The 115,343-nt window shown below is 67.0% G+C and carries 97 protein-coding genes (2 of these 97 running past the window's edge); 62 read left to right on the top strand and 35 right to left on the bottom strand.

Features of this window, described 5'->3' with window-relative positions; all coding sequences use genetic code 11:
* Positions 1 to 440, bottom strand: the beginning of a protein-coding gene (locus AC59JP_RS15530; RefSeq protein ID WP_497326706.1) for a glutathione S-transferase family protein. It extends 571 nt beyond the left edge of the window; the window shows 440 of its 1,011 coding nt (coding positions 1–440); its start codon is at positions 438 to 440; the stop codon falls past the left edge of the window.
* Positions 437 to 1,159, bottom strand: a complete 723-nt coding sequence (locus AC59JP_RS15525) for a GNAT family N-acetyltransferase (RefSeq protein ID WP_497326705.1) — start codon at positions 1,157 to 1,159, stop codon at positions 437 to 439. The genes AC59JP_RS15530 and AC59JP_RS15525 overlap by 4 nt, the downstream gene beginning before the upstream one ends.
* 160 nt (positions 1,160 to 1,319) lie before the next feature.
* On the opposite strand from AC59JP_RS15525, the gene AC59JP_RS15520 reads away from it, so the two are divergent.
* Genes AC59JP_RS15520 through AC59JP_RS15505 form a run of 4 tightly spaced genes read left to right on the top strand, consistent with a single transcriptional unit; the run spans position 1,320 to position 5,558 of the window.
* Positions 1,320 to 1,889, top strand: a complete 570-nt coding sequence (locus AC59JP_RS15520) for a PadR family transcriptional regulator (protein ID WP_497327082.1) — start codon at positions 1,320 to 1,322, stop codon at positions 1,887 to 1,889.
* Entirely contained in the window at positions 1,886 to 3,388 is a 1,503-nt protein-coding gene (locus AC59JP_RS15515) for a DHA2 family efflux MFS transporter permease subunit (protein WP_497326704.1), read from the top strand. The genes AC59JP_RS15520 and AC59JP_RS15515 overlap by 4 nt, the downstream gene beginning before the upstream one ends.
* A gap of 60 nt (positions 3,389 to 3,448) precedes the next feature.
* A complete protein-coding gene (locus AC59JP_RS15510) occupies positions 3,449 to 4,753 on the top strand; it encodes a DUF2254 domain-containing protein (RefSeq protein WP_497326703.1) in 1,305 nt (434 codons plus the stop codon).
* Positions 4,754 to 4,766: 13 nt separating this feature from the next.
* Entirely contained in the window at positions 4,767 to 5,558 is a 792-nt protein-coding gene (locus AC59JP_RS15505; protein ID WP_497326702.1) for an enoyl-CoA hydratase/isomerase family protein, read from the top strand.
* Here AC59JP_RS15505 and AC59JP_RS15500 read toward each other — a convergent pair.
* Together AC59JP_RS15500 and AC59JP_RS15495 are read right to left on the bottom strand one after the other, a co-directional pair.
* Entirely contained in the window at positions 5,555 to 23,074 is a 17,520-nt protein-coding gene (locus AC59JP_RS15500; RefSeq protein ID WP_497326701.1) for an amino acid adenylation domain-containing protein, read from the bottom strand. The two genes, AC59JP_RS15505 and AC59JP_RS15500, sit on opposite strands and share 4 nt — an antisense overlap.
* Before the next feature lie 117 nt (positions 23,075 to 23,191).
* Positions 23,192 to 24,016, bottom strand: a complete 825-nt coding sequence (locus AC59JP_RS15495) for a tyrosine-protein phosphatase (protein WP_497326700.1) — start codon at positions 24,014 to 24,016, stop codon at positions 23,192 to 23,194.
* 35 nt (positions 24,017 to 24,051) lie between these two features.
* Here AC59JP_RS15495 and AC59JP_RS15490 point away from each other — a divergent pair, with 35 nt between their 5' ends.
* Complete coding sequence (locus AC59JP_RS15490; RefSeq protein WP_497326699.1) at positions 24,052 to 24,345, top strand: hypothetical protein; 294 nt, start codon at positions 24,052 to 24,054, stop codon at positions 24,343 to 24,345.
* On the opposite strand, the gene AC59JP_RS15485 is transcribed toward AC59JP_RS15490, so the two are convergent.
* Together AC59JP_RS15485 and AC59JP_RS15480 are read right to left on the bottom strand one after the other, a co-directional pair.
* Complete coding sequence (locus tag AC59JP_RS15485) at positions 24,318 to 24,749, bottom strand: PRC-barrel domain-containing protein (protein WP_497326698.1); 432 nt, start codon at positions 24,747 to 24,749, stop codon at positions 24,318 to 24,320. The two genes, AC59JP_RS15490 and AC59JP_RS15485, sit on opposite strands and share 28 nt — an antisense overlap.
* Positions 24,749 to 25,330 carry a PRC-barrel domain-containing protein gene (locus AC59JP_RS15480; RefSeq protein ID WP_497326697.1) on the bottom strand — a complete coding sequence of 194 codons (582 nt, stop codon included), beginning with the start codon at positions 25,328 to 25,330 and terminating at the stop codon, positions 24,749 to 24,751. The genes AC59JP_RS15485 and AC59JP_RS15480 overlap by 1 nt, the downstream gene beginning before the upstream one ends.
* A gap of 352 nt (positions 25,331 to 25,682) precedes the next feature.
* Between AC59JP_RS15480 and AC59JP_RS15475 the strand changes: the two genes are divergently transcribed.
* Positions 25,683 to 26,156 (top strand): MarR family winged helix-turn-helix transcriptional regulator, encoded by a 474-nt coding sequence (locus AC59JP_RS15475; protein ID WP_497326696.1) that lies wholly within the window; start codon positions 25,683 to 25,685, stop codon positions 26,154 to 26,156.
* Between the two features lie 2 nt (positions 26,157 to 26,158).
* Positions 26,159 to 28,162, top strand: coding sequence for an MDR family MFS transporter (locus AC59JP_RS15470; RefSeq protein ID WP_497326695.1), 2,004 nt, complete (start codon positions 26,159 to 26,161; stop codon positions 28,160 to 28,162).
* Positions 28,163 to 28,253: 91 nt separating this feature from the next.
* Here the strand turns inward: AC59JP_RS15470 and AC59JP_RS15465 are convergent, their stop codons facing one another.
* Complete coding sequence (locus tag AC59JP_RS15465; protein WP_497326694.1) at positions 28,254 to 29,780, bottom strand: molybdopterin-dependent oxidoreductase; 1,527 nt, start codon at positions 29,778 to 29,780, stop codon at positions 28,254 to 28,256.
* A gap of 5 nt (positions 29,781 to 29,785) precedes the next feature.
* Entirely contained in the window at positions 29,786 to 31,096 is a 1,311-nt protein-coding gene (locus tag AC59JP_RS15460; RefSeq protein WP_497326693.1) for a D-arabinono-1,4-lactone oxidase, read from the bottom strand.
* A gap of 56 nt (positions 31,097 to 31,152) precedes the next feature.
* Between AC59JP_RS15460 and AC59JP_RS15455 the strand changes: the two genes are divergently transcribed.
* The 3 genes from AC59JP_RS15455 to AC59JP_RS15445 all read left to right on the top strand — a co-directional run bounded on the left by AC59JP_RS15455 (position 31,153) and on the right by AC59JP_RS15445 (position 34,029).
* Positions 31,153 to 31,800: a TetR/AcrR family transcriptional regulator gene (locus AC59JP_RS15455; protein ID WP_497327081.1), complete on the top strand. Its 648-nt coding sequence runs from the start codon at positions 31,153 to 31,155 to the stop codon at positions 31,798 to 31,800.
* A 68-nt stretch (positions 31,801 to 31,868) separates the two neighbouring features.
* Positions 31,869 to 33,011 (top strand): amino acid deaminase/aldolase, encoded by a 1,143-nt coding sequence (locus AC59JP_RS15450; protein WP_497327080.1) that lies wholly within the window; start codon positions 31,869 to 31,871, stop codon positions 33,009 to 33,011.
* A gap of 1 nt (position 33,012) precedes the next feature.
* The gene (locus AC59JP_RS15445) at positions 33,013 to 34,029 is read left to right on the top strand and encodes a magnesium transporter CorA family protein (RefSeq protein ID WP_497326692.1); all 1,017 of its coding nucleotides are present in this window, start codon (positions 33,013 to 33,015) and stop codon (positions 34,027 to 34,029) included.
* Positions 34,030 to 34,036: 7 nt separating this feature from the next.
* Here AC59JP_RS15445 and AC59JP_RS15440 read toward each other — a convergent pair whose 3' ends face one another.
* Complete coding sequence (locus tag AC59JP_RS15440; RefSeq protein ID WP_497326691.1) at positions 34,037 to 37,405, bottom strand: TM0106 family RecB-like putative nuclease; 3,369 nt, start codon at positions 37,403 to 37,405, stop codon at positions 34,037 to 34,039.
* A 28-nt stretch (positions 37,406 to 37,433) separates the two neighbouring features.
* The gene (locus AC59JP_RS15435; RefSeq protein WP_497326690.1) at positions 37,434 to 39,200 is read right to left on the bottom strand and encodes a helix-turn-helix transcriptional regulator; all 1,767 of its coding nucleotides are present in this window, start codon (positions 39,198 to 39,200) and stop codon (positions 37,434 to 37,436) included.
* A gap of 302 nt (positions 39,201 to 39,502) precedes the next feature.
* On the opposite strand from AC59JP_RS15435, the gene AC59JP_RS15430 reads away from it, so the two are divergent.
* Both AC59JP_RS15430 and lanM read left to right on the top strand, forming a co-directional pair.
* Positions 39,503 to 39,655, top strand: coding sequence for a hypothetical protein (locus AC59JP_RS15430; RefSeq protein WP_497326689.1), 153 nt, complete (start codon positions 39,503 to 39,505; stop codon positions 39,653 to 39,655).
* A gap of 28 nt (positions 39,656 to 39,683) precedes the next feature.
* Positions 39,684 to 42,272: a type 2 lanthipeptide synthetase LanM gene (gene lanM / locus AC59JP_RS15425; protein ID WP_497326687.1), complete on the top strand. Its 2,589-nt coding sequence runs from the start codon at positions 39,684 to 39,686 to the stop codon at positions 42,270 to 42,272.
* Here the strand turns inward: lanM and AC59JP_RS15420 are convergent.
* A complete protein-coding gene (locus tag AC59JP_RS15420) occupies positions 42,197 to 43,396 on the bottom strand; it encodes a sensor histidine kinase (protein ID WP_497326686.1) in 1,200 nt (399 codons plus the stop codon). The two genes, lanM and AC59JP_RS15420, sit on opposite strands and share 76 nt — an antisense overlap.
* A 106-nt stretch (positions 43,397 to 43,502) precedes the next feature.
* Here AC59JP_RS15420 and AC59JP_RS15415 point away from each other — a divergent pair, with 106 nt between their 5' ends.
* Positions 43,503 to 43,739, top strand: coding sequence for a hypothetical protein (locus AC59JP_RS15415; protein WP_497326685.1), 237 nt, complete (start codon positions 43,503 to 43,505; stop codon positions 43,737 to 43,739).
* A gap of 5 nt (positions 43,740 to 43,744) precedes the next feature.
* On the opposite strand, the gene AC59JP_RS15410 is transcribed toward AC59JP_RS15415, so the two are convergent.
* Positions 43,745 to 44,350 (bottom strand): response regulator transcription factor, encoded by a 606-nt coding sequence (locus AC59JP_RS15410; RefSeq protein ID WP_497326684.1) that lies wholly within the window; start codon positions 44,348 to 44,350, stop codon positions 43,745 to 43,747.
* A 266-nt stretch (positions 44,351 to 44,616) separates the two neighbouring features.
* On the opposite strand from AC59JP_RS15410, the gene AC59JP_RS15405 reads away from it, so the two are divergent.
* From AC59JP_RS15405 to AC59JP_RS15340, 14 genes are all read left to right on the top strand, one after another.
* Positions 44,617 to 45,669 carry a methyltransferase gene (locus AC59JP_RS15405; protein ID WP_497326683.1) on the top strand — a complete coding sequence of 351 codons (1,053 nt, stop codon included), beginning with the start codon at positions 44,617 to 44,619 and terminating at the stop codon, positions 45,667 to 45,669.
* A complete protein-coding gene (gene lxmK / locus AC59JP_RS15400; RefSeq protein WP_497326682.1) occupies positions 45,666 to 46,727 on the top strand; it encodes a class V lanthionine synthetase subunit LxmK in 1,062 nt (353 codons plus the stop codon). Before AC59JP_RS15405 ends, lxmK begins: the two co-directional genes overlap by 4 nt.
* The gene (locus tag AC59JP_RS15395) at positions 46,724 to 47,641 is read left to right on the top strand and encodes a T3SS effector HopA1 family protein (protein ID WP_497326681.1); all 918 of its coding nucleotides are present in this window, start codon (positions 46,724 to 46,726) and stop codon (positions 47,639 to 47,641) included. The genes lxmK and AC59JP_RS15395 overlap by 4 nt, the downstream gene beginning before the upstream one ends.
* 19 nt (positions 47,642 to 47,660) lie before the next feature.
* Entirely contained in the window at positions 47,661 to 47,804 is a 144-nt protein-coding gene (locus tag AC59JP_RS15390) for an LxmA leader domain family RiPP (protein ID WP_497326680.1), read from the top strand.
* 50 nt (positions 47,805 to 47,854) lie between these two features.
* Positions 47,855 to 48,004: an LxmA leader domain family RiPP gene (locus AC59JP_RS15385; protein ID WP_188543525.1), complete on the top strand. Its 150-nt coding sequence runs from the start codon at positions 47,855 to 47,857 to the stop codon at positions 48,002 to 48,004.
* Between the two features lie 51 nt (positions 48,005 to 48,055).
* On the top strand, positions 48,056 to 48,199 hold the full coding sequence (locus tag AC59JP_RS15380) for an LxmA leader domain family RiPP (RefSeq protein ID WP_497326680.1): 144 nt from the start codon (positions 48,056 to 48,058) through the stop codon (positions 48,197 to 48,199).
* A gap of 50 nt (positions 48,200 to 48,249) precedes the next feature.
* Entirely contained in the window at positions 48,250 to 48,399 is a 150-nt protein-coding gene (locus AC59JP_RS15375; protein WP_497326679.1) for an LxmA leader domain family RiPP, read from the top strand.
* Between the two features lie 125 nt (positions 48,400 to 48,524).
* Positions 48,525 to 49,520 carry an LLM class flavin-dependent oxidoreductase gene (locus AC59JP_RS15370; protein ID WP_497326678.1) on the top strand — a complete coding sequence of 332 codons (996 nt, stop codon included), beginning with the start codon at positions 48,525 to 48,527 and terminating at the stop codon, positions 49,518 to 49,520.
* Positions 49,517 to 50,044: a flavoprotein gene (locus AC59JP_RS15365; protein ID WP_497326677.1), complete on the top strand. Its 528-nt coding sequence runs from the start codon at positions 49,517 to 49,519 to the stop codon at positions 50,042 to 50,044. Before AC59JP_RS15370 ends, AC59JP_RS15365 begins: the two co-directional genes overlap by 4 nt.
* Positions 50,041 to 51,003 carry a hypothetical protein gene (locus tag AC59JP_RS15360; RefSeq protein WP_497326676.1) on the top strand — a complete coding sequence of 321 codons (963 nt, stop codon included), beginning with the start codon at positions 50,041 to 50,043 and terminating at the stop codon, positions 51,001 to 51,003. Before AC59JP_RS15365 ends, AC59JP_RS15360 begins: the two co-directional genes overlap by 4 nt.
* Positions 51,000 to 52,949: a M16 family metallopeptidase gene (locus AC59JP_RS15355; RefSeq protein ID WP_497326675.1), complete on the top strand. Its 1,950-nt coding sequence runs from the start codon at positions 51,000 to 51,002 to the stop codon at positions 52,947 to 52,949. Before AC59JP_RS15360 ends, AC59JP_RS15355 begins: the two co-directional genes overlap by 4 nt.
* Before the next feature lie 68 nt (positions 52,950 to 53,017).
* A complete protein-coding gene (locus AC59JP_RS15350; protein WP_497326674.1) occupies positions 53,018 to 54,016 on the top strand; it encodes an ABC transporter ATP-binding protein in 999 nt (332 codons plus the stop codon).
* Positions 54,013 to 54,825 carry an ABC transporter permease gene (locus tag AC59JP_RS15345; protein ID WP_497326673.1) on the top strand — a complete coding sequence of 271 codons (813 nt, stop codon included), beginning with the start codon at positions 54,013 to 54,015 and terminating at the stop codon, positions 54,823 to 54,825. Before AC59JP_RS15350 ends, AC59JP_RS15345 begins: the two co-directional genes overlap by 4 nt.
* A gap of 47 nt (positions 54,826 to 54,872) precedes the next feature.
* Entirely contained in the window at positions 54,873 to 55,499 is a 627-nt protein-coding gene (locus tag AC59JP_RS15340; protein WP_497326672.1) for an alpha/beta hydrolase, read from the top strand.
* Between the two features lie 5 nt (positions 55,500 to 55,504).
* On the opposite strand, the gene AC59JP_RS15335 is transcribed toward AC59JP_RS15340, so the two are convergent.
* The gene (locus AC59JP_RS15335; protein WP_497326671.1) at positions 55,505 to 57,295 is read right to left on the bottom strand and encodes an AMP-dependent synthetase/ligase; all 1,791 of its coding nucleotides are present in this window, start codon (positions 57,293 to 57,295) and stop codon (positions 55,505 to 55,507) included.
* A 165-nt stretch (positions 57,296 to 57,460) separates the two neighbouring features.
* Between AC59JP_RS15335 and AC59JP_RS15330 the strand changes: the two genes are divergently transcribed.
* The 4 genes from AC59JP_RS15330 to AC59JP_RS15315 all read left to right on the top strand — a co-directional run bounded on the left by AC59JP_RS15330 (position 57,461) and on the right by AC59JP_RS15315 (position 64,323).
* A complete protein-coding gene (locus AC59JP_RS15330) occupies positions 57,461 to 59,239 on the top strand; it encodes a DEAD/DEAH box helicase (RefSeq protein ID WP_497326670.1) in 1,779 nt (592 codons plus the stop codon).
* 14 nt (positions 59,240 to 59,253) lie between these two features.
* Positions 59,254 to 61,470: a putative bifunctional diguanylate cyclase/phosphodiesterase gene (locus AC59JP_RS15325; protein ID WP_497326669.1), complete on the top strand. Its 2,217-nt coding sequence runs from the start codon at positions 59,254 to 59,256 to the stop codon at positions 61,468 to 61,470.
* A gap of 112 nt (positions 61,471 to 61,582) precedes the next feature.
* Positions 61,583 to 61,957 carry a hypothetical protein gene (locus AC59JP_RS15320; protein ID WP_497326668.1) on the top strand — a complete coding sequence of 125 codons (375 nt, stop codon included), beginning with the start codon at positions 61,583 to 61,585 and terminating at the stop codon, positions 61,955 to 61,957.
* Positions 61,958 to 62,091: 134 nt separating this feature from the next.
* Entirely contained in the window at positions 62,092 to 64,323 is a 2,232-nt protein-coding gene (locus AC59JP_RS15315) for a putative bifunctional diguanylate cyclase/phosphodiesterase (protein WP_497326667.1), read from the top strand.
* On the opposite strand, the gene AC59JP_RS15310 is transcribed toward AC59JP_RS15315, so the two are convergent.
* Entirely contained in the window at positions 64,291 to 64,911 is a 621-nt protein-coding gene (locus tag AC59JP_RS15310) for a histidine phosphatase family protein (protein WP_497326666.1), read from the bottom strand. The two genes, AC59JP_RS15315 and AC59JP_RS15310, sit on opposite strands and share 33 nt — an antisense overlap.
* A gap of 134 nt (positions 64,912 to 65,045) precedes the next feature.
* Between AC59JP_RS15310 and AC59JP_RS15305 the strand changes: the two genes are divergently transcribed.
* Positions 65,046 to 66,224 carry an acyl-CoA dehydrogenase family protein gene (locus tag AC59JP_RS15305; protein WP_497326665.1) on the top strand — a complete coding sequence of 393 codons (1,179 nt, stop codon included), beginning with the start codon at positions 65,046 to 65,048 and terminating at the stop codon, positions 66,222 to 66,224.
* A 13-nt stretch (positions 66,225 to 66,237) separates the two neighbouring features.
* Complete coding sequence (locus AC59JP_RS15300) at positions 66,238 to 67,365, top strand: acyl-CoA dehydrogenase family protein (RefSeq protein WP_497326664.1); 1,128 nt, start codon at positions 66,238 to 66,240, stop codon at positions 67,363 to 67,365.
* Between the two features lie 24 nt (positions 67,366 to 67,389).
* Here AC59JP_RS15300 and AC59JP_RS15295 read toward each other — a convergent pair whose 3' ends face one another.
* From AC59JP_RS15295 to AC59JP_RS15265, 7 genes are read right to left on the bottom strand one after another with little or no spacing between them, the layout of a single operon-like run.
* A complete protein-coding gene (locus tag AC59JP_RS15295) occupies positions 67,390 to 68,346 on the bottom strand; it encodes a 2-hydroxyacid dehydrogenase (RefSeq protein ID WP_497326663.1) in 957 nt (318 codons plus the stop codon).
* A 13-nt stretch (positions 68,347 to 68,359) separates the two neighbouring features.
* Positions 68,360 to 69,082: a sulfite exporter TauE/SafE family protein gene (locus AC59JP_RS15290; protein ID WP_497326662.1), complete on the bottom strand. Its 723-nt coding sequence runs from the start codon at positions 69,080 to 69,082 to the stop codon at positions 68,360 to 68,362.
* The gene (locus AC59JP_RS15285) at positions 69,079 to 70,089 is read right to left on the bottom strand and encodes an ABC transporter ATP-binding protein (RefSeq protein ID WP_497326661.1); all 1,011 of its coding nucleotides are present in this window, start codon (positions 70,087 to 70,089) and stop codon (positions 69,079 to 69,081) included. Before AC59JP_RS15285 ends, AC59JP_RS15290 begins: the two co-directional genes overlap by 4 nt.
* Positions 70,082 to 71,137: an ABC transporter ATP-binding protein gene (locus AC59JP_RS15280; protein WP_497326660.1), complete on the bottom strand. Its 1,056-nt coding sequence runs from the start codon at positions 71,135 to 71,137 to the stop codon at positions 70,082 to 70,084. The genes AC59JP_RS15285 and AC59JP_RS15280 overlap by 8 nt, the downstream gene beginning before the upstream one ends.
* Positions 71,134 to 72,135: an ABC transporter permease gene (locus AC59JP_RS15275; RefSeq protein WP_497326659.1), complete on the bottom strand. Its 1,002-nt coding sequence runs from the start codon at positions 72,133 to 72,135 to the stop codon at positions 71,134 to 71,136. Before AC59JP_RS15275 ends, AC59JP_RS15280 begins: the two co-directional genes overlap by 4 nt.
* Before the next feature lie 9 nt (positions 72,136 to 72,144).
* Entirely contained in the window at positions 72,145 to 73,071 is a 927-nt protein-coding gene (locus AC59JP_RS15270; protein WP_497326658.1) for an ABC transporter permease, read from the bottom strand.
* A gap of 12 nt (positions 73,072 to 73,083) precedes the next feature.
* Positions 73,084 to 74,667, bottom strand: a complete 1,584-nt coding sequence (locus tag AC59JP_RS15265; protein ID WP_497326657.1) for an ABC transporter substrate-binding protein — start codon at positions 74,665 to 74,667, stop codon at positions 73,084 to 73,086.
* A 352-nt stretch (positions 74,668 to 75,019) separates the two neighbouring features.
* On the opposite strand from AC59JP_RS15265, the gene AC59JP_RS15260 reads away from it, so the two are divergent.
* Complete coding sequence (locus tag AC59JP_RS15260) at positions 75,020 to 76,033, top strand: 2-hydroxyacid dehydrogenase (RefSeq protein WP_497326656.1); 1,014 nt, start codon at positions 75,020 to 75,022, stop codon at positions 76,031 to 76,033.
* Positions 76,030 to 76,428 carry a universal stress protein gene (locus AC59JP_RS15255; protein WP_497326655.1) on the top strand — a complete coding sequence of 133 codons (399 nt, stop codon included), beginning with the start codon at positions 76,030 to 76,032 and terminating at the stop codon, positions 76,426 to 76,428. Before AC59JP_RS15260 ends, AC59JP_RS15255 begins: the two co-directional genes overlap by 4 nt.
* Before the next feature lie 3 nt (positions 76,429 to 76,431).
* Here the strand turns inward: AC59JP_RS15255 and AC59JP_RS15250 are convergent, their stop codons facing one another.
* The 4 genes from AC59JP_RS15250 to AC59JP_RS15235 all read right to left on the bottom strand — a co-directional run bounded on the left by AC59JP_RS15250 (position 76,432) and on the right by AC59JP_RS15235 (position 81,225).
* Positions 76,432 to 77,322: a LysR family transcriptional regulator gene (locus tag AC59JP_RS15250; RefSeq protein WP_497326654.1), complete on the bottom strand. Its 891-nt coding sequence runs from the start codon at positions 77,320 to 77,322 to the stop codon at positions 76,432 to 76,434.
* A 66-nt stretch (positions 77,323 to 77,388) separates the two neighbouring features.
* Positions 77,389 to 78,657 (bottom strand): glucarate dehydratase family protein, encoded by a 1,269-nt coding sequence (locus AC59JP_RS15245; protein ID WP_497326653.1) that lies wholly within the window; start codon positions 78,655 to 78,657, stop codon positions 77,389 to 77,391.
* Positions 78,654 to 79,592 (bottom strand): 5-dehydro-4-deoxyglucarate dehydratase, encoded by a 939-nt coding sequence (locus tag AC59JP_RS15240; RefSeq protein ID WP_497326652.1) that lies wholly within the window; start codon positions 79,590 to 79,592, stop codon positions 78,654 to 78,656. Before AC59JP_RS15240 ends, AC59JP_RS15245 begins: the two co-directional genes overlap by 4 nt.
* A gap of 25 nt (positions 79,593 to 79,617) precedes the next feature.
* Entirely contained in the window at positions 79,618 to 81,225 is a 1,608-nt protein-coding gene (locus AC59JP_RS15235; RefSeq protein WP_497326651.1) for an aldehyde dehydrogenase (NADP(+)), read from the bottom strand.
* 229 nt (positions 81,226 to 81,454) lie between these two features.
* Here AC59JP_RS15235 and AC59JP_RS15230 point away from each other — a divergent pair, with 229 nt between their 5' ends.
* Both AC59JP_RS15230 and AC59JP_RS15225 read left to right on the top strand, forming a co-directional pair.
* Entirely contained in the window at positions 81,455 to 82,801 is a 1,347-nt protein-coding gene (locus AC59JP_RS15230; RefSeq protein ID WP_497326650.1) for an enolase C-terminal domain-like protein, read from the top strand.
* A 256-nt stretch (positions 82,802 to 83,057) separates the two neighbouring features.
* Complete coding sequence (locus AC59JP_RS15225) at positions 83,058 to 83,540, top strand: hypothetical protein (RefSeq protein ID WP_497326649.1); 483 nt, start codon at positions 83,058 to 83,060, stop codon at positions 83,538 to 83,540.
* 1 nt (position 83,541) lies between these two features.
* On the opposite strand, the gene AC59JP_RS15220 is transcribed toward AC59JP_RS15225, so the two are convergent.
* Positions 83,542 to 84,333, bottom strand: coding sequence for a TspO/MBR family protein (locus AC59JP_RS15220; RefSeq protein ID WP_497326648.1), 792 nt, complete (start codon positions 84,331 to 84,333; stop codon positions 83,542 to 83,544).
* 584 nt (positions 84,334 to 84,917) lie between these two features.
* On the opposite strand from AC59JP_RS15220, the gene AC59JP_RS15215 reads away from it, so the two are divergent.
* The 6 genes from AC59JP_RS15215 to AC59JP_RS15190 all read left to right on the top strand — a co-directional run bounded on the left by AC59JP_RS15215 (position 84,918) and on the right by AC59JP_RS15190 (position 89,366).
* Positions 84,918 to 85,496: an alternate-type signal peptide domain-containing protein gene (locus AC59JP_RS15215; RefSeq protein WP_497326647.1), complete on the top strand. Its 579-nt coding sequence runs from the start codon at positions 84,918 to 84,920 to the stop codon at positions 85,494 to 85,496.
* Positions 85,497 to 85,523: 27 nt separating this feature from the next.
* On the top strand, positions 85,524 to 86,099 hold the full coding sequence (locus AC59JP_RS15210) for a hypothetical protein (protein ID WP_497326646.1): 576 nt from the start codon (positions 85,524 to 85,526) through the stop codon (positions 86,097 to 86,099).
* Entirely contained in the window at positions 86,096 to 86,680 is a 585-nt protein-coding gene (locus AC59JP_RS15205) for a signal peptidase I (protein ID WP_497326645.1), read from the top strand. Before AC59JP_RS15210 ends, AC59JP_RS15205 begins: the two co-directional genes overlap by 4 nt.
* The gene (locus AC59JP_RS15200) at positions 86,677 to 87,249 is read left to right on the top strand and encodes a SipW-dependent-type signal peptide-containing protein (protein WP_497326644.1); all 573 of its coding nucleotides are present in this window, start codon (positions 86,677 to 86,679) and stop codon (positions 87,247 to 87,249) included. Before AC59JP_RS15205 ends, AC59JP_RS15200 begins: the two co-directional genes overlap by 4 nt.
* A complete protein-coding gene (locus tag AC59JP_RS15195) occupies positions 87,246 to 88,787 on the top strand; it encodes a S24/S26 family peptidase (RefSeq protein ID WP_497326643.1) in 1,542 nt (513 codons plus the stop codon). Before AC59JP_RS15200 ends, AC59JP_RS15195 begins: the two co-directional genes overlap by 4 nt.
* 66 nt (positions 88,788 to 88,853) lie before the next feature.
* Positions 88,854 to 89,366 carry a mycothiol transferase gene (locus AC59JP_RS15190; protein ID WP_497326642.1) on the top strand — a complete coding sequence of 171 codons (513 nt, stop codon included), beginning with the start codon at positions 88,854 to 88,856 and terminating at the stop codon, positions 89,364 to 89,366.
* Here AC59JP_RS15190 and AC59JP_RS15185 read toward each other — a convergent pair.
* From AC59JP_RS15185 to AC59JP_RS15170, 4 genes are all read right to left on the bottom strand, one after another.
* Positions 89,354 to 90,295, bottom strand: coding sequence for an asparaginase (locus AC59JP_RS15185; RefSeq protein ID WP_497326641.1), 942 nt, complete (start codon positions 90,293 to 90,295; stop codon positions 89,354 to 89,356). The genes AC59JP_RS15190 and AC59JP_RS15185 overlap by 13 nt on opposite strands.
* Positions 90,296 to 90,394: 99 nt before the next feature.
* A complete protein-coding gene (locus tag AC59JP_RS15180; RefSeq protein ID WP_497326640.1) occupies positions 90,395 to 91,861 on the bottom strand; it encodes an FAD-dependent oxidoreductase in 1,467 nt (488 codons plus the stop codon).
* A 7-nt stretch (positions 91,862 to 91,868) separates the two neighbouring features.
* A complete protein-coding gene (locus tag AC59JP_RS15175) occupies positions 91,869 to 92,774 on the bottom strand; it encodes an AurF N-oxygenase family protein (protein ID WP_497326639.1) in 906 nt (301 codons plus the stop codon).
* 54 nt (positions 92,775 to 92,828) lie between these two features.
* Entirely contained in the window at positions 92,829 to 94,226 is a 1,398-nt protein-coding gene (locus tag AC59JP_RS15170) for a cytochrome P450 (protein ID WP_497326638.1), read from the bottom strand.
* Between the two features lie 79 nt (positions 94,227 to 94,305).
* On the opposite strand from AC59JP_RS15170, the gene AC59JP_RS15165 reads away from it, so the two are divergent.
* Both AC59JP_RS15165 and AC59JP_RS15160 read left to right on the top strand, forming a co-directional pair.
* Positions 94,306 to 94,908: a TetR/AcrR family transcriptional regulator gene (locus AC59JP_RS15165; protein ID WP_497326637.1), complete on the top strand. Its 603-nt coding sequence runs from the start codon at positions 94,306 to 94,308 to the stop codon at positions 94,906 to 94,908.
* Between the two features lie 13 nt (positions 94,909 to 94,921).
* Complete coding sequence (locus tag AC59JP_RS15160) at positions 94,922 to 95,449, top strand: hypothetical protein (RefSeq protein WP_497326636.1); 528 nt, start codon at positions 94,922 to 94,924, stop codon at positions 95,447 to 95,449.
* 19 nt (positions 95,450 to 95,468) lie between these two features.
* On the opposite strand, the gene AC59JP_RS15155 is transcribed toward AC59JP_RS15160, so the two are convergent.
* Entirely contained in the window at positions 95,469 to 95,894 is a 426-nt protein-coding gene (locus tag AC59JP_RS15155; RefSeq protein ID WP_497327079.1) for a hypothetical protein, read from the bottom strand.
* A gap of 19 nt (positions 95,895 to 95,913) precedes the next feature.
* On the opposite strand from AC59JP_RS15155, the gene AC59JP_RS15150 reads away from it, so the two are divergent.
* Positions 95,914 to 96,399, top strand: a complete 486-nt coding sequence (locus AC59JP_RS15150; protein WP_497326635.1) for a phosphoribosyltransferase — start codon at positions 95,914 to 95,916, stop codon at positions 96,397 to 96,399.
* Position 96,400: 1 nt separating this feature from the next.
* Here AC59JP_RS15150 and AC59JP_RS15145 read toward each other — a convergent pair whose 3' ends face one another.
* Positions 96,401 to 97,426: an NADPH:quinone reductase gene (locus AC59JP_RS15145; protein WP_497326634.1), complete on the bottom strand. Its 1,026-nt coding sequence runs from the start codon at positions 97,424 to 97,426 to the stop codon at positions 96,401 to 96,403.
* 72 nt (positions 97,427 to 97,498) lie between these two features.
* Between AC59JP_RS15145 and AC59JP_RS15140 the strand changes: the two genes are divergently transcribed.
* Complete coding sequence (locus tag AC59JP_RS15140) at positions 97,499 to 98,257, top strand: hypothetical protein (RefSeq protein WP_497326633.1); 759 nt, start codon at positions 97,499 to 97,501, stop codon at positions 98,255 to 98,257.
* Between the two features lie 64 nt (positions 98,258 to 98,321).
* The gene (locus AC59JP_RS15135) at positions 98,322 to 99,965 is read left to right on the top strand and encodes an alkaline phosphatase D family protein (protein ID WP_497326632.1); all 1,644 of its coding nucleotides are present in this window, start codon (positions 98,322 to 98,324) and stop codon (positions 99,963 to 99,965) included.
* A 28-nt stretch (positions 99,966 to 99,993) separates the two neighbouring features.
* Here AC59JP_RS15135 and AC59JP_RS15130 read toward each other — a convergent pair whose 3' ends face one another.
* Positions 99,994 to 100,854, bottom strand: a complete 861-nt coding sequence (locus AC59JP_RS15130) for an alpha/beta hydrolase family protein (protein WP_497326631.1) — start codon at positions 100,852 to 100,854, stop codon at positions 99,994 to 99,996.
* A 1-nt stretch (position 100,855) separates the two neighbouring features.
* The gene (gene thiM, locus AC59JP_RS15125; RefSeq protein ID WP_497326630.1) at positions 100,856 to 101,650 is read right to left on the bottom strand and encodes a hydroxyethylthiazole kinase; all 795 of its coding nucleotides are present in this window, start codon (positions 101,648 to 101,650) and stop codon (positions 100,856 to 100,858) included.
* A 227-nt stretch (positions 101,651 to 101,877) separates the two neighbouring features.
* Between thiM and AC59JP_RS15120 the strand changes: the two genes are divergently transcribed.
* The 14 genes from AC59JP_RS15120 to AC59JP_RS15055 all read left to right on the top strand — a co-directional run bounded on the left by AC59JP_RS15120 (position 101,878) and on the right by AC59JP_RS15055 (position 114,795).
* On the top strand, positions 101,878 to 102,078 hold the full coding sequence (locus AC59JP_RS15120; protein ID WP_497326629.1) for a cold-shock protein: 201 nt from the start codon (positions 101,878 to 101,880) through the stop codon (positions 102,076 to 102,078).
* Between the two features lie 139 nt (positions 102,079 to 102,217).
* Positions 102,218 to 103,300, top strand: a complete 1,083-nt coding sequence (locus tag AC59JP_RS15115; RefSeq protein WP_497326628.1) for a BMP family lipoprotein — start codon at positions 102,218 to 102,220, stop codon at positions 103,298 to 103,300.
* Between the two features lie 3 nt (positions 103,301 to 103,303).
* On the top strand, positions 103,304 to 104,821 hold the full coding sequence (locus tag AC59JP_RS15110; RefSeq protein WP_497326627.1) for an ABC transporter ATP-binding protein: 1,518 nt from the start codon (positions 103,304 to 103,306) through the stop codon (positions 104,819 to 104,821).
* On the top strand, positions 104,818 to 106,026 hold the full coding sequence (locus AC59JP_RS15105) for an ABC transporter permease (RefSeq protein WP_497326626.1): 1,209 nt from the start codon (positions 104,818 to 104,820) through the stop codon (positions 106,024 to 106,026). The genes AC59JP_RS15110 and AC59JP_RS15105 overlap by 4 nt, the downstream gene beginning before the upstream one ends.
* Positions 106,023 to 107,288 carry an ABC transporter permease gene (locus tag AC59JP_RS15100; RefSeq protein ID WP_497326625.1) on the top strand — a complete coding sequence of 422 codons (1,266 nt, stop codon included), beginning with the start codon at positions 106,023 to 106,025 and terminating at the stop codon, positions 107,286 to 107,288. Before AC59JP_RS15105 ends, AC59JP_RS15100 begins: the two co-directional genes overlap by 4 nt.
* Before the next feature lie 130 nt (positions 107,289 to 107,418).
* Positions 107,419 to 109,134 carry a metallophosphoesterase family protein gene (locus tag AC59JP_RS15095; protein WP_497326624.1) on the top strand — a complete coding sequence of 572 codons (1,716 nt, stop codon included), beginning with the start codon at positions 107,419 to 107,421 and terminating at the stop codon, positions 109,132 to 109,134.
* A gap of 55 nt (positions 109,135 to 109,189) precedes the next feature.
* Positions 109,190 to 109,840, top strand: a complete 651-nt coding sequence (locus AC59JP_RS15090; protein ID WP_497326623.1) for an SDR family oxidoreductase — start codon at positions 109,190 to 109,192, stop codon at positions 109,838 to 109,840.
* A 117-nt stretch (positions 109,841 to 109,957) separates the two neighbouring features.
* Positions 109,958 to 110,263, top strand: coding sequence for a WXG100 family type VII secretion target (locus AC59JP_RS15085; protein ID WP_497326622.1), 306 nt, complete (start codon positions 109,958 to 109,960; stop codon positions 110,261 to 110,263).
* Positions 110,263 to 110,550, top strand: coding sequence for a WXG100 family type VII secretion target (locus AC59JP_RS15080; RefSeq protein ID WP_497326621.1), 288 nt, complete (start codon positions 110,263 to 110,265; stop codon positions 110,548 to 110,550). Before AC59JP_RS15085 ends, AC59JP_RS15080 begins: the two co-directional genes overlap by 1 nt.
* Positions 110,551 to 110,554: 4 nt before the next feature.
* Positions 110,555 to 111,844 carry a hypothetical protein gene (locus AC59JP_RS15075; RefSeq protein ID WP_497326620.1) on the top strand — a complete coding sequence of 430 codons (1,290 nt, stop codon included), beginning with the start codon at positions 110,555 to 110,557 and terminating at the stop codon, positions 111,842 to 111,844.
* The gene (locus AC59JP_RS15070) at positions 111,841 to 112,014 is read left to right on the top strand and encodes a hypothetical protein (protein ID WP_497326619.1); all 174 of its coding nucleotides are present in this window, start codon (positions 111,841 to 111,843) and stop codon (positions 112,012 to 112,014) included. The genes AC59JP_RS15075 and AC59JP_RS15070 overlap by 4 nt, the downstream gene beginning before the upstream one ends.
* Before the next feature lie 22 nt (positions 112,015 to 112,036).
* On the top strand, positions 112,037 to 113,239 hold the full coding sequence (locus AC59JP_RS15065; protein WP_497326618.1) for a GNAT family N-acetyltransferase: 1,203 nt from the start codon (positions 112,037 to 112,039) through the stop codon (positions 113,237 to 113,239).
* A gap of 25 nt (positions 113,240 to 113,264) precedes the next feature.
* Positions 113,265 to 114,065 (top strand): HAD family hydrolase, encoded by an 801-nt coding sequence (locus AC59JP_RS15060; RefSeq protein ID WP_497326617.1) that lies wholly within the window; start codon positions 113,265 to 113,267, stop codon positions 114,063 to 114,065.
* Between the two features lie 16 nt (positions 114,066 to 114,081).
* Positions 114,082 to 114,795, top strand: coding sequence for a siderophore-interacting protein (locus AC59JP_RS15055; RefSeq protein ID WP_497326616.1), 714 nt, complete (start codon positions 114,082 to 114,084; stop codon positions 114,793 to 114,795).
* On the opposite strand, the gene AC59JP_RS15050 is transcribed toward AC59JP_RS15055, so the two are convergent.
* A protein-coding gene (locus AC59JP_RS15050) for a DUF998 domain-containing protein (RefSeq protein ID WP_497326615.1) crosses the window boundary here: on the bottom strand, positions 114,767 to 115,343 show its 3' portion. The gene runs 158 nt beyond the window's last position; the window shows 577 of its 735 coding nt (coding positions 159–735); the start codon falls outside the window, past its right edge; it ends in the stop codon at positions 114,767 to 114,769. The two genes, AC59JP_RS15055 and AC59JP_RS15050, sit on opposite strands and share 29 nt — an antisense overlap.

Genomic DNA, 115,343 nt, shown 5'->3' with positions numbered 1-115,343 from the left:
CGGTGGTACTGCGTCCACTCGGTCGAGAAATCGAGTGTCATCTGCGGATAGTCGTTGGTGACCACCTTGCCGCTCTCGACCTCGACCATCGCGGGAACGGTGATGCCGCGGGGATAGTCGGGGAAGCGGGCGAAGTAGGCGTCCTGGATCCGGGGAATCTTCAGGACCGGGTCGAGTCCGTCGGGATCGAGATCGAAGGTCCAGCTTCGCTTGTCGTGCGTCGGACCGCAGATGCCCATGGAGATAACGTCTTCGAGCCCGAGGAGCCGGCGCACGATGATGGCGCGGTTGGCCCAGGGGCAGGCGCGGGCGACGACCAGCCGATAGCGGTTCGGTTCGACGGGCCACGTCGCTCCCGAGTCCGCGGTGATGCGGTCCTCGATGTAGTTGGTGTCGCGGTTGAACTCGTCTTCTTCGACGTACGAACCTTCGTTGCTCATGTCTCCACGGTACTGGTGAGCGTGACCTGCGTTCGGATGCCGAGCTCGGTGTAGCCGAGGGCCTCACCCAGCAAGCGCCCGGCGAGGTTGTCCACGTGCGCCTGCCATTGCGGAACCAGGCCGGCGTCGATGGCGTCGTTCGTCGCCAATCGTGCTGCGGTGAAGCCGAATCCGCGTCGTCGACGATCCGCTGCCGTGAGCACTCCCATGTCGGCGACGAAGCCGTGGAACTCGACGTATCCGGCGCTGGAGACGGGACGCGCCGACTCCTCGCCCTCGGCGTCGTCCATCACGGTGAACCAGTTTCGCTTGCGCGTGATGTCCGCCTCGGCCGCGTCGTCCGGAGGCACCGCTGCTTCCAGCGCCAGAACGTGATCGAGGTCGTGCGAGATGAGGGGGCTTTCCTGGCTCACGTCTCCGCGCACCTCGTCGGCGTAGGCAAGGGTCGTCGGCCCGGCGCACCGGCCGGCGCGGCTGCCCGCGAGGGCGCGAATGCCGTCGCGCGTCGCGAGTGTCTCGTTGCTGACGCCGTCGGCTCGGGAGATCGCCCACGACGGACCGGTCAGGGCGCTGCGGCCGTCGAGCACGACGAAGTCGATGGTGTCGGCGTCGTCCTCCTCGGCCACCACCCGCGTGCGCGGTTCGAGGAACGCGTCGTCGGGCAGCCCCAGTGCGCGCGCCCAGGCAAGTCGAACGATGTCGATCTGGTGCGAATTCACCCCTCAACGCTAACGGGACACCTTGCACGGCGTGTACTCCGCGTCGTATATTCCATGTGGAATATTCGACATGGGGCATTTTGTCCGAATTGGGAGGTGAGTCGTGGCTGGGATCGGCGGGCAGGCCGAAGGCCGGTCGGGAATCACCGCACTGACGCCCATGGGCATTGCTGTACTCGCCCTGCTGTTCGAACGGGCCATGCACCCGTACGAGATGTATCAACTGTTGATCGCCCGCAAGGAAGACCGACTGCTCAAGATTCGGCCGGGCTCCCTCTACCACACGGTCGATCGCCTGGCCGAGCGCGAACTGGTGGCCTCCGTGGGCACGGACCGCGACGGCAACCGCCCCGAGCGCACCACGTACGAGGTCACCGACGCGGGCAAAGATGCACTGCGAGAACGTCTTGCCGAGCTGCTCGCTCAGCCGTCCGAGGAATACCCGCAGTTCACCCTCGCCCTGTCCGAGGCGCACAACCTCAGCGCCGAGGCCGCGTCCGAACTACTGAAGAACCGCATCGAGTTGCTGCAGAAGGATCACGACGAGCTTCGACTCATCGGCGAGTCGGTCGGTCCCAAGCGCATCTACTACGTCGGACTCGAGTACACCCTCGCCATGCGCACCGCGGAACTGTCGTGGCTGCGTGCTTTCGTGCGCGACATCGACAGCGGCGCACTCGACTGGCAACCCCACAGCCTCCCCACCACCCTCACCGAAGGACTTCGATGACCACTCCCACCACCGCCGCCGCGCCGCAGACCAGTCCGTGGCTCTCACTATGGGTCCTCTGCCTGGGCTTCTTCATGATTCTCGTGGACACCACCATCGTGGCCGTCGCGCAGCCCGCCATCCTGACCGGCCTGAACACCGGCATCGACAACGTCATCTGGGTCACCAGCGCCTACCTCCTCGCCTACGCGGTGCCGCTGCTCGTCACCGGGCGTCTCGGTGACCGCTTCGGTCCCAAGAACCTCTACATCGGCGGCCTGATCGTCTTCACCCTCGCGTCGCTCTGGTGCGGTCTGTCCGGCTCCATCGAGATGTTGATCGCCGCGCGCGCCGTGCAGGGCATCGGCGCCGCGATGATCACGCCGCAGACCATGGCCGTGATCACCCGCATCTTCCCCAAGGACAAGCGCGGAACGGCCATGGGCGTCTGGGGCGCCGTCGCCGGCGTCGCCACCCTCGTCGGCCCGCTGCTCGGCGGCGTCCTCGTCGACTCGCTGGGGTGGGAGTGGATCTTCTTCATCAACATCCCCGTCGGCATCATCGCGGTCGTTCTGGCACTGAAGTTCGTGCCGACGTTGCCGACGAACGAGCACACCTTCGACATCCTCGGCGTCGTGCTCAGCGCCGTCGGCCTGTTCTTCCTCGTCTTCGGTATTCAGGAGGGACAGAAGCACGACTGGAACGCCTGGATCTGGACCTCGATCGGGTTGGGCCTCGTGGTCTTCGCAGCGTTCATCGTGTGGCAGGCCCGCAACACGAAGGAGCCACTGGTTCCGCTCGGCTTGTTCAAGGACCGCAATTTCTCGATCTCGAGTCTGGCCATCGCCACGATGGGCTTCGCAATGTCGGGAATGATGTTGCCGGTCATGCTCTTTCTGCAGAGCGGAACCGGACTGTCCCCGACTCGTGCAGCGCTGACCTTCATCCCGATGGCCGTGTTGACCGGTGTCCTCGCACCGATCGTCGGCAAGCAGGTCGACCGGGTGCACCCGCGCTACATCGCGGGCACGGGTCTGCTGCTTCTCGCGATCACGCTGGTGTGGCTCACGCAGGTGATGACCCCCGCGTCACCGATCTGGCAGTTGCTGGTGCCCGTCGCCGTGATGGGTGTCGCGAACGCCATGATCTGGTCGCCGCTCGGTGCCACGGCAACTCGGAACCTGCCGCTGAGTCAGGCCGGCGCCGGCTCGGGCGTCTACAACACCACCAGAATGTTCGGTTCCGTCCTCGGCAGCGCCGGCATCGGCGTCCTGATGCAGAACCGCATCGCCGCCGAACTGCCCGTTCAGGCCTCCGGCGCGGGTGCGGAGATTCAGTCGGGTCGCGTGCCCGCCGTCATTGCCGACGCGTTCAGTTCGGCACTGGCGCAGTCGCTCTACCTCCCGGCCGCTGTGCTGGTGGTCGGTGCGATCGCGTGTGCGTTCTACGCGCGGCCGGCGTTCGGCAATCACGCAGGGACGGCGTCGGCCGCGCCGGTCGACGCGAAGGCGACGGTGTAGCGCGGGCCGCCGCTCCACCCTCACTCGTGGGGGCGGGTCGAGCCTGGCACTGTGAGTCACATGGCCTCCATCCGCTCAGCCCTCCTCCGTGCACGTGACACGTTCTGGTTCCTCCCTGCGGTTCTGGGTCTGGCGGCCGTCCTCCTCGCGCAGGGCCTGATCACCGTCGACAGACGGCTGTCCGGAACGGATTTCGGGGCGTGGGGCGCGTTGCTGTATCGCGTCGGAGCAAGCGGGAGCCGAGACATTCTGGGCGCGATCGGTGGATCGATGCTCGGTGTGGCCGCCACATCGTTCTCCATCACCATTTCCGTTCTTGCGACGGCAAGTTCGACGTACGGCCCGCGGCTCGTGCGCAACTTCATGGCCGACCGAGGCAACCAATTCGTCCTGGGATTGTTCGGGGCGACGTTCCTCTATTCGCTCATCGTTCTCCGCTCCATTCGATCGGCGGCGGACGATCACATCGCGTTCGTCCCGGACATCGCGGTCAACGTGGCGGTGGTGCTCGCTGTTCTCGACGTCGCGGTGCTCGTGTATTTCATTCATCACATCGCCAACTCGATCCAGGTGTCGACGCTCTCCGCGCGCGTTCGACGCGAAATGGTCGATGCAATCGAATTGCTCTATCCTGCAGAGGTTTCCGGCAATTGCGTCGCAGCTCCCGAGTTGGACCGTGCCTCCATGTTCGAGGTCGTGTCGGAAGAGTCGGGTTTCGTCGTCTCGATCGACGAGGACGGACTGCTGGCCGCGGCCACCGAACACGGTGGCGTCGTCGAGCTTCGGATCAGGGCCGGTCACCATCTGGTGGCCGGTGAACCGATGGCTGTGGTGTCGACACCGGACCTGGCTGCGGCGGTGCTGAGCGCAGTGCGGTTGGGAGACAGTCGCACTCCTCGCCAGGATGTGACGTTCGCCGTGCAGCAGCTCACCGAGATGGCCGTCCGTGCCCTGTCTCCGAGCACCAACGATCCGTACACCGCTCGGAACGCTCTCGACGAGCTGGCCGTGGGTCTCGTTCCACTCTCGCGCCGTCCGCTGCCGCTCACGGGGCGCACCGATTCCTCGGGCACGGTCCGGCTCACCGTGACACGGGTTCCTGTGGTCGAACTGGTCGACGACGTGTTCGACGCCGTTCGGGTCTGCGTCGAGAACGACCCCGTCGCCGTCGACGCGGTCATCCGACTGGCACGGCGAATCGGCACCGCGACCGTCCACGAGGACGTGCGGGCACGCGTTCGCGCCAAGCTGGTCGCGTTGCGGCGCACGGTCGAGGCAGCCGGCCCGGATCCGGACGACCTCGCCGTGTTCGACTCGTCGGTCGACGAAGCCCTGAGCGCGATATCGACTCCGACCCGGGCGTGAGAAGCTGATCGACATGACGCTGCAACCCACCCGACTCGAACGCATCACCACCGACGCCGGCGCCGAAGTCGCCATCCTGACTTTCGCCGACGGTGGCCTGAACCTGTTCGACCAGGCCATGTTCGACTCGGTGATCGACAACATCGCGTCGCTCACCGCGGATCCGCCCCGCGCCGTGCTCCTGCGGGCCGAGGGCAAGGTGGTCTCCGGCGGCGTCGACGTCCACGTCTTCGACGGCCTCACCGAGGCCGAGGGCACCGCGCTCTGGGAAGACATGTTCGCCCAGATCGCCCACCCCCTCGAAGACCTGCCCTGCCCGGTCGTCTACGCCGCGCACGGGCTCACCTTGACCGCGGCGCTCGAGATCGCCTTGGCGTGCGACATCATCCTGGCCGCACCGAAGGCGAAGTTCGGGCTCGTGGAAACCGTTGTGGGACTCACTCCTTCGATGGGCGGACCGCAGCGCATGGCCGAGCGTGCCGGGTCCGGGCGGGCGCGCGAGTTCGTCATGACGGGCGACCTGTACGACGCGGCGACGATGCTCGAGTGGGGCGTCGTCAACCAGATCCACGAGGACGTCGACACCGCCGCACGTGCGCTGGCCACGCGTCTCGCCGACGGTCCGACGAAGGCGCACGCCGCGACCAAGGAGATCATCGGCGCGTGGCGCTCGGGCGGTGTGCGACATGCCGATTCGATCACCTCCGCGGTGTCCGGCGCGCTCTTCGAGACCGAGGACCTCAAGGGCGCCGTGCAGAGTTTCCTCGAGGTGGGGCCGGGCAAGGCCACGTACACGGGCCGCTAGCGGTCCCGTTCGCTGATCCATCGGCGTACGGCGGGCGCCATCTCGTCGACCGCCGCCGGCGTCATGAGTTCGCCGTGCGGCGCTGTCACGGAGGTGACGGACGTCGGCCCGGTGCAGTACGGCGCCCAGAAGTCCGAGACGGGACCGAATTTCGCGGTGGTGTTCTCGGAGTCGACGAAGAGGACGGGTCCGGCCCAGGGGCGGGGGACGTACGCGTCGGCCAGTCGGTAGACGCGCACCATCGCTCGGGTGACACGAACGGTCTGTTCGACCGCCAACGGCAGCACGTCGCCGCCCATCGAGCTCCAGAGTTCGCGTACGCGTTCGATCGGGAGGGTGTCGATGCCGTCGATGGTCTCGGGGGTCGCGGGCATACCGAACAGCGTCTCGAACTGGTGCGTCTTGATGTCGTCGCCGGGGGTGATGCTGTGGACCGGGTCGACGAGGGTCAGTGACGCAACATCGTCGGGCAACCCGTCGGCCGCCAGGTGCTCGGCGATCGCGTGCGCGAGAATGCCGCCCACGGACCACCCGACCAGGTGGAACGGCCCGTCCGGGTGCACCGCGCGGATCTCCCCGATGTACCGAGAGGTCAACTCGCGCATCGTGTGTGGTTCGAAGTCGACATCGGTCAGAGCCGGCGAGTGCACACCGAAGACCGTGCGTTCGTCGCCGATCCGACCGGCGAAGTCGATGTAGGGCCAGGCAAGTCCGAGCAGTGGATGAATGCAGAACACCGGGGTCCCGGTGCCGACGCTGGTGAGCGGTGTGACGGTCGGCCATCGTGAGTCGGACGTGGTGAGCTCCGCGGCCAGCTGCTCGACGGAGCCTCGTGTGAAGATCGCGCGGAGCGGGACGTCCGCTGCCGTCGATTCGCGGATCTGGGCAGCCAGTCGTGTTGCGGCGAGCGAATTTCCGCCGAGCGCGAAGAAGTCGTCGTCGAGCCCGATCGATGCTCGATCGAGACCGAGGACGTCGGCCACGGCATCGGCAACGGCGCGCTCGTCGGCCGTCACCGGTGCGCGGAACGGCGCGGTGGTCGCCGTCGGCGCGGGAAGACGATGCCGATCGAGTTTGCCCGACGTGGTCAACGGCAGTTCGTCCAAGACGATGATCTGGGCAGGGACCATGAACTGCGGCAGTGATTCTCGGGCTGCACCGGCGAGAGCGAAGGTGTCGAGAGCGTCCGGGGCAGACGGCGTCACGTAGGACACGAGCCGATCACCGGCGCTGTCGTGATGGACGATCGTCGCGGCCTTGGTCACCCCGCTATGGGCGGCGAGAACGGCGTCGATCTCTCCGAGCTCGATACGTTGCCCGCGAATCTTGACCTGGAAGTCACTGCGACCCAGGTAGATCAGGTTGCCGTGCGTGTCCCACCGAACGAGGTCTCCGGTCCGGTACATCCGCATACCGGGGTCACCGTGCACCGCGGCGACGAACCGTTCGGCTGTCAAGGCGGATCGATGGGCATACCCGCGCGCGAGTTGAGGTCCGGAGAGGTAAAGCTCACCGACGACGTCGACGGGGACGGGTTCGAGACGCGAATCGAGCACCATGGCTCGCAGTCCCCCCACCGGCGTGCCGATGGTGACGCGCTCGTCGGGGTGCAAGGGCGCGGACACGCTCCCCCACACCGTCGTCTCTGTGGGGCCGTAGTCGTTGAACAGCAACCGGTTCGGAGCCCACCGGGACACCACCTCGGGTGGGACGGCTTCACCGGCACTGATGACGACCTCGAGGTCGTCGAGGCCGGTCGGGTCGACCGTGTCCAGGGCGCGCGGGGTGATGACCATGTGCGTGATCGACTGCTCGCGAAGAAGAGCATTCAGTTCGTGCCCGCCGAACACCGTCGGCGGTGCGATCACGAGTGTCCCACGCAGTCCGAGGGCGACGATCATCTCGCCGATACTGGAGTCGAAGGTCGTGGCGCAGGCGGCCACCACCCGCGGCTCGGCGGGCCGGGTCCAGCGTGCGCGGTGGAACGAGATCGCGGTCGTCAGGCCGATGTGGCTGACGGCAACACCTTTGGGCCGTCCCGTCGAGCCGGACGTGTAGAGCACGTAGGCGAGGTGAGCCGGATGCAGCGGCGCGGCCGGCTCGTCGGCAGAGATCGGACCGTCGGTCATCTCACCGAGTCGGCGAACGACGTCCGGGTCGTCGAGACTCCACCAGAAGTCGCCCTCGTCCGGCCTGAGGGCGTCGACCGTCAAGCCCAGCAGCGCAGACGACTCGTCGAGCACGAGGTCGAGGCGGGCTTCGGGGAGGCCCGGATCGAGTGGCAGCAAGGCGGCACCGGCTTTGCTGATGGACCATACCGCGAGGATGTACTCCAGGGAGCGCGTCATGGCGGTTGCGACGACGACGTCGGGACCGGCGCCGGCGCGAATCAGCGCGCGCGCCAGCCGGTTCGATCGCGCATCGAGTTCGGCATAGGTGAGTGTGCGATCACCGTCGACGACGGCGACGGTATCGGGGCTTTGCGCCGCGATGTCGGTGAGAATCTTCGGGAGGGTCTCGGGTGGCTCGGGGGGCCCACCGGTCCGGTTCAGGAGCGACGCACGCTCGGCGCCCGTGACGAGCTCGATGTCGCCCACCACGCGATCCGGTTGTGCCGCAATGCTGGCGAGAACCGAGATCAGGTGACCCGCCAGGCGTTCGATCGTGTCGCGGTCGAACAGATCGGCGGCGTAGGTCAGCGCACCGCCGAGCGCTGCGTCGCGTTCGGCCAGATCGAGGGTGAGGTCGAACCGTGTCGAACCCGTGTCGGCGTCGATCGGCGTCACCGTGAGCCCCGGAAGTTGCAGTTCGGGCATGTCGAAGTTCTGGAACGCCAGCATCACCTGGAACAACGGGTGATGGGCGGCGCTGCGTACCGGGTCGAGCGCGTCGACGATGTGCTCGAACGGCACGTCCGCGTGGGCGAGATCGTCGAGTGTGGCCCGGCGCGACCGGTCCAGAAGGGCCGAGAACGGTTCCGCGACATCGACAGTGGTGCGCAGTACCACCGTGCCGACGAACATTCCCACGAGGTTGTCGAGAGCGGGGTCGCTCCGACCGGCCGTGGGCGTGCCGACCACCACGTCCGTACTCGCCGACCACCGCGCGAGGGTGACGGCCAGAGCGGCGTGGACGACCATGAACAGTGTGGCGTCGGACCGTGCGGCGAGCCGGCGGAGTGCGGACGTGAGGTCGGCGCCCACCGTCACCGGTACGCGCCCACTGCGGTGCGACGGCCGGTCGGTGCGAGGACGGATCGTCGGGAGGTCCATGGCGAGGGGAAGGTCGGCCAGACGGGTGGTCCAATAGTCGAGGTCACGCGCGGCACGTGAGCTCGGGTCGTTCCGGTCACCGAGGACGCGCCTCTGCCACAGCGCGAAGTCGATGTACTGCAGCGGAAGTGGCTCGAGATCGGGCGCGGTGCCGGTGATGCGTGCGCGGTAGCACTCGAGCAGATCGCGGGCCAACGGTGACATCGACCAGCCGTCGGCGGCAATGTGGTGAACCGCGATCACCAGTACGTGATCGTCTGGGCCGAGGGCCAGGACGGTCGCGCGCAGCGGGCTGTCGGTGGTGACATCGAGTGCGGCGCCGACGAATGTCTCGACTTCGGCGCCGACGGTATCGGGAGTGACCGGCACCGGGGACATCTGCACCACTGGCGGTTCCAGAACCTTCTGGTAGGGCTCACCGGATCGATCGGGGTAGACCGTCCTGAGCACTTCGTGACGAGCGACGGTGTCACCGATGGCGGCTCCGAGGACCTCGATGTCGAGATCGCCGACCAGTCTCAGTGCGAGGGGAACGGTGTAACCCGATGCGCCGCGGTCGAATCGGTTCACGAACCACATGCGCTGCTGGGCGAACGACAGTGGCGGGTGCTCCGGCCGACTCGACGGGGCCGGCGCAGTCCGACCAGCCGATGGGCTGTTGTCGAGGATCGCGGCGAGCTCGGCCACGTCGGCTGCGTCGAAGAGTGCCCGCAACGGCACCTCGACCCCCTGCGTCGCGGCCAGTCGCGACGCCACCTGCGTCGCCGACAGGGAGTTGCCGCCCAGAGCGAAGAAGTTGTCGTGCAGACCGATTCGGTCCCCGTCCAGTGACAGGACATCGGCGATCGCCGTGGCGACGGCCTTCTCCGTCGGCGAGACCGGCGCACGGAACCGGGTGGCCGGTGTGCTCGGGGTGGGTAGCGCTCGGCGGTCGAGCTTGCCCGACGTGGTGGTCGGGAGATCGTCTAGCACGACGATCTGTGCGGGCACCATGTAGCGCGGAAGTCGCGCCGCCGCCCGGGAGGTCAGGTGATCGGTGTCGATGTCGTGTCCGACGACGTAGGAGACCAAGCGATCGTCTCGGACCACGGTGACGGACCGCCGAACCGACGCGTCCGAGCGCAGGACGCTGTCGATCTCGCCGAGCTCGATACGCAGGCCGCGGAGCTTGACCTGGAAATCGCTGCGCCCCAAATACTTCAGGGTGCCGTCGTCGGTCCACCGCACCAGGTCGCCCGTTCTGTACATGCGGGTGCCGGCCGGGGCGAAGGACGGCGTTGCGACGAACCGACCGGCGGTCTGCGCCGCGGCGCCGATGTACCCGCGGGCGAGTTGGTCGCCCGAGAGGTACAACTCGCCGGTCACCCCGACAGGCACGGGCTCGAGACGCCGATCGAGCACCCACGCGTGCAGACCGCGCACCGGTCGGCCGATGGTGATCGAGGCCGCCGGATCGAGTGGTCCGGCCGAGGATCCCCAGATCGTGGTCTCGCTGGGCCCGTACTCGTTGAAGAGCGCACGCCCCGGCGCCCAGGCCTCTGCCAGTTCCGGAGGGCATTCCTCGCCGACGCTCAGAACCACCCGAAGCCCCTCGTGCGCAGCAGGATCGAGTGTTTCGAGTGCGCGCGGTGTGAGCATGGCGTGGGTGACCGCATGGTCGTGCAGAAGCTGTGCGAGCGCGCCGGCGGCGAACACCATCGGTGGTGCGATGACGAGCGGCGCCGCTAGGGCGACGGCCATCAGAAGCTCCCCGATCGACGCGTCGAACGTCGGCGAGGCCACGGCGAGCACGCGGGCGTCGTCGCCTCGAGGGAGGCGTGCGCGGAGATCGGTGACCGTGTTGTGGAGGCCTCGATGGGTGACGGCGACGCCCTTGGGCGTCCCGGTCGACCCGGAGGTGTAGACGACGTACGCGAGCTGGTCGACGTGGACCGTTCCTGCCACGGTTCCCGTCGTGTCGGATGCATCCGGACGTATCCACTCGATACTCGGCAGAACGGCGTCGGCCGTCGAGACACCCAGGACAGCACCGGTTTCGGTGAGGATGTGCTGTATCCGCTCGGCCGGATGGGTGGGGTCGAGAGGCACGAACGCAGCACCGGTCTTCGTCACCGCCCACAGGGCGACGACGTAGTCGACGGATCGCGGGAGCGCCACGGCCACCACGGTCTCGGGGCCGGCGCCGCGTCGAACCAGTGCGCGCGCGAGGCCGTCGGACCGGGTGTCGAGCTCTGCGTAGGTGAGGGTTACGTCGGCCGTGACGACGGCGAGTCCCGAAGGAGTGGCCCGGGCCGCGTCGGAGAGGATGTCGCGCAGCGTCTTCGGCGCTCTCGACGCGCCTCCACTCCGCCCGAGGAGATCGGCGCGTTCTGCCGGCGTCATCACGTCGATGTCGTACGCCGGGATGTACGGTTTCTGCGCCACGGCCGTCAGGACACGGCCCAGCATCGTCGTGAACCGTTCGATGCTGCCGCGGTCGAACAGGTCCCTGGCGTAGGTCACGGACGCCTCGAGTGCGCCCGACGGCCGATCGACGACGTCGAGGACGAGGTCGAACACCGCTGCCGCGCTGCCGGCGTCGATGGGCTCGACGCCCAGTCCGGCGACGTCGAGACGTGCTTCGGTGGTGTTCTGAAACGCGATCATGACCTGCACGAGGGGGTGGCGCGCGGTGTCCCGGCGGATGTCGAGCGCGTCGACGAGCACCTCGAAAGGAAGGTCCGCGTGCTCGAACGCGCTCAGGGTGTCGGCGCGAGCGTCGGACAGCATGGTCTCGAACGACGTCGCGTCGTCGATCGTGGTGCGGAGGACCACGGTGTTGACGAACATTCCGACCAGGTCGTCCAGCTCCGGCGCGGTGCGGCCCGCCACGGCCGTTCCGACGACGATGTCGGTGGTACCCGACCAGCGCGAGAGCGCCAGCGCGAAGGCCGCACGCACCACCATGAACAGCGTCGCCTGGTGTTCCGCGGCCAGATCCCGCAGGGCCGATGCGGTGTCGAGGTCGATGTCGAGACGGACGCGGTCACCGGCGAACGACGGTGCGGCCGGGCGGGGGCGGTCCGTGGGCAGGTCGAGATCGGGCTCGAGACCGGCGAGTCGGTCTCGCCAGTAGGACAGTTGCGAGCCGAGAACGGAGTGCTGGTCGGCCGGGTCGCCGAGAGTCGTGCGCTGCCACACCGCGAAATCTGCGTACTGGACCGGGAGCGGTGCCGGGGCGGATCCGGTGCCGGTGCGGCGCGCATCGTAGGCAGCGACGACATCTCGGGTCAACGGCGCCAACGACCATCCGTCGGCGGCGATGTGATGGAGCACGACCACCAGAACATGCTGCGTGGCATCGATTTCTACGATTGCGGTCCGGATCGGAGCGTCCGAGCGGACGTCGAAGGGATCCGCCGTGAGCTCACGGATCACCTCGCGCGGATCCTGCCCGACGCGTCGAATCGTGCGCGGGACGTCCTCGGCCGTTCGGACCAGTTGCCGAACCCCGTCGTCCGACTCCGGATAGACCGTGCGCAGCACCTCGTGCCGCGTCACGACGTCGTGAAGCGCGAGATCGAGTGCGTCGGTGTCGAGTTCGCCGGTCAGCCGCAGCGCGAGAGGAATCACGTAGGCGCCGCCGCTGCGGTCGAACCGATTCAGGAACCACATGCGCTCCTGGCTGAACGACAGCGGAACAGGGTCGGGGCGCTGCCCGGACGTCAGGGCGATTCGCGTCGTCGACCCGGTCATCGCGTCCACGGCCCGAGCCAGATCGACGACGCGAGGTGCGTCGAACACGGTTCTGACCGGGACGGCCGTCGACGTCGCGGCGGTGAGTCTCGCGGCCAGTCTGGTTGCGCTGAGGGAGTTTCCGCCGAGCTGGAAGAAGTCGTCGTCGAGTCCGATCTGCGTGCTGCCGACGATTTCGGCGATACAGTCGGCGACGATTCGTTCGGTGTCGGTGCTCGGGGCCCGGAACTCCGAGGTCATCGGTAGGGGAGCCGGGAGTGCGCGGCGGTCCACCTTCCCGGACGTGGTCGTCGGCAGGGCCGACAGTTCGACGATGCGGGTCGGAACCATGTAGCGGGGAAGCACTGCGCCGAGCGAGGTGGCGAGACGCTCACTGTCCACGTTGGTTCCGACGACGTAGGAGACGAGCTGCTCGTCCACCACCGCCGTGACCGCCTGCTGCACGGCCGGGTCTCGGCGCAGCGCGCTGTCGATTTCGCCGAGCTCGATGCGCAGGCCGCGCACTTTGACCTGGAAGTCGCTGCGGCCCAGGTACAGAAGGGTGTTGTCGTTGGTCCACCGGACGAGGTCGCCGGTGCGGTACATGCGCGATCCGCCCGGAGCTGCGACGAATCGTGCTGCGGTAGCGCCGGATCGGCCGATGTATCCGCGGGCCAGTTGGTCGCCGGCGAGGTAGAGCTCGCCGGTCACCCCGACCGGTACGGGCACCAACCGAGCATCGAGAGCGTGTGTCCGGATGCCGCGGAGTGGCCGGCCGATCGTGACGGTGCCGCCCGGCTGCATAGGCCCAGCGGAGGTGGCCCAGATGGTGGTTTCGCTCGGACCGTACTCGTTGAACATCGCGTGCGTCCGCGACCAGGCAGCGACCAGGTCGGGTGGGCACGCCTCACCGACGCTGAGAACGACCCGAAGGTCGTTGTCCGACTTCGGGTCCAGGGTGTTCAGGGCGCTGGGCGTCAGCATGGCGTGGGTGACGTGGTGCTGCGCGATCAACGCAGCCAGCGCGTCACCGCCGAAGACGCTGGGAGGCGCCACGATCAACGGCGCCTGCAGAGCCAGCGCGATCAGCAGCTCTCCCACGCACGCGTCGAACGTGGGGGACGAGACCGCCAGAATGCGGGCGTTGTCACCGTGACCCAGGCGTGCGCGGTGGTCGACGAGGTTGTTGTGCAGGCCTCGATGGGTGACGGCAACGCCTTTGGGGACGCCCGTCGAACCCGACGTGTAGATCACGTAGGCGAGGTGATCGACCGACTGTTCCGGGAGTGGGCAGTCGCGGAGCGGGTCTTCGGGAACGGCGGCGACGTCGATCCACCGATGCGGTGGTAGCGCGTTCAGGTGCGCGGAGTCGGTGATCCCCAGCAGCGCAGACGATTCGGTCAGGATGTGGCGCAACCGCTCGGTGGGGTGTGTGGGGTCGAGGGGCAGGAACGCGGCACCGGACTTGGTGACAGCCCAGAGCGCGACGACGAGGTCGATCGACCGCGGTAGCGCAAGGGCCACGATCTCGTCCGGCCCCGCTCCCTGCTCTGTCAGCAGTCGGGCGAGGACGTCGGACCGTTCGTCCAACTCGGCGTAGGGCACGGTGACGTCCTCGTACACGATCGCGGGTGCGGTGGGAGCGGCGTTCACCACGTCGGCAAGCATGGCGCGCAACGTCAGCGGTTCGGTCGGAGCTTCGCCATCGGGTACGGCGGGCACTCCTGCGAGCGGAATGTCGCCGACGACCACCGCGGGATTCTTCGCCACCGCGCCGAGGATGCTGCGGTAGTGATCCACCAGTCGTTCGGCGCTGACGCGGTCGAAGAGGTCGGTCGCGTACGTCAGGGATGCGGTCAGTTCCTCACCGGCGTCCCGAATGTCGATGAGAAGATCGAAATGTGCTGCGGGGCCGCCGACCTCCTCCGGCGTGACGGTCAGTCCCGGCATCGTCACCGACCTGGCAGCAGTGTTCTGGAAGGCGATCATCACGTGCACGAGTGGGTGGCGCGCTGCGGTGCGGTCGACGTCGAGTTCGTCGACGAGTCGCTCGAACGGCAGTTCCGAGTGCGCGTAGGCCTCGAGCGCTTCGTCTCGTCCGATGCCCAACAGATCGGTGAACGGCGAGGCGATGTCGACGGTCGTGCGTAGCACCAGCGTGTTGACGAACATGCCGACCAGATCGTCGAGGGCGGAATCGGTGCGCCCGGCGATCGGAGTTCCGACGGCGATGTCGTCGCTCCCGGTCCACCGCGACAGCGTGGCCGCGAAGACGCTGTGCAGCAGCATGAACGGGGTGGCGCGGTGCTCGGCGGCCACAGCGCGAAGTGTTGCGGTGGTCGCGGCGTTCACGGTGAACGGCACCCGAGCGCTTCGACCGGTCGGTTCGAGCGGCCTCGGTCGGTCGGTGGGCAGGTCCAACGCGTCGGGCATGCCCGCGAGACGCTGCCGCCAGTACGCGAGATCGCTGCCCTCGACGACGGCCGTCCGCTCTGTTTGCCACACTGCGAAGTCGGCGTACTGCACGGGCAGCGGCGCGAACGACGGTCGTTCACCGCGGGTGCGAGCGGAGTAGGCGGTGACGAGATCACTCATGAGCGGTGTCATCGACCACCCGTCGGCAGCGATGTGGTGCAGGGAAAGAACAAGCACCTCGCCGACGAGGTTTGCACGAAGCGGAATCTGCTTGGTGATATCGAACGACTCGGCCGCGTCGACCGATCCGTCGTGTACCTCGACCTGAAGCTGCACCTGATCCATCGCCAGAATCTTCTGGCGCGGATCGCCGTCGACGGCGGGGTAGATCGTGCGGAGGATCTCGTGACGCTCGACCACGTCTCGCAGCGCCGCGTCGAGGGCGGCCGCGTCGAGAGTTCCGTCGAGACGCAGGACGATCGGCATCACGTAACCCGAACCAACAGCCACGGATTCACCGGCGCCGAACTGGTCGACGAACCACATCCGCTGCTGCGCGAACGACAGCGGGATCGGATCCGGTCGGGGCATCGGAACCAGTGCCGGTCCGGTCGGTGCGTCGGAGTTCTCGTCCACTGCGCGGGCGAGCAGCAGCACGGTCGGCGAATCGAACACGACTCGTACGGGCAGATCGACGTCGAGCGAGTTGCGCAGCGCAGATGCGAGTTGCATTGCGCCGATGGAATTTCCGCCCAGCCCGAAGAAGTCGTCGTCTCGCCCGACCGGATCGGTGAGGTCGAGAACTTGGGCGAACGCCCTCGCCACGGCTGCTTCGGTGGGTGTGCTCGGTGGACGGTAGTCGGTCAGGTTCGTTGCGGGGCTGGGCAATGCGCGGCGGTCCAGTTTTCCCGACTCGGTCACCGGCATCGCGTCGAGCACGACGATCCTGCTGGGAACCATGTACCGGGGAACCCGGCGCGCGACCGTGTCGGCGACGTCGCGGGTGTTCCCGCGCACCCCGGTGACGTAGGCGACCAGCATCTCGTCTCGCACGACGGTCACCGCGTCGTCGACTTCCGGGTGCGCACGCAGGGCGGCGTCGATCTCGCCCAGTTCGATGCGCTGACCCCGCAGCTTGACCTGAAAGTCGCTGCGGCCCAGATACTCCAGTTCGCCGGAGTCGGTCCACCGGGCCAGGTCGCCGGTGCGATAGAGCCGCTGCCCGTCGGCTGCGGCGACGAACCGCTCCGCGGTGAGGCCGCTGCGGCCCACGTACCCACGTGCGAGCTGTCCGCCCGCCAGGTAGAGCTCGCCGGTCACATTGATCGGGGCGGTTCGAAGCCTGTCGTCGAGGACGTGAGCTTCGGTGTTCCAGACCGGTCGGCCGATGGGAACGACGGTGGTGTCCAGGGCCGCGACGTGGTGGTAGGTCACGTCGATGGCGGCTTCGGTGGGGCCGTAGAGATTGTGGACGCATGCGCCGGTGAGCTCGGCGGCCCGGTGCGCGACCGCTGGAGTCAGTGCTTCCCCCGACGCCAGAATGTGTTGCAGTGTCGTGCACGACGACGCTGCGGGTTCGGAGACGAAGACCGAGAGCATCGACGGGACGAAGTGGGCCACGGTGACCCGTTCGGCACGGACGAGTGCGACCAGCGCTGCAGCGTCTCGGTGCGCGTCCGGTTCCGCAATCACTATGCGCGCGCCGACCTGCAACGGCAGGAACAGCTCCCACACCGAGACGTCGAACGTGACCGGTGTCTTGTGCAGCACTGTGTCGTCCGGACCGAGCTCCAGATGGTGACCGCGCCAACGCAATTGATTCGTCACGGCCTCGTGCGTGACGCCGACCCCCTTGGGGTGACCGGTCGACCCCGACGTGAAGATCACGTAGGCGAGGTGGCCGGGGCGTGCGGGCGTCGGTCGCACTGCGGCGTCGGTGACGGTCCCGTCCACCGTCAGCCACGGTACGGACTGTGGAACCGACGATGCCGACGATTCGACGGTGAGTCCCAGAGCGGCACCGGAGTCGGCGAGGATTCGGTGCACGCGCTCGGCCGGGTGATCGAGATCGACGGGTACGTAGTGTCCGCCGGCTTCGAGAACCGCGTAGACACCGACGAACAGTTCGAACGAGCGTGGGATGGCCACCGCCACGGCCATCTCGGGGCCGACACCCGCGGCAGCGAGACGTGCCGCGAGAGTTGTGACACGCGAGGCGAACTCGTCGTACGTCAGACTCTGTCCGCGGAACGTCAGCGCCACCGCGTTCGGCGTGCGAGCAGCAGCGGCGCGGAACAGCTCGGGCAGCGTGGCGGGCGGCAGCGGGTGCACGGTGTCGTTCCACCGTGCGACGAGCCGGCGGTCGCGGTCGCCCGCGAGATCGATGTCCGCGATGGCTCCACGCGGCCCACGGCCCATGGCATCGAGGACGCGGAGGAATTGGTCCGTGATGCGTCCGATGCCGACGCTGTCGAAGAGGTCGGGACGGTATGTCGCGCGCACCCGGAGTCGGCCGTCGGGTTCGATTGTTACTGCCAGGCTCAGCGGGTAGTGGGTGGAGTCGAGTACGTCGACACCGGCCACCGTGGGCCCGTCTCGCTCCGCGAGCAGAGCATCCCGGTCGACGGGATACGACTCGAAGGCGACGGACGTGTCGAACAATCCGGCCGCAAGGACGGCCAAGTCGACGTGATGGTGATCGAGCAATCGCGCCTGCTCGTGGTGGAGTCGAACGAGTGCCGACGCCACGCTCTCGTCGGGAGTCCACCGCACTCTCGCCGCAATCGTGTTGATACACAACCCGATCATCGCGCCCACGCCGTCGAGTTCGGGTGGGCGTCCGGACACCGTCGCGCCGAACACGACGTCGCGCCTCGACGTGTGGGCACCGAGGACGAGTCCCCACGCGAGTGTGACCATGGTGTTCAGGGTGACGCCGACGCCGCGTGCCGCGGAGACGATGCGGGCGGTGGTGACCTCGTCGAGATCGGCGGCAACCTCGTCGGACACGTACTCGATGTGGTGCGAGCGAGCCGAGGGAGCGACGAGCGTCGGCTCCTCGATCCCTGCGAGCGCGCTGCGCCACACCTGCAGCGACTCTTCGGAATCGAGGGTGGCGAGCCACTGCAGATAGTCGCGGAAGGGTCGCGGCGACGGCGCCGCTGCGTCGTCTCGCGTGTAGCAGGCGAGGAGATCGGCGAGGAGGAGCGGCATCGACCAGCCATCGAGGAGAACGTGATGCTGGGCGAGGACCAGTCGTCGACGGCCCCGGCCCAGTGTCACCAGCGTGAACGCGAGGGCGGGCGGGTCGCCGATGTCGATTCGATCGGCGCGGCGATCGTCGACGAATCGCTCGAATGCGTTCTCGGGGTCGGCGTCCGAGGTGAGGTCGACCTCGGCCCATCGAACGGGAGTGGCACCGACCACGACCTGCACCGGCTGCCCGGAAGCCGTGACCACGAACGCCGTTCGCAGGTTCTCGTGGCGATCGAGTACGGCCTGCGCTGCGCGGCCAAGCCGCCGGTGGTCCAGTGGGCCGACCAGGTCGACGACGGAGTGGACGGTGTAGAGGTCGACGTCCTGTGCAACCGACGAGTGGAACATCAGTCCGGTCTGCAGCGGGGTCAGCGGCCAGACGTCCGTCACCGTCGGGTACCGCTCGGTGATCTCGTCGACCTCGTTCTGCGACAACGTGATCAGCGGAAAATCCGACGGGGTGTGCCCGCCGACGGGCCCCGAGTCGATGTACGCGGCGCATCCGAGAAGGGCGCGCTCGAAGAGTTCGGTGAACTCGTGTGCCTCGTCCTGTCCGAGAAGGTCACCGGCGTAGACGATCCGGGCTCGCAGACTCCCGTCGTCGACGATGGCGTCCACGCTGACGACGGCGTCCGCGGGCATGTCGTCGTCGGGCCGCGGGAACAGCTCGCCGAATCGGTCGACCGGCGCCCAGGCCGATTCGGCGGGGCGCGTCACCCATCCGAGATAGTTGAACGCGATCTGTGGTCGCTGGGGGAACTGCGCGGGCTGCGCGGACTCCAGGATGCCGAAACCGATTCCGTTGTCCGGTATTTCCGCGATGCTTTCCTTCGCGGCGCGCAGCACGGCGCCGGCCGCAGATCCTCCGTCGAGCGCGTCACCGACGTCGACGTCGGTGAGATCGACACGAACCGGGAAAACCGTTGTGAACCACCCGACCGTCCGAGAGGTGTCGGCACCCGGCAGAACGGAATCCTCGCGGCCGTGCCCCTCCATCGCGATCAGGGTGGCCGGTGCGTCGATGCCGCGGCGAGCGCGCCACGACCGGACGGCGACGGCGAGCGCGCCGAGGAGCGTGTCGTGTGCGTGACCGTGGTAGAGCGATGCACCCCGCCGGACGAGCGAATCGGTGACCGCCCGCTCCAGAACGAGCTCCACATGTCCTGTGTCGCGCGCGAAGTCGCGACTCGGGTCCAGGGTTCGTGATCCGAGTGGGGGATCGTCGGCGGCGAGGATCCGCTGCCAGACGTCGCGCTGCGAGGCGACAGCGGGGGTGTCGGCCAGCCGGGCGAGCCCGTGAGCCCACCGCCGCATCGACGTGCCCACGGGTGGGAGTTCGGGGGTGCGGCCCGCCGACACGTCCTGCCACGCGCGCATCAGGTCGGCCACGATGATCCGCCAGGACACGCCGTCGACGGCGATGTGGTGGACGAGGAGTAGCAGTCGCCCCGGTGTGTCGTCGGATGTGTCCAGCCACAGGGCACGCAGAACGGATCCCGTTGTCGGGTCCAGTGAATCGGCAAGGCGGTCGATGGCGGCGCCCGCCGACGTGGTCTCCGACGGCATCTCCTCGAGGATGTTCTCGACGTCGACGGAGCCGGGTGGTTGCGCGTCGAGCACCCAGCCGTCGGCGGAGGGCGACAGTCGTGCGCGCAGCATGTCGTGCCGATCCACGACGGCGGTGAGGGTGGCCACGATCTCCGCCCGGCCGATTCCGGCGGGGAGCCCCAGCAGCATGGATTGACCGAATCGGTCGAACGACCCTCCACGGGTGACCAATCTGCGCACGATCGGAGTGAGGTCGATGCGCCCGACGCCGCCTCCGGGAAGTTCGTCGAGCGTTTCGATGTCGGCGTCTCCGCGTCGTGCGACCGCGGCGATGCGGGCTACCGTCTTGTTCTCGAAGATCTCACGCGCCGACACCTGCAACCCGCGTTCGGCGAGCAGAGTGACGAGTCGAATCGACATGATGCTGTCGCCGCCGAGCGTGAAGAAATCGTCGTCGCGGCCCATGGTCTCGTCGGACCCGAGCACGTCGGAGAATGCCGCCGCGACGGCCGCTTCGGCGTCGGTGTCGGGCGCACTGCGCGGTCGGGAGTACACCGAGGTCGGTTCGGGAAGCGCGCGTCGGTCCACTTTGCCCGACGGCGTCGTGGGGAGCGCGTCCAGCGCGACGATGCGCGACGGCACCATGTAGCTCGGAAGAGACTGAGACAGAACGGTACCGAGTTCGTCGGTGTCGATGTCGTCACCACTGACGTACGAGACGAGGGTCCCATGCTCGCGCACCACCGTAACGGCGTCGCGCACACCGTCCAGTTTCCGCAGCGCCGCGTCGATGTCCCCGAGTTCGACGCGCGCCCCACGCACCTTGACTTGAAAGTCGTTGCGGCCGAGATAGTCGAGCCGGTGGTCGAGGCTCCAGCGAACGCGGTCGCCGGTGCGGTACATGCGCTCGCCGTCTGCGAGTGCGACGAAACGCTCGGCGGTCGCCGCGGCGCGGCCCACGTATCCGCGCGCCAGGGACGGCCCGGACAGATAGAGCTCGCCCGGCACTCCGGCAGGTACGTCGCGCAATCGCGAATCGAGGACGTGCGCAGTGGTTCCGGCGATGGGCGTTCCGATGTGCACCGGGGCGTCGGCGTCGAGAGCAGTGGAACCGGTCGCCCAGATGGTGGCTTCGGTGGGGCCGTAGTCGTTGTGGAACGAGCGGCCGGGGGCCCACCTGTCCACCAGCATCTGCGGGCACTGCTCCCCGACGGTCATCACGGCGCGCAGAGCGTCGAGGCCGTCGGGTTCCAGCGAACCGAGAACGCTCGGGGTCAGGATGGCGTGGGTGACCTCGTGGTCGGAGATCAGGCGGTGAAGGGGTTCACCGGCGTAGCTGTCGGCCGGAGCGACGACCAGCCTGGCCGAGAGCGCAGCCGCGAGGAGAAGCTCGGCGATCGACGCGTCGAAGGTCGGGGAGGCCACGGCCAGAACAATGGCGTTCCCGAGACCGGCCGAGAACCGCGCACGGTGCGCGTCGACGAACGACGACAGCCCCCGGTGCGTGACGGCAACACCTTTCGGCCGGCCCGTCGAGCCGGAGGTGTATACGACGTACGCCAGGTGGTCCTCGCGCAGTGGCGCCCGGCGGTCCCGGTGGTCGACGGCGCTCGACGGATCGGTTCCAGGGACGTCCGGACCGATCCACGTGACCCGCTCGGACGGTAGGGCGTGTGAGTCCGAAATCCCCAGCGTCACCGAGCATTCGGCGAGGATGGTAGCGAGCCGATCGGCCGGCTGCTCCGGGTCGAGGGGCAGGAAGGCGGCACCCGTCTTGGCCACCGCCCACAGCGTCACCACGTACTCGATCGACCGGGGGAGCGCGATCGCCACCACGGACCCGGGTCCGGCGCCGTCGGCAATCAGTCTGTGCGCGAGCCTGTTCGACCAGCGGTCGAGCTCGGAACGGTCGGCGACTCGGGTCTCGAATCGCACGTCGGTCATGGCGTCCGTGAGCAGATCGGGGAGCAGGCGCACCGGTGCGGCGGGACCGCCGTGCCGAGGAATCTCGTCGGCTCGGTCCGTGTCGTCGTGGATGTCGATCGACCCGATCGCAGTGTCACCGGGGCCGCGCAGGAAGAGATCCATGATTCGGGTGAGCCGGCGTCCGTGGCGCAGGATCTCCGCCTCGTCGTACCGAGTCGGATTCCACTGGATGTCCACGTGCAGCGGCTCGTCATCGGTGCCGGGGTAGAGGTTGACGGCAACGTCGTGAATCGGACCCGACGAGAGAATTTCCACCGGCGCCGGCGTACCGGCGAAATCGAGGGGTGCAACGAACGGCATCACGTTGACCAGAGGCCCGAAGAACACGCCGAACGTGCGTGCCTCCACGTCGACGATTCGGTCCCAGTCCTGAAATCTCTGGTGCCGCAACGCCCCGGTGATCTGCAGGCGTACCGCGTCGACGAGATCGGACACGGACGCAGTGTCGGCCGCATGCACCGTCAGCGGAAGAACATTGGCGAGCGTGCCTCCGGTCGACCGCAGGAAAGCCGTCGTTCGTCCCGAGACCGGCAGTCCGAGAACGACATCGGTCGAATCGGTGATTCTCGACAGGTAGAGAGCGAACGCAGCGATCAAGGCGGCCGCGTCGGGACCGTCGGGAAGCGCGGACCCCTCCCAGGGCACCCGCACTGCCCGAGGTTGCGCGGGCGCGCCGACCGGACGCGTCGAGGCCGTCGACGAGCCGATGCCGTCGCCGATGCAGTCCTGCCAGTAGCGAAGGTCGTCGGCGTACCGGTTGGACCGGCGGTACTTCGCGTCGATGCTCGCGAGTTCGGCCATGTCGTCCAGGTCCGGAACGTGCCCCTTCGTCGTCCGCCCGGAGTAGATGTCGGCGATGCGCCGAATGAGGTTGAACGCGCCGAATCCGTCGAGGATCAGGTGGTGCGCCCGGAGATACAGAAACGTGCGGTCACCCGGCAGGCGAAGGAGCACCGTGTGGAGCAGTCGCTCGCTGGACAGCGTTGTGGGCGTGGCGAAATCGGCACGCATCCAGTTCCGCGCACGATCGACGGCGTTCTCGAGCGATCTCATGTCGACGACGTCGATCTCGTAGGGCGCGTCGACATCCTTGGTGATCATGGGGGTTCCGCCCACGTCCACGAGACGAATCTGGGTGTGCCCGTTCTCGAACCGCGCAGTGTGCAACACGTCGAGAAGATGGTCGATCGTGGAGAGACCTGCGATGTCGAGATACAGAGCGACCGTGAACGCCGTATCGGGAGCGAGATGCTGGGCCAACCAGAGCGAATGCTGTGCGGCCGAGAGTGCGACCAAGTCACGCTCGTGGTCGGACGGGTCGATCACCGATCGAGAGCCGCGGTCACTGCATGTTTCACAAGCCAACGGTACTGAAATCGGCACAAAATAGGACGCCGAGTTGGTTACTTTGGGAGTTCTACCTGTCGCGGTCGAGCACTGCTGTCACGGAGCATCGCCGACGAGAACCGCGCGCAGCGCCGCCACGGTGTCCGTGTCGATGCCGAGCGCGTCGAGGTACCCGTCGAACGAGCCGTGAAGTCGATCCACCTCCGCCAGCCCGGCTCGGAGGTACTCCTCGCGGACGCCGAGCATCGCATCGGTCAGTTGCGCGGCCTTGTCGTGCCCCCAGATGATCGACACGTCCTCGCGCAACGCGTCGACGGCATCGTTGCTCCGCAGGTAGTCGGCGAGGATGTCCTCGTCGGTCACCCCGGCGGCGCGAAGAACGGTGGCAATGGTCCATCCCGCGCGGTCCTTGCCGGCTGCGCAGTGCACCAGCACACCGCCGTCGCCGGCGACGATCGTGTCGACGACCGAGCGGATTGCGTCCCGTGCGCCGTCGAGCGACGGAAAGCGGCTGTACGACGTCATCATGTGCTCGACCGCCGTCGCCTCGTCCGGAATTGTGGGCGCTGTCTCTTCGGGTCGTTCCGCAGGCTCCACTCCTGTGTCGTCGGGTCGTTCCGCAGGCTCCACTCCTGTGTGAGGCGCCGTCTCACCGCGGTTGTTCCAGTACGGCCGAGTGTGCACCCGCACCGACTCCGGCGTCAGGTCGGCGCCCTCACGGTCCACCTCGGCGTCGCCGCGCAGATCGAAGACGTCGGTGATGCCGAGGTCGGTCACGGCGGCTCGACCGTCGTCGTCCAGGCGCCGCAGAGCCGACGCCCGGTGCAGGACGCCACTTCGCACCATGCCGCCGTCAGCGGTGCGCAGACCACCGACGTCGCGGTAGTTCCAGGCGCCGGACAGCAGAAATTGGTTCGTCACATGATCCCCTCAGTTCCACCCGACACAATGGCGTGATGAATTCGTTCTTTCACGCTCTGGTGGTGATGAACGCGCTGTTCGCGTCCTGTTCGTGGTGTCTTGCTCGGGGCACCTTTCTGTCGTCGTCGGCAGTCGTGGTGACATCGGTTGCGTGGGTGTTGTTGAACGGGCCGATCGAAGGCCGCGTCCTGGTCGTGCTCACCCCGACCAACGGGATCACCGAGTCCGATCTGCTGTCGGTGATCGGCATCGGGATCGCGCTGGTCGGGTACGTCCGGGCTGCTGCCCGGAGGCGAGCTGCTCAACCCTTGTCGACGACCACCGCGTAGGAACCGATTCCGATCAGTCCGCCGCCCGGAACGCTGGTGCTTTCGAGGACCAACGAGGTGATGGAACCGGTCGACGGATCGAACTCGACGTCCTTGACCGTTCCCAGTTCCGCGCCGCCGGTGCTGAGCACACGCTTGCCGAGGACGGCCTTGTCCTTTCCGGACTTCGCCTGGACGTCGGCGTCGGCTGCGGTGATCCGCTCGGGGCCGGTGACCGTCACGGCGTCCGAGCCGAAACCGGCGATGTCGGCCCAGGCCAACGTGTCACCGGAGTCGGCCTTCTTGACGTTCACGGCGAGGACCGACCGGCTCTCGGCGTCGACGACGAACCCGTGAACCTTGCCGACGGTGTCGGCCGAGCTCGTGCTGACGATCTTGCGGCCCTTGGCTTCCGAGAACAGCATCAGTGCGACCCTTCGAGTTGTGCGCGGAACGCCTCGATGGCCGCGCCGAATCCGGCGAGGTCGTCGCGGACGAATTCGGTGGCGCTGGCCGGGACCATGAGGTGCTCGGCCGACGCCGCGAGAGTGTCGGGAAGTGGTATCAGAACCTTGGTTCCCTTGTTCTTCAGCGATTCCGACGACTCGACCTCGTAGCCCACCACGTCGCACTTGCCGCCGTTGGTTCCGCTGACCTCGATGATGACGTCGACGACCTTGCCCAGGTCGGTTCCGGAATCGGTGAGAACCTGCGAACCGAGAATGTTGCCGCCGCTACCACCTCCGGAGGTGAAAACCTCTGTGGGACTTGCCAACACGTCTTCCCGCAGGATCATGACGGCATCCGGGCCGAGTGCTGCGACGTGGGACCACGCCAGCACTTCCTTCTTGGGTCCGGAGAACAGTCCGCGTCCGGCGAGGGTGAATCCCGACACCTCGCCGCCGCCCGCTGCGTAGACGATGTCCTTGATCTGGGCGACGTCTTCGCCGGCCATCGTGACGACGGGACGTTTGGCGATCTCGCTCGCCCTCATCAGGACGGTCATGCGCCGTCGCCCGACTTCTGGACGTTGGTCGTGTCGGCGATGATGACGCCGCCCGCCCGGCGCTTCGCCTGAATGGCGAGCACGGCTCCGACGATTACAGCTATGACCACCAGAACCAGAATGAGCCAACCCCACCACTGCATGACAAACCTGTGCTTTCCGCGACGGTTCTCGACCCCGGGCCGGGGCGAGTGATGTCGCCATCGTAGTGCGGTTACCCACGGGAACCGCCGGTGATGCCGAGGGTCGACCGCTGTGACCGAGGAGACAGACCGAACAACTTGCTTAGCGCATGTATGCATTCGTATAGTTGCAGACAGCAAGTAATCGAATCACAGTCTGGAGTGGTCCTATGGCAGTCCACCACGAGACAGCCGAAGAGCTGGTCGAAGAGGTATTTCTCTTCGGTCGCGTGCTCAAGCTGGCCGTCGGGCACAGCGACACCACGTCGTTGCCGCCGGCGTTGGCCGGTGTGCTCGGGGTCCTGTCCATCCACGGCGAATGCCGTCAGACGGAACTGGCGTCTCATCTCTGCCTCAGCCAGTCCGCACTGAGCCGGCAACTCGCAGATCTGGTCGAGTGGGGCTACATCACCCGCACGCCGGATCCGGACGACCGCAGAGCGGCGCTCGTTCGGGTGTCGGACAGTGGATTCGAGATCTTGGAGCAGATCAAAGAACGCAGGGTGGCCCGACTGTCGGCCATGTTGGGCGAGTGGTCCGAAGAACAAGCACTCGTCGCGCTCGACGCCGTTCGCCACCTCAAGGAAACCTTCGCCGAGCAGGCACGCAATGCCTCGGCCGACTACACGCTGATTGCGAGATGACCATGACCACAGTGCAAGACACGCCGCCGGCCCAGAAGCGAAAAGACCCGGTTGTGCACGACCCGAAGGCGATGTCGCATCGACAGATCCTCGAAGCGCTCGTCGGCCTTCTCGCCGCGCTCTTCACCGCGCTGCTGAGCACCACCATCGTCTCGACGGCGCTCCCCACCATCATCGGTGACCTCAAGGGATCGCAGACCGCGTACACCTGGGTCATCACCGCCGCGCTGCTCGCCAACGCCGCCTCGACCCCGATCTGGGGCAAGCTCGCCGACCTCTTCAACAAGAAGCTGCTGGTTCAGAGCGCCATCGTGATCTTCGTTCTCGGATCGGTCATCGCCGGCTTCGCGCCGAACGTGGCCGTCCTGCTCGGCGCGCGCGTCGTTCAGGGCATCGGCATGGGCGGCCTGACCGCACTGGTCGTCGCCATCATCGGCACCATCGTCTCCCCGCGTGAACGCGGTCGGTACTCCGGTTACACCGGTGCCGTCATGGCCGTATCGCTCTCGGGCGGACCCATCCTCGGCGGCGTCATCGTCGACAGCCCGCTCGGATGGCGTTGGTGCTTCTTCGTCTGCGTCCCGCTCGCCGTTGTCGCGATGTTCCTCCTGCAGCGCACGCTCAAGATCGCGACCGAGCGCAAGGATCACGTGTCCATCGACTGGTTCGGCGCACTCCTGCTCACCGCGGGCGTCTCGATCCTGCTGATCTGGGTCTCGTTCGCCGGCCAGGCCGGTTACTACGACTGGATTTCTCGTGACTCCGCGATCTATGTCGGCATCGGTGTTCTGCTTCTCATCGCGTGCCTCGTCGTCGAGACCCGCGTGAAGTCGCCGATCATCCCGCTGAAGATCGTTCGTCAGCGCACGACGGGACTCGCCATCATCGCGTCCATCGCCGTGGGTGTCGGCATGTTCGGTGCCACCACGTTCCTCGGCCAGTACTTCCAGACCGCACGGGGATACACCGCCACCGAGGCGGGGCTGCTCTCCATCCCGCTCGTCGCCGGCATGCTCGTCGCGTCGGTCGGAACGGGTCAGCTCATCTCCCGCTTCGGCAAGTGGAAGGCGTTCATCGTCACCGGTTCGCTTCTCCTGGTCGCCGGTTTCGGTCTTCTCGGAACCATCGACCACACCACCAGCCTCTACGTGATCGGTGCGCTGATCGCCGTCGTCGGACTCGGTGTCGGTTCGTTGATGCAGAACGTCGTTCTCGCCGTGCAGAACACGGTCAGCAGCCACGAGATCGGTACGGCGTCCAGCACCGTCGCCTTCTTCCGAACCTTCGGTGGAGCGATCGGCGTCTCGGTCCTCGGATCCATCCTGGCGTCCCGCGTGGCGACCATGTCGGCCGCCGGTCTGGCTGCCGAAGGTATCGACCCCGGATCGGCTGCCGGCGACGGTGGACTGGACCTGGCGTCCATGCCTCCCGCCGTGTCGACGGTCATCCGCACCGCCTACGGTGACGCGACCGGACACATCTTCCTGATTGCCGGAATCGTCTGCATCGTCACGGTTCTCGCCGTCGTGCTGATCCCGAACCGCCCGCTGCGCAAGACGATCGACCTGGCATCGGAGATGCCGGCCGGATCGGACGAGCAGGTTGCGCAGGATCAGAATTCGGACGTGGCCCTCAAGTGGGTGTCGGCCGAGGACACCGTCTCGCGTGACGTCGAGGACACCGTCTCGCGTGACGGAGCAGCCGGTCGCCACGAGGCGCACGACGGTCAGGAACCGTTCGCCGGGCTGAGCACCGACGCTCGCGACCGCCTGTTGGCCCTGCTTCTGCCCGAGCCGAAGCAGACCCTCGAGGCCCTCGAAGAGGCCGAGTCCATTCGCTCCGAAGTGATTGCGCTGCAGCAGGAACTCGACGCGAAGATGCTCGACTTCGATGCGGTGTGCGAACGACTGCGTCGCCTGGGTCTGAGCGAAGACCAGATCGCTCGCGTACTCGGTGACAACCACGTGCCGGACATCCACAACACCGCGGTGCGAGTGCACGTCTGATCCGATCGAACTCTGTGCGCGTCCATCCTCGGGGTGGGCGCGCACAGTGCTGTGTGTTGCAAGTGCTGTGTATGGGAGGTGCTGTGTGCCGCTAGTCGACGGTCACCCGCACCTGCGCGTAGCCGGTTGCACCGTCCGGAACGGTGTCGGCCAGATCGGCCGTCTGCACCTCACCGGTACCGTCCGTCGATCGCGCCTCGATCAGATGCGACCCGGACGTCGCGGTCCACGGCACCGTCCACTGTCGCCAGGTGTCGCGTGAATACTCTTCGGAGAGACTGGCATCGGTCCACGGTCCGCCGTCGAATCGCACCTCCACGCGCGAGATCCCGCGGTGCTGCGCCCACGCCACACCGGCCACGACGACCTCGCCTGGACTGCTCGACCGTCCCTCGCGAGGGGTGTCGATACGCGTCGCCGTCTTGATCGGCCCCTTCTCCGACCACCCTCGATCCGTCCAGTATGCGGTGGCTTTCGCGAACCGGGTGACCTCGAGATCGGTGACCCACTTGGTCGCGGAGACGTACCCGTACAGGCCGGGGACGACCAACCGCGCGGGGTATCCGTGCTCGACGGGCAGCGGCTGTCCGTTCATGGCGACCGCGAGCATGGCGTCGCGCCCGTCCATGAGCACCTCCAGCGGAGTGCCGGCGGTGAACGCGTCACGGCTCGACGAGAGCACCATGTCCGCCTTCGCCTGTGGGCCCGCCTCCTGCAGCAGGTCGCGAAGCGGGTATCCGGTCCACACCGCGTTGCCGACGAGGTCGCCGCCGATCGGGTTGGACACGCAGGTCAACGTCACCATGCGTTCCACGGACGCGCGGGCCTGCAGGTCGGCGAACGTCAGCGTGATCTCCCGGTCGACCATTCCGTGGATGCGCAGGCTCCAGTCCTGCGTCGACACCTTCGGCACCACCAGTGCGGTGTCGATGCGGTAGAAGTCGGCGTTGTCGGTCACGTACGGCGACAGCCCGGGAATCTTCAGATCCGCACCGCTCGGAACCGGCGGCGCCGGGCTGGTCGGGGTCGGGACGGTGAACGCCGCGCGGTCCTGCGTCACCCCGCGGGTCGACGCGCCGAGCCAGCGTCCCGCGACGCCGGCGAGGACTGCCGAACCGGCGACGACGGCTCCCAGGGTCAGGAAGCTGCGACGACTCGCGCCGTCGTCCGTGCTGCCGGCGCTCGAGTCGGAACGGGTCACCAACGCTCGTAGCACGGCGATACCCGCTGCCACACCGACGACGGTGGGGACGGCCGAGGTGAGCGTCGCCCCGGATCGCGTTGTGGCCGAGATGATTCCGATGATTCCCAGGACGACGAACAGAGCCGACCCGTACGGCGCGCGGCGGCGCTCGACGATACCCGCAAGCGCAGCCAACGCGATGATGGCGAGGGACATCCCCACGAACAGCGCAGTCTTGTCGGAGGTGCCGAACGTCCCGATGGCCCACTCGCGTACTGCCTCGGGGGTGTGGTCTACGACGGTGGAGCCGACGGCGACATAGGGCGACGAATCCGGCCCGATCAGCGCGGCCAGCAGTTCGCCGACACCGAGGACGAATGCAGCGGCCAGAATGCCGGACAGTGCGCGCCGGAGGCGCCGATCGAACGAGCTCACTCCTCCTACAGTAAGCGCGGCCCCAGAACACCCTCGAGATACGCGTTGGCGAACATGCCTCGCGGATCCACTTTGTCGCGTACCGCCACGAAGCTGTCGAACTGCGGATAGCTCGCCCGCAGCTCGTCGGCACGGCGGGTGTGCAGCTTGCCCCAGTGCGGTCGGCCACCCGCGTCGACGGCGATCTTCTCGAACGCGTCGAAGTAGGCGCCCGGCGCACGCCGGTGGTACTGATGCACCGCGATGTAGCCGGTGTCGCGGCCGTGCGCGGTCGAGAGCCAGACGTCGTCGGCCGCCGCGCATCGCACTTCGACGGGGAACGCGACGCGGTAGTCGCTGCGGTCCAGCCACCGACGGATTTCGTCCAGTACGACGGGAACCTGCGCCACCGGGACGGCGTACTCCATCTCCTGAAAGCGAACCCGGCGCGACGACGCGAACACCCGGTAGCTGCGGTCGGTGAACGTCCGCTCCGACAGCGCGCGGGCGGAGACCCGGTTCATCGCCGGAATGACCGACGGTCGCGCTGCCCCGATCCGGTTCAGGACTTCGAACGTGGTGTTCGACAGCAGCTCGTCGTCGATCCAGCCGCGGACCCGGCCGAGGGGAGCGGACGGCTCCGTGGCCGGCAGGCGGCTGTTGGTCTTCGTGAGGACGCGGTCGGTGTGCGGAAACCAGTAGAACTCGTGGTGGTCGACGGCGGCGTTCGTGGCCTGGAACCGTTCGAGGGTCTCGTCGAGGCGACCGGGTGCCTCGACGGCGCGGAGCAGGAACGCCGGTTCGCATCGCAACGTGACGGCGGTCAGTACACCGAGCGCGCCGAGTCCGAGCCGTGCCGCCTCGAGCAGATCCCCGGTTGCCTCCACCTCCTCGCCGTCGGCGAGTGCGATGCGAGCGCCCACCACCTGCGACGCGAGGCCGCCGAAGCGGGCGCCGGTTCCGTGCGTGCCCGTCGACAAGGCCCCCGCGACGCTCTGCACGTCGATGTCGCCCAGGTTGGTCATGGCCAGTCCGCGCTCCCACAGCGCCGGGCCGAGGTCGTGCAACCGGGTGCCCGCGCCGACGGTGACCAGGGACGTCCCGTCGGCGCAGGGGGTGACGGACTCGATCCCGCTCAGGTGGTCGAGCGACACGGACACCCCGTCGGTGACGGCGGCGCCGGTGAACGAGTGGCCCGCACCGAGGGCCTTGACCCGCTGGCCGGCGTTCGCTGCGCGGCCGATCACGGTCAGCAGCTCCCCGACGTCGCGTGGGACTTCCGTGACGAGCGGGCGCGCCCGCAGGTTACCGGCCCAGTTCGTCCATTCCTGCGTCATGAAGAGATTTTGACTTGGACGTGCGTCCAGGTCAACGTGTGGCTACCATTCCTGAGATGCTGAACCGCCTGCCGGCAGACGTGCGGCGTACGCAGCTGATCGAGGCAGGGTTGGCGATTGCCGAGAGGTCGGGCATTGCGTCGGTCACCGTTCGCGCAGTCGCCGAGGAAGCGCACGTCTCCTTGGGCGTCGTCCACTACTGCTTCGAGAACAAGGAAGCACTGGTCGCGGCAATGGGCGAAGAGCTCGTCACCCAGCTCAGTACGGCGATGCGCGGCGCCTTCGGGGCGGAGACGTCGGAGTCCACCGGCTGCCTGACCGGCGCGCGCGGTCTGCGCGAGCTGCTTCATCGCGGACTGACCGCCATGTGGGACGTCATCGAGAACACCGCGGACAGGCAATTGCTCACCTACGAGATCACCACGTACTCGCTGCGCTCACGTGCGGCCGGCTCGACGGTCGCCGGCAACATCGGCCTCCTGCAATACCAGGTCATGGACACCGAGGCTACCGAGTTTCTTTCGCGGACAGCACAATTCACGTCGATGGTGTGGACCGAACCGCTGAGCTCGCTGGCTCGGGCCGCGCTCGCGACCATCGACGGACTGGTACTACGCTGGCTCGTCGACCGCGACTCGCTTGCGATCGTCGCCGAACTCGACGACCTTGCAGCACGATTCACGACGAAAGCGGTGCCACTGTGAAGCCTGACGCGACGAAGCCACATGCGACGAAGCCACATGCGACGGTCTCGTCTCCGTCCGTCCGATCCATCACCGACCGGCTGAGCAGCGCGACCGCTCACCTCGACCCGCCGCTGCTGGCGGTCGACCGTGACGCGTTGCGCGCCAACGTCTCCGACCTCGTTCGTCGAGCCGGCGGAACGCCGATCAGAGTTGCCTCCAAGTCGGTCCGCGTCCGGTCGGTGATCGAGCAGGTCCTCGCCGTGGACGGATTCGCCTCGGTCATGGCCTATTCCGTACGCGAAGCCGTCTGGCTGGCCCGGTCCGGTGTCGAGGACATTCTCCTCGGGTACCCCTCCGTCGACCGCGAAGCGCTCGCGACGGTCGTGAACGATCGGGTCCTGTCGGGACGCATCACCCTGATGGTCGACAGCCCGGCGCACCTCGACGCCATTCGCTCCGCTGCCGCGACGTCGAAGGTGCCGCCCCGCATCTGTCTCGACGTCGACGCATCTCTGCGGATGGGACCGATTCACATCGGTGTTCGCCGCTCGCCCATGCGCGAGCCCGCAGACGTCGCTGCGTTCGCACGACTGGCTCGTGACAGCGGTTTCCGCGTCGTGGGAGTGATGTTCTACGAAGCGCAGATCGCCGGTCTGCCCGACGCGAACCGCGCCGTGGAGTGGATGAAGCGCAAGTCGGCAGGGGAGCTCGCCTACCGTCGCCGCGCCGTCGTCGACGCGGTCACCGAAGCGGTCGGGCGGCTCGAGTTCGTCAACAGCGGCGGCACCGGATCACTCGAGGTGAGTGCGGCCGATCCTGCGGTGACGGAGGTGACCGCGGGATCGGGTCTGTTCGGTCCCACCCTGTTCGACCGCTATCGCGCGTTCACGCCGGCCCCGGCGATGCACTTCGCCCTGCCGGTGGTGCGGACCCCGACCAGCCGCATCGCGACGCTCTTCGGCGGCGGATACATCGCATCCGGACCGGCAGGAAAGTCACGACTGCCGTTGCCGGAGAAGCCGTTCGGTCTCCTGCGCAGCGAAGGCGCCGGTGAGGTGCAGACGCCCGTGACGCACGACGGTTCACTCGTGACCGGCGACCGCGTCTGGTTCCGGCACACCAAGGCGGGGGAGGTGTGCGAGCGGTTCACCGACGTGCACATCGTCGAGACGGACGGATCGGTCACGACGGTCCCGACGTACCGCGGGGAAGGGCAGTGCTTCGGCTGACATGACCACCAACGGAGTTCGGACACGCGCATGGTGCGACGGCAAGCTGGTGCACGAGCACTTTCCGATCGAGGAGCTCTCGGACTACCTCGCGCGTGAGGACCGATTGGTTTGGGTGGACCTCTGCTCGCCGGATCACGAGCACCTCGAGCAGCTCGCGGAGGAGTTGTCCTTCGATCGCAACGCCGTCGAGGATGCCGTCTCGGAAGGTGAGCGGCCCAAGGCAACTCGCTACCGCCACCACACGTTCTTCTCCGTCTACGCGACCTCGATCGCGGAATCCGAAGACGACGCCACATCGGTGTCGCTGGACTCGCGGTTGCGTAAGACGCGTGTGTCCGCCTTCGTCTTTCCGCGCGGCATGGTGACCGTGCGCAGCAACGACCTGTTCGACATGGACGAGGTGATCACGCGCTGGGAAGCGGATCCCGACATGCTCGCCCTCGGTGTCGGCGCTCTGGTACACGGATTGCTCGATGTGGTCGTCGACGGTCATTTCGACACGATCGGGATGATGGACGACGCCGTCGAATCGCTCGAGGATTCCCTGTTCGACGATTCCGCCCGCACAAAGATGGTGCAGCAGTACACGTATCGGGTCCGCAAGGAGCTCGTCGAACTGCGCCGCGTCATTCTGCCGATGCGTGAAGTGGTCAACGCGGTGATGCGTGAGCGGCAGGAGATCAACCCTCGCGGCAACGAACTGGACGGCAACTACGCCGACCTCTACGACCACGTCATGCGGGCCACGGAGTGGACGGAATCGTTGCGGGACATGGTCGGCGCGATCTTCGAGACGAACCTGTCGTTGCAGGACATCCGAATGAACACGATCATGAAGAAGCTCACCGGCTGGGCCGCCGTCATCGCGGTCCCGACGGCGGTCACGGGTTGGTTCGGTCAGAACGTCGCCTACCCCGGCTTCGGGGACACCGGGGGACTGGTGGCCAGCACGGTCGTCATCATCGGCTCGGCGGGAGGGCTGTTCTCGCTGTTCAAGACACGAGGGTGGCTGTGAGGACGGTCTACCGCGACGGACTGAGCCTCAGGAACGCACCCAGCTGCGGCAGCCCTGCCGGCGTCGACGGCAGATATTCGGTCAGCCGCGGTGATCGCACGATGTAGGCAGCCCACTGTCCTCGCGAGATCGCGACGTTGAGTCGGTTGCGCGACAACAGGAACGACATCCCGCGCGGCACGTCTTCGATGGCCGACGCCGTCATCGACAGGATCACCACAGGAGCCTGCCGCCCCTGGAACTTGTCGACGGTGCCCACGAGAGTGTCGGCAAACCCGGCTCGGTCCAGCACTTCTCGCAGCAGCTGCACCTGGGCGTTGTACGGTGCCACGACGAGGACGTCGCCGGGTGCGAGTCGCCTCGTCGGCTCGTCACCGTCGGTCCACTTCTTTCCGAGCAGGGACTTCACCAAGGCGACGACCCGTGTGGCCTCCTCCTCGGAGTAGGTCGAATTTCCCTCGTGCGCAACGAGAACGGTGTGGACGCCGGGCTCGACGCCGACCAGCGACCGTTCGGGCGCCGTCGATTCCAGGCGCCCGTCGTACGCCAACTCGGACACGGGAGCGCACACGGCGGGGTGCATTCGCCACGTGCTCGAGAGGAAGTAGCCGAGGTCGTCGGGCAGAGTGTCGTGCCCGTCGGACAGCCAATCGAGAGCGGACGTGTCCACCGGTTCGGGATGACGGCCTTGGCTCACCTGCGGCAGTTGCTGTGGATCGCCCAGCAACAGCAGGCGCCGAGCGTTGCGCGTGACGGCGATCGTGTTCGCCAGCGAGAACTGCCCGGCCTCCTCGATCACCAGAAGGTCCAGGGGAGAGGCGAATTCGGAGTCCTTGACGAAGGCCCACGCGGTTCCGCCCACCACGGCGCCGCCGGAGTCGAGTGCTTCGCCGACGTCCTTCACCTGCGTCCAGGGTGCGTCCGGAGTCGTGTTACCGCGCTTGAAGACCTGCTCCGGCGGCACACCCTGCTTGACCACGGCCGCCAGCATGTTCTCCACCACCGCATGCGACTGCGCGACGATGCCGATGCGCCAGCCGTGCTTGTTCACCAGATCGGCGACGACTCCGGATCCGGTGTGCGTCTTGCCCGTCCCCGGCGGACCCTGAACGGCGACATAGGAATTGTCGGACCCGAGCACGGCGGCGAGCACCGAATCTCGATAGTCACCGCGGGGAAGGGGTCCGCGGGGTGGCAGGCGCCGCAGCAGGTCGAACACTGCCGTGTGAGGCAAGGACTCCGATGCCTGCACCTCTGCTGCGGTGCGTTCTATGGAGTCTGCCAGTGGTGTCGACCGAGGGCCTGGCTGTGGAGCCAGCGCCATCGGCACATCGTCGTAGGCGGTGGCGACTTTCTTGAGACTTTCCTCGACGTCGACAGTCTCGAGGTCATCCGAGACAGCCACGATGGTTCCGCTGGTGCACCACCGCGTCGTAGGGTCGTCGCCGGCCTCGACCCAGTCGGGAGCCGGTGTCTCGTAGAGCATGTGGACGCCGCCGCCGATCGAACTGCCCTCGGCCCACTTTCCCGTCAACCGCACGATGCGACGCGGCTGGCTTCGCGCGGTCCTCGGTGGTTGCCATCCGTCGGTCTCGGCATTCGTCGCGACGAACGTGTCCTTGATGTCGGCCCACTCGTCGACCGGGCTGCTCAATCGGTCGAAGTGCCCCCACCAGAAGGGTTTTTCCTCCCTGCGGTGATAGCCGAGCGCTGCCGCCAGCAGGGCGTACGCGTGTTCGCCGGTGGCCTCCGCCCGTTCCTGCAGCGAGGCTTCGAGTTCGGTGCGCTCGTCAGCCGTCGGCTCGACGGGCAGCGTCCGGTGCGGTGTCACACCGTGCTGCGCCGCATGCGCCAGCAGCCAGTCACGCAGCGCCAGAGTCGATTCGCAGTCGTAGCGGTTGTACTCGGCGATCTCGTCCAGAATCTGTTGCGCCGCGTCCGGTCGGCCCTGGTCGCGAAGATCGCAGTAGTTGCCGTACTCGACGATCGACGCGGCAGCGTCCTGGACGTCTCCGTCGCGCGCATCGGGCATGTAGAGCGGCTCGAGCTTCTTGATGCTGTACGAGCGTGCGCCCACTCGAAGCGACGCCCGCACAACCGGATACAGATCGACCAGCACACGGTGGCGCAACATGTCGTCGATGACGTCCTCGCCCACCCCGTGACGCCCCGCCAAGCGGAGCAGCGCCGTCTTCTCGTACGGCGCATAGTGATAGACGTGCATGGTGGGGAATCGGCGGCGTCGCTCGGTGACGTAGTCGAGGAAGTCGATCAGCGCCTGCCGCTCCGAGGCCCGGTCGTGGGCCCAGAATGGGCGGAAGGTGCCGTCGGTCTCGGTGACCCCGAACAGGTACTCCAAACCCCAGTCCGCACTCCCCGGTTCGGCCCACAGCGGGTCGCCCTCGAAGTCGAAGAAGATGTCGCCGGGATCCGCTTCCGGAAGTGACCCCAATGCCTCGGGATCGAAGAACTCGACAACCGGTTCCCCGGATTGCTCTTGCCGGATCTGCAGTGTCGCCTGCGCGCGAAGTCCGCGGAAGGTCCGTGCGGACATGCCGTCGGGAACGTCGACGGCGGCTGCCAACGCGTCGATCGTGTCGATATCGCTGCGTAGCAACAGCTCCCGCTGTGTGGACCGCATACCCGCGACGAGCAACAGGTCACGGGTGCGTTCGATTTCGGGTGCGCAGGCGTCGCACCGGCCGCACGCACGAACGGTCACGTCCTTCCACGCGGCGGGCAGCAACTGATCGTGGTGTCGGGCCAGCAGCCGAACCATGTCGTCGCGCGCCTGCCGGAACACGGGCAGGACGTCGCGCAGGTCGACGACGGTGTGCGTGCCGTCGCCGAGGACGAGGTGCGCCTGCGACGAGATCGTCGCGCCCGCTCCCGCGAGCGTGTCGGCGTAGGCCGCGATCTGCAGAATGGACGACACCTGTTCGTGGCGGGCGAGTTTCGTGTCGTACACCTGATATGAGTCGCCGTCGCGGACGAGGAAGTCGGCGAACCCCAGAAACGCCGAGTTTGACGAGGACGAAACGGAGAAGATCGTTCCCTGGTAGATCACCGGCGCCCCCGCGGCCATCGCCGTTGCCGTCGCATCGCGGGCCGCGACGATTTCCGACAGGATGCGGGTACTCGAGGGCCGGGGGATCGTGACCACACCGTCGCCGAATCGGCGCCGGAACTCGCGGAGAACTCGGTTCTCGTGGTCGGAGCCGAGCCGAGACAACCGTTCCAGCATGGGATCCGGCACAGGGTCCACGTCGAGGCGTTCGAGGTGCGCGTCCAGGACGGTCAGCAGCCGGTATTCGCAGTCCGAGGCCACCGTGAGGTCGCTTGCACTGTGCACCAGAACCTCACCGAGAACGAACACGCCTCGACCCTACTGGTGCCACAGAATTTTACTGCCGATAGCGCAAGGCCACTTCGACACGGGAGGTGCAGTTCCACTTGCGCATGATGTTGCGCAGGTGGCTCACCACGGTCCACCGGGAGATGCCGAGCCGGGCACCGATGTCCACGTTGCTCAGGCCGCCGGCCACGAGCTCGGCAACCTGGGCCTCGCGCGCCGTGAGTGTTTCGGGGTCGGCGTCCTTCACCACGTGCAGCGGCTCGGCGCCCGCAGCGATGGCCGGATACATGGCGTGCACGGCGGCGAGTGCGGGCCGTGTGGGAGGACGGTGTGAGGCCGAGCTCCATCCCGGTCCGTGATCGGCGACGTAGGTGGCGAGCAACCGGTCCCGATCGAGATCGAATGCTCCCGTGCCCACGAGGGCATCGACGACGTCGGCGATGTGCGCTGCGCTGTCGGAGACGGTGTCGTGTCGTGCCGAACCCGTCGATGCTGCGACGAACTGAACGAACGTGTGAGGGCCCTGCGCGGCTGCGACGGGGTACGCGGATCGAAGTCGCTGTCGTCCGGTGGCGCTGTCTCCGATGTGCGCCTTGACGATTGCCGCGGTCACGTTCAACCGGGCGAGGAGAAGATCGTGGCCTGCGACGGCGGCATGCGCCCCGGCGGCGGTCAGAACAGCGTCTGCTTCGGAGGGGCGCCCGTCGTGCACGAGCCGAGACGCCAGATCGAGCGTCACCTCGGCGGCCACGGCGTGCGAGCCGCCCGCGGCGATCTCCCGCTCCACGGACCGCAGGATCTCCGACGGGTCCACTCGCGGAGCCCAGACAGTCGCGAGAAGCTCGGTGCGCCAGCGGGTGTCGCTGTCGACCTGTCCGTGCGCCCCGACTGCGTTCAGGAGATGGCGACTGATGTCGACCTCTCCGCAGGCGAGGTGTAGTCCCGCGGAGACGAGCCGGAGGCGAGTCCGAATCTCGTTCGGCGCAGTCGTCGACGTGTTCAGCAGTGCGGTGACCTGCCGGTGCAGAGTCCGATGAATCCCGGCCGCCGCGAGTGCGGGGGCCAGTGTCTCCGCCACCTCGACGGCGTCGTCCCACCGCCCAGACGCGGCGAACCGATCGACGGCGACCAGGCCGTGCCGCCGCATCGCCGACGCATGCCCGACGAAGCGGTGCGGATCGGTCCGTGCGGCACGTAGATCGTCTCGCACCCACACGTCGACGGCGGTGGCCATGGCGGGGAGCATGTCGGCGCCGCCCACCATGGCCCAGTGGCGCAGCTCGTCGGCGACGCGGCCGAGGTGGCTCAACACCACCGAGACACGAGGGCCGGCGGCTTCGGATGCGGGTCCACGCACCGGATAGGACACCCGCACGATCCCTGCATCGACCAGCTCGTCGATTCCTCGCTCGACGTCCGTCCCCGATGCCGCCACGCAGCGCAGCATGTCGACGAACGCCGTCCCCGTCGCAATGTGCAACCACCGCAACACCTCCGCGGCGTCCGGAGAACGTGGCTCGGGTACCGATTCGACGATCGCGTGCGCGCCGGACCGCGCGAGTCGTTCGACGAACGCAGCCCACCGCGCCCCGTTCTCGAGTGCGTCGAGGACGGTCATCGGGCCCAGGTCGAGCAGAGCCGACGCACAGAGATCGGGGTCGTCCACGGCGATCGCACATCCCGACACCGCGGACAGGACGGTGTCGTCGATCCCGGTGGCTACCCCGCGGCGAATGAGCGCCGCGCGCAAGGCCGCGGGTGCTCCATTGCCGGCGTCGTTCGGTACCGACTCGAGCCCCACCACAATGTCCGCCACGTCACCCCGCCGATCGTGTGTTTGTCGAGATTCTTTTTTCAGCGAGTTCACGCTCTTCGCGCCCGTGTCCGGCAACGATAACCCGACAGACCCTCCACAGGTCTGCTAACTGCTCCTGCGTATTCGCGTCTCCACGGGCCGTCACGCCCGCGAGCCATCACACAGGTGTGCGATGCCGCCACCACACACCTGTGCGATCGATGACAAATGACACTCACACGAACATGCGTTTCGCGGTGTCCGATTTACGCATAGCTTCGTTCCCACACCGCAAACCTCAGCACTCACGAACGGAGACCCTCATGAACAGCGCCACCACCACTGCAGTGTCCGCACCCGACGAGAGCGCGCTCGCAGCGCTGGCAACCGTCGCGACGCCGCAGCAGAGCGTCCCGCGTGGCTCGGGCCCCATGGGTATTCCGACGGCGTCTTGCGCCACCTTCATGTGCCTGTGACGCACCGGTTCACTTGGGTTCACGCGAGATGATCGCGGTCCGGGTCGACCCGATCGCCACCCTGACCTCACCCTGGATCGACGACGCCGAGCGGCGTATTCGGGACGTTCTGTTCGACCGTGAACTGATTGCGCCGCAACCGATTCTGGACGGCATCGTCGATCGACTGAGGCGTGAGGTCGGCGCGCTGGTCACCTGGACCGTGGTCGACGAATTCGACCGCTTTCGACGCGATAACGACTCCGCCGCCGATCCCGCATCCGACCGTGCGATCGGCGACTTCGACGCCGTAGTACGACAGGTGATTGCGGATCGGTATCCGGAACTCGTCCGGCGCGTCGACGCTGTCGTGACCGGTCGCATCGAGCAAGTGGACGAGGTTCTGAACGCACTCGCCGCAGACCACGACTCGCTCGGCATCACGACGCCGGTCGACTCTCTCGACTTCGGGCACGGGGATCCCCACGAGGGCGGTCGCCGGGTGGTCATGGTGGGGGCAGGCAGCCACCGCATGGTCTACAAGCCTCGCTCCGGCGACCCGGACCTCCTCCTGCATCAGCTCGTCGAGGTCGTCGACTGCGGCGTCGATGCGTCCGACGCCCTGTCCGTTCCAGATGTCCTGGCGCGCGACGGCTACTCCTGGCACGACTGTCGCGCCCCGCACGACATCGTCGCCGCGGGAGGAGCGAGACGGTTCCACCGCAGACTCGGACGCCTCCTCGCGCTCTTCTCCGCCATCGGCACCACCGACATGCACGTCGAGAACATCGTGGCGGCAGGTGAATACCCGGTGCCCATCGACGTCGAGACTCTGCTTCACCCGTCGACCGACGGGTCGGTGCTGGGCGACGGTCCGCTCGGCACCGGAATGTTGCCGTCCGGAAGCGACGCCGTGTCGGGAACCTGTATTGCCGCAGTCTCTCCCGCCGGGCGCCGCACGGTAGACGGATCCACCACCCGCGTTCTGGCACACGACGGTACGGACGCGATGACCCTGGTGTCCGAGCCCACGATCATCGAGTTGTCGTCACACCGCCCGCACGTGGCGGGGGTCCCTGTTCCGATCGAGAACCACATCGACGACATCGTCGATGGATATCTCGGCGGGGTGGCCTCGATTCGATTCCACGAGAACGACATTCGTAGCCTCCTCGACAGCGCCGCGGGCACCGAGTTCAGGCGTGTCGTCCGGCCCACCGCCGTCTACGGCGCATTTCTCGACGCGTCGACCCATCCGCGCTACCTCACCGGACGGGCCGAGCGTCGGCGGTTGTTCGACATGTTGCCGGCCACCACCACCGGCGGCGACGAAGCACGTGATCTCGAGGTGGATGCCCTGTGTGTCGGCGACGTCCCGCGGTTCGTCGGCCCGGCCGGCGCCGCGACTCTACGAGCGGGAGACTGCTCGATCGATGCAGCGTCCACGGACACGGCACTGGCCCGTGCCCACCGCTGCCTCACCCGCACCACTCGTACCAATCCCGTTGCGGCAGAGCACACCATCCGGTCCGCGCTCGCCGGTATTGCCGAGTCCATCAGGCCGCACTCCGAGCGTGTGCGCGGAGACGATCTGCACCGCGCGCTGATCGACCGTGACGCTCGGCGCAGCGCCGCTCGGGTTGCACGCCGCGTCGCCGCGCGCGCGGTCCGGGACAGCTCGGACGTCGTGCACGCTCTTCCCGCGGGCTCGGGATCGGTCCTCGTGGCGTCGGACCGCACCCTGTATCACGGTGGGGGAGTGGCACTGTTCTCCGGGCGGAGGAGCGATCTGGACCCCGTGATCGACGACGCCCGATACCGGCTCGAGTACCCCGAACCCGACCTGTGTCCGTTCACCGGTGCGCTGGGCACAGTATGGATGCTGCGCGAATCCACCCGTGCCACAGCGTCGGACCATGCTCTCGCCGATGCCGTGTTGGCCGCGACACTCGAACGCGTCGACGTCGAGAACTACGACCGGCTCGACGTCGTCGGCGGGTTGGCCGGCGCCACCGCGCTGTTGGCCACCACAGACTGGGTGGGGCCCGAGTTCCTCGAACGGTGTTGTGAACGGCTTGCCGGTCACCTGTCGCTACGGGAATCCTCCCCGCGCGGCCTCGCGCACGGAATCGACGGCACCGCATGGGCCGTGGCCCGGGCGAGCCGAGTGCTCGGCACGGATCGATACGACGCCGCGATCGGCTGGGTGCTCGACCACCCGCCGACACCGGCCGACGCCGGCTGGTGCTGGGGCGCAGCCGGTCTCGCGATGGCGCACACCGAAATCGCCGATCGGCTGGGTCGTTCCACGCCCTCCGACCTTGCCGACGCCGCGAAGCTTCCCGACAACGACGACACCCTGTGCCACGGTGGTGCGGGGACAGTTCTCGCGCTGCGGCACATCGCCACAATGACCGGTCGCGACGACCGGTACCGCGAAGTGGCAGCGGAACTACAGAACCGGATCGCGCGCAGTGGCTACGCCACGGGTCACAGCCACCACGTCGGCGCGCTCGGGTTCATGACCGGCGTTCCCGGAATCGCCTACGCCCGCCTACTGATTCAGGGCGACGGCGCAGGACCGGACTGCATCACCCTGACGGCGTCGCGACGGGCTGCGCGGCCGCCGGAGAACTGACACCGCACGCGGAAGAGGTCACCGTCCGCACCGGCGGCGAACGTCCCACCGGCGGCCTCGACACGCTCGCGCATGTTTCGCAGCCCGCTGCCCGCCCGAGTCTCGTGTCGATCGGTCTCCGAACCCGCGCCGTCGTTGACGATCTCGACGACCGTTCCGTCCACGGTGATGGTGCACTCGGTGGCGTCCGGTGCGTGCCCGAGCACGTTGGTCACGGACTCGCGCACCACCCACGCTGCGGTACGCGCACTCGTCTCGTCCATGTCCGCTCCGCCGTCCCCGTCGACCTCCGCGAGGATGGACGCGGATCGGAGCAGCATCAGAGCGTCGTCGAGTTCGGTTCCGATCGTGATGTCGCGGTACCCCCGCACCAGGGCGCGCATGTCGTCGAGCGAGCGTTGCGCGATGGCGCGAGTGTCGCGCACGTGATCGTTCTTCTCGTCGACATCGGCAGCGGCCAAGGCCAATTCCGACTTCAAGGCGATCGACGAGAGCGAGCGTCCCATCACGTCGTGCAGATCACGCGCGAAACGGGTGCGTTCCTGTTCCAGCGTCAGAACGGCGATGGTCGCTCGCGCCTTGTCCAACTCACGCACGATGCCGAGCACCCACAGCGACAACCGAACGAACAGCAGATTGAAGAGCATCGACCCCGCGAAGAAGAACAGCGCGGCCGGCTGACCGGTGAGGACCAGGCAGAGCGGAACGGCGATCAGGAGTGCGATCACACCGCGTGTGGTCGAGACGAGCGCCAAGGCGAACGCGACGCAGATGACGATCAGCGTCGACTGCCAGACCAGACCCCGGTAGGCGCTCGCGCCGATCGCGGCCGACACCGCGGCGAGAACGAGCGCCGCGACGACGTAGATCCAGACGGTGCGGCGGAACCGCCGAGTGGCCACGTCGGCGCGTGAGGCCAGCACGATCAGGTAGGACAGCCAGATCAGCGAGGCGAGGGTGAACGCGAGACACACCCACGTCGCGGGTACGCCGGATCGCAGCTCGCTGCGTCCGAGCAGCGTCAGGATGTCGCCCCAGGCCAGGATCAGCAGCGTGGCCGCGACGTAGATGCCGCCGAGGTTGAGGTAGCGCCGGTCTCCGCGACCACCCGGGACATTTCTCATGTTCATCTCCTGACCTTGGGCACTAACCGAGCGCCTCCCGCGCGGGAAAAGTGGTCATCACGAACCCGCCAGCCGGGTTGTCACCGCCGAGGAAAGGAAGATCGCCATGTCGCATTTCACGAAGGACGTCATGAAGTTCGGACCCGCACCCACGATGGCGCGCGAGATCCCCGTGACAATCGCCAACCTGCTGTTCTCGATCCTCGCGGTCGCTGTGATCGTCGCTGTTCAGGGCGGTGTGGACGCGGTTGCGATCGTGGCCGCCGTCGTGCTCGTCGGCTACTCGCTCGGCCGCACGGCCTACGTGGCGCTCCGCGGTCAGCGGACCGTGAGCCACCGCTGAGACCGTCACGCCCAGCCCTTCTCGACCGCCAGCCGGGCAGCCTCGTGGCGGTTACGGGCCCCGAGAGTGGACATCGCCGAGGACAGATAGTTCCGGACCGTTCCGACGGCCAGATGGAGTTCCTTCGCGATGTCCGCCACCGGGGTACCGGGAATCACCAGCTTGAGCACCTCGATCTCACGGGGGCTCAGCGGATTCTCGGGGGCAGCGATCACGGATGCGGCCAACTGCGGATCGACGTAGGACTGGCCGCCGGCGACGCGCACGATGATGTCGGACAGCTCGTCCACCGCGGTGGACTTGGTGACGTACCCACTCGCACCTGCGGACATCGCTTCGCGCATGGTGGACGCGGACACGCTCGCCGTCAGGATGATCACCTTGATTCCCAGCGTCGCGAGCTCACCGCAGGCTTCGATCCCGGACATGACCGGCATGTCGGCGTCGAGCAGGGCGACGTCGGGAGTGTGGGCCTTGGCCAGCGAGACCGCCTCGGCGCCGTTCGCGGCACCACCCACCACCGACAGTCCCGGTCGAAGATTCAACAACTCGACGAGTGCCGATCGAATGGTCACCTCGTCGTCCGCAACGACGATTCGTAGATCCCCCACGCCAGTGAACTCGTTTCGCCTAGGAACTTCAACGACGTTCCGAAGCTTATCGGCTCGAGACGAACTCGGCCGTGAACCCCGCACACGCACCCGTGTGCGGGGTTTTCTCTGTCTTCTCCCGCGGTGACGACCGACATGACATTTCACACCCGATTCCGGTGATTCCTTTCCTGCGAAAGACGTCATTTAGACACTGCCGCAGCCTCTTTCGGTCGAGCAGTATCGATGTCAGCAACAAACGAACCACCGAACGAAAGGACTTGGTCGTGACGATCGCAGACGTGGACACCGCACTGGTGTCGGAACTGATCGCCAAGGCGGACATCGTCACGCCGATGACGATCCGCGCCGGCGTGCGGACCGGAGTGTTCGACGCCCTCGCCGCGGGACCCCGCGATGCCGTCGCCATCACCTGCGCCGTCGGAGGCGACCGCCGAGGCGTTCAGGTGGCGCTCGATCACCTCGTCCACGAGGGCCTGATCGAGGCCGACAACGGTCCGATCGACACAGACGAGACCAGCCCGTCGCTCACCCTGTACTCCCTGACTCCGCTCGGCCGGCTCCTCACCGCCGAACACCACGAGCTCGGCGTGCGGGACCTGCTGGACACCACAACACTCGTGGGCCGCAACGAAGTCGCCCTGACGAACTTCCACCACACCGTCCTCACCGGACGCCCCGCGTCGGAGGCGTCGTCCGGTCGCACCCTCTGGCAGGAGATCGACGACGCCGACGAGAACGTCGACGCGTTCGAGTGGGACGAGCCGGGTTTCGCCGCCGAGGCCGTACTCGAATCCGACGTCTGGAACGACGTCGACACGGTCGTCGACCTCGGTGGCAACACCGGATCGCTTCTCCTCGCGCTGCTGACGCGGTACCCGCATCTGCACGGCGCCGTCCTGGACTTCCCGGTGTTCGCCGACCGAGCGCACGCCCGCGCCGTCGACCGTGGACTCGGAGACCGCCTGCACGGCGTGCACGGCAGCTTCTTCGACCCGCTTCCCACCGGACACGACGTGTACCTGCTCTCCGCGATCCTCGCCGACTGGAACGACGACGACGCCGTCGCGATCCTGCGCCGCGCCGCCGAGGCAGCCGGTGACCACGGGCGAGTCGTGATCGCCGAAGTTCACCTCATCGCCGACGGAACCCTCGCCCCCACCACATCGGTGGCCGTGCGCATCGAAGGGTCCGTCACCCGACCCGACCGCACCGCCGAGGAGGTCGCCGACCTCGTCCGCACCGCCGGACTACACATCGAATCGTCCGACACCTCGGCCGCGGACCGGTCGCTGTTCATCGCGAGGAACGCATCATGACCGACATCCTCGAGCACTTCCACGCGATCTCGCACGAGCACGCGCTCGGAACCGCACCTCGCACCGCCGGCGACCGGCTCTTCGGTCGCAACGCCAACTACCGCATCACCACCGACACCGGTGATTACTTCATCAAGAAGCTCCAATTCTCCGACGCCGCAATCAAAATGGAGAACTGCCTGGCCTACGACAGCTTCGTCGCGCGCCACCCCGCCGCCGGACTGCCGCGCTCGCCCCGCATTCTCGCGGTCAACGCCGAACTGGGCATCATCGTGCAGGACTTCCTCCCGCACGCCGAGAACGGCAGCACCCTGATGGTGGAGGAGCGGTTCGCACCCGCCGTCGCCGCCGAGATCGGCCGCTCCGTGGCCGAGCTCCATGCCCGACCCACCTTCGGAGTGCCGGACCGCACCGACCGTCCCACGCCCGCGCCGTCGACGACTCTCTTGGCCGGCATCCCGCACCGCCACCTGCGCCACCTCACCGGTGGCGAGCTGCAGGCCTACGGGTTGCTGCAAGCCGACGCCACGTTGTGTGCCGCGCTCACCGACCTCGCCGAGGCGTCCAACTCGGTCGATCGGACCCCGGTGCACGGGGATCTGCGCGTCGATCAGATCCTCGTCGACGACCACACGTGGATCGTCGACTGGGAAGAGTTCGGGACCGGCGACCCCGCGCGCGACACCGGTTCGTTCCTGGGCGAGTGGCTCTACCGCGCCGTCCTCGACATCCCGACCAGCCGCGGCGGCGGAACGGCCATGAGCCGAGCCGACGGTGCTGCGGCCGTCGTCCGTCGCGGACACGAGAAGGCGCAGCTGCTGGCCCCCATCGCCCGCGCGTTCTGGTCGGCCTACCGCACCGCCCGCACGGTCGACGACGACTTCGTTGCGCGCACAGGCCAATTCGCCGGATGGCACCTGCTCGACCGGCTCGTCGCCGGCGCAGCCACCAACGCCGTACTCCCCGCTATCCACCGCGCCGCCGCCGGGGTGGGACGCTCCGCCGTCCTGAATCCCGCTGGTGTGCATCGCTTCCTCGGACTGGAGGATCTGTCGTGAGTCTCCTGAAGGTCCTGAACAGCATCGAGGTCGACACCGACGCCTCCACGGCCACCGTCGACGGCGAACGAGTGACGGCGCCCGATCGTCGTCAGCTCGAGTCCGACCTCGGTCGCAGGCTCTACGAACGGCTGCACGTCGGATGGCCCGTCGGCCGCAACTCGTTGTCGCGCATCGATCGTGACCCGGTCACCGAGGCCGCGATCGCCGACCGCCTCCCCTCACGGGAGATTTCGCTGCCCGTCAGCGATGTCCGCGTCGAGAACGACCGCGCCACCGGCAGCGTCATGGGCGCTCGGGTTCTGCTGGACACGCCGGAACCGGTGCTGCGGATCTCCGACAGCTGGCCGGCGCTCTCACCGGGTTTCTACATGGTGTTCGGTGACGAGCGACCACGATCGGCCGGACCCGACGCTCTCTGGCGTGTGTACCTCGCAGCCGACGGAATCGACGCCGCACTCGACGATTTCGCGCTCGCCGTCGGATTTCTGCGGACGCACGGTCACCGGTGGCAGGCCAAGATCGCGTCCACCCCGGCGGTCTACCCGCGCACCGACGCGGTGACCGTCTACCTCGACCACACCGACCGACACCTCGCGGACGAGCTCGCCGACCTGGTCGGCTCCGTCACCGGGCGCTGGAACCGGGTGTCCGCGTTCGTGACCGAGCTCGCCCCCGGCGTCGGCTTCGCCCAGGAGCCGGCCGATCCGGATCCGACGCGACGCGGCCTGAGCTACGGCCAGCACCGTGCGTCGATCGTGGCTCGCGTCGCCGTGACCCCGGAGCTCGACCTCGCCGCGGAACTCTCCGCCGCCGGCGTCGACCCGGTCGAGTACTGGCGCAACAGTGTCGCCGGCAACCCCACTCTTCTCACCGCGCCCGCGGTGAGCGGCACCGGACACCGTGTCCGGTAGCAACCAGAAAGGAACCACCATGAGCTCCAAGGACATCCTCGACGGCTTCGACTCCTACGCCACGCCGGAGGAGATCGCCGACACCAACGCCGGCGATGCGCCCGCCACCACAGTTCCCTGCTCGGCGCTCGCCTCGATCACCACCGCCGAACTCGGCTGCTGAGCCGTACCAACCACCAACCCTCCACCGAAAAACACGAAAGGAACACCGAAATGAGCGAGAACACCAAGGACATCCTCGACGGCTTCGACTCCTACGCCACGCCGGAAGAGATCACCGACACCAACGCCGCCGACACCCCGGCCACCACCATCCCGTGCTCGGCTCTGGCGTCCTACGCCTCCGCCAAGCTCACCTGCTGACCGAACCCCCCCACCACACCAGCACTCACTGCACCAGCGAAAGGAATCCCCATGAGCTCCAAGGACATCCTCGACGGCTTCGACTCCTACGCCACGCCGGAGGAGATCGCAGACACCAACGCCGGCGATGCGCCCGCCACCACCGTTCCCTGCTCGGCGCTCGCCTCGATCACCACCGCCGAACTCGGCTGCTGAGCCGTACCAACCACCAACCCTCCACCGAAAAACACGAAAGGAACACCGAAATGAGCGAGAACACCAAGGACATCCTCGACGGCTTCGACTCCTACGCCACGCCGGAGGAGATCACCGACACCAACGCCGCCGACACCCCGGCCACCACCGTCCCGTGCTCGGCTCTGGCGTCCTACGCCTCCGCCAAGCTGACGTGCTGACCGGATCCTGACCGCGCGAGACCCTTCTGCTCCGCTGCCGCCGACCGTCGCCGTGACCATCACGGACGACGGGACGGCGGCACCGGGCAGGGCTCGCGGACAATCCACGACGAGCGAGGACCGCCATGACCACCCCGACCATTCGTCTCTCCGCCTACAGCCCCTACTCCGGCCCACACGTGCAGGACGCCGCCTGGTGGGTCGCGCTCGGAGCATCGCTCGGACTCGAGCGGGTCTGGTTCGGCCAGCAGTCCTCCGTCTCCGTTCTCGGTGGGGTCGGGTACGCCGCCGGCCGCGGCCACCGCGTGCCCGTCGGCTCCGCCGTCACCCTTCTTCCCACCACCACACCGTTCGCGTCCGCACTCGAATTGCGCTCGCTCGCACAGTTGTCCGGATCGACGGTGTCCGCCTTTTTCTCGCCGGGATACCCGGCTATCCAACACGCGCTGGGTGGTCGCCGCTGGCCCAGCCCCCTCACTGCGACGCGTGAATTCTTCGCGGCGTTGCGCGGTCTGCTCGCGGGAGCCGACGTCGACGAGCGCGGCGACTACTACTCGACGACGTTCACCAGCCCCGCCCCGGACGTCACCGCGTCCGTCGAACTCGGGCTCGGCGTACTCCGGCCCGCGATGGCCCGCCTCGCCGGCGAGATCGCCGATGGTGCGGTCACCTGGCTGTCCTCGACGGACTACCTGCGCGACGTCCTCGTACCCGCGCTGCGTGAAGGCGCCGACTCCGCGCACCGACCCACGCCACGAGTGGTCGCCACGCTGCACGCCGGCGTCGACGTGACGCCGTCGGATGCGATCGAGGTGGTCCGCAGCGGTATCGGACCGCACCTGTCCGCTCCGCACTATCGAGACATGCTGCGCCGCAGCGGTCTTCGCCTGGACGGTGCGGTGACCGACTCCGATGTGAAAGACGTGATCGACCGCCGACTGTTCGTGATCGGCGACGCGGACGACGTCACCGCCCGCGCGGCGGAACTCGCCGACGCAGGGGCCGACGAGGTCAGCGTGGTCCTGCATCACGCACCCGGAGCCACGCGCGACGACATTCGGCGCGCGTGGACCGATGTGGCTGCGGCAGCGAGCAGTTCGAGCGAAAGGACAGCAGCATGAACCTCACCATCATTGTCACCGGCGCCGTCAGTTCGGCGTTCATGCCGTACTGGGCCAACTGGATTCGGATGCAGCGCCCCGACATCGCGACCCATTATCTGCTGACGCCCTCGGCCGAGAAGTTCGTCAGCGCCGACGCCATCCGCACCGTGAGCGGAGGCGACGTCGACACCGACTCGTGGCAGGGACTCACCGATCCGTTGCACGTCACGCTGGGTGACTGGATGGACGCCATGGTCGTTTATCCCTGCACCCTGAACTACTTCTCGCGCCTGGCTCTCGGTGTGGTCGACTCCCCGTCGCTGCTGGCACACGCCTGCACCGACACACCGCTGGTGGTGGCACCGGCGCTCCCGCCGGGAGCGTACGAGAACGAGCCGTACCTGATGCACCGCGCCGCTCTCGACCGCCGCGACGACGTGGTGATCGTGGAGCCCACCCCGACACGCAGCGCGAGTTCACCACGGCCGGCGTACGGGGCGGCGCCGATGCCCGATTGCATACAGAGGATCGATGCCGCATGAGTACCCGGACGATCGCGCCCCGCACGCGGACGTCGGTGTCCTACGGCACCGCCATCCGTACCACCCACATCGAACCGGCTGTGCGAGGGAGGTGGCGCTGGACGCGCACCGCACCGCTCGCCCGGCACCGGTTCGCCCCGGGTCCGTTCGCCGTGCCCGACCTCGACACTGCAACGCAGAGTGACACTGCAGCGCAGAGGGACACTGCAGCAGACAGTTCGGGACCGCGCTTCGAGATCGGTTCCGGCGACACGGTGAGCCGCACGTACTCGCTTCCCGCCGGGGAGTCGTTGGCGTCCGTCGTGATGTCCGGAACGGCCTCGGGGCAGGACTGGCCAGGTGTGTACCGCCAATGGGGAATGTTGTTGGCGTCCCTGCACACTCGCGGCGCCATCTCGACCGGACAGTCCGGCTCGATCGCCTCGGACCCACCGGCCCGCGTTCGCGTGCGGGACTGGTGGTCGGACCCGACGCCCGCGGACTCGCGCCGGGCCGATGCGCGTCGCACCTTCCTCGACGCGCTCACCGACTCGGCGCGCGAGCACGTGGACGACGTTCTGGCGGTGGACCTCTCGGGCGCCCACGTCCTCGTCCACGGGTGGGCGGGGCTCGGGCTGAGTGTGCAGGACACCGCCGGAAACGTCGTGGTCATGCTCGGTGAGGACGTGGGGTGCGCACCAGGCGAGTACGACCTCGGCGCCCTGATCGCGCAATCCGTCGAACTCGCCGTCTTCTCGCCGCCCGGTACCGCACCCTCGCCGACCGACGTCCGCGACGCGCTGCTGAACGGGTACGACCGTCCCACCGATCATCGTGCGCTGGCCGATCACACCATCGAGCACGTCGTCCGGCACGTCGCCGATTTCGCCCAGTTCGCGGACTTCGACGACGCCGAGCTGCCTCGTTGGGCGTCGTTGGTGAACTGGTTGGACGACAACCGCAGGAGGCTGATCGTGTGATCGCGTCGGACAGTCGATGCCGCAACGGGATTCGGGTGATCGTGCTCGACCGTCCCGGCAGCTCGGCCGTCGAGATCGCGGCGGTCGTGCGCGCCGGTTGGCGTCACGATCCGCCGGGTGCGGTCGGCACCGCACACCTCACCGAACACCTCCTCACCGTCGGCGCCGACGACGTCTCGCGGGGTATCGAATCCGCGGGCGGCTCGTTCGAGGCGACCACCCACCCCGACCACATGCAGTTCGTGACCGTCGCTCCCGCGAGCTTGTGGCGCGCGTTGGCCGTCGCCGAGGTCCATCGGGCGCACGGCCGAATGATGCTGCGCAGCAGCGACGTCGACATACAGCGGGATGCGGTGGCGCAGGAAATCCGTGCCGCCGCGGGCTCTCCGTCTCCCTGGCCGGCCATGACCTCGGCGCTGTACGGAGGTGACCACGCGCTCGGGCACGAGGGTTTCGGTGAACTCGCCGACCTGGACCGCATCGACCTCGCGGCGTGCACTCGGTTCGCCGGTGCCGTCGTCCGTCCGGAACGGACGGTGCTCGTCGTGGCCCTGGACGTGTCCGAAGCCGGTGGCGCGAACCGCATCCTGGACGTCGTGGACGCCGTGCGGGCCACCCCCGCCGCTCCCGGCGGCCTCGTGCGCGACGAGTACCCCCGCGACACGTACCCCAGCGACACGTACCCCAGTGCCGTGCAGAGCCGGCCCCGGACCGCGAGTGACGGCGGAGTCACCGAGACGTGGTGCGGGTGGACCGTCCCCGGACTGACCCGCTCGCCCGGCGATCACCTGCGCTGGTTCGCCGCGTCGGCCGTCGTCGAACGACGCTGCACTGCACATCGATTCGGGCGATCGGGACCCGGGTACGTCGGTGATCGAGACACCTTGGCCGCGGCGGGACCGTCGGAATCCGCGGTCGTGTCGGCCCTCGACGCACCCGTCACGGCCGCGGAGTTCGAGCACGCACATCGCCGAGTGCGCCGCGCCGCGGTCGACTTCCGGCACGACGCCGCCTCGATCGCCCGACTGACCACGTTCACGGGTGCTCCCACCGTCCCGATCCCCGAACTGCGACGCAGCGACCTCGACGGTGTCCTTGCGCGCCTGCGCTCGACCCGACCCGCGGTGGTGACGCCCGACCCGGAACGCCGCGTCGACCACGCGGCCAGGCCGAGTTCGGCGCAGACGCCTCGCTCGACCCGTCGGCGCCCTGTTCTGTTCGTACACAACAGGATCGAATCCACGGATCGTCGAGTGCGAGTACGGGGCTTGCACGCGGCGGCGATCGAGACGGACGGTCCGACACATGTCTGCGTGCGCACCCCGGCGCCGTTCCGTTCGCCGCTCTGGGAGGCGGTGACCGACTTCTCGGGTCACCGTTACGCCGCGCGGATCGAGTCTCCCGACCAGGTCACCGAGGTGCTGATGCATCTGCCGAATCCAGTGTCCGAGATAGCCGCCGTCGGTGCGCGGGCCGGCGTGGTGCTGCAGTGCCGCACGGAGGTACACCACGACAGCCCAGTCTCACTGGAGGACGGTGCCGCCCGGTGGTTGGCTCTCGGTGCGCTCAATTCGGTCCACCGGATCGCCGTGGGCGACGCGCCGACCGTGCGGGTGCTCCGGCTGCCGACGCGGCCACACCCGACCGTTCGCGTCGTCGGCGACGGGGACCGCGATCTGCGGTCCCTCGTCGACGGCTGGACCGCGGAGGAGCTTCGGCACACGAGGACGTTCTGTGCCGGCCAGGCGCTGAGCGCGACGGCGTCCGGCGCCGCGACGGCGGACCTGTTGCTGACTCTGCTCTGCAACGACATTCGTGTCGCGGGGGACCCACTGGGCCGATTCGCCTCGGCGCTGCTCGACGCGAGCGAGACGGACATTCGCCAGGCCGCGTACGAGGTTCTCGAGGCTGCCGATCGCATGACAAACGTCATGTCGGCCGGGTGAGAAAGCTCGCGCCAACTGCCGTGAACTCGCACTACCTGTTCCAGGACAACCGACGAAGGATGAGAAACATGACTACAGCACCCGCCCCGGACGTGGTCGTGGCGTCCGGCATCGACTACCACTACGACGAGTACCACGCCGTCCGCAACGTGTCGTTGACGGTCCGCCGCGGGGAGATCTTCGCCCTGCTGGGCACCAACGGCGCAGGCAAGACCACCACTCTCGAACTGCTGCAGGGCTTTCGGAGCCGCACGTCGGGGGAGCTGACGGTCTTCGGCGTCGACCCGCACGACGACCCCGCGACGGTACGTGCGCGGACCGGCGTGGTTCTGCAGGAGTCGGGCCACTTCGGTGAGATCACCGTGCGCGCCGAACTGAAAATGTGGGCATCGTTGTCCTCACGGACCGACTCGGTGGACCGCGTCCTCGACCTCGTCGAGCTCACCCATCGTAGCGACAGTCGCATCGACTCCCTGTCCGGCGGCGAACGTCGTCGCCTCGATCTGGCCATGGCCATCTGGGGTGGCCCGGAGCTGATCATTCTGGACGAGCCGACCACCGGACTCGACCCCGAATCGCGTCGCACGCTGTGGGGCCTGGTCGAGCGTCTGCGCGACGCGGGCACGACGATCATCCTCACCACCCACTACCTCGAGGAGGCGGAGGAGCTGGCCGACGTCGTCGCGATCATGCATCAGGGTTCGCTCGCGGTGCACGGCACGCTCGACGACGTTCTCGCGTCGCGGCCGTCGCGGATCCAGGTCGACGTACGACCGGCCGACGGGGAGGCGCTCATGGCGACGGCTCCCGAGGGAGTGGTCGCCGCGTGGGACACCCGCCGCCGGCCCTCGGACCCGACACGCCGCGTGCTCGAGATCGTGGCCGCCGACCAGCAGAAGGCTCTCACCTGGACGCTCGGTACCGCGGACCGCCTCGGGCTCGAACTCGGACCGTTCCGCGCGAGCCCCGCCTCGCTCGACGAGGTCTTCCATCACGTCAGAAACTCGGGAACACACGAACTTTCGGGAGCACAGGAAGTTTCGAAGACACAGGAGGTGTCGGCATGACCACCACGGAGGTTCGTCCCACACAGGCGGCGCCCGCGCCCACCCGCCGGCTCTCCGGCTGGGAGCGCACTCGCCGCATGACCGCGTTCGAGACGTCCATGATCTTCCGTCAGCGCAACACCCTGCTGGCGACGGTGCTCGCTCCCGTCTTCGTCCTGTTCTTCCCGGTGATCTCGCCGCCGACGGAGGACGCGGCGTGGACCATCCTGATGGCCCCCATGACGGTCCTCGTCCTGGTGTTCTCGGTCTACATCAACGGTGCGACCATCGTGGCGGCGCGCCGAGAGAACCAGGTGCTCAAGAGGCTGCGCACCAGCGAGCTCACCACCACGCAGATGCTCGTGTCCATGACGGCCCCGCTGGTCGGGCTGGGCATGGTGCAGGTGGGCATCGTGCTCGCGGGTGTCGCTCTGCTCGGGGGACCGCTTCCGGCGTACCCCGCGATCATCGTCACCGCGGCGCTCGTGACGGCGCTGCTGTCGGTGGTCGCCGGTGTCGCCATCGGTTCGATGTCGCCGAACAGCGAACGCGTGCAGTACGCCGTGATGCCGCTGCTTCTGCTCGCAGCCATCGGATCGAACCTGCTGATGTCGCCGGGTGTGGATCCGGAGATGCGCGGCTACCTTCTCTTCGCGCCCTTCACGGGAGCCGTCGATCTGGTTGCGCGGTCGGCGGAGGCGCAGCCGCTGCTGCCGACGCCGCCACTTCCGGTGTCGCCCATCGTGTTCGACCTCGGCATCACGGGCTTCTGGATCGCCGCCTTCGCGCTGATCGCCGTCGCCACCTGGCGGTGGGAACCGCGCCGATAGAGCCCGCCGGCACGACAGCTACCGCCCAGTCGATCAGACTGGGCGGTATGCCATTCTTCGACGGAGCCCGAGGTCGGGTGCACTACCGCACGTGGAACGCCCCGGAGCCGCGGGCCGACCTGGTGTTTCTGCACGGCCGAGGTCAGCACAGCGGCAACTACCACCGGTTCGCAGGCCTGCTGGCCGCCCGAGGCATCACCACGTGGGCGCTCGATCACTACTCCCACGGATTGTCCGAAGGCGACGCGGAGGGTCTCGACGCCGACCCGCAGACCACTCTCGACGGCTTGGTGTCCGACGCGGATCAGCTCTCGTTGCTGGCGCAGTCGGAGCGGCCCATGGCCCTCATGGGTCATTCGCTGGGAACGGCGACGGCGGTCGCGCTGCTGGCTCGGACGCCCGACCGGTTCGCGTCCGCCGTGTTCTGTGCGCTCCCGCCGCGGCTGGTGGACCCGCACATCCTCGCGGCGGCCGACGCCACCGGCGTGCCCGGGCTGGTGATCCACGGCGTCGACGATCGCATGGTTCCCATCGATCCGGTGCGGTCGCTGGTGGCCCAGCGGACTCGCGCGGAGTTCGTCGCATACGACGACGCCGGCCACGATCTCCTGCACGAGAAAGTGCATGCGATCGTGACCGGCGACGTGGCGGATCACATCCTGCGGAACGCGTAAGTCGGTCAGCCGCCGTAGATTCCGGCGATCTCCTTGGCGTGCTCCTCGTGGATCACGTTGCGCTTGAGCTTCATGGTGGGGGTGAGCTCACCGCTCTCGATGGTGAAGTCGACGTCGAGGATCGTGTACTTCTTGATCGCCTCGGCGCTCGAGACCTTCTTGTTCGCGGTGGCGACGGCCTCGTCGATCTCGGCGATCAGATCCTTGTTCTTCTTGACCTCCGACATGGGGGTGTCCGCCGGCAGGTCGTGACGCTGGAGCCAGCCCGGCATCGCTTCCGGATCGAGCGTGATCAGGGCGCCGATGAAGGGCTTCGCGTCACCGACGACGAGGCACTGGCTCACCAGCGGATGCGCCCGGATCGAGTCCTCGAGACCGGCCGGTGCGACGTTCTTGCCGCCGGCGGTGACGATGAGTTCCTTCTTGCGACCGGTGATGGTGACGAAGCCGTCTTCGTCGATGTCGCCGATGTCGCCGGTGTGGAACCAGCCGTCGCTGATGGCCTCCGCGGTCGCCTTCTCGTTGTGCCAGTACCCGTCGAAGACGACGGGGCCCTTGAGAAGCAGCTCGCCGTCCTCGGCCACCTTGACCGAGTGGCCCTCGATCGGGCGGCCCACCGAGCCGATCTTCTGCTTCTCGGTGGTGTTGACGGTGACGGCCGCGCTGGTCTCGGTGAGCCCGTAGCCCTCGTACACCGGCACGCCGATGCCGCGGAAGAAGTGGCCCAGGCGCGCACCGAGCGGTCCGCCGCCGGAGACGGCGCGATCGCACTTGCCGCCGAGCGCTGCCCGCAACTTCGAGTAGACGAGCTTGTCGAAGAGGGCGTGCTTGGCCTTGAGAACCAGGCCGGCGCCGCCCTTGTCCTGCGCCTCGCTCCATTCGACTGCAACGGCTGCGGCCTGGTCGAAGATCTTTCCCTTGCCGCCGTCGTGTGCCTTCTGCTTGGCCGAGTTGTAGACCTTCTCGAACACCCGCGGGACGGACAGGATGAAGTTGGGCTGGAACTCCCCGAACTGCTCGACGAGGGTGGTGGTGTCGGAGGTGTGCGCGACGGTCACCTTCGACTCGAAGGATCCGAAGGAGATGGCGCGGGCGAACACGTGCGCCAACGGCAGGAACATCAGGGTGCGCTGGCCCTCGTGCATCGAATCGTGCAGCGCCACTTGGGTTGCCGCCACCTCGGCCGCGAAGTTGGCGTGGGTGAGCTGTACGCCCTTGGGGCGGCCGGTGGTTCCGGAGGTGTAGATCAGGGTGGCGGGGGAGGACGCCGTCACCTGGCGGCGCCGGGCATGCAGGTCCTCGTCGCTGACGCTCGCCCCGCGGGTGCTCAGCTCGTCGAGCGCGCCGTCGTCGAACATCAGCGTTTCGCGAAGCTCGGGCGCGGACTCGGTGACCTCTTTCATCTTCTTCTGATGATCGGCCGTCTCGAGCACGAGAAGCTTGGTCGAGGAGTCCTCGAGGATCCACTTCGCCTGATCGTCCGAGGAGGTCTCGTAGATCGACACGGTGCAGCCGCCGGCGGACCAGATCGCGTAATCGAGAACGACCCACTCGTAACGCGTCGACGACAGGATCGCGACGCGGTCGCCGAGTTCGATGCCCGACGCCATCAGGCCCTTCGCGACGGCGGTCACCTCGGCGGCGAACTGCTTGGCGGTGACGTCGGTCCATTTGCCGTCGACTCGTTTTTGAAAGGCGACCCAATTGGGGCGTTCCTTTTCGTACACGAACACGGAGTTGGCCATCGAGACGTCGTCGGTAACGGTGTACGACGCGGGGACGGAGTATTCGCGCACTGTGTGTGCCTCTCGGTAGCAGCCAGTTTGTGTGTGTATTCCATCACATGGCGGGGGCAGTGTGAACTGGAGGGCGCAACCCTTTTCGTCCCGTATGCCCGATTCTGGGGTGGGCGGTCGATTACTGCTCCGACGAGCGTCTCCGCTGGACTAGACTCGGCCCCGATGACCCCCTCCGACACTGACATTTCCGGGAGCGGCGGCGACGCCACCTCCGACACCGACGCCGCACCCGCCGTCGACACCGCACCCACCGTGACCTTCTCCGGACTGGGTATCGACGAGCGCGTGTTGCGCGCCCTGACCGATGTCGGGTACGAAACTCCGTCGCCCATTCAGGCGGCCACCATTCCGCCGTTGATGGCGGGCTCCGACGTGGTGGGGTTGGCGCAGACCGGAACCGGCAAGACCGCCGCGTTCGCCGTGCCCATCCTCTCGCGCCTCGACGTCTCGAACCGGGTGCCGCAGGCCCTCGTGCTGGCTCCCACGCGTGAGCTCGCGCTTCAGGTGGCCGAGGCGTTCGGCAAGTACGCAACGCACATCCCGGGTCTGCACGTCCTCCCCATCTACGGCGGCCAGGCCTACGGCGTGCAGCTGTCGGGTCTGCGCCGCGGCGCGCAGATCATCGTCGGTACGCCCGGACGCGTCATCGACCACCTCGAAAAGGGCACGCTGGATCTCTCCAAGCTCGAGTACCTCGTTCTCGACGAGGCGGACGAGATGCTCAAGATGGGCTTCCAGGAGGACGTCGAACGCATTCTGTCCGACACTCCCGAGTACAAGCAGGTCGCGCTCTTCTCGGCCACCATGCCGTCGAGCATCCGCAAGATCTCCAAGCAGTACATGCACGACCCGGTCGAGATCACCGTCAAGACCACCACGTCCACGGCGCCCAACATCACGCAGCGCTACGTGCAGGTGTCGCATCAGCGCAAGCTCGACGCTCTCACGCGCATCTTCGAGGTCGAGGACTTCGAAGCGATGATCATCTTCGTGCGCACCAAGCAGGCCACGGAAGATCTCGCGGAACGTCTTCGTGCGCGCGGGTTCTCCGCCGCGGCCATCAACGGCGACATCGTGCAGGCGCAGCGCGAGCGCACCATCGGACAGCTCAAGAACGGCCAGCTCGACGTTCTCGTCGCCACCGACGTCGCCGCGCGTGGTCTCGACGTGGACCGCATCTCGCACGTGGTGAACTACGACATCCCGCACGACACCGAGTCCTACGTGCACCGGATCGGTCGCACCGGCCGCGCCGGCCGGGCGGGCCAGGCACTGTTGTTCGTCGCACCTCGTGAGCGGCATCTGCTGCGCGCCATCGAGAAGGCGACCCGGCAGCCGCTGACCGAGATGCACCTGCCGAGTGTCGACGACGTCAACGCGCAACGCGTCTCCAAGTTTGCCGACTCCATCACCGCGAGTCTCGCGTCGCCGTCGATTGCGTTGTTCCGCAGGCTTATCGAGGACTACGAGCGCGAGCACGACGTGCCGTTGGCGGACATCGCGGCGGCGCTGGCCACCCAGTCGCGCGACGGCGAAGCGTTCCTCATGGCGCCGGAACCGCCTCCGCAGGAACGGGTTCCGTGGGAGAAAGGTCCCAAGCGCGAGCGTCCGCCGCGCAAGTTCGACGACCCGAGCGGCTCGGAGGGTGGTCGCGGCGGCGAGGGCCCGCGCAAGTCTCGCCACGGTGATCAGAATCTGGTCGCCTACCGCATCAGCGTCGGCAAGCGCCACCGCGTCGTGCCGGGAGCCATCGTCGGCGCCATCGCCAACGAGGGCGGCCTGCGTCGCAGCGACTTCGGGCACATCAGCATCCGGCCGGATCACTCGATCGTCGAGTTGCCCGCCGACATGTCCAAGGAAACCCTGGAAGCGTTGCGGCGGACCAGGATCAGTGGCGTGCTGATTCAGCTGCAGCCCGACCACGGTCCGCGCCGGCACTAGAGCCCAGACCGCACGTGATCTCGATCTGGCCGCGTCTGGCTGCGCTCGTCGCCATCGTGGCCGCACTTGCGGTCGCCTCGGACGAGTTCGACGCGCGCTGGGTTCTGACGGCGGTGTGCGGGACGCTGGCCGTTGCCGGCGTCGCTGCTGGGGTGCGTCGGAACCATCCCGCGACCGCCGCTCCCTGGTGGTTCATCGGTGCTGCACTCGCGTCGTTCACCGTGGCGGTACTGGTGTACAGATTCAGCACCCTCGACGCGTCCGACGCCTGCAGGGTGATCGGGTACTGCGTGCTCGGCGTCGGCCTCATCGTGTGGCTGACCGCGTACCGGCCTCGTGAGGACGTCGACCCGCTCGTCGACGGTGTCCTGGTGGCGATGTCGGTGATGCTGCTGACCTGGGTCCTCGTCCTCTCGCCGATCCTGGCGCGCACCGACTCGGCCCTGTCCACGGCGCAGAGTCTGTATCCCGTGTTCGACGTGGCCCTGGCGACTCTGGTTGCGTACCTTGCGATGTCGACGCCTGGTGCGAACCGGTCCCTGCAGTGGTTGATGTCGGGGTTCGTGCTGTTCTTCGTGGGCGACATGGCCAACTCGTTGATCGGCGGCGGAGTTCTCGACGTCCCGCCGGCCGTCCGAACCGCCGCCTACAGCGCCGGCGCCCTGGCGCTCGGCGGCGCTGCGCTCGACCGGTCGATGGTGAACATCTCGCCCATGCCGATCGCTACGCCGGCGCAGACACCCGAACGCGGAGCCCTGGCCGTCATCGTGTTGGTCACGTGCTCGGTGTTCCCGGTGGTGTACACCGCAGCCAACCGAGCCGATCTGATCGTGCGCTCGGTGCTGTTGTCGCTCATCGTCATCGGCACGTTCATGCGGGGCGAACGCGCGTTGCGGGCGGTGAAGGCCGCGAAGGATCGGGCCCGGTACGAGGCCGACCACGACGCGCTCACCGGGCTGCTCGGCCGAAGTGCGTTGGTCGACGTCGCACGTCGGGCGAGTCGCTCCGGGGCGCCGGTCACCGTGCTGTTCGTCGACCTCGACAACTTCAAGTTCGTCAACGATTCCTACGGGCACACCGTGGGAGACGAGTTGATCCGCGAGGTTGCGGCGCGCATCCTCGTGGCGGTCGGTCCGGACGACGACGTCGTCCGTTACGCCGGCGACGAGTTCGTGGTGATCACCGGTGTCGACCGTGACCGAGCCGGCGACGTCGCCCGGCGACTGATCGACGCGATCGCGCGCCCGTTCTCCTCCACCGTCGCCACGTTCGCGGTGACGGCGACGGTCGGGATCTCGACGGCGGATTCGATTGCCGACGCGGCCGAGCTGACCACTCTGATCGCCGACGCGGACACTGCCATGTACCACGCCAAATCGCGCGGTCCGAACAGCGTCGCGTTCTTCGACGAGCCGCTGCGCGCGCTCTCGACGACCGCCACGGCCACGGCGACAGCCTTGCGCGGAGCCTGTGCGCGCGGCGAATTCGAGGTGTACTACCAACCGATCGTGGCGACGCGAAGCAGGCGCACCGTGGTCTACGAGGCGCTGGTGCGGTGGCGGCGCGGCGACGACGTGGTCACTCCCGACAAGTTCGTTCCGATCGCGGAGTCCATCGATCTGATCGGCGAGATCGGTGAGTTCGTTCTCGATCGCTCGGTGCGCGATCTCGCGGCGCTGCAGGCCGCAGGGGGTGCGGACATCACCATGTCGGTCAATGTGTCGGCCATCCAGCTCCGCGACCGATCCTTCCCGACCATGGTGCGTGACACCCTGGCCCGACACGGCGTGCCCGGCTCGGCGTTGGCGCTGGAGGTCACCGAGTCCGCCCTGCTCGGTGACTTCGACGAGGCACATTCCGTCATCCGGCGGCTCAAGGAGCAGGGCGTCCTGATCGTGCTCGACGACTTCGGCGTCGGATTCTCCTCGCTGAGCCGTCTGCAGCGACTGCCCATCGACGTCGTCAAGATCGACAAATCGTTCATCGCCGACGTCGAGCGAGGCCAGTCCGCCACGACACTGCTGCAGGCCATCGCGGCCATGCTCGACGCGATGGGGATCCTCAGTGTCGCCGAGGGCGTGGAGACCGAGGAGCAACTGCGCGTCGTCGAAAGCGTCGGCTGCCCCTTCGCGCAGGGATTTCTCTTCAGCCGGGCGTACCCGCTCGACCACTGGGTCACCGCACCGTTGGAGCCGTCCACACTGTCGTCCCCGCGGTCACGAACCCGATGACCGCGTCGCCGATCTTGGCGACGACCTCCTGGCAAGTTCCAAGCCGATTCCCAGCGTCACGGGAGACGGTGGTGTCGAGGGAACACACCATCGAACCGCAGGAGCATTCGCGATGTCCGCACCGTCCGTCTCGCCCGTCTCGCCCGTCGTAACCGCCACCACCACCGCGACGGCGCGTGTGGCCACCGTCCGCTTCAGCGACCTCGACGACGCGCACGTGTTCCTCGACTGGCTGGCCGCGCGCGGTGCGAAGGCCCGAACCGGGGTCACCTTCCCGATCTTCGCCGCCACCGCCGCCGACGCGTACGGGCTCTGTTCGTCGCTCACCTACGCGACGTTCTCCGAGATGGAATGCGCGAACCTCCCCGCAGGCGCACTGGACCGCGGCCCCGAGTTCGGCGCCCCAGTGGTCGTGGGTCCCGTCGCCAGTGACGACGGGTGGGAGATCGTGCAGATTCTCTCCGTCAGTTCGGGACCGACGCGATGACCCGTACGTGGAAGCGACTCGGTTCGGACAGCCCGAGTTATGTGCGCGAATGCCCTCGAGTGGTGAGCCGAACTCGGTAAAGTTCAGGTCCGGGGTGCCGTATCCGTTCTACGAGTCGGAAAGAGGGCCGGCCGATGGTGGTGGCCGTCGCGCCGCAGGGCCGGTTCGCCCTGTCCGTGACGGTGGCTCTCGTCTCGGTGTCGGCGGTGACCGTCGTCGTACGACTGCTGGGCATCGAGCCGATCTTTTTCGGCGCGTGCATCGTCGCGACCACGGGGGCCGTCGTTCTCGGAATCGTGCGCCACAAGCCCGCACTCGCGGCGGCATGGTGGTTCATTGCCGCAGCCATCGCGATGTACTTCGCGTACTACACCGCAATGGAGGCGTATCCCGCAGGAGGAAACGGGTCCCTCGCCGTTGCCGACATCTTTCGCGTCGTCGGCTACGTCGTCATGGCCGCCGGGCTGAGCTGGTGGATCAAGGATCGCCGCACTCGGCCCGACATGACACCCCTGATCGACGGTGTCCTGATCTCGTTGGGGGTCCTGTTCGTCACCTGGGTGCTGTTCCTGTCGCCGATCCTCGCCCTCGAGGGTTCACCCGGCCCGACCATGCCGGCCGGTCTCTACCCGGCCTTCGACGCCGGAATCTGCACCCTCGCAGTCTATTTGGTGATCGGATCGCGTGGAGCGAACACCTCCGTTCGGTGGCTCATGGTCGGATTCGCATCGTTCTTCCTGGGCGACATGGCGTTCGCGGTGTCGCTGGGCGAGGGCGCACAGCCGCCGCCATGGATCTACGACGTCGCGTTCGGCCTGGGCCTGGTGTCGTTCGCGGCAGCGGCGCTCGACAAGTCGATGACCGGGGTGGCTCAACTGCCGCTGTTCACCCCGACGCGCAGTCCGCGCCGCGGCGTCGTTCTGCTCGTCCTCCTTGCGCTCTGCGCGCTGATTCCTGTGGTCGTCACGGCGCGGAACGGCGCAGATCTGGTGTTCCGCACGGTCATGCTGACCCTGATCGTGATGGTGACCTTCCTGCGCGGCGAGCGTGCGCTGCGACGCGCGCAGGAGAGCGAGGACCGCGCTCGCCACGATGCGACACACGACCCGCTGACGGGGCTGCCGAACCGGGCCGCGTTGGCGCGGCGACGCGACTCGCGGGACGTCACGGTTCTCTTCGTCGACCTGGACAACTTCAAGATCGTCAACGATTCCTACGGCCATCGCGTCGGCGACGATCTGATCGCCGCCGCTGCCTCGCGCATCCGGTCCGCGGTCGATGCGTCGGACTCGGTGGTCCGTTACTCGGGCGACGAGTTCGTGGTGTTGACCGACCTGGATCGGCAGGGCGCCGAAGCGCTGGCGAGACGCATCGTCGACAGCATCGGCCGGCCGTACGAGCTGGGAGCCATCACCGTGTACGTGACCGGAACGGTGGGGATCGCGCGCGGACACGGCACCCGCGGTGTGGGCGGGCTCGACGACGTCATCCGCGACGCCGACGCCGCGATGTACCGGGCCAAGGGCCAGGGCGCCGGCTCGCTGTCGTTCTTCGACGAATCGTTGCGCCAGTCGGCCACGCGCGAACTCGAACTGGCCACGGCACTGCGCGGAGCCGTGGACCGGGGCGAGTTCGAGGTGTACTACCAACCCATCGTGGCAACGGACACCCGCGAGGTCGAGGTCTACGAGGCGCTCCTTCGCTGGCACCACGCCGGAACCGTCGTCCCTCCCCTCGAATTCGTGCCGATCGCAGAGTCCACCGGCTTGATCGGCGAGATCGGCGAATGGGTGCTGGACACGGCGATCGCCGACATCGCCCGAATGCGACGGTGCGGCCGGCCCGACGTGACGGTGTCGGTCAACGTCTCCGCGCTGCAACTGCGCAACGACCGGCTTGTGGAGACCGTCCGCGACATCCTGAGCGCACACGGTGTCGACGGAAGCGTGCTCTCGCTCGAAGTGACCGAGAGCATGCTCGTCGACGATGCGGACAAGGCCGACTCGTTGCTCGCTCGGCTCACCGCGCAGGGCATTCTCGTCGTTCTCGACGACTTCGGTACGGGCTACTCGTCGCTGAGCAGGTTGCGGCACATGCCCATTGCCGTGCTCAAGATCGACAAGTCGTTCGTGGCGGAGATCGGCGACGATTCCACCGCCCTGTCGCTGCTGTCCGCGATCACCTCCATGGCCGATGCGCTGTCGATCCTCATCGTGGCCGAAGGTGTGGAGACCGAACTGCAGATGAGAACCGTCACCGAGATGGGCGCCCGCTTCGCTCAGGGATTCCTGTTCGGCGAGCCCGCACCGCTGGCCCGGTGGCTGACCGAGGGGTCAGAAGCGCCACCGATAGTCACCGAGCGGTAGCGAGTTGACCGTATGCACTCTCCATCTGCCGCTGTCGTTGCTCAGGGTGCTGATGCCGGCGTTCACGATGCGCGGCGACGGCCTCCGCAGGACGGAGTCGAGGATCGCCCGGATGACACCACCGTGCGCGACCACCAGCAGAGCGCCGGTCGGGTGTTGCGCGGCGAGCGCGTCCAACCGCCGCCGTCCCCGCTCGATCAGGTCCCGGCGCGGTTCCATCCCCGGGTAACGGCCGTCCGGCCAGTACGAGTAGGCCTCGAAGTCGCTGAGGCCCTCGGCCTCGCCGAAGTGCCGCTCCGCCAGGTCGTCGAACGTCGCGGTGCGACGCACGCCGACCGCCTCGCCGATGATGTCGGCGGTTTCGGCGGCACGCGAGAGGGGCGAACTCACGAGAACGTCCCACTGCACACGCACGGAACCCAAGGGTGCGGAACCGGCCTCCGGCCGCGAGAACGCGCCGAGTTCGGCCGCCGCCTCCCGCGCCTGTTCGCGCCCGGTGTCGTTGAGCGGAATGTCCGACGAACCTTGAAGGCGACCGCGGGCGTTCCAGTCGGTTTCTCCGTGACGAACCAGCGCGACGAAAGTCATGATGGTGGACAAGCCTACGGGCGCAGGTGCAGGCCCACGGGTGCAGGGCAGGGGCCCGTGCCAGGGGCCGAGCCCTCGTTACCGGGGAGTACGGTCACGGTTGACGGTCAGAGCGGACTGGAAAGAGGCTGACGATGAATTTGGCACTGACGGACGAAGAACTCGCGTTCCGCGACGAGATGCGAACGTTCTTCACCACGAAGATTCCGGCGGATCTGCGCGAGCGAAATGCGAGCGGCGCGAACCCGCAGGGTCGTGAGGACATGGTCACCACCATGCGTATCCTCAACGAGCACAAGCTGGCGACGCCGCACTGGCCCGTCGAGTGGGGCGGCCGTGACTGGACGCCGATGCAGCATCACATCTGGCTCGACGAACTGCAGCTGGCGTCGGTACCCGAGCCGCTCGCGTTCAACGCGTCGATGGTCGGACCGGTCATCGCCACCTTCGGCTCGCAGGAGCAGAAGGAGAAGTTCCTGCCGCCCACGGCGAACCTCGACATCTGGTGGTGCCAGGGCTTCTCCGAGCCCGAGGCGGGATCGGACCTCGCGTCGCTGCGCACCACCGCCATCCGCGACGGCGAAGACTACGTCATCAACGGACAGAAGACGTGGACCACGCTGGGCCAGTACGCCGACTGGATCTTCGTCCTCGCCCGCACCAACCCGGACGCACCGAAGAAGCAGGCCGGAATCTCGTTCATCCTCGTCGATCTGAAGACGCCGGGCATCGAGATGCGCCCCATCAAGCTGATCGACGGCAGCTTCGAGGTCAACGAGGTGTTCTTCGAGGACGTGCGCGTCCCGGCGGAGAATCTCGTCGGTGAGGAGAACGCCGGCTGGACGTACGCGAAGTTCCTGCTCAGCAACGAGCGCACCGGAATCACCCGCCTCGGATGGACCAAAACCAAACTGGCACAGGCGAAGAAGCTCGCCGGCGAAACCAAGGTCGGTTCCGGGACGCTGCTCGACGATCCGGTCTTCGCCTCGCGCTTCGCCGAGCTGGAGAACCAGGTGCTCACGCTGGAGCTGACTCAGTTGCGCATCGTCTCCGATTACGATGCGGGCAAGGAGAATCCGGCCTCGTCCGTGCTCAAGCTGCGGGGCAGTCAACTGCAGCAGGAGGCGACCGAGATCCTGGCCGACGTGGCCGGACCGGACTCGTTGCCGTTCGACGCGGGTGACGACTCGCCGTCCCCGGCGTGGGCGCAGCGCGCGACCCCCACGTACCTGAACTTCCGCAAGACCTCGATCTACGGCGGTTCCAACGAAATTCAGCGCACCATCATCGCATCCGGCATTCTGGGCCTGTAGGAGAACGAGCGACATGCAATTCGATTTCGACGACGAGCAGAAGTTGTTGCGCGACACCGTGCGCGAAGTACTCTCCCGCAGCTACGACCTCGAGAAGCGCAAGGCGACGCTCGAGACCGACCTCGGGTGGAACGAGTCGGTGTGGAAGCAGTTCGCGGAACTGGGCCTGCTGGGCCTGAGTTTCGCCGAGGAAGACGGCGGCATGGGTGCCGGTCCGGTGGAGACGCTGGCCGTGATGACCGAGATCGGTCGACGGCTCGCGCCGGAACCCCTGCTCGACGCGGTCCTGATCCCCGGCGGACTCATCTCCGCGGTCGGCTCGGCCGAGCAGCGTCAGCGGGTGCTCACCGCGGTGTCCGAGGGACAGCTCCTGCTGGCCTTCGCCAACTCCGAACCCGGATCACGCTGGCCCGCACAGGCATCGGGAACCAAGGCTGTCTCCGACGGTGGTTCGTGGTCCATCACCGGTGTGAAGAACCCTGTTCTGCACGGTGACTGCGCCAACACCTTCGTGGTCAGTGCCGCGCTGCCCGACGGCGGCATCGGGCTGTTCCTGGTGGAAGCGGACGCCACCGGTGTGTCGCGCAAGAACTACCGCACGCACGACGGTCTCCGCGGGGCGTCGGTGGAGTTCACCGACGCGGCGGCCGAACCGCTCGGAGACGGCGGCGACGCCACCGCGGCGATCGTCGAAGCGGACGTCCGCGCGCAGGCCGCCCTCGCCGCGGAGGCGCTCGGTGCCATGGAGGAAGCGCTACGCCTCACCACCGACTACCTGAAGCAGCGCAAGCAGTTCGGGGTTCCGCTGGCGAAGTTCCAGGCACTCACCTTCCGTGCGGCCGACATGTACATCCAGCTCGAACTCGCGCGCAGCATGGTTCTCTACGCCACGATGTCGCTGGCGGACGGCTCGGTCGATCCCGTCATCGCGTCGCGGGCCAAGCTACAGATCGGTCGGTCGGCACGGCTGGTCGGGCAGGAAGCCATTCAGCTGCACGGCGGCATCGGCGTCACCGCCGAGTACCCCGTCGGTCACTACACCTCCCGTCTCACCGCGATCGAGCACACGCTCGGCAGCACCGACGATCACCTGCGCGTCATCACCGAGGCGCTGACCGATCACGAGATGTTGGGGGTTTAACTCTGCTGTGCGCGATTTCCGGCCCTAGGGGGCCGGAAATCGCGCACAGCGGATGTTGGTTGCGATCTCCCGAACGCGCCCGACGAACGTGTCGTGCGTGACCCCCGAGCTGTGCGGAGTCATGATGACGTTCGACAGATCGGCGAAGGGGTGTCGGCTCGGTTCGCCCTGCCCGTGCGCGTCGGGGTAGGTGTACCAGACGTCGAGGGCCGCGCCGGCGATCACGCCCGTCGACAGCGCATCGAACAGCGCCTGTTCCTCGATCACCGGTCCGCGGGCGACGTTGACGACGATTCCCGACTGTCCCAGTGCCTTCAGTTCGTCTGTGCCGACCAGTGAGCGTGTCGCCGAATTCAGCGGGGTCGACACGACCACCACGTCGGCGTCCGTCATGAGTCGGCCGAGATCGCCGACGTCCGACGCCCAGAGCAAGCCTTCGGCGGCCGCGTCGACGGTGCCGCGGCCCGTCACCGCGAAGCCGGTACATCCGAACGGACGCAACAACTCCCACGACCGTGCGCCGATGTTGCCGAACCCCACGAATCCGATGCGTGCGCTGCGCAGGTTCCGCAGCTGGGGAACGGCGTCGTCGTACACCGACGTCGCCCAGACTCCCGATCGCAACGCCCGGTCCTGACGAACCAGATCGCGCCGCAGCATCACGGTGGTCGCCACCACGTACTCGGCGATCGAGTCCTCGTGGTGCGAGGTCGTCAACACCGAGGTGTCCGGGCCGAGCGCGTCGAACGCGATCTTGTCGGTTCCGGCGCCGGCAACGTGGACGAGGGACATGCCCGAACCTGCCTGCGCCATCGTCGGTGTGACTCGACCGCCGACGTAGACGTCGGCGTCCACGAGGTCCGAGGCGATCGCCTCCTCGTCGAAACGGCGGTGCCACGACACGACGGCGCCGTCGGGTACCAGGGATTCGAACAGTTCTCTGTGCGGCAGCAGGTTTCGGTCGCCGACGACGATCTTCACGGGTGGTGGCCTTTCACAGCAGGAACAGTTGTTGGCCGACGAGCACGAGGGCGCCGGCGGCCGACACCACGATGGACGTCCGGCGCATCCGCTCGCGGTCCATCACCCGGTTCACGAATCGTGATGCGACATAACCGAGTGCGGCGACCGGGACGAGCAGCAGGAACATCTCGGCCGTGTTCCGGTGGACCGCACCGGTGACCGCGAGAACCGCCAGCGACAGAAGGGATCCGACCAGAAAGAACGCACTCATCGTGCCGCGCAGATTCGCCCCGACTCTGCCCTGCATCACGAGTGCCATCGGGGGACCGCCGATCGACGTCGCCGTCCCGAGAAGCCCCGAGGCGGCGCCCGCGACCATCAGGTTGCGCCGGTGCGGCTGCGGTGACCACCCGATGGACGCGGCCGCGACACCGCCGAGCACGACGCACGCCAGCAGGACGGCCAGTCCGCGGGGTGGGAGCAGTAGGAGCACGACGGCGCCGACGATGGTGCCCGGCACCCGTCCGATCAGCGCCCACCCCGTGCCGCGCAGGTCGATGCTGACGCGTTCTTTCACCACGACCACCAGCGTCAGCACCGTCGCCAGCATGATGATGATCCCGGGCACCAGGGTCGGATCCACGAGCGCGACAACGGGAGCCGCGAGCATCCCCATGCCGAAGCCGATGGACGCCTGCATGCACGACGCCGCGAACACCGCGACGGCCACGATCGTGAACTGAGCCGCGGTCACCCGACAGCGGCCGGCACGCCGAGGTCGACGGCGCCGCGCGGGTGGTAGCACTCGGCGGTGTGGTCGGACGCCGACGGGTCGACGGCCACCGGGGGTGTCGCCGACGCGCACACCTCGGTGGCGTGAGCGCAGCGAGTGCGGAAGCGGCACCCCGACGGCGGGTTCAGCGGTGAGGGCACTTCGCCTTCGAGGATGATCTTGGTGCGTCGCGCGTCGGGATCGAGTGTCGGGGCCGCCGACATCAGCGCCTCGGTGTAGGGATGCGAGGGGTGATCGAAGACGTCCTCGGTCTCACCGGTCTCGACGATCCGTCCGAGGTACATCACGGCGACCCGATCGGCGACGTGCCGCACCACGGACAGGTCGTGCGAGATGAACACGTAGGCGATCCCGAGTTGTTTCTGCAGGTCGGCGAGCAGGTTCAGCACCTGCGCCTGCACCGACAGGTCCAGGGCCGAGACGGGTTCGTCGCAGATGACCACCTTGGGGTCGAGGGCCAGCGCCCGCGCGATTCCCAGTCGTTGACGCTGTCCACCCGAGAACTCCTGCGGGAACCGGTGTTCGTCGCTCGGACGCAGCCCGACGAGATGCAGTAGTTCCCGGACCCGCGCCGCGCGGTCGCGCCGGGTGCGGTACAGATCTTTGTGGGTACGCCACGGCTCGGAGATGATGTCGGCGGCGGTCATGCGAGAGTTCAGCGACGCGTACGGGTCCTGAAACACCATCTGCACGCGGCGGCGCAGAGCGAGCAGTTCCTTGCCCTTGAGCGAGAACGGGTCGACGCCGTCCCATTCCAGGGTGCCCCCGTCCGGCCGCTCGAGCATCATGAGTGTTCGCGCGAGAGTGGACTTGCCGCAACCGGATTCGCCGACCAGACCGAGCGTCTCGCCGGCGCGCAGATCGAGGTCGATCCCGTCGAGGGCCTTGAGCTTGTTGTTTCCGTTCTTGGCGGCGGACACGGTGAACGTCTTGGTGAGCCCGCGAACGGCCAGAAGTTGTTCAGGCATTGCTGTTCTCCTCGATTGTGCCCGTCGACATCGTGGCGACTTCGTTGCTGAAGTGGCACGCCGCGAACCTGTCGGGTCCCACCGCCGTCAGGGGCGGCCGGGTGTCGCGGCAGATTTGGCGCGCGAGCGGGCACCGGTCCTGATAGACGCATCCGGGCGGCACGGACCGCAGATCCGGCGGTGTTCCGCCGATCGACTTGAGGTCCTCGCCGCGGGTCACCCCGACCGGAACCGAATCGAGCAGGCCCTTCGTGTACGGGTGGCGCGGTGCGGCGAACACGTCGGCGACCCGTCCGGTCTCGACGACCGTGCCGGCGTACATGACGGCGACGCGGTCGGCCTCCTCGGAGACGAGTGCCAGGTCGTGGGTGATGAGCACGACGGCCATGTCGTGTTCGGTGCGAAGGCCTTTGAGCAACGTCATGATCTGCGCCTGCACCGTGACGTCGAGTGCGGTGGTGGGTTCGTCGGCGAGCAGAACCGAGGGGCTCAGTGCGACGGCCATGGCGATCAGCAGGCGCTGACGCATGCCGCCGGAGAACTGGTGGGGGTAGGAGTCGACGCGGGACTCCGGCTCGGGGATCCCGACTCGGCGCATCAGCGAGATCGCCTCGACCTTGGCCTCTTTCGCCGACAGCCCGCGGTGGATGCGGAAGGACTCACCGAGCTGCGTGCCGACGGTGTACACGGGGTTGAGTGCGGTGAGGGCGTCCTGGAACACGATGGCCAGTTCGGTGGCCGCGAGGGCGCGCCGCTTCTTGGGCGACGCGGTCACCAGGTCCACCTTGTCGAGGACGACCGATCCGGAGGTCACGTCGGCGATGGGTTCGAGGAGGCCGACGACGGCTTGCGCGGTCATGGACTTTCCACATCCGGATTCGCCCAGCAGAGCCAGGGTTTCGCCGCGGACGGCGACGAACGAGACGTCGTCGACGGCGCGCAGCGTGCCCGACGGGGTGCGCAGGTCGACGGTGAGACCGCGAACGTCGAGGGCGACGCGGGCCTGGTCACCGTCCGGTGCTGTGTGAATCGCTGCGGGAGCGCTCATTTCGATGCCTTTCTACGCAGGGCGAGGCGGGCCCGCTGAGTGCGGGGGAGGGTCAGACGCCACCGCTGGGCGGGGTCGGTGGCGATGCGTGCCCATGCGGCGAGGATGGTCGCCGACACCGTCGTCACCACGATGGCGACGCCGGGGAAGAACGAGAGCCACCACGCGGACTGCAGGTACGTACGCCCCTGCGAGACCATCAGGCCCCAGCTGATGTCCGGCGGCTGAATACCGATGCCCAGGAACGACAGCGACGATTCGGCGAGCATGACGTAGCAGAAGTCCAGGGTGGCGACGGTGAGCAACGTGGGCAACAGGATCGGGAACACGTGTCGCCTGATCACGGCCCCGCTCTTGGCGCCGAACGTGCGCGCTGCGTCGACGAAGAGACGGGACTGCAGCTCGGCGGATTCTGCGCGAGCGGTGCGGAGGTAGATCGGGATGCGCGTGATCGCCAGGACGAGAACGATGTTGGCGGCGCTGGGGGAGAAGACGTAGAGGACGACGACGGCCATGAGCAACGACGGGAAGCTCATGATGACGTCGGCGACGCGCATTGCCGTGGTCTCGCGCCACCCGCGGTGATACCCGGCCCACATGCCGATGACCGATCCGACGATGCAGGAGACGACGACGGCCGGGATGGCCACCGACAGCGTGGTTCGGGACGCGACGATCAGTCGGGCGAACATGCTGCGGCCCAACGGGTCCGTGCCCAGGATGTTGATCCATCCGTTGCTCGGGTCGAAGGGCGGGAGGGTGGACTCGTCGAGGTTCTGGTCGGTGGCGGCGTTGCCCACCACCATCGGTCCGAAGACGGCCACCAGGAACACCAGGACGAGGACCGATGCCGCCACGGTGGCGAGGCGGTCACGGAGTAGCAAGCGCCACAACGGCATCGACGAACTCGAGGACGGCTTGACCACCGGCTCGAGGGCCGGCAGCTCGGGAGTCGGTGGACCCGGGATGGGTGCGGGAGCGTGATGATCTATCGACATGTCGGCCTCCTAGACCATGGACTTCTCGCGCACACGCGCGTCGAGCAGCGCGTATCCCGCGTCGATCAGGATGTTGAGTACGAAGATCGACACCGCGGTCAGCAGGACGGCTGCCTGCAGAACGGCGAAGTCGCGCTGGAGGATCGCGTCGATCATCAGCTTGCCGATTCCCGGCCATCCGAAGATCGCCTCGACCACGACGGCGCCGTTCACCAGACCCACGGTGAGGTCGCCCGCGACGGTGAGCGCCGGCGCGGCGGCGTTGCGCAGCGCGTGGTGGGTGACGACGCGGAAGTTGCCGGCGCCCTTGCTGCGTGCGAGTCGGACGTAGGGCGCCGACAGTGCGGACACCATGGCGCCGCGCACCACCTGCGTCAGTACACCGAGCGGGCGGATCAGCAGCGTGGCGATCGGGAGGATCCAGGCGAGGGCGCCGCTGGTACCCGATGTCGGGAGCACGCCCAGGACGACGGCGAAGATCCAGACGCCCGTGATGGCGAACCAGAAGTCGGGGATCGATGCCGCCGTCATGGAGAGCAGGCTCGACGCGCGGTCGGCCAGCGAGTTGGGGCGGTAGGCGGCCCAGCAGCCGATGACGATGGCGAGCAGTATCGCGATGACCATGGTGAAGAAGGCGAGCTGCAGTGTGGCGGGGAATGCCCGCAACGCCATGTCCGAAGCCTGCTCGCTGGTTCGGAGCGACTCACCGAAGTCGAGTCGGATCGCGCCGGAGACGTAGTCGAGCATCTGCGTGAAGATCGGCTTGTCGAAGCCGTTCTCCGCCGCGAACGCGGCGCGTTGGTCGGGTGTGGCGGAGACCGGGAGATACAGATTGGTCGGGTCACCGGTGAGTCGGGCGAGGAAGAAGACGCCGAAGAGAACGACGATCAGCGGAATCAGGCTCGTGTAGATGCGTCTGCGCAGGAAGGAAAACATCCGTGGTCGTTCCTATCCGGAGGTGGAGGGGTCGGTGCGGGTGAACTCGGCCAACCGCATTTCGTCACCCGAGGCGGAGTTCGGGGAGTACTGCACGGTGGGCGACATTCCCAGCACCCCGCTCATGTGAGCGATGTAGGCGTACTGGCGGATGTCGACGGGTTCGGCGTCGAAGATGCGCTGGAAGGCAGCTTCGCGGTCCGCGCCCGTCAGGGCGTTCGCAGCGTCGAGTTTGGCGTCGAATTCCGCTGTTCCGTACGAACTTTGGTAACCGTCGCTGCGCAGGTACTGCTCGTCGGTGAACTGGGCGTCACCGGCCTGGTTGCCGTGCATGATCATCAACAGATAGGGCCCGGTGTTGCTCGGGAACGGCCGAATTTGGTATTCGAGCTGGGCGGCCGTGTCCATCATCTGGATCTTCACGTTCAGGCCGGCCTTGCTGAGTGCATTCTGGATGACTTCGATCGTCTCGTTGATCTTCGGGTATTGCCCGGTGCGGCCGATGAGCCGAATTTCGTTGTCGACGGGGACACCGTCGGCACGTGCGTCGGCCACGAGCTTCGCGGCCCGATCGGGGTCGTAGGGCGTCGGCTGCAGGTCGGGATCGAAACCTACGATGGAGCTGCCCGCCAGCTGCGCGGCCGGCTCGCCGAGACCGCGGAACAGGGCCTTCACGATGCCCGCGCGGTTCACGGCCAGGTCGATTGCTTCGCGAACGCGGTAGTCGTCGAGCGGAGGCTCCGTGGCCTGCATGCGCAGTGCGGTGGTCTCACCGTTCGGGTAGGCGACACCGAGGTCGCCGGCGCCGTCCTCCGGGCCCAGGCCCACGGCGATTTCGGCTTCGTCGTTGACGACCATGGCGGCGCGCACGCTGCCCTCGGTGCGCCACTGGTAGATCGCCCGGCTGTACTCCGGAGCCGCGCCCCAGTAGGAGTCGTTGCGCGTCAGGGTCAACCGCTGGCTGTAGTCCCACTTGTCGATCTTGTAGGGCCCCGTACCGATGGGCTCCCGCACGCGATCGGTGGTGCTCGTCGTTCGGGGGACCATCTCGACGAACGAGATGCGCAGCGGCAGAATGGGATCAGGCGAGACCGTCTCGACGGTGAGCGTCGACGGATCGACCGCCGTGACCACGAGGGGATCGTCGCCGAAGACGTAACCATCGACGTCGCATCCGATGTCGGAGTTGACGGCGCGGTCGATCGAGACCGCCGCATCGGTGGCGTCGAAGGGTGATCCGTCGCTGAACGTCACGCCGGATCGAATGGCGAAGGTCCATTTGTTCGGCGACGTCTGCACCCACGACTCGGCGAGCTTGGGCTCTAGCTCACCGCTGACGGCGTTGCGTTCCGTGAGCGGCTCGGTGATGTTGGAACGCACGACGATTCCGGTGGACGTGAGCGACGAATCGCACGGTTCCAGAGTCGGGGGTTCCTGAGGGAGAACGATCCGCAGGGTGTCGGGGCTCGCAGCGTCGCCGCTGGTCGAGTTGGCCACCGAACACCCCACGGACAGGACCGAAACCGATGCCATCGCAACGAGAGTCGTTGCGATTCGGCGCCGGCTCCCCTGCGTGGTCGGTGGTGCAGGGCTCATGGTGTCCTCCGGAGAGTCGAGGGTCCGCCCGGCGAGGGTGCGCTGGGCCGACGGTGAAGTGAGTGACCGCCGGACGATCGACTCGTTGTGACGGTAACCACACGCTAGGAGCGCCGGTAGGGAGCGTCAACAGCACGATTCGGTCCCGTGAGCCCGGAAACCCCTGTTCGGACGCTCGATTGTGGCTCGGTTGATCTTGATACGTCGCCCTGACCTGGGCACTATGTCGGGAACTTCCCGAATGACCGCAGCTTGATACCACTTGGGTATCGATCCATGTTATTTGCGTGTTGGACAGGCATTCAGCTCGGGCTTAGCGTTTCCGTATGACACCGCACCGGAGGACTGCAGAATGACCGTCGACGCACCCTCGCTGGAATCCGAATCATCTGTGCGACAACAGCATCACGGTCGTGTGCTGCAGGTGGGTCCGTTGAAGCCGTCCCTCGCCGCCACGCTCGGTGATACTTACGGTGCATCGATCCTGCCGACCGACGCCACTCGTGCAGACTTCCTCGCTGACCACGGCGGCGACGTCACGGCGGTGGTGACCTCCGGTCGCACCGGTGTCGATGCCGAGCTGATGGACGCTCTGCCCTCGCTCGGAGCGATCATCCACTTCGGAGTCGGTTACGACACAACCGATGTCGCCCGCGCCGAAGAACGTGGAATCGGAGTCAGCAACACGCCCGACGTGCTCACCGACTGCGTCGCCGACATCGCACTCGGACTTCTGATCGACGTCATGCGAGGGCTGTCCTTCGCCGACCGATTCGTTCGCGCCGGCCGCTGGCCCGTCGAGGGCAATGTCCCGCTCACGCGCCGGGTCTCCGGAAAGCGAGTCGGCATCGTCGGACTCGGGCGTATCGGCAGCGCCATCGCAACTCGCCTCGACGGCTTCGGATGCGTTGTGTCGTACCACAATCGTCGCGAGATCGCGGGCTCTCCCTACGCGTACGCCGACTCGGTCACCTCGCTCGCGGCGAGCGTGGACGTTCTGATCGTCGCGGCGTCGGGCGGCGCGGGAACCGAGAAGCTGGTCGACCGTGACGCTCTGGAGGCTCTGGGACGGGCGGGGTACCTGATCAACGTCGCCCGAGGAAGCGTCGTCGACGAAGACGCGCTCGTCGACCTGCTCACCCGTGGACAGCTCGCCGGCGCCGGACTCGACGTGTTCGCGCACGAGCCGCACGTGCCGCAGGCGCTCCTCGACCTCGACTCCGTGGTGCTGCTTCCGCACCTTGCCAGCGGCACCGTGGAGACCCGCGCCGCCATGGAAGCGTTGACGCTCGACAACCTCGACGAGTACCTCGCTGCCGGAACCTTGACCACACCCGTTCTTCCTCCACGACAGGCGATTCGATGACCATCGTTCTCAGCTACGTACCCACACCGGAAGGTCTCGGGGCGCTGCCCTTCGGCTTCGTCGAAGCGCGGCTGCGCGACACCGACGTCGTCGTGATCGCCGACGGTGACGCGGCGAACGCGGAGGACTTCGACGCCACGCTGCAGTCTGCCCGCGAGGAGGCGAACGCGACGGACGTGAAATACCGTGTGGCGCTCGGTGACGGAGACCGCACGCATGCGGACAACCTGATCGATGCCTCCTACGACGCCGGTGTCAGCCTGCTCGTCATCGGCATGCGCCGCCGGTCACCGGTCGGAAAGCTGTTGATGGGCAGCGTGGTTCAGCGTGTACTGCTGGACGCGCACTGCCCCGTCGCCGCGATCAAGCCGCCTGTCGGAGCTCCGCACCAGTAGGTCTCAGACCCTCAGTTCGGTCAGCACGTCCGCCATCAGCCTGTGCAGGGCCGGGTTGGCGTTGTCGGTGCGCCAGGCGGCATTGAGCTGGACCGGGTTGTCCCGGATGGCCGTCACCGGCCGGAAGACGACGCCCTCGGGTTGCATCGTCTGTGACGACGCGGGCACCAGCGCGATCCCGAGACCCGATTTCACCAGAACCAGCATGGTGTGAATCTGAGTCACGTACTGCACGTACCGCGGCGATGCACCGACGATGGTGAACACACTGATCAGCAGCTCGTGGAAGTAGCGCGCATCCACCGGGGAGTACATCACCACCGGTTGGTCGTCGAAATCGTCGATGGTCAGTTCCTCCGCTTCGGCCAGAGGATGCCCGACGGGGAGAGCGGCGATCAACGGTTCGTGGTGAACCGGCCTGGTCGCGATACCGGGCCGCGTCAGAATCGGCCGGATCAGGCCGAGATCCAGTTCGCTGCTGGTGAGTGCTTCGAGCTGAACGGTCGAGACCATCTCGCGCAGAACCAGTTTGACGTCGGGAAGCTTCTCGCGCGCCGTGGTGAGCAGTGTGGGCAGGACGGCGTGCGCGGACGCGCCGGTGAATCCGACCACGACGGTGCCGAGCTCGCCCGCCGGCACGCGGCGCACGGTCAGGACGGCGCCTTCCGAGAGGCTGAGGATGCGTCGGGCGTCGGGAAGGAACGCCGCGCCGGCCGCCGTCAGTGTCACCGACCGTGACGTGCGGTCGATGAGCTGTACGCCCAGCTCGCTCTCGAGCTGCTGTATCTGGCGACTCAGGGGCGGCTGCGTCATGTGCAAGCGTTCGGCGGCGCGGCCGAAGTGAAGCTCCTCAGCCACGGCGATGAAACACGACAGTCGCGCTAGTGAGAACACAAGGGCAGGTTACGCCCCTCTGTGCGCGATTTAGCGCCCTGGAGGGCACTGAATCGCGCACAGCGGTTACCACCTCGGGCAGGTGTTCTCGAATCCCGGATCGATGCTCTGCATGTACCCGGTGTCGTCGCGATCGCGAATCCCGCAGTCGAGGTACTGCTGGTGCAGGGCGGCGAGCGCGTCCTCGTCGATCTCGACACCGAGGCCGGGCGCAGTGGGAACCGGAACGGCGCCGTCGACGAAACCGAGTGCACCGCCGACGATTACGTCCTCGGTTTTCCACGGCCAGTGCGTGTCGCACGCGTACGTGAGATTCGGTGTGGCGGCAGCCAGGTGCACCATCGCGGCGAGCGAGATGCCCAGGTGCGAGTTGGAATGCATCGACAGTCCGAAGCCGAACGTGTCGCAGATTCCGGCCAGCAGGCGCGAACGCTGAAGTCCGCCCCAGTAGTGGTGATCGGACAGTACGACTCCCACCGAGTTCTTGCGCACGGCCGGGTCGAGTTGGTCGAACGCCACCACGCACATGTTGGTCGCGAGCGGCATCTTCGCTTCGCTCGCGACCTCTGCCATCCCGTCGAGTCCGGGTGTCGGATCTTCCAGGTACTCGACGATTCCCGCGAGTTCCGATGCGACGCGGACGGACGTGTCGACGGTCCATGCTGCGTTCGGGTCGAGCCGTAGTGGCAGGTCCGGGAACGCTGCACGCAGCGCCTTGATCCCGGCGATCTCCTCGTCGGGCGGGAATACCCCGCCTTTGACCTTGATGGCGCCGAAACCGTACTGGGAGATCATCTTCCGTGCCTGACGCACCAGGCCCTCGGGATCGAGCGCCTCACCCCACGAGTCCGGCTCGGCTCCGGGGTGGCCGGCCCACTTGTAGAACAAGTAGGCGCTGAACGGAACTGCGTCGCGGACCTTCCCGCCGAGCAGATCCGACACGGGCCGCCCCGTGGCTTTGCCCTGAACGTCGAGGCACGCCACCTCGAAGGGGGACAACACACGGTCGGTGGTGCTCGCGGTGGTGATCATTCCGGCCACCCCGTCACCGCCGGTGACCGAGAGGGTACCGAGGGTCGCGTCGATCGCGGCACGCATGGATCCGAGGGCGAAGACGTCGAGGCCCACGATGGCCTCGGCGGCGGCCTGCATCCTGACGAGATGCGCGGTGTCGGCGTAGGTTTCGCCGAGCCCGACCAGACCGCTGTCGGTGTCGAGCTGAACGATCGCCCGCAGTGCGTAGGGCTGGTGGACGCCGACGGTGTTCAGCAGCGGTGGATCGGCGAAGGCCACCGGAGTGATGCGTGCCCCCGTGACCCTCACCGGACCGCTCATGACCGACCGGCTCCGACAGCGAGCGCCTCCGCCAGCACTGCACGGCCGGCGGCTGTGATCTCTTCGAGCTCCTGCTGGTGCGCGGCGGAGATGTCGACGAGCGGCGCCCGTACGGGGCCCGCGTTGACACCTTCCATCGTCACGCCGGCCTTGATGAGCGACACCGCGTATCCGGGCACCTCGTCACGCAGGCGGACCAGGGGATGGAAGAAGCTGCGCAGCAACGCGTCCGTCAGGTCGGTGTCGTCGCTCTCCAGCGATTCGTAGAAGGCGAGAGCCAGCTCCGGAGCGAAGGCGAAGGTCGCCGAGGAGTACAGCGTGACGCCGATCGCCCGGTATGCCTGCTGCGACACCTCGGCGGTGGGAAGGCCGTTGAAGAACAGGAAGGGCTTGCCCGACGGTTCCAGCGCGTCCTTGACGGCCCGCACGATGCGCGACACCCGGTCCAGATCGCCTGTGCCGTCCTTGAAGCCGATGACGGTGGGGAACTGTGCGACCTCGACGGCGGACTTCTCGTCGTACCGAGCGTTGCTGCGGTTGTAGACGATGACGGGGAGGTCGGTCGCGTTCGCCACCTCGCGGGTGTACTCGACGAGACCCGCCTGCGGCATGGTCACCAGGTACGGCGGGAGCAGCAGGATGCCGTCGGCTCCGTTGTCCTTGGCCGCGCGGGCGAAGATCTTCGCCTGCGCCAAAGATCCGCCGGCACCGGCGAACACGGGTACGCGACCGGCGACGACCTCGACGGCCGTGGCGACGATGCTGCCGAATTCCTCGGCCTCGAGGGCGTGGAATTCACCGGTGCCGCAGGCAATGAAGACTCCGCCGGGACCGGCGTCGACTCCCTTCGCGATGTGATCGGTCAAGCGGGCGTAATCGACCTCACCGGTTGCAGTGAACGGGGTTACGGGAAAGAACAGGACGCCGTCGAGCATGTCGAACTCCTACGTGTGGGATGTGTCAGGACTGGCTGAGGGTGCCGTCGATACGGCGCCAAATGTGGTCGGGGTTTCCGTCTGCGATGGGGGACGGGAGCAGTGCGGCCGGGACGTCCTGATATGCGACGGGGCGCAGGAAGCGCTCGATGGCCAATGAGCCCACGGACGTGGTGCGTGAATCCGAGGTCGCGGGGAACGGGCCGCCGTGGACCATGGCGTGACCCACCTCGACCCCGGTCGGCCACCCGTTGAACAGGATTCGGCCTGCGCGCAGTTCGAGAACGTTCAGCAGGCGCGCCGCCTCGGTGTGGTCGGCGTCGTCGGTGTGAATCGTCGCGGTCAGCTGTCCTTCGAGGTGGGCCGCCACGGAGCGGACCTGCTCGGCGTCGGTGCATCGAACGATGAGCGACGACGAACCGAAGACTTCCTGCTGCAACACCTCCGAGGCGAGGAAGGACTCGGCGTCGGTGCTGAACAGGGCTGCCGAGCATGCGTTCGGCGCCTGCGTCGTCTTGCCGCGTGCGACGACGTCGGCCGGGCCGTCCAGTGCCGCAACGCCGTCGGCGTAGCTCGATGCGATGTTCGGGGTCAGCATGGTGGTCGGAGTGGACTCGGCAACGGCGTCGCGCGCTGCTGCGGTGAACGTGTCCAACCCCGGTCCGTCGACGGCGATGACGAGGCCCGGATTGGTGCAGAACTGGCCCGAGCCGAGGGTCAACGAGGCGACGAAGGCTTTTCCGAGCTCCTCGCCGCGGGTGCGCAGTGCGGACTCCAGCGGGAACACCGGGTTGATGGAGCTCATCTCGGCGTACACCGGGATCGGCTCCGGGCGCGATGCGGCTGCGGCCACGAGAGCGGTTCCGCCCGAACGTGATCCGGTGAAACCGACGGCCTTGACGCGGGGGTCCGTGACGAGGGCGGTGCCGAGTCCGCGTCCCGAACCGAACAGCAGCGAGAAGGTTCCCGCGGGCATGCCGGTGGACGCCACCGCGGACGTGATTGCGCGCCCGACCAATTCGGATGTTCCGGGGTGCGCGTCGTGTGCCTTGACGATGACGGGGCAGCCGGCAGCGAGAGCCGACGCGGTGTCGCCACCGGCGACGGAGAAGGCGAGCGGGAAGTTGCTGGCGCCGAACACGACGACCGGTCCGAGCGGGACCTTGCGCTGGCGGATGTCGGCGCGGGGGAGCGGAGTGCGATCGGGCTGGGCGGGATCGATGCGTGCGCCGTTCCACCCTCCGTCGCGCAGGACCGAGGCGAACAAGCGGAGCTGGCCGGACGTGCGTCCGACCTCGCCCGTGATTCGGACGACCGGCAGGCCGGACTCTCGAACGGCTCTCTGGATCAGGGTGTCACCGAGTTCTTCGAGGTTCGCGGCGATCGTTTCGAGGAACGTGGCGCGCTGCTCGGAGGTGGTGGAGCGGTACTCGTCGAAAGCTGCTGCCGCGGCGGCGCAGGCAGCGTCGACGTCGGCATCTCCTCCGTGTCCGAACGGGGGATCGAGCTCCTCACCGGTACTGGGATCGATCGCTCTGATCTGCGTACCCGAACCTGCGACAAAGGACCCGGCAATGATCAGTTCGCCGGTCAGCGTGTCTGTGGACGGTGCGGTTGCGGTGGGCGGTGTCATGTGAACCACGCTAGGACTGTCGCCGATTCCTGTCCAAGTCAAATTAGGGTCTGATCGATGCCCTTGTTGCATCACTGTCGATGCAGTACGTGCATCGACCGATAGCAACTCTGTCTTGGACAGGAATCGATCGCGGTATTTACTGTACGAGCGAGCGCGGTCAGAATCTGCTGATCCGAGGGCCACGGCGAATCGACACGTCCTCCACCGACATCGAGAGGGTCGAATCATGAACGCGTACAGCACAGCTCCCCGGGTAACGGAGATGCGAGTCATCCCCATCGCCGGACACGACGGAATGCTCCTCAACCTGAGCGGCGCCCACGCGCCGTACTTCACGAGGAATCTGGTCGTGCTCACCGACTCGGCCGGACATGTCGGAGTGGGTGAGGTTCCCGGCGGCGAGCCGATCCGTCGATGCCTCGAGGACGCCCGACCGTTGGTGGAGGGCGAGACGGTGGGCGCGTACAACGCCGTGCTCATGCGCATGCGGGCGGCGTTCGCCGATCGCGACTCCGGTGGGCGAGGCGCACAGACCTTCGACCTGCGCATCGCGGTCCACGCGGTCACGGCCGTCGAGTCCGCGCTGCTGGACCTGCTCGGTCAGCACCTCGGCGTAAGCGTGGCCGCCCTGCTCGGAGATGGACAGCAGCGCGAGAAGGTGCAGGCACTCGGATACCTGTTCTTCGTCGGCGATGCGTCCAAGACCGACCTCGCCTACCGCACTCCCGCCGACGAGTCGGCCGACGAGGACGACTGGATGCGGGTACGCCACCAGGAGGCACTGACTCCCGACGCCGTCGTCGCTCTCGCGGAAGCCGCGCAGGCGCGGTACGGATTCCAGGACTTCAAGCTCAAGGGCGGCGTACTGCCGGCCGCCGAGGAGGCGCTCGCGGTCACCGCGCTGGCCGAACGATTCCCCGACGCACGAATCACGTTGGACCCCAACGGCGGTTGGCTGCTGAAGGATGCGATCGAGACGTGCCGCGGACTGCGTGACGTACTTGCGTACGCCGAGGATCCGGTCGGTCCCGAGGGCGGCTTCTCCGGCCGTGAGGTGATGGCGGAATTCAAGCGCGCCACAGGACTTCCCACTGCGACCAACATGATCGCGACCGACTGGCGCGAGATGGGACACACCATCCGATCGGGCGCCGTCGACATCCCGTTGGCGGACCCGCACTTCTGGACCATGAGCGGATCCGTGCGAGTCGCTCAGCTCTGCGACGCGTGGGGACTGACGTGGGGTTCGCACTCCAACAACCATTTCGACGTCTCGCTGGCGATGTTCACTCACGTGGCGGCGGCCGCCCCCGGCACCATCACGGCCATCGACACCCATTGGATCTGGCAGGACGGCCAGCGAGTGACGAAGGCGCCCTTCGAGATCGAAGACGGTTACCTGACGGTGCCCGAGAAGCCCGGACTCGGCGTCGAATTGGATTGGGATCGGGTGGAGGCAGCGCACGAGCTGTACCGGCGTGAAGGACTCGGCTCGCGCGACGACTCGATCGGCATGCAGTACCTGATCGACGGATGGGCGTTCGACAGCAAGAGGCCCGCGCTGGTGCGCTGACTCGTAACGGTAGTACGCGTAACGAAGCGTCAGTGACGGCGATATCACCCTCGTAGGTTTCCGGGTACGACGGGAGATAACCGTGAAGGTTCGTCGATCGTTCTTTTCCACGGTCGTTGCCGCCGCTGCGGCGCTCACACTGGGAGCGTGCGGAGGTGGGGCGCAGACCGCGTCGCCGCCACCGGCTGCTTCGACCACGGCTGCTACGACCACGACAAACTCGACGGAATCGTCTGCAGCGCAAACGACTTCGACCGTGACCTCATCGCCCGAAGAGTCCGTTGTGAGCGGATCGGTCGATACGACCGAGCTTCCGGCAGCGACCACCACCCCACCGTCTCCGAGCGCGGATCCCTGTCCGGGAGGGCGCAATCGCGGTACCGGAGCGTCCGCATTCGAGGGGAACTGGCAACGGCACGAAAGTCAGCTCGATCTCGAGCGTGAGCACGGGACGAGCACACTCGCGATCGGTGCGAGCGCGGTGGACACCGAGAACTGGCGCGTCGACTGGACGCAAGACGAGTGTGACAGCGGCGAGATCGTCGTGACCCTGCTCGATCGCACCGCGATCTACGGATCCGGAGTGGGTGGCGACCTGTACGAGGGCAAGACGTTCACGGCCAGATTGGGGTTGGGAGCCGGGTACGTCACCGTCCTGAACACGAACGGTCTCGGAGACGCTCCGGGCCAGTACACCTGGTGCAGGAGCGGGGAGTCCGTTCCGGAGTGCGGCGCGTAGCTCAGCTACCCACGGCGGTCGGTGCGGGCGCGACTGCTCGCGCACGAAGGGTCCCGACCGCCACCACGATCGCCGCGATCACTGCCGCCCACCCCGTCGTCGTGTTGATCAGCTCTCCCGACAACCGGCCCTGTGCGACCCACCCGAGACCCCACACGATGGACAGCATCGGGGCGATGCGGCCGCGGCCGGTCACGGCGACGAACAATCCGATCAGCGCTGCGACGGCCAGAACGACCACGGACCAGGTGGTGGCACCTGCCGTGACGCCCATGTCGACGAGCCAGGCCGTCGTGTTGGCAATGGTGGCGACGCACAGCCATCCGAGGTAGAGGCCGAAGGTCCCGTCGGTGACGACGGCGTCGACACGACTGGTCGAGCGGACTCTGCGCATCAGGTAGAAGACGTAGGCGAGGGATGCGAGCAGCGCCACGATCACCACGACGCTGAGCAACAGGATCCCGGCCTGGACGACCAGAATCCACGCTGCATTCAGGATCATCGTGACGGCGATCGGGTAGCCCAGCATGCGGTGCCGCTCGCTCGTCTTCTGTGACGGCAGGAACTGCCAGATCGTGTACGCCACGAGCCCGAGGTAGATCACCGACCAGATGGAGAACGCGGGCCCGGCGGGTGCCACGAGCGTCGACGTGGCGCTGAGTGCGCCGCCGGCTGCCTCCGCGATCGGGGTGCCGACGAAGGCGCCCGACCCGATCGCCGATCCCGCGATGGCGACGACGGCGCTCACGGCCACCGTGATCTGCCGAGTGAGGTCTGACGGTGTGCGGCTCACATCGAGCACCTTTCGTTCGTTCAGTCTGCTGAACACACCGTAGCAGCGACATTTCGGACAGAGGTTCGGGCTGATTCCCACACGGCTCGTCTGTCGGGGCGGGAAACCATCGGGCGAAGGGGCTTGCGACGGCTCGGCTCCGGCGGCTCGAACTTCGTTGAACGTTGAATAAAAGTCCCAAAGTTCTTTTCGGACTCCGAAACGGCGGCCGGATGCATAACGCACGGTTTGTTCATGGTCCGAGGTTTCGTGCTCTGAGTTTTGGTTCGTGGGTGTATTACTCAAAACTATTGCAGCGCAGTGACATTGATATTTTTCGCAAAGAAGCCAACGTGATCATGAGCCTGTGTAACCATAGATTTGCGCAGCAGTTCGACCATTTCAGCTACGGACAAATTCCATTTACCTCTGTAACACCGGCGTAATGGTCGAACGAAGTACCGGTCGAGTCACCACGTCGAGCAGCCGGCTGGCCGACCTCACCCCGCCCTTCCCCGATGGTTGGTCGGCCCACCACACGCCCATACTCGGGCACTTTCGACACCGCCCATTCTCGGGCGCTCGACAACGGAGAACGAATCAAGATGAACAAGTCCCTCAAAGGTGCACTCGCGGCGGGCGCGGCGGCGCTTCTCTTGCTCGGCGGGGCCGGTAGTTACGCCCTCTGGCAGGATTCGGAGAACGTTCAGGCGGGCACGATTGCGACCGGGGACTTGGACATCGCGCCTGCCTCGCCTGCCGCTGGCTGGACCGACCACTCCGCCGACGTCAAGGCCGCCAATGGTGGAAACCCGAAGAACATCCTGGCCATCGCCGACTACCGGCTCGTGCCCGGTGACGAGCTGCACTACGACGCCAACTTCACGGTCGTCGCGAATGGCACCAACATGAAGGCGAAATTGACGTCCAATCTCGCGAGCGCCGTCTACAACAGTGCGACCGGACTCACTGCGACCAATGCCCCCATCACCACGGTCGTGAAGATCAACAATGTGGTCGTCCCGGACGGAACCATCACGAGTGCGGCGGCGGGACAGCCGGTCAGCGTGGCCGTCGTTCTCCAGTTCCCGAGCACCGCGAACCAGGCGCGTATCGGCGTCAACAGCACGATCGACCTCACGTCGTTCAAGCTGACCTTGGACCAGGTCCGCCCCGGCGTCTGATCCAGCCCGAACGGCAAGAGAAGTCTAGTGAGCAGCCGAAAGCTGTGGCTGGGCGTCGCGGTGGCGTCGGCGGCTGTGCTGATCTTCGGATCCGTACAGACCACCGGCGCCCTGTGGCGTGATCAAGAGGCCGTTCAGGCGGGCGTGGTCCGGACCGCAGATCTGGTGCTGACCACTGGAGGGTCCGGAACCGGGACGAACTTCACGTTCGATGCGCTGTCCGGAACGAACGTTGTTCCGGGAACGTCGGTGACCAAACCGCTCGATGTGCGAAACCCAGCTTCCGCGCCATTGCATTTCCGGATGACCGCGGCGGGTCCGCAGGTCTCGACCACGGGCGCGTCCGTCAAGGTGACGTTGGCTGCCAGCGCGGTGCCCGATACCGTGACATGCCCGGACGCCGGGCCGTTGCCAGGACAAGCCATCTTCACCCAATTCGAATCATCGGCGACCACGACGTCCGCACCCAACCAGTCGTGGACCGACATTGCGCCCGGCGGAACTCAAAAGCTCTGTGTGAGAACCACCTTGACGGATGTCACCAGTGCGACCTCCCCGGTCAGCTACACCCACAAATTCTCCTTCGAAGCGGAGTCGACATGACGCACGCGGCCACGCCTCCCACCGCCGAATCCGACGGTCGGGAGCGCACCGGTCCCTTTCGCTGGGTCCTGCAGGTCGTGTCGTGGGCGCTTCTCATGTTCACGGTCGCAATCCTGCTGGCAGCGGTGGTCATACCGAAACTCTCTGACGCGCAGCCGTACACGATCCTGACGCAGTCGATGGAACCGCAGTACCCGCCCGGCACTCTTGTCGTGGTGAAGAAGGCCGATCCGTCGGAGCTCGCTATCGGCACTGTCATCACCTACCAGATCCACTCCGGCCAACCCGACGTCGTCACTCACCGAATCATTTCGTCCTCCTTCGATTCCGAAGGGGCAAAGGTCTTCACGACGCAGGGCGACAACAACAACGCCCCCGACGACGGGACGGTCGAGCCCGCCCAGATTCGTGGCAGCCTCTGGTACTCGATTCCGTACCTGGGCTATGTGAACAACTGGTTGACCGGAGACACGCGGACCACGGTGGTGTCGATCGCCGCGGGCGCGTTGTTGCTCTATGCGGTGTGGCAGTTCGTGAGCGCCGGTTACTCACGGCGGCGCGAAAGGAATTCTTGGACATGAGTGTTCGCGCAATCATAGTCAGTGCCCGCGTTCGCGCGCTGTTGTCGCTCGGCATGGTTCTCGGTCTTGGCGCGGTGGGCACCCTGGCGGCATGGTCGACGGCAACGACCACGAACTCAGGAGTGTTCACCACCGGAACTGTCGACCTTCAGCTGAACGGAAATAATGGGCCTGTCTCGGTGGGATTCAATTCGCCCTTGACAGTGCTGCCCGGGAAGAGTCTTGCCGCGATCTTGCTGGTCCAAAACAAGAGCAACCTCGACTTCAAATACACTATCGATGCTGCCGGCGGCGCCGGGACCTTGACCTCTTCTTTGCGGATGACCGTTATAGCAGGCAACGACACGGCCGTCTCGAACAACGCTTGTTCGACCTCCTCGAATACGACGGTGGTCGCGAACAGCATCGCACTTGGTGCATCGACGCGCATCGCAAGTCGTGGGTCGTTAGCCGCCAACACCGGCGTCGAAAAACTCTGCATTCAGTTCACCTTGCCGACCGGCGTCGACAATGCTGTGCAGGGCACTGTCGGCAATGCGCAGCTCGTTTTCACGGCCTCCTCGACATGAAGGCACGACACGAAGGCAGCAACGTAATCGCGAGGCGCAATAGCGCGGGCGTGGAATGGGCGCTGAGCTTAGGCGCAGTCGCTGGAGTCGTTTGTATTGCCGCTGCTGTTGCAGGCGTCTTCTTCGGGGTGACGCCACTGGTCTTCAGATCGGGCTCGATGGCGCCGGCAGTCGACACCGGGGCTCTGGCGCTCGGAGTGGACGTCAGCGGAGATCAGATCGTGGTCGGCCAGGTGGTCAGCATCGTCCGTGATGATGGCTCCCGAATCACGCACCGCGTGCACTCCATCGAGGCCGTCACGGGGAACTCGGCGACAATTGCCTTGAAAGGCGATGCCAACGCCGAGCCGGACCCTGACGTTTACGTCGTAGCATCGGCAACTCGCGTATTCGCGCACATCCCCTACGCTGGTTACTTCGTCGCGTGGCTGTCAACGCCGTTCGCTTGGATCATCGGCCTTGCTGTGAGCGGTGTGCTGATGTACTTCGCATTCCGGCCTGCACGGCCCCAAAACCCCTCTCCGGCGAAGCACCGGCAATCGGAGTCGCACGGAAACATTTTGGCCTCTGTCGCGTTGGTTTTGACGGTCGCGGTTGTGGTCGGAACGGGATTCTCTCGCTCTGAGGCGACAACGGCCGCGCTGCAAGACATAGCTGTCGCAAATGCGACCGTCACCGCCGCGAAACCGATCACGCCGACGGGATTTACCTGCACCACCACTGGAACGGGTCTCACGAATGTCACCCTGTCCTGGGATGCGATCGATAGCAATCACAGTTTTGTGCTGGTGTACAAACTCGGCAACACGATTATTCGGACCGACCCTGTTGGCGCCCAGTCATCTGGGAGAATCACCATAACGGCGCCAAGCGGCTTGATCAGTTTGGGAGACACATACACCGTCTCGCTGCAATCGAAACTTGGTGAATTCGTTTCCATTCCGCTCATCACGCGGCAATATCAAACCCTCTCAGTCGTGTTAGGTGTTGCGAAGAGGTGCGTGACCGAAGGCAGTGTCGCCGCCACCCCTCGCTCGGCCCGCATCGCCGAAACTACGCCGTCAACGGTCGCTCCCGCCGCCTCGCCGACAGTCCCTGCAACTACATCGGCACCGTCAGTGACGACCACCCCCACGGCGACCACAACCGCGTCGGCGACCACCAGTACAAACTTGACAACCACGGCCACTATCTCGACAACCACGACCACCACCCCACCCCCGCCAACCACCACCCCGCCACCCCCGCCCAGCGCCTTCGTCGCCGACGGCTCCTCGAAAACCAGCGGAACCAACACCGCATCGGTGTCCGATGGTCAACTGACCGTCACCGACGGGTCGGGGACGACGGTGTTCACCCAACCCGTCACGTCGAGCTCCAAGTACGGCACCGGCATCGTGTGGTCGAGCACCGGCGAACTGTACGCACTATCGGAAAGCGCGGGGCCGGTGAAGATTTCACCGTCGACCGACGGCACCTGGGCGGCGACACCCGTCGACACCTCGGCTCTGCCCTCGGACATCGCCGCGCTCGTCTGACCTCACTTGTCCGACCTCGCGTGTAGAAACGAACGAGACGCATCACGCGACGACGAGGAGAACACCGTGGACCACACCGGTCTGTTGATCGACGCTTTCGACCGCATCAAGCAGGTCGTGCACGCCACGCTCGACGACCTCGACGAGAAGGCGCTCACCTACCGCCCCGATCGCGACGCCAACTCGATTGCCTGGTTGATCTGGCACCTCACCCGGGTTCAGGACGACCACATCGCCGGTGCCGCGGACGTTCCGCAGGTCTGGACCAACGACGGTTGGGACCAGCGATTCGACCTGCCGTTCCCGAGCGAACAGATCGGTTACGGGCAGTCGTCGGACGACGTCGCCGCCGTGACACCCGACGCCGAGTTGCTGCTGGGCTATCACGACGCGGTGCACGCTGCCACGGTCGCCTACGTCGGCACGTTGAGCGCGGAGGATCTCGACCGCGTGGTCGACGAGAACTGGGATCCGCCTGTCACGCTGGCGGTTCGATTGGTCAGCGTCGTCTCGGACGACCTGCAACACGTCGGTCAGGCCGCATACGTACGGGGCCTGTACGAGCGTCAGGGGAGCTGACCGGGCAACACTTCGGCGCACAGCGCGTCGAACCTGTGGAGGTCGTTGCCGGCGAGCAACGCGGCAAGCAGGATGCGCGTCTGGCCGGGCCTGAGGAAGCCCGTTCCGCGGGCGCCGGCTGCGGCCAGATCACTGCCGCCGCCCCCGCCTCCGTAGGTGGTGACGATCGAGCCGTGGGGGACCCTGGTCGACAGCGCAACCGTCACTCCGGCGTCGGTGGCGTCCCGAACAGCAAGGGTCACATCGGCATTGGTGTTCCCCGCACCCAAGGCCTCGAGCACGACACCGCGTGCGCCGGCCGCCACCACGGCGTCCAGAGCGACACGGTCGGCGCCCGGGTAGAGCGCGACGATATCGACCCGCACGTCACCGATCGCTCGTGCACGTAACACCGTTCGATCGATGCGGGTCGATGTCGGCCTCGACCCGAAGGCTGCAACGCCCTCCGTGTCGATCTTGATCGTTCCCCGAGCCGGAAACAGGTGGCCGTCGAACGCGATCAAGACGCCCCGACCCCGAAGCGACGGATCGTGCGCCGCCGCGATGGCGAACTCGAGATTCGCGGGGCCGTCGGACTCCGGGTGATCGGACGTGCGCTGCGCCCCCGTGAACACGACGGAGCGCGAATCGGCGTGGAAGAGGTCGACGAGAAACGCGCATTCCTCCATCGAGTCCGTTCCGTGGAGAACGACGACGCCGTCGATGGTCAGGTCCTCCAGCGCCGTCCCCACGGCCGAACGAACGACGTCGAAGTCGCGCAACGACATTGCGGCACTGTCGACGGACATGATGTCGAGAATGCGGATGTCCGCGGCCGACGACAGCGAACCGACCGTATCGGTTCCGGTGACGGTGGGTGTGCTGACGCCGGTGGAGTTCGACGTGCTGGAAATGGTTCCACCCGTCGTCACCACGGCAATGTTCGGCACCCGTTCACCCTAGTGCCCGCGGCTTATCGACCCGACCCAATGTCACGTTCGGTCCACATAGGCGACCCAACGTCACATTGGGTCCGGCCGGAGAACCGCCTACCGCCCGATCCGCTCCGCCAACCGCGCACGCAGCGACGCCTTCGACGCCCGCGCCGGCGCATCGGCGATCAGCGCGTCGACGGTCTGCTCGGCGTCGAGTTTGTTGTCACCGATCCCGCCGGTCGCGCCGCGTTTCGCCCACCCGACGACATACGTTCCGGGGACGTGCGCGCCCGACGCGTCGACGACTCGGCCATCGATGTTTCGGATGGTTCCGGTGTCGGGATCGAAGGGCAGACCCTGCAGTTCCGAACCGCGGTATCCGATGGCTCGCAGTGTGAGCTGAGCGGGGACGGTCACCACGTCGTCGCCGAGCGCGATGTCGACGGATTCGACTCGGTCCGTGCCGTTCACGGACACCGGAGAAGCACCGAAGGCGAAGACGATTCGTCGGCCCTCGTCGGGAAGGGACGACAGAGAGACGATCGGGGCGCCCGCCAATGCCGACGCGGGAGCCGACATGGGGAGCCCGTCGATCGCGTCGACCGACCCGGCCACGGCCACCTCGACACCGGGGCGCACGACGAGCGCCTGGCATTCGGAGCGCGTGAACGCGGCGAATTGGGGACCGCGTCGAGCCAGAATCACGACCTCGCGCACACGGTGCGACCGCAAGGCGCGCAACGCATGTGGTGCGATATCGGTGCTTGCGAGTGTGTCGGGGTCCGCGGTGAGGATGCGGGCCGCGTCGAGAGCCACGTTGCCGTTGCCGACCACAACGACGCGATCGACTCCGCTGAGATCGATCTCGTCTTCCGCGACGTCGGGGTGTCCGGTGTACCAGCCGACCAGGGTGCGGGCGCTGATCGCGCCGCGAAGGTCGGCGCCGGGGACGTCGAACGCGCGGTCGACGTCGGCGCCGACGGCGTAGACGACTGCATCGAATTTGTCTGCCAGAGAAGCCGGTTCGACGTCGGTGCCGACGCGAACGCCGAGTTTCATCGTCACGCGGGGGTGCACGAACAACGACTTGAAGTGCTCGCCGATCCGACGCGTTCCCTGGTGGTCCGGTGCCACGCCGAACCGGGCCAGACCGCCGGGGGTCTTCAGCCGGTCGTAGAACGTGACGCGCGCGTCGGATGTGCGCAGAATCGCTTGTGCCGCATAGCAAGCGGCGGGTCCGGTTCCCACGATGGCGACCGCGATACGACCGATGTCGTGCACATTGGGCGGCGGGAACTTCGGTGCGTCCCAGAGGTGATCGGCGGACCGATTGCGGTAGTAGTCCGCGTTCAGCTCGGCGTAGATCTCCTGATCGGGCGCGAGCCGGGAGACGCGGGTGATCGCGTCGACCGGGCACGCGTCGGCGCACGCGCCGCAGTCGATGCACGACCGGGGGTCGATGTAGAGCAGATCGGTCTTACCGAAGTCGGGCTCGTCCGGTGTCGGGTGGATGCAGTTGACGGGACAGACCGACAGGCACGATGCGTCGTTGCAACAGTTCTGGGTGATCGCGAACGCCATCAGAGCATCACAACATGTGGAGCTTGCGGTAGTACACCGCCGCCGGCTTCGTGACCAGACCGCAATCGCTCAGGAATGCCATGAGGTGCTGGCTGGAGGTGCGCATCATCGCGTGGTGGTGGGCGTTGTTCTTCGCCTCGCGCACAGCGCGCTTGGTGTCGAGACCGGCTGCGGCGTAGACGCCCTTGTTGACCATGTTCGAGACGATGATCTTGGCGGCGATGGCGATGATGAGCGCGCTGCCCTTGCGGCGGGCCTTGCTGATGCCCTGCATGTTCTCGCGCATCTGGGCGCGCGCGAAGGTCATGTGACGCGACTCCTCGACCACGTGGATCTTGCTGGTGGTGCGCACGAGGGGGAGCACGTTCTCGCCGCGCATCCAGTCGCGCTGCATCACGTCGAGAACTTCTTCGGCGACGAGGATGCCGCCGTACGCGGTCTCGGACGATGCGATGGTCTTGAATCCGCGGCCGAGGAACCGGCTGAACGGGCGGGGCATGTAGCCCTTGACGCCCATCTTCTTGCACGCGCGGGCGAACATGATCGAGTGGCGGCACTCGTCGGCGATCTCGGTGAGGGCGAAGTGGAAGTCGGACTTCGAAGCGTCCTCGCAGTACTGATCACGCAGGACCATCTGCTGCAGGATCATCTCGAACCAGATGCCGGTGCTCATGATCGAGCACACCTCGTGACGAGTGAGCGTGACGCGCTGCTCCTCGGTCATCTCTTTCCAGTACTCGGTCCCGTAGAGAGTGCTCCACTCGGGAATGAGTCCGTACTGCGACGGGTCGAGGTCGGCGTCCCAGTCGACCTCGGTGGACGGGTCGTACGACAGCTTCTCGACCGAATCGAGCAACCGAGCGGATACGTCCTCGGTTTCCATGGAGTCGGTCGGCGCGAACGTGCTGGTCATCGTCTCTGTCCCTTCGTCGCGGTAACTGTGACTCAGATTATCAGCAACTTGTGTTCACAGACAACTGTTTCCTGTGCGAACCATCTCGCGACGCGGTGTCACTGTCACTTCGAAGCCCTTCGGCATCAGGGTGAGACGTTCGTTGATCTCGAGCCGGTACGCGGGATCGGGACGCAGATCGTAGCTCTGCAGGATCTTCCCGAGGACCAGAACGGCCTCGTGTACTGCGAACTGCCGACCGATGCAGGCGCGCTCGCCCGTGCCGAACGGCTTGTAGGCGTGCGCCGGCCGCGATCGCACCCGGGCGGGTTCGAATCGATCGGGATCGAACTCGTCGGTGTTCTCACCCCAGACGGGGTCGCGGTGCAGGCCCGGAAGAAACACCAGCGCCCAGTCGCCGGCCCGCATCTCGTGCGTGCCACCGATGGTGGTGTCCTCGCGAGCTCGGCGCGCAAAGGCGGGCGCCGTGGGCCACAAGCGCAGCGTCTCGTCGAGTACCCGCCGCACGTACCGCAGTTTGGCCACCTGGTCGTACGCCGGCCGCTCGGTCTCGCCCCACACGGCGTCCACCTCGTCGCGCGCCCGAGCGAGAACCTCCGGATTGCGCGCCAGGTAGTAGAGCGCCAGTGACAGTGCGCCCGACGTGGTCTCGTGACCGGCGACGAGGAACGTCACCAGTTGGTACCGAATGTTCTGCTCGTCGATCGCAAGTTCGGGGTTGTCGTGAGCGGCCTGCAGCATCAACTCGAGAAGGTCGTTCGGGTGTGGTTCGGGGGAGACGCGCCGAGCCTTGATGACGTCGTCGACCAGGTCGAGCACGTATTTCTCGTCTGCCGCATTCTGCGTGGCCCCGCGCTTGGTGACCAGACGTCCCACGCGAGACCTGGACAGAAGGCCGGTCTTCTGAGCATGACCCAGTGCGCGCACCATCGCCGACACGAACGGGTGTACGTCCGCGTTCTCGAAGGACGCGAAGCCGTATCCCATGGCCGTCCGGCCGATCGTCTCGAGCGTCAATCGCGTCATGTCCGCGGAGACATCGGAGACGCCGACCTTCGCCCACCAGCCCTCGAGTTCGGCGAACACGTCCAGCATGACGTCGTGGTAGGAGTGCATGGCCGACTTGGTGAACGCCGGTGCCAGCAATGCGTGGGCCTTCGCCCAGTTCGGCTCCTCGTTGAACGCGGTGAACAGACCGTCCCCACCGAGGCCTCGCAGAGCAGAGATCGCCGGGTTCACGTACTTCGAGAATCGTTTTTCGTCGCACAGTTCTCCCGCGAGGTCGGCACCGGAGACGATCACCACCCGCTGGTCGAGGATCTTCCGCTCGAAGATCGGACCCAATTCGGCTGCGAATCGAAGCGAGTCCTGGATCGCGGTCGACTGGGACACACCGATGACGTCTCCCACGAACGGGAGGCGGCGAGATGGGTGAGGCAACGTCGCGGACATGAGATCTCCTGTTGAACTCGTGTGCAGTAACAAGAACCTACGCCTTGTTGAACTCGTGTCAAGTAAGATTGCGCAACCCATGACGCGACAACGACTCACGCCCGACGAGCGACGCACCCAACTGCTCACCATCGGCGCACAGCTCTTCTCCGAACGTCCGTACGAGGACGTGTGGATCGAGGAGGTCGCCGAACGCGCGGGTGTCTCGCGCGGGCTGATGTACCACTACTTCTCCGGCAAGCGCGACTTCTTCGCCGCCATCGTGCGCGTCGCCGTGGACCGGATCCTGCGGGAGACCGAGCCCGATCCTGCTCTGCCCGTTCGGGATCAGATCACCCATGGACTCGACGCGTACCTGAGGTTCGTGCGCGACAACGGTCCGAGCGTGCGCGCGCTCAATCACGGCGAGCTGTCCGCCGACACCGAGATTCGGGACATGGTCGACGCCGAACTCGCCGAACAACAGCGGCGCATCCTGGTGGCCCTGGGGTCCGGTCCCGGGCAGGATGCCGTGCTCGAAGCGTCGATCCACGGGTGGATCGCATTCGTGCGCGCCGTGGTCGTCGATTGGATCGACAACGACGCCCTCACCGAGGATCAGGTTCGAGATCTGTGTCTGCGCGCCTTGAACGGACTGATCGGTACCGGGTCGATGGACTCCGCGGATGTCGGTGGGCCGTGACAGCATCTCGCGCATGACCACGACCTGGCCCGCCCACTGGCCGACCGAGGCACGAGACATCGCGAAGTCCGTCTCGGCCGCGCTCGACGCCGCTCGGGACGGCGACGCAGACGGGTTGGCCCGCGCCACCGACGATCTCGCCGCGCTCCCGTACGGCCACGCCGAGGCGGTGCACTCGGCGCTCGTACGCAACCTTCTCGAAGACACCCACCCGGGTGGGCTCTCCGGTGACGACGCGCACGCGCTGGTGCAGGGTGTCGTCGCGGCGCACCCGGAATGGGCGGCCACGCTGGACCGGACTGCGCTGATCATGGTGGTTCTCGGTGCGCTCGGCGTCGACATCGATCCGGCGTTCTTCGCCGGCGACAACCAGGATCCCGAGGATCTGCCCGAGGTGCCGAGGCTGACCGCGGTCGAGAGTGCGCGCTACGCGACGCTCGTCATCGACGCACTCCTCGCGAAAACCGACGGCCGCGGGGCACCGTATATCCGGGCTGCGATCGACGAGATCGCGCGAGCCGAGACGGTCGAGATGCCCTGACCGGGACCAGACAAGGGGACTAGAGAAACTGCCCCTTGACGAACCCGGCGAGGATCACGGCCAGTCCGCCGACTTCGCCGACGATCAGCGCCACCATGAACGCGTGGGTGCCGCGGATCGGGTGCCGGAACTGGTTGTCGGTGTCGCGCAGGATCCCGTGTACCACGTAGCCGACGATCGCCCCTACGAAGAAGGCGATCACCACCGCGGCAGCGATCAGGTCGACGGCCGTCGGCCACGCGCTGAACTGCACGAGTGCCGCAAGAACCAGCGTCGCGAACGAATACATCAGCGCTGCACGGTGCGCGATGTCGACGTACGCGTGCGCCTGCCCGTTCTCCGAGGTCGCCATCTGCTGGTACTTCCAGATCCCGAGTACCAGTGCCCACAACAGGATGAGACCGGACAACAGCAGAACGACCTTGGTGTCGGTGCCCAGTTCCATCGGGATACCGTATCCACCCATGCGCGAAGTGCTCACATGGGAACTGTTCGGCACGGCCTCGCGAGAGTTGACGCAATCCATCGTCGACAGCGGATTCCAACCCGACATCGTCATCGCGATCGCGCGCGGCGGGCTGCTGCCCGCCGGTGCCATCGCCTACGCCATGGGGGTCAAGGCTGCGGGCACGTTGAACGTCGAGTTCTACAGCGACATCGAAACCACCCTGCCCGATCCGGTGGTGCTCGAGCCGCTCCTCGACACCAACGCGATCAAGGGAAAGAAGCTGCTCGTCGTCGACGACGTGGCCGACTCGGGCCGCACGTTGGCGCTGGTGGTCGAGCTGTTGCGCGAACACACCGACGAGATCCGCTCCGCCGTCATCTACACCAAGCCGGCGTCGGTCATCGCGCCCGACTTCACGTGGCGCGAGACCGATCGCTGGATCAACTTCCCCTGGAGCACCTTGCCGGTGATCGGCGCGGGCTCCGAGCGCGAACCGTCCTGACTCAGCCCTCGACGGCGATCAGCACCTTGCCGGTGACGCCGTCCTCGACGGCCTGGTGGGCTGCCGCGGTCTCGGCGAGCGAGAACGTGTGCAGCGGAAGCCCGGTCGACTCTCCGACGGTCAGCACCCCTGCTGCCACTGCGGCGCTCACGTCTTCCTTGGCGGCCTCGAGCGCGTTCTGCCCGACGGTGTAGAGAAGGACGAACTGAAACCTGGTGTTGAGCACCATGTTCGGGCGAATGTCGAGGGTCATCGTGTCGCCGCCGTTGTTGGCGTAGATCGCGATCACGCCGCGGGTCGACAGCACGGCGGCGTTCAGTTCCGCGTTCTGGCTCGGCGCCACCTCGACCACGAGATCGACTCCGTCGGGAGCGATCTCACGAATTCGGGCTGCGGCGTCCTCGGTCTTGTAGTTCACCACGTGCTGCGCCCCTGCGGACGTCGCCAGCGTGCCCTTCTCCGGGCTGCTGACGGTGGTGATCACCGTCGCCCCGGACCACACCGCCAGCTCGATCGCCGAGTGCCCGACTGCTCCGGCACCGCCGGCGACCAGAACCGTCTTGCCGTCGAGCGCTCCGGGATGCAGCCGCGACGGCCCGTCCTCCGACACCGTCAGAGCACGATGGGCGGTGACGGCCGGAACGCCCAGGGACGCACCGAGTTCGAAGCTTGTCTCGTCGGGAAGTCGCACTACTCGATCGGCCGGTACCACCGTGAATTCCTGCGCGGTTCCGGTGGGACGCTCGTGCTGAGCGAGCAGCAGCCACACCCGGTCGCCCACGGCCAGACCGGTGACGTCGTCTCCGACTGCGTCGACCGTGCCCGCGGCGTCCTGACCGGGAACCACTTCGTCGAACGCGGGTTTCTGGCCGGGCCCGGCGCCGGTGCGCGATTTCCAGTCGGTCGGATTCACGCCGGCCACCGCAACACGCACTCGAACCTCGCCCGCGCCCGGTTCGCCCGGTTCGCGGTCCACCAGGGTGAGTACGGAGGGATCGCCGGTCTGGGAGTACACGATTGCCTTCATGTGTAAGGCCAACACGGATCGACGACGACTCTGTTCCCGAGCGCCGTCGTCTGCTTCACTCGGGTGATGCTGATGCGGTCGCGTCTGGTCAACTCTGCCGTCGGATTTGCGCTGGCCTGCCTGGTGATGATCACGCTGCACGAGTTCGCCCATGCCGCCGTCGCACTGTTGCAGGGAAACAGCCCGACGGTCCGTGCGTTCAGCGTCGACACGGGGGCGGACTCGGACGGCGAACGCATCGCCACCGCCCTGGGTGGACCGCTGTTCAGCCTGGTCAGCGGACTCGTGGTGCTCACCCTGCCGGTCGATCGACTGCCGACGTTCTGGCGTCTCACGGTGCTCTGGTTCGGCCTGCTGAGCGTGCAGGAATTCTCCGGTTACCTCATCACCGGACCGTTCGCCGGCGCCGGCGTCGGTGACATCGGCCGAGCGCTCGAGCTCTCGGGCTCACCCGCGTGGGTTGGGTGGATCGGGTTCGTGATCGGCTGGGCCATCACGTATTTCGTCGGCCGTGTCGCGGTGCGCAGGTTGATCGCCTTCACCGATGCCGATGCGCCTCTCGCCCCTCAACTGCGCGAGGTGGGCTTGTTCGCGTGGCTGACCGGGGTGGTGATCGTCCTCGTCCTGAGCATCGGTCTCTTCGACGGCGGTGGCGACGGCCCTTTCGAAGCGCTCGGGCTCATCGCGTCGGGCATCTTCTTGATCTTCGTACGACTGTTCATGACCGACGCGAAGCGGACGCCCGGCTCGGGCGCCCGCTTCGATGTTCCGGTGGTCGGTGTGGTCGTACTGATCGTCGTCGCAGTCCTGCGGCAGGTTTTCCTGCGATAGCGACTACCGGCGGACCGAGCCCGTGACCGCGAGGATCGGAGGGGGATCGCCTTAGACTCACGCCATGCCCGACCTCTCGCTGTCCCGGCGCGGATTTCTGCGCACCTCGTCCATCGCCGCCGGGGTGGGTGTGGCCGCGTCGCTGCCGGCCCCCGCCAGCGCCGCCGGTGCGTTCTTCCGGCACGGAGTGGCGTCCGGCGACCCGACTCCCGATGCCGTCATCCTGTGGACCCGCCTCACCCCGACCGACGACGCTATCCCCGGCTCGGGGAAGGGCCCGGACGCTGCGGTCGGGTGGGCGGTGTCCACCAACGCTGCGATGTCGTCGATCGTGGCGTCGGGGTCGGTCACCGCATCCGCGCAGTCGGACCACACGGTGAAGGTGGACGTCACGGGGTTGGCGCCGGCGACCACGTACTACTACCGGTTCACGTCGGGTGGGCAGAGCTCACCGGTGGGCACCACGCACACGGCGCCGGCAAACGATGCCGATGTCGAGCGGATGCGGTTCGGGGTGGTGTCGTGTTCGAACTGGGAGTCCGGGTACTTCGGGGCGTATCGCCATCTCTCGCTGCGTACGGATCTCGACGCGATCATTCATCTCGGCGATTACATCTACGAGTACCGGACGGGCGGGTTCGCCGGGAAGTACGGGGTGATTCGCCCGCACGATCCGTTGCACGAGATCGTGACCCTCGCCGATTATCGAATTCGCCACGCGCAATACAAGACCGATCCCGATCTGCAGGCGGCGCACCTCGGTGTTCCGTGGATCTGTACGTGGGACGATCACGAGTCCGCCAACGACGCCTACGACGGCGGCGCGGAGAATCATCAGCCCGCCACCGAGGGCGACTGGGCGACGCGCAAGGCCAATTCGGTTCAGGCGTACTACGAGTGGATGCCCGTGCGCGCGGCCGGGTCATCGACCAATCGACATCTGTACCGCCGGTTGCGGTTCGGCACGTTGATGGAGTTGTCGATGCTCGATCTGCGGACGTACCGGTCCCAGCAGGTGATGCCGTACCAGGGGCGTGAGGTCGATTCGCCGAACCGCACCATCACGGGTGCGGAGCAGATGAGTTGGCTGACAGGCGGTCTGGTGTCGTCGCCGACGCAGTGGAAGATCGTGGGCAATCCGGTGATGATCACGCCGACGTTGATTCCGCCGCTCGATCCGCAGACCACCGCGGCCGTGACGCAGTTCCTGGGTCTGCCCGCAGCGGGAGTGTCGTACAACGCCGATCCGTGGGACGGTTACACCGCGGACCGCAAGAAACTGCTGGATACGCTGCGCACCAACGATATCGACAATACGGTGTTCATCACCGGAGACATCCATTCGTCGTGGGCGTGCGATCTACCCGTCGACGCGGCGAACTATCCCGCGGCCGGAACGGTGGCCACCGAGCTGGTCGTGACGTCGGTGACCTCGTCCAACATCGACGACTTCACCAAGACTCCCGAGCACACGGTCGGCCGGGTCGCGGAGGAGGCGTTCAAGACGCTCAACCGGCACGTGAAGTACGTCGACCTCGACACCCACGGGTACGGAGTGTTCGAGGTGTCGAAAACCGGCGCGCAGATGGACCACTGGTATCTGACGGCCAAGGAGGACAGGAACTCCGGCATCTACCTCGGTGCGAGCTACCGGGTGGAGTCCGGTACGCAGCGGGTGGCGCCGGCCGCCGCCCTTCCCCCGCTGTGAGTGATTTCCGGCCCTGGGGGGCCGGAGATCACTCACAGCCGCGAAGCGCCTCCACAATGTGTGCCCGCACCGTCTCCCACGCCGGCGATCGCGGGTCCGCCGGCTCCCCGTGCCCGACGCTCGGGATGATCTGCACGGTGGCTGGATCGCCGAGCCGGGTCGCAGCCGCCACGTAGTTCAGGCTCTGACGCACCGACACGGTCCTGTCCTCCTCCCCGTGAAAAGCCTTCAGCGGCAATCCGATCGGCAGATGGTCGATCGGGGAGGCGATGCGGTAGCGGTCGGGCACCTCGTTCGGTCCGCCGCCGAGCAGGCCGCGCAGGAACTGGTCCTTGCCGTTCGTCACCGCGAGCACCAGGTCGAACACGCCGGCCATCGTCGTCGCGCTGTGGATCCGCACCGAGGGGTTTGCGCCCGGTGCGTCCGCGCCCAGCGTGTGGCGTCCCGCCAGCCAGGCTGCGAGGTGGCCGCCCGCGGAGTGTCCGGCCACGTGTACGCGGCCGAGGTCGAGTCGTCCGCCGGAACGTGCCTGTATCAGGGTGGGGAGCGCCTCCGTCGCGGCGTCCACGTCGGCCAACGTCTCGGGCCACCCGCCGGTGCCGCCGACGCGTCGATACTCGATGTTCCACACCGCAATGCCGCTGCGCACCAACGACTGTGCCAACACGCCCGTGTATCCGAGGTCGTACTTCTGGAGCCATCCGCCGCCGTGGATCATCACCACCACAGGGAGGACGGACCCGGTGAACGGCAGGTAGAGGTCGCCGAACTGTGACGGGTCCGCTCCGTACCGCACCCGGAGCGGAAAGCGGACGTCGGCATCGGCGGCAACGCCCAGCCCGACGACGGCACCGAGTGCTGCAGCCCCGAATGCTCGGCGGCTCAACATGTCACGAGGAGATCCTGGCCCGCGCTCTCACCTCGTCGGCGGTCACCGAGTGCAGCGCATCGAGGTATGCCACCGCGAAACTGCCGGGCGCCGACGTCTGCTCGGCGGCACGGTCGGCGGCGACCGCGACGTGGACGTGCGCCGCCACCGCCCCGATCAACGGGGTCGGCGCGACGGCCAGGTAGGCGGCCATGAGCGCACCGAGCGAGCATCCGGTGCCGGTGACCTTGGTGAGCAGAGGGGTGCCGCCGGCGATCCGCACGAGCGCGTCGCCGCTCACCACGTGGTCGACGGGCCCGGAGGCGGACACGACATCTGCACGCGTGAGCAGTCCGCGGGCCGACTCGACCGCGTCGGCAGGGTCGGCCGAGCTGTCGACGCCGCGGCCGCCGGTGCCGAGCCCGTGCAGCCCGATCACCTCGGAGGCGTTCCCGCGGATGGCGGTGGGATGGAAGTCGAGCAGCTCGCGGGCCACTTCGCCGCGCCACGGGAGGCCGCCGGCGCCGATGGGATCGAGCACCCAGGGAGTCGAAGATTCCTGCGCGGCGCGCGCGGAGGACAGGTAGGACTCGCGCAACGCCGGTTGCGGCGTTCCGAGGTTGATCAGCAGCCCGTCGGCGACGCCGGTGAAGAGAGCCGCTTCGTCGATGTTGTCCACCATGGCGGCGCTGGCACCGGCCGCCAGCAGGACGTTGGCCGTGAATCCCGCGGTCACGTAGTTGGTGATGCAGTGCACGAGGGGGGTTCGCGCCCGCAGGGCGAGGAGTGCCTCGGCGACGTCGTCGGAATGCGTCATGAAGAAAGTTCTACCGGGAATCGCGTACCAGGCAGGAGTCGGGTACGCTCATAGCTGCTGACTGGTCGTAGTTTTTGTGTGTTCGTGTTTCATGCACGCTCGCTGGGAACTTGTAGTTGCGAGCGCGCTTCTTGCTCCGAGGGAACTCGAAGTGGTCGCGTTCATTTCCGACCCGGGTTCCACACGGTGTGGTTCCCGATAGTTCAGCTTGTAGTAGGGAGCACATCATGACTCAGGGAACCGTCAAGTGGTTCAACGCCGAAAAGGGCTTCGGCTTCATCGCGCAGGAAGAGGGACCGGACGTCTTCGTCCATTTCTCGGAGATCCAGGGAACTGGCTTCAAGAGCCTCGAAGAGAACCAGCGCGTCGAGTTCGAGGTCACCTCGGGCGCCAAGGGTCCTCAGGCCAGCGGAGTTCGCGCAATCTGATCGACCGCTAGCACCACAACTTTTCTCCACCAAGGGTCGTCTGCCTTCACGGCAGGCGGCCCTTGTGTCGTTCGGCGGTACGCATTCGGACGGACAAGGTAGCGTTCGGCACAACAAACGAGTGAAATCGGAGTACGCCTTGACAATTCTGTCGCGCAAAACCGTCGTGTCCAGCGTTGCCTCGCTCGGGGTCGTCGCCCTCGCCGCAGGCTGTGGTTCTGCACCGGACGATTCCGGCAGTTCCGCCTCCGGAGACGTAGGTGATTTCAAGCCCTGCATGATCTCCGATACCGGTGGGTTCGACGACAAGTCGTTCAACCAGCTCGGATTCGAAGGGCTCCAGGAGGCGTCGCAGACTCTCGGCGTCGAGCCCATCACGGTGCAGTCGAACTCGCCGACCGACTACGACCCCAACCTCAACAACCTCGTCGACCAGGGCTGCAAGCTCATCGTCACCGTCGGCTTCAACCTTGCGGACGCCACCAAGGCCTCGGCCGAGGCGAACCCCGACGTCGAGTACGCCATCATCGACGACTCGTCCATCGACGCTCCCAACGTCAAGCCCCTGACGTACGACACGGCGCAGTCCGCGTTCCTCGCCGGCTACGCCGCCGCGAGCTACAGCAAGACCGGCGTCGTCGGCACGTTCGGCGGCAGCCAGTTCCCCACGGTCACCATCTTCATGGATGGTTTCGCCGACGGCGTGAACTACTTCAACCAGCAGAAGTCCAAGTCCGTGCGCGTCATCGGGTGGGACGTCGCGGCGCAGAACGGCTCGTTCACCGGCGGGTTCGAAGCCAACGAGGTCGCGAAGAACACCGCGCAGGGCCTCATCGACCAGAACGCCGACGTGATCTTCCCGGTCGGCGGTCCGATCTATCAGTCTGCGGCACAGGCGATTCGCGACGCGGGACGTCCGATCGCCCTCATCGGCGCGGACGCCGACGTCTTCGAATCCGACCCCAGCGTCGGCGACTTGCTTCTCACCTCGGTGACCAAGGGTCTGAAGGAAGGCACCAACGAGGTCGTCACGTCCGCCGGTCAGGGCAACTTCGACAACACCCCCTACGTCGGCACGCTCTCGAACAACGGAGTCGGCATCGCGCCGTTCCACGACTTCGCCTCCAAGATCGATCCGGCGCTGCAGGGTGAGCTCGACACGGTCAAGGCGGGCATCGTCGACGGCAGCATCACCGTGACCTCTCCTTCGTCACCCAAGTAGTTCATGAATCTCGAACTCCGCGGCATCACCAAGCGTTTCGGCGCTCTGGTGGCCAACGATCACATCGATCTGTCCGTGCGCGAAGGCGAAATCCACTGCCTGCTCGGGGAGAACGGTGCGGGCAAGTCGACGTTGATGAACGTCCTCAGCGGCCTGTATCGGGCCGACGAGGGCGAGATTCTGCTCGACGGCGAGAAGGTCACGTTCGCCGGACCGGGCGAGGCGATGAACGCCGGAATCGGCATGGTGCATCAGCACTTCATGCTCATTCCGGTGTTCACGGTGGCCGAGAACATCATCCTCGGAAACGAGAAGACCGGCGTCGGAGGTCGACTCGACCTCGGAGCGGCCCGGGAGTTGGTGCGAGAGATCTCGGCGCGCTTCGGTTTCGACGTCGACCCCGATGCGCTGGTCGACGACCTGCCCGTCGGCGTCCAGCAGCGTGTCGAGATCATCAAGGCACTCTCCCGCGAGGCCAAGGTCCTGGTGTTCGACGAGCCGACGGCCGTGCTCACCCCACAGGAGACCGACGAGCTGATGGTGATCATGCGCCAGCTCGCCGAGTCGGGAACGGCCATCGTCTTCATCACGCACAAGCTGCGCGAGGTGCGTGAGGTCGCCGATCGCATCACCGTCGTCCGGCTCGGCAAGGTGGTCGGCGAAGCGGAACCGACGGCGTCGAACATCGAACTCGCGTCGCTCATGGTCGGGCGCAGCGTCGAGCTCACCGTCGCGAAAGAGCCTGCGACGCCCGGTGATCCGGCACTCGTGGTGGATTCCCTGACGGTGTACACCCCGTCGGGAGCGGTGGCGGTCGACGACGTCAGCTTCGAGGTGCGACGCGGCGAGATCCTCGCCATCGCGGGGGTGCAGGGCAACGGTCAGACCGAACTCGCGGAAGCGCTTCTCGGGCTGAGGCCGGGGTCGACGGGATCGATCACACTCGACGGCAAGTCGCTGCTCGACTCCGACGTGCGATCGGTGCTCGACGCCGGCGTCGGGTTCGTACCCGATGACCGCACGAAGGACGGGTTGGTCGCCGAGTTCACGATCGCGGAGAACCTGATGCTCGACCGCAGCGTCGGCGGTCCGTTCGTCGGCCGCGGCACACTCCGGCGCGGCGTTCTCCGAAAGTTCGCACAGGAGAAGGTGACCGAGTTCGACGTGCGCACGCAGAGCGTCGACGAGCACGTCGGTCGGCTCTCCGGCGGCAACCAGCAGAAGGTCGTTCTCGCCCGCGAGCTCAGCCGCGATCTGCGACTGCTCGTCGCGGCGCAACCCACCCGCGGCATCGACGTCGGATCCATCGAATTCGTCCACAAGCGCATCGTGGCGACCCGCGACGCGGGCACACCGGTGATCGTCGTGTCGACCGAACTCGACGAGGTCGCCGCCCTCGCCGACCGGATCGCGGTGATGTATCGAGGAAAGATCGTCGGCATCGTCGACGGTGACGCAACGCGAGAAGAGTTGGGACTGTTGATGGCCGGCGATTCTGGCAGCAAGGACACAGCCTCGTGACCGCGCCGGCCAAAACCAAGGACGAGAAGAAGCGGCCCACCGAGAACTCGGTGATCCGCGAGATCATGAGCGGCAGCATCGTCATGTCGGTGCTCGCCGTCCTGATGGCGCTCGTCATCGGCGCGGTGCTCATCGCCGCCACCAACAAGGACGTGCAGACCTCCGCCGGGTACTTCTTCTCCCGTCCGCTCGACACGGTCCGGGCCATCTGGGACTCGGTGTTCGGTGCCTACTCGGCGCTGTTCCAGGGCGCGATCTACAACTTCCGGCGCCCCGGATTCGCCAACGGAATCAGGCCTCTCACCGAGACCTTGACGTTCGCGACGCCGTTGATCGCCGCCGGACTCGGTGTGGCACTGGCCTTCCGTGTCGGCATGTTCAACATCGGCGGCCGTGGCCAGATGCTGATCGCCGCGGCGTGCGCGGGATACGTCGGCTTCACCTACCAGCTTCCCGCCGGCATCCACCTGCTGTTCGCGGTGCTGGCCGGCGTCGTCGGCGGCGCTGTCTGGGGCGGCATCGCCGGACTGCTGAAGGCACGCACCGGCGCGCACGAGGTGATCGTCACGATCATGCTCAATTACGTTGCGTTCTATCTGGTCTCGTATCTGCTGCGCACGCCGGGTGCACTGCAGGCGCCCGGCTCCAACAATCCCAAGACGCCGGCGATGGCGTCGACCGCGGTCTTCCCGGATCTGTTCGGCAGCCGCTACAACCTGCACCTCGGCTTCATCGTGGTCATCGTCGCGACGGTGGCCGTGTGGTGGCTGCTCGAACGCTCGGCTCTCGGGTTCCGCTTCCGGGTGGTGGGGGAGAACCCCAATGCTGCACGCGTGGCGGGCATTCGCGTCAACAGTGTGTACGTCTACGCAATGCTGATCTCCGGCGCACTCGTCGGACTGGCCGGTGTGTCCCAGGTTCTCGGCACCGTCACCACCGGCTTCGGCGCCGACATCGACGCCGGGATCGGGTTCGACGCCATCACCGTCGCCCTGCTCGGTCGGTCGAAGCCGTGGGGAGTGTTCGCCGCCGGTGTGCTCTTCGGTGCGTTCAAGGCCGGCGGATTCTCGATGCAGGCGGCCGAGGGTGTGCCCATCGACATCGTGCTCGTCGTGCAGTCGGTGATCGTGCTGTTCATCGCCGCGCCGCCGTTGGTGCGCGCAGTGTTCCGACTACCCAAGCCGCGCGGGAAGGTGGCCGCATGACCACCCTTGCGTCCGGTCCCGTCGTCGGCAGCGCCACCGCCACCCGGTGGAAGATCCCCGGCGCCCTCGTGGTGTTCGCGCTCGTCGGCCTCGTGGTGTTCGCGCTCAACGCGGAATCCGGCACCAGCACGTTCGGCATCGCGAGCGAGACGGACTTCTTCCGTATCGGTGACCTCGGCGTCCCCACCGTCGCCACCGGGTACGTCGTGGCCGTTCTCCTTCTGGCGATCGCCGCGTTCGCAGTGGTTCGCGCCGTGGGGCATCGCAGCACGCCACTGTGGTTGGTGGCGCTCTTCGCCGTGCTCTTCGTGTTCGGGTTCCTCACCTGGGCGGCCGTCGGCGAAACCATCCCCGTGCCGGGCCTGCTGATCGGCACGGTGGCCCTGAGCACGCCGCTGATCTTCGGTGCGCTCGGCGGAGTGGTGTCCGAACGCGTCGGTGTCGTGAACATCGCCATCGAGGGGCAGCTCCTCGCCGGCGCGTTCGTCAGCGCGGTCACGGCGACGATCACCGGGTCGGCCATCGCGGGACTGGTGGCGGCTCTCGTCGCCGGCGGTCTCGTCGCGAGTCTGCTCGCCGTCTTCTCGATTCGGTACTTCGTCAACCAGGTCATCGTGGGCGTGGTGCTCAACGTGCTCGTGGTCGGTCTGACCAGCTTCCTGTACTCGCAGATCCTGGTTCCGAACGCCGCGACGTTCAACACCCCGCCGCGCTTCGAGCGCATCGAGATTCCGATCCTGAGTCAGATCCCCGTCATCGGTCCTGTTCTGTTCCGCCAGACCGTCATCGAGTACCTGATGTACATCGCGGTGGGTCTGGTCTTCTTCGGGCTCTTCCGTACGCGCTGGGGGCTTCGGCTCCGCGCGGTCGGTGAGCACCCGCAGGCGGCGGACACCGTCGGGATCAACGTCCGGCGCACCCGGTTCTGGAACGTGTGCCTCGCCGGCGCCATCGCCGGTCTGGGCGGCGCCTACTTCACGCTCGGATCGGTCGGGGCGTTCGGCAAGGAGATGACCGCCGGCGCCGGCTACATTGCGCTGGCCGCGGTCATCTTCGGGCGCTGGGATCCCATCCGCGCCACGCTCGCCGCATTGCTCTTCGGCTTCGCGTCGAACCTGCAGAACGTTCTGGGCATCATCGGTTCGCCGGTGCCGAGCGAGTTCATGCTGATGCTGCCGTACGTCGTGACGATCTTCGCGGTCGCCGGGCTCGTCGGCAGAGTGCGTGGCCCGGCGGCATCGGGCAAACCGTACGAACCGTAGAGGTGCTCCGCCCCCCTGTGCGTGAATTAGTGCCCTGTATGGGCGGAAATCGCGCACGGGTGGTCAACGCGCCTCCCCCCGTTCACCTCCCGGCAACCCGAGGGTCGGTCACGGCCGCAAACATCGAGCCATGACGCTCAATCCGCACGGAGAAATTGTCGCCACCGGGGTCCCCGAAAACCTCGCCGCCGACATGACCATGGCCGAGCAGCACGACTGGCACCGCGGGTTCCTCCGTCGCCACCCGGTGTCCCGACGCAACTTCCTGATCGGGTCCGCGGCCGCGGCCGCCGCGGTGGGCGTCGGCAACGCGTCGTGGTCCCGCATCGCGTACGCGCAGGACGCGCCCCTGGCCGTGGGCGGCCGGCACACCTCGTTCGGGGCGGATCCGTCGTCGCAGCTCCGCTTCTCCGCGCAGCTCTCCCGCAACCCCGGCCCGACGGGCATCTTCCTCGATCACGGCCCGACCCCGGCACTGGGCGCGACGACGTCCGCCGAGGTACGCAACCTGATCAGCCAGGTACCGCAGACGGGTGGAGGAATCCTCGGAGCGGAGCAGTACTACGTGCACGTACCGGTCGACGGCCTCACCCCCCGGACTCCCCACTTCTACCGGTGGCGCACCCTCGACGGCTACGTCAGCGACGTCCGCAGCGTCACCACCGCGCTGCCCGCCGGACGCCTCGCGCCGTTCCGGTTCACGATGATGGGCGATCAGGGTGTCGACGAAACCCCCACGCAGCCTCCGGGTTTGAAGCCGGGCGACTACGACGACCTCTACTACAAGCCCGACAACGACCCGTCCGTCAAGCACGCCGCGAACATCGTCCGGCAGATCGGGTTGTCCCGCCCCGACTTTCACATCCTCGCCGGCGACATCGCGTACGCCGACCCCTCCGGCGCCGGCAAGCCGCCCCAGTTCGCGCCCAGCGGGGTCACCCCGCCGACGGGCTTCGACAAGTACAACCCGTACGTGTGGGACGGGTACCTCGCCGCGATCGAATCCAGCGCGTCCGTCGCGCCGTGGCTCTTCGCGACGGGCAACCACGACATGGAAGCCCTGTACGACCCACACGGATACGGCGGCCACGCAGCACGATTGGACCAACCGGACAACGGCCCCGCCCAGTGCCCGTCCGTGTACTCCGTCGTCTACGGCAACGTCGCGGTGCTCTCGCTCGACGCCAACGACGTCTCCTACGAGATCAAGGCCAACACCGGCTACAGCGGCGGCGCCCAGACCTCCTGGGTCGAGAGCACTCTCGCGCGCTTCCGCAAGGACCCGAACATCGATTTCATCGTCTGCTTCTTCCACCACTGCGCGTACTCCACCACCGATTCGCACGCCAGCGACGGCGGAGTCCGCGACGCGTGGGCCGCACTGTTCGACCGCTACGAAGTCGACATCGTGCTCCAGGCCCACAACCACGTCTTCGAGCGCAGCGATCCGATCCGAGCGGGCAAGCCCACGCGCGCCGCGGGCGATCGGTCGATCGTGAAGGGCAAGGCCGACGGCACCGTTTACTACACCGTCGGCGGCGGTGGGCGCCCCCGCTACGGGTTCCAGCCGAACGAAGCCGAGAGCTACCGCGGCAACGTGGTCGCCGACAACTCGGTCCCGAACAGCTACGTGTGGACTCCGGACGGTGAGAAGCAGGCCGAAGCCGTCGGGTGGTCGCGGGTTCGGTTCCGCAACTACTCGTTCGTCCGCATCGACGTCACTCCGGGCATCGCGGGCATCACGCCCAGTGCCATGACCGTCGCCGCGGTCGACGAATACGGTCGCGAATTCGACACGGTCACCTACCAGCGCGACATCGGCATGGGCTCCCTCTTCGGCTCCTGATTCACCGCCGCCATACCGGGGTATTCGAGAGACCGTCTCTTGAAAGGAGCCACACATGTCGAAAGTTGCCATCATCGGCGGCCACGGGAAGATCGCGCTGAAGCTTGCGAAGATCCTCACCGACGGCGGTCACGAGGTCACGTCCCTGATCCGTAACCCCGACCAGGAGAAGGACATCACCGATGTCCGCGCGACACCGCTGGTCGCGGACGTCGAGAACATGTCCACCGAGGAGATCACCGCGGCGCTCACCGGCAACGACGTCGTCGTGTTCTCGGCCGGCGCGGGCGGCGGCAACCCCGATCGCACCTACGCCGTGGACCGCGACGCCGCCAAGCGGTCGATCGACGCCACCGCGGCAGCGGGCATCGAGCGCTTCCTGCTCGTCTCCTACTTCGGGGCGAGCCTCGATCATGGTGTCGACAAGGACAACTCGTTCTACGCGTATGCCGAAGCGAAGGCAGAAGCCGACGACTACCTGAGGAAGAGTGCGCTCGCCTGGACCATCGTCGCGCCCGCATCTCTGACGGACGACCCAGGAACCGGCAAGATCCGCACCAAGGAGCAGGGTGCCGACGGCGGAAGTGTCAGTCGCGACGACGTGGCCACCGTGATCGCCGAGGCCATCGACAAGATGAACACCACCGGAAAGATGATCGAGTTCGTCGAAGGTGACACACCGATCGCCGAGGCGCTCGCGCCGTAGGTTTTTTCGGCTCCGACTTTTTCGCCGGTCACTGGAACCGTTCGTCGCTCCCGCGAGTCCAAGTCTCTGACAGCCGCGGTGACGCGACGAAAGTTATCGACTCGGGGGAGACGTCCGGTGCCAGAACTCACGATCACGGTCGACGAGGTAGCCGCCACCGGCCGCCTCGTCGCCGACACCGCGCAATTCCTCGACGACGGTCTGTCCACGCTCGGCCGCGAGATCGACGACCTGTCGACGACGTGGCGCGGCCAGGCGGCCGATGCTTATGCGGCGGCATGGGCCGAGGTGCGAGCCGGTGCGCACGAGATTCTGGCCGCGCTCGGATCGCTGGGCGAGTCGCTCGAAGTCGTCGCCGACAGCACAACCGACACCGAAGCGTCGACGGCTCGATCGATTTCTTCGCTGCGCGGGATCGTCTGATGTCCGCCTACTCCGTTGACCTCGACCGCATCGACGGGGCCGTCGCCTCCCTCGAATCGTTCGAGAGCCGCCTCGCAGACGAACTGTCGGCACTGACGGCGCACACGGAGCGTCTGCGTCAGGCGTGGTCCGGCTCGTCGTCCGACGCCTTCGTGCATGCCCATCGAGAATGGAGCGAGGGCGCTTCGCGGATGATCGCCGGTCTCGGCCGCATGCGCGACGCCGCCCATCTTGCGCGCACGAGTTACCGCTCGGCCGTTGCCGCCAACGTCGCGATGTTCCGGTAACGCCATGTCGCCGAACGATGTTCTCGACGTCGACTCCGTCACCTACGCTCGCGCCTCGACGGCCTGCGACGTGGCAGCCGACGCTCTGTACGCCGCTCTGACCGAACTGCGGACGGCACTGGACGGGTTGGGGTCCATGGCCGGAAGTGATGCGGGCGGCCGTGATTGGGGCAGTGGATACGACGACGCCGTCCGGTCGTTGTTCGCCGGAACCCACGCCACCGTCGCCGCGTTGACGAACTACGGAACCCTCCTCGCTCGCGCGGCCGCCAATCACGAAGCGGCAGAGACAGATGCGGCCCGCCTACCTCGCCCCCACGAGAGAGACCCGCAGGCGACCTTTCGCCCACCGGTGACGGTTCCGATGTCGGCGGTCGGAGACTCCGGCCCCGGACTGCAGGGCGCGATCGATCTGGCGTCGGCCGTGGGGGTGCCGTGCCCGAACGGCGACGTCGACAAGCTCACGCGCGCGTCGTCCGCCTGGACGACGTTCGCGCGCACGGTCGCCGAGGTGCGCGTCGGGGTGCTCGACGCGTCGGGAAACATGTTCGGCTCCATCATGTCTCCGGAAATCGGCAGCATCTACCGCGAACTGCGGCTGATCGCCGATGCGTGCGATCGGTTGCGCGCGGACGCGGATGTCCTGGCGACGTCGTGTCGTGACTTCGCGACCGAGCTGGGTGAACTTCGCGCCCGGATCAAGTCGTTGATCGAGGACTTCGCCATCGAAGAAGCGGCGTCCATCGCGGTCGGTATCGGGCTGGCCGCCCTCACCGCCGGACTGTCGGCTGCGGCCGGCGCGGCCATCGCGGCCGGACGATTCACGATGACCGCGAATCGAGTTCGGCGCATCATCGACGACGTTCGCGAAGCGCTGGGTCTGCACCGATTGACGGATCGGGCCATGTCCTCGCGCCGGTCGATGGACGATCTCACCGATATCGCCGACCGGCCCGAGGTCGATCTGGACGGCGCCGTGATCCCGAAACCGCCGACACTCGACCGGATTCCGGAACAGCGGTGGGGTGATCCCGCATCGCTCGACGATCATTTCGCCCGGCACGGCAACGACTTCGGGGCGCGGTCCCCGGAGGAGTATGCGCGAATGGCCACCGAGTTCTTCGAGCGCGACGACCTTCCTCGAAAGGTGACCCCGGACGGGACCATCCGAATCTATGATCCGTCCACGAACACGTTCGGCGCCTACAACGCGGACGGCACCACGAAGACGTTCTTCACCCCCGGTTCCGGAGCGGACTACTGGGAACGGCAACCAGGAAGTGCCCCACGATGACCCATGTATGCCCGGTGTGCGACTACCCGTACCTGAAGGAGGAGCCCCGCACCGAGGACGGCGGCTCGTACGAGATCTGTCCGCGGTGCGGATTCCAGTTCGGCGTCACCGACGACGATCTGGGATTCACCTACGCGCAATGGCGTGACAAGGGAGGCTGGGCCACCTGAGCCCTGCCGTAAAGTCCACCGAATGGTCGACATCCGAGTTCTCGAGTCCGAAGCGGATCTGATCGCCGCCGCGAAGGTGTTCCGAACCGCCATGGTCGGTCTCGAACCGGCGCCGCCGTACAGCCCGGGGCAGATTCGGACCGTGCGAGAGCCGGGCCGCACGCTCGCCGTGTTCGACGGTGACGACGTCGTCGGATCGGTCGACGGGTTCTCCGGCGACATGACCGTTCCCGGTGGAGCGCGGTTGCCGCATCATGCCGTCACCCGCGTCGGCGTGCTGCCGACGCACACCCGCCGCGGCATCGTCTCGGGGCTGCTGACACACCAACTGCGCGACGCCCGTGAGCGGGGCGAGGTGTTCACGTCCCTGCGTGCCTCCGAAGCCGTCATCTACGGCCGCTTCGGATACGCGGTCGCCAACCTCTCCCACACCGTCGAGGTCGCCACGGCGCGCGCCCGAATGCGCGAGTCGGTAGCCGGCGGTGGCTCGGTCGGCCTCGTCGACGTGGAGGCGTCCTGGGACGTTCTTCCTGGCGTCTACGACAACACGCCTTCGGTCCGGCCCGGTTCGATCGGTCGGCCCGCCCCGTGGTGGAACGCGCAGCGGCTGGGGTCCCAGCAGTCGACGGACCCGTCGTACGTTGCGGTGCAGGGAGATTCGGGCTTCGTCCGCTACCACGGAACCGGCGCCGACACCTGGTTCACCGGTGACCACCGGACGGTGATCGTCGACGACTTCTGGGCTCCCACCACCGAGTCCTACATCGGCCTCGTCCGATTCCTGCTCTCGCTCGACCTCGTCACCCGCTTCGTGTTCACCGCGATGCCGGTCGACGATCCGTTGCCGCAGATGCTGATCGACCAGCGTGCGGTGCGCGTGACGAAGTCGCGGGACGAGACGTGGCTGCGCATTCTGGACGTGCCGCGGGCGTTGTCGTCGCGCACCTACCGCGGGGCCGGAGCGGTGACGATCGCTGTCGTCGACCCTGTGCTGCAAGAGAATTCGGGCACGTTCCGCATTTCGGCGGAGGGTGCCGAGTCGGTGACGTCCGAGCCGGACCTGACGGTGGACGTCACCTCGCTCGCCGCGACGTATCTCGGCGGGACGGCGTGGCACCAGCTGGCAGTGGCCGGGGCGGTGGAGTTCTCGGACCGTTCGGCGATCGAGCGTGCCGACGCCCTGTTCTCGTCGCACCTCGCCCCGCACTGCGGCACGGACTTCTGAATCGGGGATCGTTGCTGTGATCAAAATGTTCGCGACCGACCTCGACGGCACCCTGCTGCGATCGGATCGCACCATTTCGGCGAACACTGCTCGCGCCATGGCCGCCGCCACGCAGGCGGGTATCGAGGTGGTGTGGGCGACGGCGCGGGCGCGCCACTCGGTGCACGAATTCGCTCAGGCCAGCGGGTTTCGCGGAACCGCCCTCTGCGCCAACGGTGCGGTCGTCCTCGATCTGGCGGACGGCACGCCGCAGATCATCGGAACGTATCCGATCAGTCTGCCCGTGGCTGCCGACGCCATCGACGCTGTGCGGCAACTGGTTCCGGGCGTCACCTTCGCCACCGTCGGGCCGACCCGCTTCATCGCCGAGTCGCAGTACGCGGCGCTGTCGGTGTTCAGCGACCACCACCGCGACCCCGCCACGATGGCTGGGATGGGTCCGCTCGGTGAGGAGGTCGTCAAGATCGTCGCCCGGCACGCGGACGTCGCGGCGCCGGAGCTGTATCGGATCCTGGCCGAGGGGACCGTTCCCGGCGTCGAACTGACGCATTCCGGAGCGCCGTACGTCGAGATGTCGGCGCTCGGGATCACGAAGGCCAGCGCTCTGCAGATGCATTCGATGCGGTGGTCGCTGCGGCGCAAGGAGGTCGCTGCCGCGGGCGACGCGCGCAACGACATCCCGATGCTCCGCTGGGCGGGTACTGCGCTGTGTCCGGCGAACGCCATTCCCGAGGTCGTCGCCCTGTGCGACCGGGTGCTGCCCGGCAACGACGAGGAAGGCGTGGCGACCTACCTGGACGAGCTGGCCCACCTGGCGCGCGAGTAAGGGTAACCTTCGCTACATGGACACAGCAGTGAGCGCCGGCCCCCGCGGATTTCAAGGAGCCGTGCTCAAGCTCATGCGGGCCTCGGACGTCGTTCTCACTGTCACCGGCCGAACCGACGTGGGCCCGCACTACCTGCGCCTTTCCTTCGACGCGGGCGGACTGTTCGAGCACCACGATCCACACCCGACGATGTGGCTACGGCTGTGGTTCCCCGCCGACAAGCCGCATCAGCGCGCGTACACGGTGGTGAATCCGAATGTCGACGCCGGGACGCTCGACCTCGAGTTCGCCCTGCACGACGGGCTCGCCGCCGACTGGGCCCGCTCGGCGCAGGTGGGGGACACCATCAGCGCGACGTTGCTGGGTTCGAAGTACGACCTGCCTCCGACGCGTCCCGCCGGGTACGTCGTCGTCGGTGACGTCGCGTCGCTGCCCGCGATCAATTCACTGCTCGGCAGCATCGGCGACGCCCCGGCGAGGGTATTTCTCGAGTGGACGCACGAGACGGACCGAGACCTGCCGGTGGCGGCGCCCGTGACCTGGGTGGAGCGTCGAGGTGAGGGCGCGGGGATCGTCGAGGCCGTTACGGCGGCGGCGTTCGATGCGCCCGGTCATCACGCCTGGGTCGCGTGCGACACCAAGACCACCCGTGCGATCGCGGCGGTGCTGAAGTCGAACTACAAGATTCCGAAGAAGTCGATCAAGGCGCAGGGGTACTGGATTCCGTAGGGGCTCCGCCCTCTGTGCGCGAATTAGTGCCCTGGGGGGCACTGATTCGCGCACAGCCGCGGCCCGCGGCCAGCGCCCACACTCCCATCGCGATCACCGCCAGCACCTCCACGACCACCAGCACCCGCTCGACCCACCCGAGCGTGATCAGTCGGTACCAGGGTGTGCCCGTCACCAGAGACCCGACGATCGAGTAGATCAACGGTGTGAACGCCACCGCCGCCAGAACTCCGAGGCCGAAGGTCCAGCGTGCGAACCGGCCCCACACCTCGTCCCGCCTCCAGCGTCGGCTCAGCAGGATGGCGGCGATCGGGAGGGCAACGAACGCAACGACACTCGCCAGTCGGTGTATGTCACCGCCGATGCTGCGCGGCAGGGACCAGTCCTGCTTCGGCACCGCCACCACGACGATCAGCCCGATGGACCACAGCCACAGCGCAATCGACGCGCCGGATCGCCACGACGTGATGCCTCGACGGACGAGAGGTGCAAGTACGAGAACGGATCCGACGGCCAGGGCGAGAACACCGAGGTTGAACACCCACCGG

Source organism: Rhodococcus sp. 320_ES (assembly GCF_059691855.1).
This window is presented reverse-complemented; position numbering and strand designations above follow the sequence as displayed.

Coding starts and splice junctions, on each gene's coding strand:
- AC59JP_RS15280 (WP_497326660.1), bottom strand. CDS start 71,137: ATGAGCGCTCCCGCAGCGATTCACACAGCACCGGACGGTGACCAGGCC.
- AC59JP_RS15120 (WP_497326629.1), top strand. CDS start 101,878: ATGACTCAGGGAACCGTCAAGTGGTTCAACGCCGAAAAGGGCTTCGGC.
- AC59JP_RS15055 (WP_497326616.1), top strand. CDS start 114,082: ATGGACACAGCAGTGAGCGCCGGCCCCCGCGGATTTCAAGGAGCCGTG.
- AC59JP_RS15230 (WP_497326650.1), top strand. CDS start 81,455: ATGAACGCGTACAGCACAGCTCCCCGGGTAACGGAGATGCGAGTCATC.
- AC59JP_RS15460 (WP_497326693.1), bottom strand. CDS start 31,096: ATGACGCAGGAATGGACGAACTGGGCCGGTAACCTGCGGGCGCGCCCG.
- AC59JP_RS15300 (WP_497326664.1), top strand. CDS start 66,238: ATGCAATTCGATTTCGACGACGAGCAGAAGTTGTTGCGCGACACCGTG.
- AC59JP_RS15240 (WP_497326652.1), bottom strand. CDS start 79,592: ATGCTCGACGGCGTCCTGTTCTTTCCCGTAACCCCGTTCACTGCAACC.
- AC59JP_RS15285 (WP_497326661.1), bottom strand. CDS start 70,089: ATGCCTGAACAACTTCTGGCCGTTCGCGGGCTCACCAAGACGTTCACC.
- AC59JP_RS15330 (WP_497326670.1), top strand. CDS start 57,461: ATGACCCCCTCCGACACTGACATTTCCGGGAGCGGCGGCGACGCCACC.
- AC59JP_RS15135 (WP_497326632.1), top strand. CDS start 98,322: ATGCCCGACCTCTCGCTGTCCCGGCGCGGATTTCTGCGCACCTCGTCC.
- AC59JP_RS15095 (WP_497326624.1), top strand. CDS start 107,419: ATGACGCTCAATCCGCACGGAGAAATTGTCGCCACCGGGGTCCCCGAA.
- AC59JP_RS15320 (WP_497326668.1), top strand. CDS start 61,583: ATGTCCGCACCGTCCGTCTCGCCCGTCTCGCCCGTCGTAACCGCCACC.
- AC59JP_RS15510 (WP_497326703.1), top strand. CDS start 3,449: ATGGCCTCCATCCGCTCAGCCCTCCTCCGTGCACGTGACACGTTCTGG.
- AC59JP_RS15090 (WP_497326623.1), top strand. CDS start 109,190: ATGTCGAAAGTTGCCATCATCGGCGGCCACGGGAAGATCGCGCTGAAG.
- AC59JP_RS15070 (WP_497326619.1), top strand. CDS start 111,841: ATGACCCATGTATGCCCGGTGTGCGACTACCCGTACCTGAAGGAGGAG.
- AC59JP_RS15480 (WP_497326697.1), bottom strand. CDS start 25,330: ATGACCGTCCTGATGAGGGCGAGCGAGATCGCCAAACGTCCCGTCGTC.
- AC59JP_RS15165 (WP_497326637.1), top strand. CDS start 94,306: ATGACGCGACAACGACTCACGCCCGACGAGCGACGCACCCAACTGCTC.
- AC59JP_RS15270 (WP_497326658.1), bottom strand. CDS start 73,071: ATGTTTTCCTTCCTGCGCAGACGCATCTACACGAGCCTGATTCCGCTG.
- AC59JP_RS15310 (WP_497326666.1), bottom strand. CDS start 64,911: ATGACTTTCGTCGCGCTGGTTCGTCACGGAGAAACCGACTGGAACGCC.
- AC59JP_RS15150 (WP_497326635.1), top strand. CDS start 95,914: ATGCGCGAAGTGCTCACATGGGAACTGTTCGGCACGGCCTCGCGAGAG.
- AC59JP_RS15455 (WP_497327081.1), top strand. CDS start 31,153: ATGCTGAACCGCCTGCCGGCAGACGTGCGGCGTACGCAGCTGATCGAG.
- lanM (WP_497326687.1), top strand. CDS start 39,684: ATGATCGCGGTCCGGGTCGACCCGATCGCCACCCTGACCTCACCCTGG.
- lxmK (WP_497326682.1), top strand. CDS start 45,666: ATGACCGACATCCTCGAGCACTTCCACGCGATCTCGCACGAGCACGCG.
- AC59JP_RS15350 (WP_497326674.1), top strand. CDS start 53,018: ATGACTACAGCACCCGCCCCGGACGTGGTCGTGGCGTCCGGCATCGAC.
- AC59JP_RS15265 (WP_497326657.1), bottom strand. CDS start 74,667: ATGAGCCCTGCACCACCGACCACGCAGGGGAGCCGGCGCCGAATCGCA.
- AC59JP_RS15470 (WP_497326695.1), top strand. CDS start 26,159: ATGACCACAGTGCAAGACACGCCGCCGGCCCAGAAGCGAAAAGACCCG.
- AC59JP_RS15305 (WP_497326665.1), top strand. CDS start 65,046: ATGAATTTGGCACTGACGGACGAAGAACTCGCGTTCCGCGACGAGATG.
- AC59JP_RS15365 (WP_497326677.1), top strand. CDS start 49,517: ATGAACCTCACCATCATTGTCACCGGCGCCGTCAGTTCGGCGTTCATG.
- AC59JP_RS15315 (WP_497326667.1), top strand. CDS start 62,092: ATGGTGGTGGCCGTCGCGCCGCAGGGCCGGTTCGCCCTGTCCGTGACG.
- AC59JP_RS15160 (WP_497326636.1), top strand. CDS start 94,922: ATGACCACGACCTGGCCCGCCCACTGGCCGACCGAGGCACGAGACATC.
- AC59JP_RS15075 (WP_497326620.1), top strand. CDS start 110,555: ATGTCGCCGAACGATGTTCTCGACGTCGACTCCGTCACCTACGCTCGC.
- AC59JP_RS15345 (WP_497326673.1), top strand. CDS start 54,013: ATGACCACCACGGAGGTTCGTCCCACACAGGCGGCGCCCGCGCCCACC.
- AC59JP_RS15275 (WP_497326659.1), bottom strand. CDS start 72,135: ATGTCGATAGATCATCACGCTCCCGCACCCATCCCGGGTCCACCGACT.
- AC59JP_RS15490 (WP_497326699.1), top strand. CDS start 24,052: ATGAATTCGTTCTTTCACGCTCTGGTGGTGATGAACGCGCTGTTCGCG.
- AC59JP_RS15485 (WP_497326698.1), bottom strand. CDS start 24,749: ATGCTGTTCTCGGAAGCCAAGGGCCGCAAGATCGTCAGCACGAGCTCG.
- AC59JP_RS15385 (WP_188543525.1), top strand. CDS start 47,855: ATGAGCGAGAACACCAAGGACATCCTCGACGGCTTCGACTCCTACGCC.
- AC59JP_RS15260 (WP_497326656.1), top strand. CDS start 75,020: ATGACCGTCGACGCACCCTCGCTGGAATCCGAATCATCTGTGCGACAA.
- AC59JP_RS15145 (WP_497326634.1), bottom strand. CDS start 97,426: ATGAAGGCAATCGTGTACTCCCAGACCGGCGATCCCTCCGTACTCACC.
- AC59JP_RS15080 (WP_497326621.1), top strand. CDS start 110,263: ATGTCCGCCTACTCCGTTGACCTCGACCGCATCGACGGGGCCGTCGCC.
- AC59JP_RS15110 (WP_497326627.1), top strand. CDS start 103,304: ATGAATCTCGAACTCCGCGGCATCACCAAGCGTTTCGGCGCTCTGGTG.
- AC59JP_RS15420 (WP_497326686.1), bottom strand. CDS start 43,396: ATGAGAAATGTCCCGGGTGGTCGCGGAGACCGGCGCTACCTCAACCTC.
- AC59JP_RS15475 (WP_497326696.1), top strand. CDS start 25,683: ATGGCAGTCCACCACGAGACAGCCGAAGAGCTGGTCGAAGAGGTATTT.
- AC59JP_RS15065 (WP_497326618.1), top strand. CDS start 112,037: ATGGTCGACATCCGAGTTCTCGAGTCCGAAGCGGATCTGATCGCCGCC.
- AC59JP_RS15415 (WP_497326685.1), top strand. CDS start 43,503: ATGTCGCATTTCACGAAGGACGTCATGAAGTTCGGACCCGCACCCACG.
- AC59JP_RS15515 (WP_497326704.1), top strand. CDS start 1,886: ATGACCACTCCCACCACCGCCGCCGCGCCGCAGACCAGTCCGTGGCTC.
- AC59JP_RS15200 (WP_497326644.1), top strand. CDS start 86,677: ATGAGTGTTCGCGCAATCATAGTCAGTGCCCGCGTTCGCGCGCTGTTG.
- AC59JP_RS15180 (WP_497326640.1), bottom strand. CDS start 91,861: ATGGCGTTCGCGATCACCCAGAACTGTTGCAACGACGCATCGTGCCTG.
- AC59JP_RS15205 (WP_497326645.1), top strand. CDS start 86,096: ATGACGCACGCGGCCACGCCTCCCACCGCCGAATCCGACGGTCGGGAG.
- AC59JP_RS15130 (WP_497326631.1), bottom strand. CDS start 100,854: ATGTTGAGCCGCCGAGCATTCGGGGCTGCAGCACTCGGTGCCGTCGTC.
- AC59JP_RS15100 (WP_497326625.1), top strand. CDS start 106,023: ATGACCACCCTTGCGTCCGGTCCCGTCGTCGGCAGCGCCACCGCCACC.
- AC59JP_RS15360 (WP_497326676.1), top strand. CDS start 50,041: ATGAGTACCCGGACGATCGCGCCCCGCACGCGGACGTCGGTGTCCTAC.
- AC59JP_RS15370 (WP_497326678.1), top strand. CDS start 48,525: ATGACCACCCCGACCATTCGTCTCTCCGCCTACAGCCCCTACTCCGGC.
- AC59JP_RS15505 (WP_497326702.1), top strand. CDS start 4,767: ATGACGCTGCAACCCACCCGACTCGAACGCATCACCACCGACGCCGGC.
- AC59JP_RS15375 (WP_497326679.1), top strand. CDS start 48,250: ATGAGCGAGAACACCAAGGACATCCTCGACGGCTTCGACTCCTACGCC.
- AC59JP_RS15430 (WP_497326689.1), top strand. CDS start 39,503: ATGAACAGCGCCACCACCACTGCAGTGTCCGCACCCGACGAGAGCGCG.
- AC59JP_RS15340 (WP_497326672.1), top strand. CDS start 54,873: ATGCCATTCTTCGACGGAGCCCGAGGTCGGGTGCACTACCGCACGTGG.
- AC59JP_RS15255 (WP_497326655.1), top strand. CDS start 76,030: ATGACCATCGTTCTCAGCTACGTACCCACACCGGAAGGTCTCGGGGCG.
- AC59JP_RS15170 (WP_497326638.1), bottom strand. CDS start 94,226: ATGTCCGCGACGTTGCCTCACCCATCTCGCCGCCTCCCGTTCGTGGGA.
- AC59JP_RS15175 (WP_497326639.1), bottom strand. CDS start 92,774: ATGACCAGCACGTTCGCGCCGACCGACTCCATGGAAACCGAGGACGTA.
- AC59JP_RS15235 (WP_497326651.1), bottom strand. CDS start 81,225: ATGACACCGCCCACCGCAACCGCACCGTCCACAGACACGCTGACCGGC.
- AC59JP_RS15445 (WP_497326692.1), top strand. CDS start 33,013: ATGACCACCAACGGAGTTCGGACACGCGCATGGTGCGACGGCAAGCTG.
- AC59JP_RS15140 (WP_497326633.1), top strand. CDS start 97,499: ATGCGGTCGCGTCTGGTCAACTCTGCCGTCGGATTTGCGCTGGCCTGC.
- AC59JP_RS15195 (WP_497326643.1), top strand. CDS start 87,246: ATGAAGGCACGACACGAAGGCAGCAACGTAATCGCGAGGCGCAATAGC.
- AC59JP_RS15380 (WP_497326680.1), top strand. CDS start 48,056: ATGAGCTCCAAGGACATCCTCGACGGCTTCGACTCCTACGCCACGCCG.
- AC59JP_RS15520 (WP_497327082.1), top strand. CDS start 1,320: ATGGGCATTGCTGTACTCGCCCTGCTGTTCGAACGGGCCATGCACCCG.
- AC59JP_RS15390 (WP_497326680.1), top strand. CDS start 47,661: ATGAGCTCCAAGGACATCCTCGACGGCTTCGACTCCTACGCCACGCCG.
- AC59JP_RS15060 (WP_497326617.1), top strand. CDS start 113,265: ATGTTCGCGACCGACCTCGACGGCACCCTGCTGCGATCGGATCGCACC.
- AC59JP_RS15155 (WP_497327079.1), bottom strand. CDS start 95,894: ATGGAACTGGGCACCGACACCAAGGTCGTTCTGCTGTTGTCCGGTCTC.
- thiM (WP_497326630.1), bottom strand. CDS start 101,650: ATGACGCATTCCGACGACGTCGCCGAGGCACTCCTCGCCCTGCGGGCG.
- AC59JP_RS15245 (WP_497326653.1), bottom strand. CDS start 78,657: ATGAGCGGTCCGGTGAGGGTCACGGGGGCACGCATCACTCCGGTGGCC.
- AC59JP_RS15215 (WP_497326647.1), top strand. CDS start 84,918: ATGAACAAGTCCCTCAAAGGTGCACTCGCGGCGGGCGCGGCGGCGCTT.